Source organism: Flavobacterium wongokense (assembly GCF_021608265.1).
GTDB lineage: Bacteria > Bacteroidota > Bacteroidia > Flavobacteriales > Flavobacteriaceae > Flavobacterium > Flavobacterium wongokense.
Genome location: NZ_JAKIHP010000001.1, coordinates 57,672 through 173,014 on the forward strand (window position 1 = coordinate 57,672; position 115,343 = coordinate 173,014).

Sequence of the window (115,343 nt, forward strand, 5' to 3'; positions counted from 1 at the left end):
AAGTTATCAAACACTTACCGATTCTGATAAAAAACTCATACGAAAAGCCTTTGATGTTGCCGTTGAAGCCCATAAGGACCAACGACGAAAATCAGGTGAGGCTTATATTTTCCATCCAATTGGCGTTGCCAAAATTGTAGCTGCAGACATTGGTCTTGGAGCCACAAGTATTGCGGCCGCTTTAATGCATGATGTTGTTGAAGATACTGATGTTACGATTGAAGAAATCGAGAAGATGTTCAATCCCAAAATTGCGCATTTGGTTGAAGGACTGACCAAGATTTCACAGGTTAAAAAAGACATGAACATTTCAATGCAGGCGGAAAACTTCCGAAAAATGCTATTGACACTCAATGATGATGTTCGTGTAATTTTGATAAAAATTGCTGACCGTTTGCACAATATGCAGACGATGGATTCAATGCCCGATTACAAGCAGGTGAAGATTGCTTCTGAAACGCTTTACATTTATGCTCCTTTGGCGCACAGGCTGGGACTTTACAATATAAAAACAAAGCTGGAAGACCTTGGCCTAAAATATACTGAGCCCGAAGTTTACAAGGATATTGTCAGCAAGATTAAGGAAACCAAGGAAGAACAGGATGCCTACATCAAAACCATTTCTGATGTTTTAAAAAAATCGCTTGACGAGGAAGGTGTTGAATATACTATGAAAGGCCGACCAAAATCCATTTATTCCATTCGCAGGAAAATGGCGGCGCAGAATGTGACTTTTGATGAAGTCTATGACAAGTTTGCCCTTCGCATCATTTACAAATCCAACCTGCACGATGAGAAGTTCCTTGCCTGGAAAATCTATTCTATCGTCACCGACCATTATCGTCCGAGCCCGAGTCGTCTGCGCGATTGGATTTCATCTCCAAAATCTACAGGATATGAAGCTTTGCACATTACCGTTATGGGGCCTAAAGGACGCTGGGTCGAGATTCAGGTGCGAAGTGAACGTATGGATGAAATTGCCGAAAAAGGTTATGCCGCGCATTACAAATACAAAAACGGCGCAACCGAAGAAACCGGTTTGGATACCTGGCTGAATCTTTTGAAGGAAGCTTTGGAAAGCTCAGAAACCAACGCGGTGGACTTTGTAGAAGACTTTAAAATGAATCTTTACGCCAAGGAAATCTTTGTCTTTACGCCAAAAGGGGAAATAAAATCATTGCCAAAAGGCGCGACTTCACTCGATTTTGCCTTCAGCATCCATTCCGAAATCGGAATCAAAACGAGAGGAACACGGGTTAACGGAAAATTGGTTCCATTAAATCACGAGCTCAAAAGTGGTGATCAAATCGAAATCATCACTTCAATACATCAAAAACCAACCATCAACTGGCTTGATTATGTCACTACCTCACGTGCCAAAAATAAAATCAGGAATGTCCTTAACGAAAATACCAAGAAAATTGCCGAAGATGGAAGGGAATTACTGACCCGAAAATTGAAGCATTTAAAAATTACTCTGAGTGAAAGCGTCATTAACGAATTGGTCAATTTCTTTGGGTTAAAAACCAGCCTTGACTTGTTTTACCGCGTCGGGATTGGATCGATTGAAAATCAGCAGCTCAAGGATTTTGCCGCGCAGAAAAGTAATACGCTGATGAATTTTTTCAAAAGTAAAATTAAGCGTTCACCTAGCTCAAACCCTGATGACATCCACAAACCGGTACTGAACAGCAATTATGACATGCTGGTTTTTGGCCCGGAACAGGATAAACTCGATTATAAATTGTCTTCCTGCTGCAACCCAATTCCAGGTGATGAAGTATTTGGTTTTATTACCATTAACGAAGGGATAAAAGTCCATAAAAAAGATTGCCCAAATGCGATTACGCTGCAATCCAATTACGCCTACCGAATCATGCAGGCAAAGTGGATCGATTCATCCCAACAGGAATTCAAAGCCATCCTTAAAATTACAGGTATGGATAGTTTGGGATTAACCAATGAGCTGACCAAAGTAATTTCGAACAATATGCACGTAAACATCCAAAGCATTTCGCTGAGTGGTGAAGCAGGGATTTTCAATGGCCAGGTTGCAGTAATTGTACAGAACAATGCCATCCTGAAAAAACTTATTGAAAACATCAAGAAGATTGACGGAATTGATAAAGTAACCAGAGTGTATACGAATTAAAAAATGGAACAACCCATCTTTGATGATTATTGCCTTCTGGAAAAACCGGAAATCAAGGGAAGCTGGACTTTCATCAGGATGCCGGTCATGACACATCTTCCCAAAAAAAAGAACAGCACGGTTCGCGTTCGCGGTTTTATTGACAGCTACGAACTCAAGGATTTTCATATTTGGGCAATGAAGAAAGGTACTTTCCTTGCGGTTAAAGCGGAAATCAGGAAAGCCATCAAAAAAGAACAGGGCGATACCGTAAAACTAGTCTTATTCCTCGACGAACCACAAATGGTAATTCCCGAAGATTTTTTGGCCTGCCTTCGCGAAGAACCAAAACTGTTACAGCTTTTTGAAAGTTATCCCGAACAGCAGAAAAAGGAAATAACCGAATGGATTTTTTCGGCCAAAACCGATGATGAAAAAATTATCCGCATTGCCAAAACCTTGGAAAAACTAGAAAACGACTCAAGCAAAGCCTAATTATCAATTATCTATTGTCAATTATTAATTATAGATTATCTTTGTCCCATGACACTAATTTCATCAGATAACATCAAAAATCAAGAGACGGTAAAGAATGTTTTTACCCTGTATCTTGAAAACAAAGGACACCGCAAAACGCCTGAGCGCTATGCTATTCTTCAGGAAATTTATGATAGCGAGGAACATTTTGATATCGAGAACCTGTATATCAAGATGAAGAACAAAAACTACCGCGTGTCGCGTGCTACCTTATACAATACGATTGAACTTTTACTGGATTGCGGCCTAGTGCGCAAACATCAGTTCGGGCAAAATCAGGCGCATTATGAAAAGTCCTATTTTGACAAACAGCACGACCATATCATCATGACCGATACCGGTGAAGTAATCGAATTCTGTGACCCAAGGATACAAACCATCAAGCAGACTATTGAAGAGATATTTGGCATCGAAATCCACAACCACTCCTTGTATTTTTACGCAAACAAAAAAGAGTAATTTCAAATATATGCAGCCTAAACACTATTTTCAAAAAACGTTTGTCTACACATTCATGTTCTATATAGTGTACAAGGCAGCTTTCCAAATGATGGACGATTTTTCAGGGTTTAATTTTCTCTTTATGTTTAAAACCCTAATCTCCGGACTGATCGTAGCAGCGATACTGGGCGGTATTAATTATTTCGCAAAAGTGGATTTTCCTCCACAGAAAAAACAACGCAAATCCAAAAACAACTAATTACAATAAACACACAACAACACACAAAATGACTGTAGACTTACTACTCGGATTACAATGGGGAGACGAAGGAAAAGGAAAAATCGTTGACGTACTAACTTCTAAATACGACATTATTGCCCGTTTCCAGGGCGGACCAAACGCGGGTCACACTTTAGAGTTTGACGGAATCAAACACGTTTTGAGAACAATCCCTTCAGGGATTTTCCATAAAAACAACATCAATATTATTGGAAATGGTGTAGTGATTGATCCTGTGGTTTTCAAAAGTGAGATTGACGGCCTGGCCAAATTCAATCTTGACCTGAAGTCAAAACTGATTATTTCGCGCAAGGCACATTTAATCCTTCCAACGCACCGCTTGCTTGATGCAGCTTCTGAAACGGCAAAAGGGAAAGCCAAAATTGGTTCTACCTTAAAGGGAATCAGCCCAACCTACATGGATAAAACCGGCAGGAACGGAATTCGTGTGGGAGATATTGAATTAGCCGATTTTAAGGATAAATACCGCGCTTTAGCCAATAAGCACGAAGAAATGATTGCTTTTTATGATGTCGCAATCCAATACAATTTACCAGAATTGGAAAAAGAATTTTTTGAAGCCATTGAGGACTTACGAAAATTAGACTTCATCGACAGCGAGGAGTATCTGGCAAAAGCCCAAAAAGAAGGAAAATCAATCCTTTGCGAAGGAGCGCAGGGTTCATTGCTTGATGTGGATTTCGGGACTTATCCATTTGTGACTTCTTCAAACACCACTGCAGCCGGAGCCTGTACAGGTTTGGGAATTGCACCCAATAAAATCAAGGAAGTCTTTGGGATTTTTAAGGCATATACTACACGTGTAGGTTCAGGACCGTTCCCAACTGAAGATTTTGGCGATGATGGTGATGTAATGGCAAAAGTGGGTAACGAATTTGGTTCGGTTACCGGACGCAAAAGACGTTGCGGCTGGCTTGATTTGGTAGCGCTGAAATATGCCATCCAGATTAACGGCGTAACCCAATTGATGATGATGAAAGGCGATGTGCTTTCGGGCTTTGAGACCTTGAAAGTTTGTACCGGCTATAATTACAAAGGCGAGGTAATCCACCATCTGCCATTCAATATAGAGGAAGAGAATGTTACTCCAATCTATACTGAATTTAAAGGCTGGGCACAGGATTTAACCGGATTGACGACTTTTGAAAGTTTGCCAAAAGAGCTAAAGGACTATATCGAATTTATTGAAAAAGAAGTTGAAGTCCCAATAAAAATCATCTCTGTTGGACCAGACCGGAAACAGACGATAATGAAATAAATGTAAAACCCTTTCAGCAATGAGAGGGTTTATTTTTTGTAACTTGCTGTTGCTAAACCAGTAAAAGCAAAACCGATGAATGATTACGAAAAAACAACCGCGCTGACTTTGGCTGTAGTTGAAAATTTCAACGAAGCTTTCAACCGTCACGATGTAGATGGCGTTATGCGTTTTATGACTGAAGACTGCCTGTTTGAAAATACCAGCCCAATGCCCGATGGAACCCGTTTTGAAGGCGCTGTTGCTATTAGGGCGTTTTGGGAAAAATTCTTTGCTTCCAATCCCGATGCCTTTTTTGAAGCCGAAGACATTTTTGCTGCCGGTGACCGCTGTACCGTAAGGTGGATTTACCGCAAAACCAAAGAAGGAAAACCATGGCACATTCGAGGTGTAGACGTTTTTAAGGTTGTTGACGGCAAAGTTTCGGAGAAACTGGCGTATGTTAAAGGCTAAATTCCTATCGTATCTTTTCTAAATGAGAGTGTCATGGCCTTAGAATCTGGCAGGCGAGTGTCAAATATTCGAAGAATTCGTAAAAATGAAAAGCTGTCTGAACTCGTTGTCAAACGAGTGAGTTCTTTTCATTTAGAATTCGAGAATGGATTTGACCGCCAAAGATTCAAAGCCTTGATTTTTTGTTTCTTTTGCATCAAGGCAAAAGAAAATAAAATTCTTATCTTGCTGTCACTAACCAATAAATAAACATAATATGAAAAAAGTAATCCTCGGCGGCTTTATTGGCGCCCTCATTTTTTTTGTCTATCAAACCATTACGTGGATGGGTGGATTCCACAATGATTTCAGCAAATACACACCTAACCAGGCTCCCATTATGCAGGCTCTCAACAGCAATCTTTCTGAAAACGGTGCTTATATGATGCCTTCCGCCGACCTAAATGCTCCCGATGCCGAGGCCCAAAATGAAAAACTTATGAAGGAAGGCATGGGTAAACCCTGGGCTATGGTTTTTTACCATACCCAAATGACGGGAATGGATCCTTCCTACATGCTCAAAGGCTTTCTATATTCTTTGCTTGCCTGCCTACTTGTTGCTTTCGTAATATTCTCAGGTGGCTTCAATTCGTTTGGAAAACGGTTTGGCGTTTCCATGGCATTTTCATTATTTGCCTTGCTCGAATGCACCCTTACCGAAATGAACTGGTGGGATTTCCCATGGCATTACGTAAAATCAACCGTATTCGACATGATATTGGGCTGGGCAATAGTATCCTTGTGGTTTGCCTGGTATGTAAAGGAAAAAGGCGCTAAGGAATAAATGATTTTAAAACAATGGCAAAAAATAAATTAGTCCGTATGGACAATGTCGGCATCGTCGTGGAATCCCTTGATGAAGCCATCGCTTTTTTTGAAGAGCTTGGCATGACGCTCGAAGGGCGTGCCAATGTTGCCGGAGAATGGGCAGGAAGCGTTACCGGATTGGGCAATCAAAATGTTGAAGTCGCGATGATGATTACTCCCGACGGAAACAGCAGGTTAGAGCTTTCCCGTTTCATAAGTCCAGATGTAATTGCCGACCACCGCAATGCTCCTGTAAATGCACTGGGCTATTTGCGCGTAATGTTTGCAGTAACCAACCTCGACGAGCTACTGGAAAGGCTTTATAAGAAAGGCGCCGAACTAGTGGGCGAAGTGGTTAATTATGCCGACATCTATAAACTCTGCTACATCCGCGGACCTGAAGGAATACTGATTGGCCTGGCTGAACAGCTGGGAACTAAGGATGTAAAGGATGTTTTGGAAAAATGATAAACATAAAAGAGTCCTCAACAAATATTCACAAAAAAATTAAGCAGTAATTGCATATCGATAAGTTTAAACGATTGAAATATGAAGAACAAATACTTACTGGCAGTCCTAATCCTTTTTTTATCGGTACAAACCTATAGTCAAAAAAAAGCCGACAAATATGAAAATTTAAAAAGTATCAAAATAGACACTTTGTCAAATGAGGGATCCATTTCAGTTGTTAAAATGGATTTAACTCCAGTACAACTAGGTTTGGAAAAGTCGGTTAAACTAGATAAAATAATTTTTAAGGTTTTTTATATTGAAGACGGCATCATTGGTTACAAGGCAATGACACATAAACCCGAAAACAATGAAATAGCTTTCTTTTATGCAAAAAACACACAGAAAATGTATTTCTCCGTAGGAAGCGGCTTAAAAGAAACCTACTTAAAAAAGGAATTCTCCCAACTAATTAAAATCGTAGAAATCCTCGAGCATCGGGTTTTTGCAGCCATTCCCTTTTCAGGGATGTCTGCCTATTCAGTTCTTGAAGAATACAAATAAAGGTTCGCAAACAGTTTTTAATCGATATTATTTCCAACAAAAACCTTCTATATTTACACCGCAAAAATTCAGCAGAAAAATAAATGAAAACCAAACTATCCTTACTCGCCTTAGTCCTATTAATGGCATCCTGCAAAACCTACACCATTGAGCCTGAAAAATTCAAAAAACAACTTATAGAAAGCAATGCCAACACGCTTAAGGATGTAAAAGTCAACAATCCGCTTACACCATTTTCTAAAATTGAGTATAAAGCCAACAGTTTAAAGTACCTGAATGTGTATGATAAAAACGGTCAGCTTTCGTTTATGGAAAATTCCCCATCGGTGGAAATGCGCGTAACCCTCAAGGATGGCAAGCGTAAAATCCTCTACCTGGATACCGTTACCTTGGAGAACGATACGCTGAAAGGTGAAAAATCTAGGATATTAGGCTTGAAAAGCAAAATACCTTTTAATGACATCGTCAAAATTGAAGTTCAGGATGGTGGCAAGAAATACCAATATGAATAATCGATTATTAGCTCAATCCAGGCTTTAATCAAAAAACCAACTTTTCAGCATTTCCAACCCCTCCCAGCCCTCGAACGAGCTTCGGACTCTCGCGGGCATGCTTCGGACTCCATCTTTCTTACTTCTGAGAGCCTCAATCACTTTTCGGAATAGCTCGGCTTTGCTTCTTAAGATAAAATTCAATCATCGGACGAGTCTATCAGTTCATCGGACAGCCTCTTTTCAGCATCTATATCCTTCAATTGAGCTTCTAACTGCTTGTAATACTAATCTTAAGCTAACCTTAAGTTTTTTGTAAGTATTATTGGCATAAAGTTTGGCTTATCGATTTCAATATTAATAACTTAAAAAATAGAAATCATGAGAAAAAAAGACGTAATCCGACTTTACAATTTTTCGGATGGAACCCTAGTAACGAAAGGGTTGGAAAAAGTGGCTTACATGCAAAGAGACAAACCTGAGTTTGAATTGTATGGAATAACGCCACAATTGGTAACCGATTTGAAAGACAGCATAATTGCTTTCTCAGAACGTTTAACCGATGTAGAGGCATTGGGCAACCAAACCAATGTAACGGCAAACAAGGATGCTAAGGGCGAAGAAGTCCGAAACGCAATCAGGGACATTATGGCAAGGGTAACCTTAGTATACATGTTTGGCACACCCAAATATAAAAAGTTTGGTACCGATGAACTCGCGCATCAATCAGATTCCGATTTAATCATCACTGCGAAACGAGTGGTGCGTGTAGCAACCGAGATGATGCCTGCACTTACCGCAAATGGCGTGACAATAGGAATGCTTAACGCACTTACTATTTTAGCAGAAGATTTCACCAACCTGATTGTAGACATGAAAATGCAGATTGGTAACCGCGACATCGAGCAGGAAGACCGTGTGGAAGCAGGTAATGCCATTTATACTACCTTGGTAAGCTACACCAATACAGGGCAGTCTATCTGGGAAACTACAGACGTAGCCAAGTTTAATGACTACGTATTGTACAACACCATCAGCGGAGAAGAGGAAACTCCAGAACCTTTAGCTTCTTAAATATGGATAAAATTATTTTAATGCAATGAAACCCTTTCAGCGATGAGAGGGTTTTCTTTTTTCAAAAAAAATTATGTTTTTGTTTTGCAGTTAAAAACTATATCGTAATATTGCAATATAAAAATATCACAAATGGGAGCAACCAAAACAGATCACTTTACCGAAACCCAAAATCAGATTGCCGTTTTGGCAAAAGCCTTAGGACATCCTGCTCGGGTTGCCATTATTGAATACCTGATGAGTGTGGATAGCTGCATTTGTGGCGACATTGTAAATGTACTGCCTCTCGCCCAGCCTACCGTATCGCAACATCTTAAGGAGCTCAAAAATGCGGGATTGATTAAAGGGAATATCGAAGGAAATGCGATTTGTTACTGCATCGACCAAAATGCTTTGGAAACGCTCAAATCTTATTTTTCAGTAATCTCGACCAGTTTAATGAAAAAGAAATACAGTTGTTGTTAATTAAAATATATCATCATGAAACTATCAGAAATTAAAAAAGTCCTGGAAACTGCAGAAACTGTAGATTTCAAATTGGAAAACGGAACTTTTGTTCCCGAGCATTTCCACGTTACCGAAGTTGGGGTAATCACAAAACACTTTATCGATTGCGGTGGAACAGAAAGAAAAGAAAAGGTGGCGAACTTCCAGCTTTGGGATGCCAATGATTATGAGCACCGGCTTAAACCCGGAAAACTGCAGAAAATAATTGCGCTTTCTGAAAAGGTTCTGGAAATGGAAGATTTGGAAATTGAAGTCGAGTATCAATCGGAAACCATTGGAAAATATGATTTGGGTTTTGATGGAAAAAGTTTTATCCTGCTTTCTAAAGCCACAGCCTGCCTTGCAAAAGAAAACTGCGGCGTTCCACAACCAAAACACCATTTATCCGATTTAGAAACTCCTTGTTGTGCTCCCGATGGAAATTGCTGTTAATTTTTTTACCAAATACAAGAAGCCAATTGTCATAACAACATCGGTTGTGGTACTTCAGTTGCTATTTGGTTTCGACCCCAAGTTTTGCGTTATCAATATAATTTGGTTATTTGTTTAAGATGAAGAAAGTACTTGTCCTTTGTACAGGAAACAGCTGTCGAAGTCAGATTGCCGAAGGCTATTTAAGGCATTTTACAGGCAGCAAAGCCAAGATTTACAGTGCAGGCGTTGAAACGCACGGAGTGAACCCAAAAGCAATTGCCATCATGAAAGAAGACGGCATCGACATTTCAAACCATACTTCAAATAATATTGATGAGTACTATAATATTGATTTTGATTTTGTGATTACCGTTTGTGATAATGCAAAAGAAAACTGCCCGTTTTTTCCAACCAAGGCTAAAAAATTCCATCATAATTTTCCCGACCCGGCAAAGGCACTAGGAAATGATGACGAAGTTTTTGAAGAGTTTCGAAAAGTGAGGAATTTAATAAAAGCATATTGCTCAGATTTTGCCACGCAGAACTTATAGATATATAACAATGTCAAACAAAATTGTAACTCGATAAAGCGGCTTTGTTTTTACCTTAGTGTAAAATACCATTGCCATGAAAGAGTACATAGTCAAAAAGAAAATAGCCATCAGGGCAACGCCCGAAGCTGTTTGGGACGCACTGACCAATCCGGAAAAAACAAAAAAATATTTCTTTAAATGCGAAGTCCATTCCAACTGGAAGCCGGGAAACCCGATTACTTTCAAAGGAACCTTTTTATTCTTTTTCAAATTTGAATTAAAAGGAAAAATCATTGAGGCCGAACCTGGAAAACTCTTAAAATATTCATTAAAGAATTCGAAAACCTCTGGGGAATCCATAGTTACCGATACCTTAACTTATGAAAAAGGAGTCACAACCGTTTCCATAACCGATGACGTAGGCCCCGAAGATGGCTCCGAAAAAAGATATACCCGTTCTGTTAAAGGTTGGGATAAAATCCTCAAAGGTTTAAAGGAAGTTGTGGAGCATGAATTATAAAACAAAACCCTTTCGTTTCTGAAAGGGTTCCTATTATTAGATTTTGAATATGAGGCTCTCGCTTGGTTTTACCGTGAGCTGTATCGTTCCTTTTCCATCGGTAACCTTAAGCTGGGCCTTACTTCCGTAAAGCTGGTCTTTCACATCGTATAGACCATCCTTTATTTTCCAGGCCGCAATTACATCGGCTGGGACTTTTAATTCGAAACTGCTGGTAGTCACCCACGAGAAATTCACCACAATGATTAATTTTTCCTTGTCGGACCAACGAACATAAGAATACATTCCCGGATCGTAATGAAGTGTGTTTTCCCGGTTTACCGTTTGTATTTCCTGGAATTTACCCATTAATGCATCGCTTTTTAAGGTAAAGTTCAATAAGCGTTTGTAAAAATCACGCAGTTGCTTTTCGCTGGCTGTTAACTTGCCGCCGTCAAATTTGCCACCATTCATCCAACGCTGGTGATTGGGAACGCCTACATAATCAAATATTGAAGTCCGTGTTGGTTTTCCGAAACCGCCGTCAACAGCTCCTTCCTCTCCTACTTCCTGTCCGAAATAAATCATTGTTGGCGAAGAACTAATCGTTGCCGAGACCACCATCATAGGCTTTCCTTTTTCTGGTGTACCTGCAAAGTCCGGGCTGGCTAGACGTTGTTCGTCATGGTTATCCAGAAAGTGCAGCATGTGGTGCTCAATGTCTGCCATTCCCTTTTGTATGTCCGAAAGCGGATCGGGCATTACTTTTCCTTGGATTACTGCTTTCAGATGGTCATAAGTTTCCACCTTGTCGTACAGGTAATCCATTTTACCAAGCTTGATATAATTCCTGTATTCCTTCGGATTATAAACCTCAGCCATCAAAAATGCTTTTGGGTTTTTCATCTTGATTGCCGAATTCATATAACTCCAAAATTCATAAGGAACCATTTCTGCCATGTCATAACGAAAGCCGTCTACGCCCTTTGCGGTCCAATACAAGGCAATGTCACGGAATTTTTTCCACGAACTTGGCACATCCTTATCCTGCCAAAAAGCATAATGGGCTTTATAATCCTTCTCATCATAACCTGCAGGAAGTTCCGGAAAATCTTTGGAACCATCAGGTTTTATGCCATAGTTTACTTTTACCGTTTCATACCAGTCATTGATATCAGGTTTTGCCTGGCGTGAACCATTGCCGGTCCATTTTGCCGGAAACTCATTGAATTTACCATCAATCAAAGGATTTTTTTCTCCATTTAAAGGTTTGTAACTATCCGAAGTTGGCACTTCAAAAGCTTTCCCCGGAATATAATAGAAGTTATTGTTACGGGCATATTCAACAGAAGTGTTGTCTTCTGCACCAAAATCGGTTACGCCTTTCGGGTTGCTCAAACTGTGGTAATTGCGGGCAATGTGATTGGGAACAATATCGATGATGACTTTGAGTCCGTTGTTGTGTGTTCTTTTGATGAGGCCTTCAAATTCTTCGAGCCTTCTTGCGGGATTTACGGCCAAATCGGGATTCACATTATAATAATCCTTAACCGCATACGGTGAGCCTGCACGGCCTTTTACCACATCGGGATCGTCATTGGAAATTCCGTATTTGGTATAATCGCGGATAACATCGTGATGCGGAACTCCGGTGTACCAGATATAAGTGACTCCCAATTTTTTGATTTCCTGCAAAGCAGTATCTGTAAAGTCATTGAACTTCCCAACTCCGTTTTCCTCAATGGTTCCCCAAGGTTTATTAGTGGTATTCTTGTTTCCGAATAAACGGGTAAAAACCTGGTAAACCACATCTTTTTTAGGTGTATTGGTTGGTTTGGCGTTGGCACTCATAGAAGTCTTTTTTTGGGCAGTGGTTGTATTGAAAATAAAACAACCCATTACCAGTGCTAATGTTAAACTTGTTTTCATACTATACGATAGGCTTTTGGTTCAATAAGCCATAGCTACAAATATACTGAATATAGTATCTTTTATTATTATAATTACAGGCGAAAATCAAATAATAGGCAAAAGCCACGTATTAATAAGTAAAATCCACAGAATAAAAATTGGTTGAATTTTTACTGAATAATGCTTATATATTTGTTACAGAAATTAAAATCAAATAGTCTTGAAAACGGCATTCAAAATAATCCTTTATAGCTTCCTATTATTTATAGGTCATACTGTTTGGTCTCAGCAAACTGTTATCGACAGCCTGAAAAGGGTTTATAAGGTGGCCAAAACGGATACTGCCAAAGTAAACATCTACAACCAGCTTGCATTTGAATTAAAGGAAAGCTATACAGATTCTTCTTTTTATTATGCTTCTAAAGCAGAGGTTTTCGCAAGAAAAATTAAGTATAACGATGGCCTTGCAAATGCTGCCATTAATAAGGGGAATGCAAATATCATCGTAGGGGATTATCCCGAAGCCAAAAAGCAATTCGCGAAAGCGAAGGCCATTTTTGAATCTCTGCTAAAGGATGATGAAGACAACAAAACCTATATTTATGGTTTGGCCAGATGTTATTCGAGCTTAGGTGTGATTTTTTCTCAGGAAGGCAATTATTATGAGTCCTTGGACAATTATCAGAACGGGCTCAAACTCTATCAGAAAATCAATAATAAGGTCAGTATTTCCAAGTCCTACAACAATATCGGAATCATCTATAAATCGAGAGGGAACAATGCCAAAGCGCTGGAGTATTTTAAAAAGGCATTGAAAATCCAGGAAGAGATTGGCGAGCAGACCATGCCGGTAACATTGACGAACATTGGGGTAATCTATTTTGAAGACAATAAACTGCCACAGGCTTATTCGTATTATTCCAAAGCGGAAAAACTCTTCAAAACCATTGAAAACACAAGAGGATCTGCACTACTGCAAAATTATTGGGGTGATTATTACATCAAAAAAAGTGAACCTGCGAAAGCCGAAGCCTATTACAAAAAGGCGCTGGAAATGTACCAAAGCATCCAGAACAAATTTGGAGCATCATTGGCCTTGTACAATCTTGGAACGCTTTATTTCAATCAGGGAAAATACGCTCAGGCTATGCCGTTGGCTTCACAATCTTTGGAGTATGCAAATGAAATTGGAGCATTAGACCAAATCTATCATTCGGAAAAATTGGTGAGTGACCTATACAATATCCAAAACCAACCCGACCTTGCGTTGCAGCATTACAAAAATTACGTCATTGCACGAGACAGCCTTAATACCATGGAGAGCACCAAAAAATTTGATCGCGCCGAAATGGATTTCGAATATCAGAAAAAGGAAGCCTTATTTCAGGAAAAGAACAAACGCCAGAATTTATTATTGGTATTTTCAATAGTGGGAACGCTGTTGGTTATTGGTTTGATTTTCCTTTTAATCAACAGGCAGCAGGTAAAACGCCGATTGACATTACAGAAAGAAGTGGCCGAATACGAGCAGAAAGCATTGCACCTTCAGATGAATCCGCATTTTGTCTTTAATTGTTTGGGGTCAATTTCAAGCTTCATCGTACAGAACGGAACAGATTCGGCATTGAAATACCTGTCAAAATTCTCCAAACTGATGCGTTTGACTTTGGAGTATTCCAAAGACCCCCTAATCCCGATTGACAAGGAAATTGAAAGCCTGCAAAATTACCTTGAATTGGAACAACTGCGCTTCCATGACAAATTTGACTTTAGGATTGCATCAAGTGAAAAAGTAGAATTCAATATGGGACTTCCACCCTTGTTAATCCAGCCATTTGTAGAAAATGCCATATTGCACGGTTTGGTTCCCAAAGAAGGAAACGGAGTGATTTATGTTGATTTTGATGTAGAAAACGGCCAGTTGGTTTGTACCATTTCGGACAACGGAATCGGAATTACAAAATCGGCTGCCATCAAGGAAAATTCGATGAAGGCACACAAATCGATGGCGCTGGAAATTACCAGGAAAAGATTAGAAATCATGGAAGCCACCATATCCAAATCGGCACAGATTGACATTAGGGAATTAGAAGAAAACAACACGGTTGTAGGAACTAGGGTTACACTACGATTACCAATACAATACATACAATGATAACAGCAGTATTAATTGACGACGACAAGCATTTAAGGACAGGACTGAAAGCTCTTTTGGAACGTTATACCAATGAAATCAATATCATTGGCGAAGCCGAAAGCGTAAAAACAGGCGTTGCTCTTTTGGGAAAACTACAGCCACAGGTGTTGTTCCTGGATATCCATTTGGCCGACGGAACCGGATTTGACATTTTGGAACAATTGACCAAAACCAAAGGAAAAACGAATGCCCATATTGTGTTTATTACGGCCCATGAACAATATGCGGTAAAGGCTTTTAAATTTAGCGCGCTTGACTTTATACTAAAGCCCGTTGACCCTGAGGAATTGCAAAACACCATTGCCAAAATCAAGGAAGCTGTGGGCAAAAACAGTTCGTTTGAACACATTGACCTGCTGTTGGAAAACATCCGCAAAAAAGTGGATAATTTCAAACGGATTGCACTTTCAACCAGCGACGGAATCCATCTTTTTGACGTTTCGGACATCATTCGCTGTGAGGCCAAAGTGAATTATACCGAGTTCTTTATCAAAAACCATAAACCGTTATTGATTTCGAGAACGCTCAAGGAATTTGAGGAAATGCTGACCGAACATGGTTTTGAACGTATACATCAATCCCATTTGATTAACCTTTCCTATCTGAAATCCTATATAAAATCGGATGGCGGTTATGTTGTTATGGCAGACAATACCAACATTCCCATCGCGCAAAGCAAAAAGGAAAAACTACAGGAACTAATTAAGAACTTTTAAGAAAAAAAATATAGAAATCATGAAGAAACTATTACCCTTTATACTGCTGGTTACCGGAATGGTAAACGCCCAATTTATCGATTTTCCTGATTTTGCTTTCAAATCCACGTTGCTGCTTGCGGATTATAACAATCCGACCGCTATGGATTCTTTTGGAAACCAAATAAGGGTTGATTTGAATCAGGATGGAGAAATTGAGGTATGGGAAGCGTCTTTCGTTACCCAACTAAATGTCAGGGGATCGGGCATCACGAACCTATCCGGGATTTCGGAGTTTACGAACCTCACGCGTTTGGATTGCAGCTACAATTCGCTCAACTCCCTTGATGTTAGCGGATTGCCTGCGCTTACTCAATTAACTTGTAGCCGAAACCAGCTGACATCGCTGAATTTAACGGGAGCATCCAATCTTTCGCTACTTTTTTGCTCTTATAATCAGCTTAGTAATATAGATGTAACTGGTACGCCACAGCTTACATTTTTAGACTGCAGCCATAACAATATCCAGGCATTAACCATCAATGGCTTAGCAAATCTTGCGCAATTATCCTGCAATGACAACCTGATCTCAAACCTCAGCCTGGCTAATTTGACGAGTTTTGCGGTGTTGCAATGCGACCACAACCTGCTTACCAGCCTTGATGTAAGCAACGTGCCGAGCCTTACTCAGCTTTATTGCTATTACAATCAGTTGACAAGTCTTGACCTCAGCGGCAATACTGCGCTTACCCGATTAGGCTGTGGTGAAAACAGCTTTGCCACATTAAACTTGAATGGCCTTTCAAACCTTAATTATCTGGAATGTAATTACCTGCCGAACAATGTAATAATCAATGGAAATGGATTAACTGCCCTGACTTATGCACAATATATCGGGTCGAATTCGGAAATGACTTTTAATGGCTTCCCAAATCTTGAGAACCTAAATTTAACCTCACCGGCAAGCACTTTCACTTTAAACCTATCTGGTTTCAATTCTAATGCTTATGTCGCAATTGTCCCTCCATACGACAACATTATTACCAGCCTGACGGTAAACGGAGTTGGTCCGACGGCCATTAAAACATTGTATTGTCCGCAATACAACCAGCTTGCCAGTTTAACCCTAAATGGACTTAACGGACTTAGCGAATTGATTTGTGCCGGTAATAAACTTACCAGTTTGAATTTAAGCAACTTGCCTAATCTGACTTATTTGAACGTTGGACAAAACCTGTTGACTTCACTGAATTTAAGTGGAACTGCAAACCTAAAGCATTTGGACGTCAACAATAACAAACTTACCGCGCTAAACATTAGCGGTTTGACAGCTTTGGAATACCTGGATTTTTGCAACCATACCACGGTAGACATCAATGGGAATCAAATTTCTTCAATTGATTTGAGTGGTTTAACAAACCTTAAATATTTTGACTGTTCCAATTATGGTTTTGACAATGTCGTAGGTGCTCATGGCAATATGCTTTCTTCATTATCGGTAAATCACCTGACGCAACTGGAAGATTTGAAATGCTCCAAAAATAATATTGCGGCTCTTACTATTAACAACCTTATCCATTTGACTAATTTAGACTGTTCCCATAATCTGTTAACTAGTTTGGACTTGGTAGGATTGACCAGCCTAACCAATTTGAACTATTCGTATAACCAGTTGGAAAACCTAAATATGGTCGGCTTGGTAAATATAACCGATTTGGATTGCTCCTATAATAACATCAGTACACTGAATCTTTCAACGATGCCCAATTTAAGAAAGCTTGCCTGCAATTCCAATGCGCTTACCACGCTGAATCTTGACGGATTGACCTTAATAACTGATTTATCCTGTGATAACAACCAGCTTACGACACTTGATTTGACCAATATGTCCAACCTCTATTATTTAAGTTACAACAATAACCAAGTACCAAATCTCGATTTTAGCCAGCTTCCGAATCTTTTTTCATTGCAATGTGGCGGAAACCATATGACAACCATTGATGTAAGCCCATTAACCCAACTTCAAGTACTTAACTGCGATACCAACGATTTAACAACACTTGATATCAGCAATCTAACGCATCTTTCGACACTTCAATGCGTCCAAAACCATCTGACGACACTCGATTTGAGTCATCAGCCAATTCTTAGCAGGTTGGATTGCAGTTCCAATTCGCTTACAACAATAGATTTAAGTACAGTACCGGAACTATGGTCTTTAGCTTGTGCCAATAACGGCATGACAGCTCTTGATTTGAGTCATAATCCCCGTCTTTACGGCGTTTATTGCAACGATAACCTGATTACAACGCTAGACGTAAGCAATATGGATAACCTCCATGCTTTATGGTTCCAAAACAATCCACTTCTGACTGAGGTATTTATGAAAAACGGTAGTAATGAAACGATTTTAAGGCTAAACGATAATCCTTCTTTAACTTATATATGTGCGGATGAAGCGCAACTTGCCTCAATACAGTCTACGCTAAATGGTTTAGGAATGACAACTACTGTCAGCAACTCTTATTGTACTTTCAGTCCTGGCGGTCCACACAATACTGTCATTGGTACCACAATTTTTGACGGAAACAACAACGGCTGTAACCTAAATGACCCGTTACATCCAAACATTCGGGTAGATTTTTCAGGCCCTGAAGGAACAGGCTCGGCTTTTACCAACACAAACGGAACTTGTACCTTTTATGCTGACTCCGGGAATTATACCCTTTTTCCAAACATAGAAAATGCGGCAGCTTTTAACATCTCACCGGCAAGTGCCTCAATTAACTTTTCGGATAACAATAATAATATCAGTAACCAAAGTTTTTGTTTGTCTGCCAATGGAGTACATTCTGATGTAGAAATAGTTTTAAGTCCGGTAAGCCCAGCTAGGCCTGGTTTTGACGCCACTTATAAACTGACCTACAAAAACAAAGGGAATCAGGTTCTGTCAGGCAATGTTACGCTTGCGTTCGAAGATGCAAAAATGGATCTTACCACAGCCATTCCGGCTGTCGACACACAGACTCCTAATAATTTAGATTGGGCTTATACCAGCCTGTTGCCTTTTGAAAGCAGGACAATTAACCTTGTATTTACGATAAATGCCCCGCCAGCTGTCAATATCGATGATGTGATACACTTTACAGCATCTATAACACCTAGTGCCGGTGATGAAAATCCTTCCGATAATACATTTGCATACAATCAGACAGTGGTGGGTTCGTTTGACCCAAATGATATTACCTGCCTTGAAGGAGATACGGTTTCTCCAACAGAGATTGGGAACTATTTACACTATGTGGTAAATTTTGAAAACACCGGAAATTACCAGGCAGAAAATGTTGTGGTTAGGGATGTGATTGACACAGACAAATATGATCTTGCGACACTTCAGGTTCTTAGTACTTCTTATGATTCCTATACCAGAATAATCGATAATGTTGTTGAATTTGTCTTTCAGGGCATCAATTTGGCGCCACGATCCGGAAATCCTCCTGTTGGTGGCCACGGAGATGTTTTGTTCAAGATAAAAACGAAAGGAACCATTAATCCTAATGAAACAGTTATCCAAAGGGCCGGAATCTATTTTGATTACAATGCACCGGTTCAGACCACAGATGCCGAAACGACTTTCGTCGAGTTGAGCAATCCAATATTTGAATTTGATAACAGCGTTAAAATCTATCCTAATCCAACAAATTCAATGATCAACATAGCGAGTGATTTTGCTATCGAATCCATTGAACTGTATGATGTTCAGGGAAGAATCCTGGAAAGGCATTTCGAAACAGCCAGTTTTACCAAACTGGATATTTCAAACAAATCGAATGGCATTTACTTCCTGAAAATCAAAACCGAAAAAGGAAGCAAGGTTGAAAAAGTAGTTAAACAATAAAATTTAGTTAATTGAGTGAAAAAAGCGCAGGCCAGAAAACGGTTTGCGCTTTTGCTTTATAATAAATTATTCTTAATAAGCCTTATCATTGTTCCTAATTTCATAAATTTGTCCACCAGAGAGCACCAGCTCAAAAAAAATGATTCATTGAAAAAGTTACTTTTTTATATAGGTTTTTTGCTGTTTGCATTATCAAATGCAAATGCACAAAAATCATCCAAAATAAATATTGAGCATTCCGACAACGCCAATATCGATCAAGACGAAATTCCTGATGCATTGTTGCTCTCAGGTAATGTACGTGTCAGCCACGAAGGTGTGATTTTTACCTGCAATAAAGCTTATTTTTTCCAGAAAGAAAATTATTTAAAAGCTTTTGGCGATGTGCAGATGGTTCAGGGTGATACACTGTTCCTGAACAGTAAATATGCCGAATACAATGGCGAAGTCAAAAAAGCATTCGCCACAGGAAACGTAGTTATGCGTTCAACCGAATCGACATTGGTTACCGATACCATTAACTTTGACAGGAATACACAGGAGGCATTTTACAATTCTTACGGAACCATTACAAGCAAGGAAAATATCTTAAAAAGCAAATCCGGGCGTTACTTTGCCAACGAAAAGAAGTTCAAATTCCTTACTGCGGTAACTATTACCAATCCGAAATATGTAATCAAATCCAATCATCTGGACTATTATACCAATTCGGGGCACTCCTATCTTTTTGGCCCTTCAACGATTACCGGAAAAGATAATTTCATTTACACCGAAAAAGGCTTTTACGATACCAAAAAGAATGTGGCAACGCTGCTCCGAAAGTCTTATATCAAATACAAAGACCGGCGTATTGAAGGCGACAGTTTGTTTTACGACCGAAACCGCGAATATGCTTCGGCTACCAATAATGTCAAAATTACAGACTCCATCAATAAAGGAATCATCAAAGGGCATTACGCCGAAATTTACCGCAACCTGAAAACCGAGAAAGACTCGATGATGATTACCAAAAGAGCTGTTGCGGTGACCTTGATAGAAAACGATTCGATGTACATCCATGGCAAGAAAATGCTGATTACCGGAAAACCCGGAGAACGCATTGTGCGTGCCTTTAACAATGTCCGTTTTTATAAAACCGATATGAGTGGGAAATGTGATTCGATACATTCTGACCAAAAAAAGGCTTTGACCAAACTCATTGGAAGGCCGATACTTTGGAATTTTGACAACCAAATGACAGGTGACATCATGCACCTTATTGGAAACAACAAAACCGAGAAGCTCGATTCACTCAAAGTGTTGAATAATGCCTTTATAATATCCAAGGATACCATTGGCACAGGTTATAATCAGGTCAAGGGAATGAATCTGTATGGCAAATTCAAGGACAATAAACTCAGTGAAGTCGACATCGTAAAAAACACCGAAGTCATTTATTATCTGCGCAATGACAACCAGGAACTTATCGGAATCAATAAAAGCGTAGGAAGTAAAATCAATTTGATCCTCGACAAAAATACCATTGAAACGATAACCGTTTACAACAATCCTGATGGCGACATTTATCCCGAAGCCGAATTGCCCGAAAACGCAAGGAAATTGCGGGGATTTGTGTGGCGTGGAGACGAACGGATAAAATCCAAGGATGATATTTTCCCTCCGGAAGAAAACGAACTTGATGCCAAAATACAGGCCGAAAGCAAAGCAGCATTGGAAAAGGAAAATGTTCCAATGGAGCCTAGTAAGGAAACCCTGAATTACGATAAAAAGAAACCCAAAGGCGAAAAGAAGGAAACCAAACCAAAAGCAGCCGTAAAATAGTTTGGTAAAATTGAAATGAAAATGAAAGAGGACTTTTTAAAATACCAGGCACAGACTTCCCCTTATCCTTTAGGGATGGAAGTTTCACATGCTGTCGGTTCCTATATCTACGACACCAACAATAAAAAATACCTTGATTTTGTAGCAGGAGTTTCCGCTGCAAGTTTGGGTCATCAGCATCCAAAGGTAAACCAGGCAATTAAAGACCAACTCGATAAGTATTCACACGTGATGGTTTATGGTGAGTACGCCCAACATCCTGCGGTTGCCTATTGTAAATTATTGGTAGAAAACCTACCTCCCAGCCTCAATAAAATCTATTTGGTAAACTCGGGAACAGAAGCCTGTGAAGGAGCTTTAAAACTTGTCAGAAGGGTTACCAGAAGAAGCCAATTGATTTCCTGCCACAATGCATATCACGGAAACACCATGGGTTCGATGAGCGTGATGGGTTTTGAGGAGCGCAAGAAAATCTTTAGCCCATTAATCCCTGATGTTGATTTTATTACGTTTAATAACGAAGAAGACCTCCAAAAAATAACAACCAAAACTGCCGGAATCATACTCGAAAGTATTCAGGGTGGCGCTGGTTTCATAGAACCTCAAAATGATTTCCTTGCCAAAGTTAAAAAACGCTGCAAGGATGTTGGTGCCTTACTAATCCTTGACGAAATCCAGCCTGGATTTGGACGAACCGGAAAACTGTTTGGTTTTGAAAACTATAACGTCATTCCCGACGTAGTTATTATAGGGAAAGGAATGGCCGGCGGAATGCCTGTTGGTGGTTTTATTGCCAATGAAAAACACATGGATTTGTTAAGCCATGATCCAAAGCTGGGGCATATTACCACTTTTGGCGGACATCCTGTCATTGCGGCAGCCTGTTTGGCAACTTTGAAGGAAATCCTCGAAAAAGATTACGCAAAACAATCTTTAGAGAAAGAAAAATTGTTCAGAAGCCTTTTGGTACATCCTTTGATAGAAGAAATTCGAGGAAGAGGATTGATGCTCGCAGCGATGACAAAAGACGCTGAAACAACGAACAAGGTAATCTTCAAATGCCAGGAAAAAGGTTTGATATTATTTTGGCTGCTTTTTGAAGGTTGCGCCATCAGGATTACTCCCCCATTAACCCTATCTGAAGATGAAATCAGGGAAGGTTGTGCCATCATCATCGAAGCGATGGATGAAGTCATGAACGAATCTAAATAAATTGTTAATAATATTGTTTACAACAATAATCGCAATTGACCAAAACAGCACTCCGTTTCTATAATTTTATTAAGGATAATTTTAACACCTACAGTTATGCATCTAGATCACGACGAAGAAGATTACAACTTATCCTTATCGAAATTTGAATCGATGTTAAAAACTAACAAAGTATTCTTTTTCGATTCAGAGGAATTCGAGGAAATCATTCTACACTACCTCGATATGGGTAAAGCCACTTTAGCCAAGAAAGCATTGAAGTTAGGATTAGAGCAACACCCAAAATCTACCGGATTGAAACTTGTACAGGTAGAAATGCTGGTGTACGACGACAAACTGGATCAGGCAGAAAAGTTACTCAACGAATTGTACGCCATTGAACCCACAAACGAAGAAATTTTTATCCAAAAAGCCAATATTTATTCCAAACGCGATGACCACGAAAAAGCGGTGGAATTCCTAACAACGGCTTTAAATTATACTGAAGATTATGCCGATATCTATAACTTAATAGGTATGGAATATCTTTTTATGGATAATCTTGAATTGGCCAAAGAAAGTTTTATCAAATGCCTTGAAGAAGATTTTGAAGATCAGTCTGCTCTTTACAATGTTGTTTACTGCTTTGAGTTCTTGGACCAAAACCAGGAAGCCATAGATTATCTTAAAACCTACATCGATCGTAATCCATACAGCGAGATTGCCTGGCATCAGTCGGGAAGATTGTATTATGGATTAAAGGATTACGAAAGCGCAGCAACCTGTTTCCAATTGGCAACCTATATCGATGAAGAATTTGTAGGCGCTTATATGGAAAGAGGAAAAGCATTGGAGCGTTTAAAACAATATGAAGAAGCTATCGAAAGCTACAACAGGACTATCGAATTGGATGATCCCACATCGTATGCTTTGCTTCGTATTGGTAAATGTTATGAAAAATTAGGCAACAAAGCCGAAGCCCTTAAATATTTCAACAAAACTGTCCACGAAGATCCATTATTGGATAAAGGCTGGATTGCGATTACCGATTTTTATGTCCGCCAGAAAAACTACCAAAAAGCACTGTATTATGTAAACAAAGCTTTGGCAATTGACGACCAAAACCGTTTGTACTGGAAGCGTTATGCAACCATCAACAAATCGATGGATCATTTTGAGGAAGCTGAATTTGGCTATAGAAAAGCTATTGAATTTGGTGATTATCAATTGGACACGTGGTTGTTTTGGGTAGATATCATGCTGATTATGGGCGAATACAATAATGCGATTCTGACCCTAATCCAGGCCTCGGAATATTTCCCTGATGATTATGAAATCGAATACCGTTTGGCTGGTTTCCACATGCTTCTGAATGAAGAAGAAAAAGGAAATTACCATTTGAGCAATGGTCTGCGCATCAATGCCAAACATCAAACGCTTCTGAAAGATATGTTTCCAACGGTTTGGGAAAGACAGTCTGTTCAGGATTATATTGCTAAACATACAAAACCGGAATAATGTCGCGAAGGCAATTTGGCTTAATCGGGAAAAACATTGACTATTCTTTTTCAAAGAAATACTTCATCGAGAAATTTGCTCTGGGAAATTTAACCGATTGCACTTATGAGAATTTCGACTTACAGTCCATAGATGAATTTCCGTCCATTATTACCAATAATCCCGATTTAAAAGGGTTGAATGTAACAATTCCATACAAGGAAGCTGTAATTCCGTATCTAAATAAGGTATCCACAAACGCGGCTCAAATTGGTGCTGTGAATGTAATCCGTTTTACCAAAAAAGGAAACCTAAAAGGCTACAACTCCGATTATTATGGCTTTATGAAATCCCTGGAACCACTACTCCAGCCGCATCATAAAAAAGCACTGATACTTGGAACTGGCGGCGCTGCAAAAGCAGTTTCCTTCGCATTGGACCAACTCGGAATCCTCTACACTTTTGTCACCCGTGAAGAAAAGGAAGGCATGATTGATTATGACCGGATTAATGCCACGACTTTTGACAACCATCAGATTATTATCAACTGTACGCCAATTGGAACAGTTCCGAATACCAAGGAATTCCCACCAATTCCATATAATTTCTTCACAGAAAAACACATCGCTTTTGATTTAATCTATAATCCTGAAGAAACACAGTTCCTGAAAAAAGCCAAAAAGAAAGGCGCTGTTACCAAAAATGGCTATGAAATGTTAGCGCTTCAGGCAGAAAAAGCCTGGAAGATTTGGAATAAATAATCAAGTATGAACACACTATTACTCAGAATTCCGGTTGCTATTATTCTCCTCGTTCACGGTTTAGGCGGCATGTTCAATAATGGAGTTAATGATTTTGGCAACTTGTACTTAAATCATGTTGGTTTTGCTCCATTCGGACTTTACATCGCATGGGCAATAAAGATTTCGCATGTAATCGCTGCGGTTTTATTACTGCTGAATAAATTTGTAAAACCCGCTTCAATCATTACCATTTTTGTACTGATCATGGGAATTGCAATGGTTCACTTTAAAGAAGGCTGGTTTGTGGTAGGTGGAGGAAGAAACGGAATGGAATTCAATTTCCTGCTTATTTTTGTACTCCTGGCCATTATGTTTCCAAATGGATTTAAAAAAGAAACTACATGAACATCAAACTTTTAGCCATAGGCAAAACGGATGATAAAGCCCTGCAGTCATTGATTGATGAATACTCCAAACGTTTGTCGTTTTACATCAAATTTGATTTAGAGATTATTCCCGACATCAAAAACGTAAAAAACCTTTCCGAAAGCCAGCAGAAAGAAAAGGAAGGCGAATTAATCCTATCCAAAATCACCCCTACAGACCAATTGATCCTACTCGATGAAAATGGTTCTACCTTTTCAAGCGTTGCATTCTCGGATTATCTTCAAAAGAAAATGAATTCAGGTGTGAAGACTTTAGTTTTTGTCATTGGTGGTCCTTACGGATTTAGCGACGAAGTTTATAAAAAAGCGCAAGGCAGGATTTCGCTTTCGCTGATGACATTCTCACATCAAATGGTGCGCTTGTTTTTTATTGAGCAATTATATCGCGGGTTTACGATTCTTCGCAACGAACCCTATCATCATCAATAATATATTGCTGTTTTATTAAATGTTATAGCGTGGTTATAGCGTGGTTATAGCGTATATGATGTATATCATAGCTTATCAACAAGCATTACAGCCTCAACTGCTTCCTTTACATCGTGCACACGAAGGATATTCGCTCCTTTTTGCAAAGCAATGGTATTCAAAACCGTAGTTCCGTTTAACGCAGAATCAGCCTGGGTTTCCAAGGTTTTATAAATCATCGATTTTCTTGAAATTCCAACAAGCATTGGCATTTCCAATTCCTGAAACAACTCCAGGTTGTTCATTACCTCAAAATTCTGCTCCAGGGTTTTGGCAAAGCCAAATCCGGGATCAATAATCAAATCATTGATTCCTAAGCTTTTTCCCTGAGCTGTTTTTTCTGAAAAATAGAACAACATTTCCTTGGTAATATTTTCATATTGCGCCAAACTCTGCATCGTTTGCGGGTTACCTTTCATATGCATCATTACATACGGAACCTGAAGTTCAGCTACGGTCTGCATCATGTTGGAATCCAAACTTCCGGCTGATATATCATTGATAATGCAGGCTCCATTTTCAATTGCAGCACGGGCAATATTGGCACGAAAAGTATCTATTGAAATCAATGTTTCAGGAAAATGCTTCAGTACTAATTTCAAAACAGGAATCAATCGCTCCATTTCTTCCTCTTCCGAAACAAATTCGGCTCTCGGCTTACTTGAATAAGCTCCAATATCAATAAAAGTGGCTCCTTCAGATAACATTTTCCCTACCTGTCCGAGCATGCTTTTTTCATCAGAATGTTGGCCTCCATCGTAGAAGGAATTCGGGGTCACATTCAATATCCCCATTACTTTGGGAGATGATAAGTCAATAAGTTTTCCGAGGCAGTTTATGGTCATTGGTTTTTTAAGATAGTTATAAGATTTTGCACTTTGTACTTCAATCTTTATTCTTTACTTTTGGACAAATTTGATACAAAGATACACTGAAATGAGTAATACTTCTCAAGAATATGACAAGGTTATCGCCATCTGCCGACAACTTTACAGCAATAAAATGACAGATTATGGAAGTGCCTGGAGAATCTTGAGACTGCCATCATTAACCGACCAGATATTCATCAAAGCGCAACGCATCAGAAGCCTGCAGCAAAACGAAATCCGAAAGGTTGACGAAGACGAAACCGGTGAATTCATCGGCATCATCAATTACTGCATCATGGCCTTAATCCAACTGGATTTGGGAGTTGTAGAGCAACCCGATCTGGATACTGCAAAAGCAGTTCAGCTCTACGACGAAAAAATAGCCTTGACCAAACAATTGATGGAAGACAAAAACCATGATTATGGCGAAGCATGGCGGGAAATGCGCGTAAGTTCCCTGACCGATTTAATCCTGCAAAAGTTACTCCGCGTAAAGCAAATAGAAGACAATAAAGGAAAAACCCTGGTTTCTGAAGGCATTGATGCCAATTATCAGGATATGATCAACTACTCTGTTTTTGCATTGATTTTGATGAAATTCGGACAATAAAACAACCCAATCCACATGACTACTGAAACTAAAAAATATATTTCCTGGACGCTGAGAATTATCGTGTCGGCGCTTTTCATTGTTTCTGCTCTTGCAAAACTTTCAAAAGGCCATTTACTGGATTCTCCTTATTTTGCAATTTCAACTTTTGAAGTAAAACAGCTGTATCCATTAGGGTTTTCAGAGTCATTGGCTCCCCATTTTTCAAGAACGCTTATCGGTATTGAAATGGCATTGGGATTATTGCTTTTGCAAAATAACTGGCTACGCAGATTTGTAGTGCCTATAACGACTTTATTATTGCTGGTATTCATTGGGCATCTTAGTTATGTGACTTTCTTGAGCGGAGGAAACACAGGTAACTGTGGCTGTTTTGGTGAATTACTGCCGATGACCCCTATCGAAGCAATCATAAAAAACATTGTTGCTGTCGGTCTTTTGGCATACCTCTATTATTTGTTGCCAAAAAAACAAAAAGAGGGCAATTTCTGGATTCTGACTACTGTCCTTTTTGCTACAATTTTGAGTATCTATATGCTGGCTCCTATTCAGCCGCCACAAACAGCTGCATTCTCGGTTTCAACACCTGAAGAAACTGTGACAGACTCATCAGCAATTGACAGCACTCGGGTTGATGTTGCTCCGGTCATTGCAAAAGACACCGCTACAGTAAAGAAGACTGATGATAAAAAAGAAGAAATAAAAGCAGAAATCAACGAACCTGCAAAACACAAATCGGGTTACACCCAATACTTTTCAAAAATAGATACCGGAAGAAAAACTCTTTGTTTCTTCGTTCCGGGTTGCGACCACTGTCGCCTGGCTGCAAAAGAATTAACCGAATTGAGGAAAACAAATAAAAATTCCCCGGAAATATCCATTATCTTTATGAATGAAGAAGCCGATTTGATTCCGGATTTCTTCAAGGAAGCTGGTGCAGAATATCCATATAAGATCATTGAGGTTATCCCTTTTTGGAAAGTCCTTGGCTCCGGAAAAGATACTCCAGGTGTAAAATACCTTTGGAATGGGAATGAATTTAAATACTATTGGGGAATTTCCGACCAAAAATTTGATCCTGTGGATTATCAAAAATTAATTAATAAATCCTATGCTGAATTAAAAAAATAATCCATTCCAGTTTTATCTTTTTAGTTATATTTAAAACTTTAAAATTTAGGTCATGATTAAATATTTTATGTCCAGATCAATAGCAGAGCGAGGACTAATTGGAATTATTGGTTGTCTTATACTCTTTGCCTTTGGCTATTTTTTTGTTTTGAACTATGTATCAACGCTTGAAGATCCACCATTAGGGAATACGGTTTACATTTTATTTGGAAGTGCCATTAGCATCGTTTCTGTTTTGGGAGTTGTGTTGATTTTAAAATTTTTATACGACCACAAGAAGAAAAAGGAACGCAAGGAACGCAAAAGGAAAAAGCATAAATTGTTTTACCTGAAAGACAATAAAAAAAATAACAATCCTGAATAAATTAATCATTAATAAATCCTTAGCCTACATAATTATGAAAAGAACGCTGTTAACCCTGTTTATAGCTATTGCAACTTTTGCATGTGGCAATGCCCAAAAGGAATTTTCAAAAGAAAGCCTGGGCAAAAAATTAATCACTTTAGATAATAAGGAAATTCCATTTAATGAAATCCTCGAAAAACACAAGGGCAAAGTAACGGTCATTGAAGTCTGGGCTTCCTGGTGTGGCGATTGTGTGAAAGCAATGCCAAAAGTCAAAGAAATGCAGGCAAACAATCCGAATGTTGATTATGTTTTTATCTCAATGGACAAGGCATTTGATAAATGGCAGGGCGGAATTGAAAAACACGAGCTAAAAGGTGACCATTATTGGGCAACTGACGGGATGAAAGGCGAATTTGGAAAATCAATCACCTTGGACTGGATTCCGAGATACATCGTTATCGACAAAAAAGGGAAAATTGTCATTTTCAGGGCTATTGAAACCGATTTTGACAAAATTAATGAGCAATTAAAAAAATTACAATAATGAGACAAAAGATTGTTGCAGGGAATTGGAAAATGCACAAGAATGCTGAAGAAACCGAAGATTTATTAAACGAACTCATCGACAAACTGCCTCATGATATTGAAGCCCAAATTATTGTAGCACCTACATTTACAAATCTTGCTTCGGCTGTTGACCATTTGGAATTTACCAATATTGGCGTGGCTGCGCAAAATATGAGCCAGTTCGAAAGTGGTGCTTACACAGGAGAGATTTCAGCTGACATGCTCAAAAGCATTGGTGTAAATACGGTTTTGATTGGACATTCTGAGCGTCGCGCTTATTTCAATGAAACCGATTTCATTTTAGCTGATAAGGTAACCACAGCTCTTAAAAACAATATGACTGTGATTTTTTGCTTTGGCGAAGAATTAAAGGACCGACAAAACAAACAGCATTTTAATGTTGTTGAAAATCAATTACGCGACGGCTTGTTCCATATTAAAGACAAAGATTGGGAGCAAATCGTTTTGGCTTATGAACCGGTTTGGGCAATTGGAACCGGAGAAACAGCGACACCAGACCAAGCTCAGGAAATGCACAGATTCATCAGGGAAACGGTAAGGCATACTTTTGGAAGCAATGTTGCCGAAGATGTTTCAATACTTTACGGAGGAAGCGTCAAGCCTGAAAATGCCAAAGAAATTTTTTCTAAAACTGATGTTGACGGAGGATTAATTGGTGGTGCTGCATTAAAGGCATCGGACTTTGCAGCTATTGTAAGTTCTATATAAGAAAAATAATGTTATAATTTTTAGAATTCAATATTTTTAAAGGTTTTTTCCTATAAAAATAGTTAAATTTTACACTTTAACGATTTTTTTTGCATTTAAACGAACGTTTCCGTTATTTTTACTCCATAATCTACTAAAGTCAAAATTAAAATGAAAACAAGATTCGCCCTAATTCTTGTGTTTGTTTTTTCGCTTAGCGTTAAAGCACAGATTGAAACGCAAAAAAGGTTTCAATCGGATTCCAGGAAATATTATGTTTGGAACAATGAGTACGATAAATACGAATTGAAGGAAACTGAGTATGAAAACTCTATTATTGACATTCGTGAAATTGGGTCAAAAACAAACGGTTACATTGCCATCAGCATGATTGACAATGGCGTGGTTCGTTTGCATCATGGTTCCATCTATGAGTTTACACAAACCAGTGAAGAAGAAGGAACCTGGTTGATCCGTTCCAAATTCATGAGAGCCAAATTGGTTTACAATCCAAAAGAAAATACTATTACCTATTTATATGATGCAGAAAACAAACGCTACAGCAAGCTGATGATTTTTTCTGTAGTTCCGGATGCAGCTCCAAATGCTGGCCTAAAATCCGTTGCAAAATCTGACGATTAATTTTTTGTAAAATGGCATCACAGTCACATCGTTGATTGTTACCTTTGCAAAAATTTTATCAATGTCAAACATATATTTAGCATACCATTTTTCGGTGGAGCCAAAAGAACTGGGTTCCGAAATTTTAATCGCAGAACTTGGCGAAAAACCTTTTGAAAGTTTCATTGAAACCGAAACGGGATTTAGCGCCTTTATTCAAAAAGACCTTTGGACTAAAGATATATTAGATGATATTTATTTGTTACATAATCCTGACTTCACTATTTCCCACACAATCGAAGAAATTGACCAAGTCAATTGGAATGAGGAATGGGAAAAGAACTTCGAAGCCATCGATGTAGACGGTAAATGCCATGTGCGTGCTCCCTTCCATCCAAAAACCAACGCCGAATTTGATATTGTAATCGAACCCAAAATGAGTTTTGGCACAGGTCATCATGAAACTACACATATGATGATTCAACACCTTTTAGAGATTGATGTAACCAACATGAAAACCCTTGACATGGGTTGCGGCACAGCTATTTTGGCCATTCTTGCCGAAATGAAAGGTGCCAAACCAATCGACGCCATTGATATTGACAATTGGTGTTACCTGAATTCCATTGAAAATGCGGAACGCAATGGCTGCAGGGAGATTTCAGTTTATGAAGGTGACGCTATGCTATTGAAAGGGAAAAAATACGATTTAATCATCGCCAACATCAACCGCAATATTTTGCTAAACGACATGCAGCAATACGTTGACTGTTTGAATAAAAACGGAATCCTGTTATTAAGCGGATTTTACACTGAAGACATTCCCTACATCGATGCTTCGTGCACTGAAAAAGGTTTGACTTTTGTTAAAAAATTTGAAAGAAATAATTGGACTTCGCTTAAATATGTAAATTAGCCATCGTAAATTTGCAGGGTAAAACGAAATGAAAATGAGTACTATAGAAAAAACTAAAGAAGACGTTTTAGTCGAAGAACAAGTAGGAATCAATAACGAAATCGTATTGTACAATGATGATGTCAACACTTTTGACCATGTGATTGACACTTTAATCCGTGTCTGCCAACACACTTCAGAACAGGCGGAACAATGCGCTATTTTGGTCCACTACAAAGGAAAATGCACCGTAAAAACAGGTTCGTTTGACGAACTGAAACCACAATGTACCCAACTTTTGGAAGCGGGCTTAAGTGCAGAGATTATTTAAACTTCCAGTCAAATTCGTCATTGTCATTGATAATGGCACCAATTTCTACACGAATGATGTCATTGTATTCCGATTGCAGGATTAACCAATTGCTTTCGTTGAAATGATTTTCGGTGGTGTCGAAATCTTCTTTGGTCCAGGATTTAAAAGGCAATGCCGATTTTGTTTCTTCAATATTTTTACCAATGACTTTCCTGTCCAAAATTGTCAAATCAGGATGCGAACAAATAATGTAACCCAAACGAAAATCCTCATCTTCATAAAAGGTTAAGCTCCATTTCTGTTCGTTGTAAAGACAGATAACATTGCCGTCTTCGTCATTGTATTGCTTGTCTGGCTTTCCATATAACACTTCAACATCCTTTTGTTTCATACCAAAAAGCAATTCCGCGATTCCGTTTTTCAGATTGATAATCATAGTTTTTAATTTAACAGCAAAGGTCGCAAAGTTTTAATCAAAGTTGAAAATAGATTGATTAAATTTACGTTATGCAAAACCTCAACAACCTAAAGCAATTTTCAGACAGTTTACACAATTCGGAACGAATGCCCTTGTTATTCCTTGGACACGGCAGCCCGATGAACGCCATTGAGGAAAATGAGTTTGTTACAGGTTTTAGGAATGTCGCCAAAACACTACCCAAACCTACAGCAATAATTTGCATATCTGCGCATTGGTTTACCAACGGTACCAAAGTTACTGCCATGGAAATGCCACAAACCATCCATGATTTTGGTGGATTTCCCAAACCGCTATACGAGGTGCAATATCCCGCAAAAGGAAGTCCGGAACTGGCTGAAATTACTCAACATCTCTTAGAACCCGCTTTGGTGGAACTTGATGAAAAATGGGGATTGGACCATGGTGCGTGGTCGGTTTTAAGGCATTTGTATCCCAACGCCGACATTCCTGTAATCCAACTGAGCATTGATTACACAAAGCCGGCTCAATATCATTTTGATTTGGCACAAAAACTAAGCAAACTCCGCGAAAAAGGAATTCTGATTATTGGTAGTGGCAATATCGTGCACAACCTCAGATTGGTTGATTTTCAGAATTTCCATAAAGATGATTATGGCTATGACTGGGCCATTGAAGCCCGAAGCGTATTAAACAATTATCTTCTACAGGGCGATTTTCAGTCGCTTATTGATTACGAGAAACAATCTTCTGCCATAAAGCTCGCCGTTCCATCGCCAGATCATTACCTACCCTTGATTTATACTTTGGCACTCAAACAAAAAAATGAAGAGCTTTCCTTATTCAATGATAAATTACTTGCGGGAAGCCTGAGCATGACTTCAGTAAGGATTGGTTGATAATCCTATAAATCTCAGGGGAAATACTGTAAAGCTTTAGGGGTTGCATTTTACTAATTTTATTATCTAAACAAAACGATAATGAAAACAAAATGCTACTTCCTTTTATTTGTGCTCTCATTTGTCAGCATATCATTTGCACAAACCCAAACGCAGCTTAATGAAAAGGCATACGCCAATTATAAAAAAGCGGATGCTGAACTCAATACGGTTTACAACAGGATACTCAAAGGATACCAATCCGATGCAGAGTTTATCAGAAACCTCAAGAAATCACAAAAAATCTGGATTGCATTCCGCGATGCCGAGATGCTGGTAAAATATCCCAACAGAGGCTCAGGCACTTATGCCACTTCCCACCAAATGTGCTGGTACAATTACATTACTGACCTTACCAGAAAAAGAACTAAAGAACTCAACGTATGGCTTCTAAGGGTTGAAGAGGGTGATGTATGTGCCGGTTCAGTAAAAACTAGATAATTTAAAATCAAACGATATGAATGCAACTAAACTCATAGGAGCCTTATTGATTATAGTCGCTATAATGGCTGGTTATATTGGGCTGAATAAGATTGCTGACAGCACTAAAGAAATCAATTTCCTTGGTCTGAAGATTAATGCTTCAGACGAATCAGGGAAACAGGAAGGTTTTATGTATGTTGGAGCCGCCATTTTGCTTTTTGCGGGCGGAATCTATACGATGAGGGCAAAGAAGCCTTAATTAATTTAAAACCAAATCCTTGTTATACCTGTTTTTGTATTCTATAGGGGACATTCCTGTAATTTTGCGAAATACTTCCCGAAAAGCTTTGACATCAGCATAACCTACTTCGTACATCACTTCGTTGATGGTTTTCCTGCTGGTTTCAAAGGCCTTTTTTGCCGATTCAATTTTTACGCGTTGCGAATATTCCAAAGGGGTGTTTCCGGTTGCTTTGATAAACCTTCTGTCAAAATTACGCCTTCCCACCGAAAATTTATCAGCAAGGTGTTCCATTGAAATTTTTTCCTGCAGGTTATTTTCTATATAAGCCTGAGCCTCCTGCACCATAACATCGTTATGCGACTTTTGCCCGGTAAATATCGTAAAAGGTGACTGGGTGTTGCGGTCGATTTCAATCTGGCAAAGTTTGGCACAATAAATCGCCGTTTCCCTATCGTAATATTTCTCAATCAGATAGACAATCAAATTCAGTAGTGAAAATGCACCGCCATTGGTGTAAATACCGTTCTCATCTGTAATAAGCTTGTCAGTCTGTAAATTGACTTTCGGAAACATCGTCCGGAATGTATTGTCTGCAGCCCAATGGGTCGAACAGCTTTTTCCATCGAGTAAACCTGTCGCCGCCAAAAGAAAAGCGCCTGTGCACATAGAAGCCACTTCGGCACCTTGTCCATACTGCTTTGTTATCCAGTCAAGAATGGGTTGGTTTTGCTGAATGGAAAATTGATAATCATAATTATCCAAGGCTCCAATTATAATAAGGTTGGTTTTGGTAACTTCAGTAATATTGGTGTGTGGCTTGACCATAAATACGCCATTATGGAATTCTACTGTATCTGAAATTCCAACCAGTTGAATCTTGAACAAATCTTCCCCATGAATCGATTTCCAATAGGCGTTGGCAAAATTGAAAACCTTATAAGTGCAGACGATACTGCTTATTTTACTGTGTCCTACAGGAACTAATACTGATAGATGTTTCATGATAAATAATTTTATCAAAGATAAACAATAACAATGTCCAAATCAACCCATTACAATGTCTATTTTACACAGTATTTAAGTGTAATTTAGACAATACATTTGCATCAAACATTATTAATCATTTAAAAAACAAACAAATGGACACAAATCAAATTATAATCAAAATGGTGCTCGACCGTTGGGACGGATCTATTACCAATTTCAACAAAATACTAGATTCGCTTAGCGACGAGCAATTACAAAAGGAAATAGCACCAGGTAAAAACCGAGGCATTTATTTATTGGGACACCTTATCGCCGTGCATGATGACATGCTGATATTGTTGGATATGGGTGAAAAAATGTATCCGCAATTGAATGAACCTTTTATAAAATCTCCGGACAAGGCAGTAAGTCAACTCCCTTCAGCATCAGAACTGAGAAGTTTTTGGAATAAACAGAATGAGGCACTAAACCAAAAATTTGCTAACTTAACTACAGAAGAATGGTTTGCAAAGCATACTGCAGTTTCTTCCGAAGATTTCGCTAATGAACCACATCGCAATAAACTGAATATCATCATTACAAGGACTTCGCATCTTCAATACCATAGCGGACAATTAGTATTACTTAAATAAAAACCCATGACAACAACAGATTTCACCTCTACAATAATCGTAGATAAGACTCCGGCAGAAGTTTTTGATGCTGTTACCAACGTCCGCGGATGGTGGTCAGAAGAAATTGAGGGCAACACCAGTAAAATTAATGATGTTTTCAATTATCATTATGAAGACATGCATCGTTGTAAAATGAAGTTAATTGAAGTAATTCCAAATGAAGTTATCGTTTGGCATGTATTGGAAAATTATTTCAGTTTCATAGAAGATGATAAGGAATGGACCGATGACAAGGTAATTTTTGAAATCACTAAAGTTGGCGATAAAACGCAGCTTCAGATGACGCATGTTGGCTTGACTCCGCAAAATGAATGTTACAAAGCCTGTAATGATGGCTGGACCTATTACATACAAACCAGTTTAAAAAGCCTCATTGAAACCGGAAAAGGAATGCCAAATGCTAAAGACACAGCGCGGACTGAAACCGAGAAAAAGCTTTCTGGAAAATAAAGTGGTTCTAATTAGTATTAATACTCAAATTTTCCAAACTCACTAGCAATAGTGAGTTTTTTGTTTTCAGAGGCTTCAACCCTTCCCACAATTTGGGCATCAACACCAAATGATTTTGAGATTTCAATGATATCATTAGCTATTTCGCTTGGAACGTATAATTCCATTCGGTGGCCGCAATTGAAAACCTGGTACATTTCCTTCCAATCGGTTTTAGATTGTTCCTGGATCAGTTTGAATAATGGTGGTACCGGAAATAGATTGTCTTTGATGACATGGACATTATCTACAAAATGCAGCACTTTGGTTTGGGCGCCACCAGAACAATGCACCATTCCGTGAATGTCTTTCGGAGTGTATTTATCTAAAACAGCCTTGATGATTGGCGCGTAAGTCCGTGTTGGAGACAGTACCAATTTTCCGGCATCAATCGGAGAATTTTCAACTTCATCGGTCAGTTTTACATTTCCCGAATAAACCAAATCTGTTGGAACCGAACTGTCAAAACTTTCCGGATACTTATTGGCTAAATATTTGGCAAAAACATCATGGCGCGCCGAGGTCAAACCATTGCTTCCCATTCCGCCGTTATAGCTTTTCTCATATTTGGCCTGGCCAAAAGAAGCCAAACCTACAATCACATCTCCAGCTTTTATATTGGCATTGTCTACGACCTCACTGCGTTTCATTCGGGCTGTAACCGTCGAATCTACGATAATCGTCCGCACTAAATCGCCAACATCTGCAGTTTCGCCACCAGTAGAATGAATGGTTACGCCAAAAGATTTCAATTCGGTTATCAATTCTTCGGTTCCGTTGATGATTGCAGATAGCACTTCACCCGGAATCAGGTTTTTGTTCCTGCCAATCGTTGAAGAAAGCATGATGTTATCAGTCGCGCCCACGCAAAGCAAATCGTCAATATTCATAATCAATGCATCCTGCGCAATGCCTTTCCAAACCGAAATATCTCCGGTTTCCTTCCAGTACAAATAAGCCAAAGACGATTTGGTTCCCGCACCGTCAGCGTGCATGATAAGGCAGTAATCCTCATCATTCGTTAAGTAATCAGGGACAATTTTGCAGAAAGCTTTTGGAAATAAACCTTTGTCGATGTTTTTAATAGCGTTGTGGACATCTTCCTTTGAAGCCGAAACCCCACGAAGATTGTAACGTTGACTGTTATCAGAGCTCATGTGTAGTAGTTAGTTGTGTGCGGCAAAGATAAAATTTATTTCTCTACAATCAGAATTTCAACGCGACGGTTTTCGTCTTCTTCCTGTGGTGTTTTTTCCGGGATTGGATGAATGGGCCTTGTATTGGCAAATCCTTTAAAAGTCATTCGCTTCCTATCGATTTTGTTGCGCAGCAGGTAACTGTAAATTGCACGTGCACGCGCTGTCGAAACATCGGCTACATCGCCTTTGGTTTGGCAGCAGATATGCCCCTGGATCTCAATCTTAAGTTTAGGGTTCTCTTCCATCGCGCAACGAAGGTCAATCAGCGTTGGATCGGATTTCGGTACGATTCGTGCCGAATTGTTGAAGAAATAAATATTGGGAAGCGTAATATGTTCGCCCACTTTGGATTCCTTTATCTTTTTGGTCAATTCACTTTCGACAGGAATTACCAAAGGTTCTTTATAAAAGATGGTTACTTTTCTATTTTCTGCCTGGATTTTGGATTGCTTGAATTCTTTACCAAAAGCAACCTTCTCTAAATCCTTGCTGAATTTCAAACCGCTTTTTTCCAGTAGGACATGGACATTTTCGATGCGTCTTTCGGCTAATTTTTTATTGTAATTTTTAGTATCAACACTGTCGCAATAGCCCAATAGCTTTATAATTTCGGAATTCTTATTGTTGGCAATCCATTCGTTGATTTCGAGAATTGATGTTTGGTTTGGGAAATCCTTGTTGAAATCAAAAAAAACCTCAACCTGTTTCTGTCCAAATGATTTGAAGGAGATTAGAAAAAATAATATGACGATTTTTAGCTTCATCGTTTTGCTACAATTAAAATTTCAACCCTGCGATTGGCTGCGCGTTCTTTTTCATTTTTTTCAGGCAGCCGGTATATTGGGTCATTGCTTCCATACCCTTTGAAAGCCAATCTATTCACCTGAATCCCTCTACTTGTGAGGAATTTATGGATTACCAATGCCCTTCTATAAGACAATTTGGTATCGTTCGGATTCTGGTTACAGCAAATGTGCCCGTTAATTTGGATTACCAATGCTGGGTTTTCAACCATGATCATATACAGTTCTTCCAGCAGCGGAAGCGATTCCTCCATTAGTTTTTCTGAATTAAAATGGAAACTAATGTTGTTTATCCTAATCAAATCACCAACTTTCGATTTTCTAAATTTACTTTCCAGCGACGCTCTTTCTTCTTCAACTGCTTCCGGAAGTGGTTTGTATTCAAAATCCTTTACAATAACATTTCCATCATTGGCCTGCGCCTGCTTTTTATCTTTTATCGCATTGTAATAAACCTCAACTTTGCGGTTTTCGTTTTGATTTTTGGAATGTTTAAAATCTTTTCCAAATGACTTTAACTCAACAACCGCAGCAACAGGAAAATTTTCCTTTTTGAAATAGCCTAGCATCGAATTGACTCTTCGCATCGCCAGATCCTTATTGTACTTACTATCATCTACAGTGTCACAATAACCATAGATTTTGGTAATCTCAACAGTATTGTTCTTTTTCATCCAGTCATTGACTTTAATTTGTGATGCCTCATTTGGGGAATCACTATTAAAATCAAAAAAAACCTCGAGTTTATTTTGACTAAAACATCCTATTGACAACAACAAGGCATAAATCAAAAGATTGTTCCGCATCTTAATTTTCTACAATTAATATTTCAACCCTTCGGTTGGCTGCGCGTTCTTTTTCATCTTTTTCGGGCAATGGATAAATGGGATTTGTGCTTCCAAAACCTTTATAGGAAAGCCTTCCGCGGTACACATCATTGGCTACCAAAAAATTATAAATGGCTTTGGCGCGTTGCGTTGACAAATCCAATCGGTCTATAGGTTGGCAGCATAAATGCCCTTGTATTTCTATTTTAAGGCCTGGATTACTTTGAAGAACCACCAACAGCTCATACATTTTTGCACGCGATTCCGGAACAACAGCAAACGTATTTACAACAAAATTCAGGTTTTCGATTTTGAGTTTTTCTCCGGCTTTGGCATGTTCTATCTGCTTCATAAAAACGCGGTCCAGCTTGTATTCCGATTTCGTTCCGTTGGGATTTTCAAAGACTAATTTTTCGGGATATTCTATCTCGGGTTTAGCTTCGCTCCGTTCGGCTGCGCCTCGGGTTGGTTCCTCTTTTATGGGTTCTTTTTTGATGCCCAGGATTTCATCTTCACGAGCCAGGTCTTTTTCGAGGATGTAATAAATAATTACCCTTCGGTTTTCTGCCTTATTTTTTGACTGGACAAAACTTTCGCCAAAACTTCGCGTTTTGAAATCTTCACGAATCCTGATTTGGCTTTTAACCAGATTGAAAATATAATTCACTCTTTTTTGGGCTAAAGTATCATTGAAGCCGTTGGTTCCGTCTTCATCTGTAAATCCGTGGATTGCGACAATTTTATTGTTTTTGTTTTCGGCAATCCAGGTGTTGAGTTTTGCATTTTCCTTTGCGGTCAAATCAAATTTATTACTGTCAAAATAGACTGCAAATTGGAGCTGGGCACGGCAGTTTGCCATTGAAATCAAACAGAAAATAAGGATATAGTAGGTTTTCATATCTCAAAATATAACGAAAGTTACGTAAAAATTGTTTTGACTTATCAAAAACAACACCATTATTAGTAGAAATAGTTTACATTTGGAACCTAAATTTTTAAGTATGAAACAATTATTACTATTTACATTTTTGATTGTTGGTGTTTCGGCAAGTTCGCAAACATTGATTCAAACTGTGAATTCGGGTAGTGTAATTGCCGCAAGTTCTTCGGTGTCCATTGGAGAAATTGTAGTTATTCCGCAAAATCAAACCCAATCGAATTCGGGTCTGATTGGAATCCTTACCCAAACACAGTTGGAAGTTAAAGAATTGGAACTTAGTGAAAGAATCACTGTTTATCCTAACCCAACAATGTCTGTGATTTATTTCCAGACAGACGCTAATCTGGTAGATGAAAAGCTGTCAATTTTCAATCTAACCGGGCAATTGGTTGCCCAAAAACAAATTACGGCTGATAAGGCATTGGATTTATCCGAGCTTTCTACCGGAGTTTATTTAATTCAATTTGCAAACAAAAACATTAAGTCATTTAAAATAATCAAACATTAATATGAAGAAACTATTACTATTATCGGTACTTTTCATCACCTTTTTAACCTCAGCGCAGGTTCCACAAGGGATTTCTTATCAGGCAATTGCCTTAAACGGTTCGGGAACTCCGGTTGTGAGTTCGAACGTAAGAGTGAGACTTTCAATCCTTGATGTTTCAACATCCGGAACGGTTTTATATTCTGAAACACATTTAAAATTAACCAATGCTCAAGGGCTATTCAACCTTACCATTGGACAGGGAACTTTAGTTTCAGGTGCATTCAACACCATCAACTGGGGAACAAATTCCAAATTCCTAAAAGTTGAAATGGACGCAACTGGTGGAACAACCTATGCTTTGGTTGGTACAACCCAATTGCTTTCGGTTCCTTATGCTTTGGCCGCTGACAGTTTGGTAACTTCCCCTGGCGAAGGGATTACTTTGGTTTCACCAGACGGAACGCCGTATCAATTGACTGTAAATGACGATGGAGAATTATCATTGCCTACATCAAGCCAGGCAAGTAATTCACCTTCTGATTTATATTTATATGGAACCTTCAATAGCTGGAATGCTTCGACTGCATTACATATGAATGAGCAATGGGGTACTTTTACCGGTTATAAATATTTTACTGCAGGTGCACAAATTAAGCTTCTGGCTGCACAAAACACCAACGTTGTTTACGGATTTAGTGGTGGCGCAAATGGTGGGTTGGTATTAAATGGCTCACCATACACAATTCCTTCTAACGGATTTTATAAAATTACTTGTGGTAGTGACACTAGCTATAGCATCTCATCAATTAATGTGAGACTAAATCAAAATGGTAGTCTTAATACAACTATGCAGTATAATACAACTGGAAATTATTTCTATGCTAATTCCGATTATGGCGAAATCCGATTTGAAATTGACGGACAATATTATGGCGATAATTTAGCAGATGGTTCTGTTGAACCAGGTGGAGCTACAATCATGGCAATACAAAATACTGATTACCAGTATAGATTAACCATCAATTTTGATGGAAGTGCTAATTATACTGTTTCGGCTCCGCTTCCAGGAAACTGTTATCTCTTTGGAGCTTTCCAAAGCTGGAATCCTGCAACGGCTATCCAGATGACCAATTTATCTCCGGGAATTTATAGAATTGTATATAATTTCACTGCTGCCAGCGATATCAAATTCGCTACACAACTTAGCTGGAATAATTCCTATGGTGGGACTGCAGGAAGTTTAGTACTAGGAGGGAACAATATTCCGGTGACCATCGGAAGCCATACCATAACGGTAGATTTCGGAACAATGACTTATACCATTCAATAAAAATTATATTGATAGAAACAAAAATCCCGCTCAATGAGCGGGATTTTTTATTTGAGGCTACTAATTATAATTATCTGGTAAATAGCAATTCTCTGTATTTGGTCAATGTCCAAACTTCATCATCAACCAAAAGCTCTAACTTATCACAGTGCTCACGGATGATATCAAAGTAAGGCTTTACTTTATCACAGTAAGACTCTGCCATTTTTTGGGCATCAGTCAAAGCATTGGCTTTTTTACGTGCTTCGGTCATTGCTTCTACATTCGAATTGATTCCTTCGATATGAGCTGAAATTTCCTTGATTAACGAGATTTGCTCTTTAGCGATTTTCTCGAAGTCTTTTCCAAAGATTTCCTTTAATCCGCGTACATTTTCAATTAAGGTATTTTGATAACGGATTGCTGTTGGGATTACGTGGTTACGTGCAATGTCTCCCAAAACTCGTCCTTCGATTTGGATTTTTTTGGTGTATTCTTCCAATTCGATTTCGTAACGTGCTTCTACCTCAACGTGGTTCATTACATTTAAGTCTTCGAACAACTCCAATGCTTTTTTAGAGATTTTAGCTTTCAAGGCTGTTGGCGTAGTTTTATGATTGCTCAATCCGCGTTTTTTAGCTTCCTTCTCCCAAGCTTCGCTATACCCATCACCTTCGAAAAGGATGTTTTTGGTATCTTTGATGTATTCTCTCAAGACGTTGAAAATTGCCTCATCTTTCTTTAAATCTTTCTTTTCAATTAAGGTATCCACTTCTTTCTTGAAATCCTTTAATTGTTTGGCAACGATAGAATTTAAGGTTGTCATTGCGTTAGCGCAGTTTGCAGAGGAACCAACAGCACGGAATTCGAATTTATTTCCGGTAAATGCAAATGGAGAAGTCCTGTTTCGGTCGGTATTATCCAACATTACATCTGGGATTTTACCCACTACGTTTAGTTTTAAATCGGTTTTTTCTTCCGGAGATAATTTTCCTTTGGAAACTCCTTCCAATTCTGCCAAAACCTTGGTCAATTGCTCTCCGATAAATACAGAAATAATTGCTGGTGGCGCTTCATTTGCCCCTAACCTATGATCGTTACTTGCCGTTGCAATGGCAGCGCGAAGCAATTCTTCATATTCATTAACAGCTTTTATGGTGTTGATGAAAAATGACAGGAACTGTAAATTGCTCATTGGTGTTTTGCTTGGAGATAATAAATTCACTCCTGTATCTGTAGCCAACGACCAGTTATTGTGTTTCCCAGAACCATTTACACCTTGAAATGGTTTTTCATGGAATAGCACTTTAAAATCGTGGCGTTCCCCTACTTTCGACATTACATCCATTAGTAATGAATTATGGTCAACTGCCAAATTGGTTTCTTCAAAAATTGGAGCCAGCTCAAATTGATTTGGAGCCACCTCGTTGTGACGCGTTTTTACCGGAATTCCAAGCAACATGCACTCTTCTTCCAACTCTCTCATATAATTCAAGGCACGTGACGGAATAGAACCAAAATAATGATCATCCAATTGTTGTCCTTTTGCAGAAGTGTGCCCCAATAGAGTTCTTCCTGTCATTACTAAGTCGGGACGTGAATTTGCCAAAGCAGCATCAACAAGGAAGTATTCCTGTTCCCAACCTAAAGTTGCCGTTACTTTCTTAACGTTTTTATCGAAGTATTTACAAACATCAGTTGCAGCTTCGTCCACGGCATTCAATGCACGCAAAAGAGGAGTTTTGTAATCTAAGGCTTCACCGGTATAAGAGATGAAAACCGTAGGAATGCACAAAGTTGTCCCGAAGATAAATGCCGGAGAAGTTGGATCCCAGGCTGTATAACCACGAGCTTCGAATGTATTTCGAATTCCACCATTCGGGAAAGACGATGCATCGGGTTCTTGTTGCACTAATTGGCCACCTCCAAATTTTTCCACAGCATCTGAGCCATCGTATGATGTCTCAAAAAACGCATCGTGTTTTTCGGCAGTTGTACCTGTTAATGGCTGGAACCAGTGTGTGTAATGGGTTACTCCTTTTGACAAAGCCCATTCCTTCATTCCCATTGCGATATAATCTGCAAGCTTTCTGTCAATTTTTGTTCCGTGTTGGACCGCATCTTTCACTCCTTTGTAAGCATCTGAAGTTAAAAACTGCTTCATTGCTTTGTCATTAAACACATTGGAACCGAAAAGGTCTGATTTTCTTCCGGCTTCTTCAAATTTTACCGGTTTTCTACCTGATGCATCTTTTAATGCTTGGAAACGTAAAGTTGACATAGATTTTAATTTTTAGTGTTATACCCTATTAATTTGATGCAAATATAGCAATATTTTGTTTTAAAAATAATTTAACCCCTTTTTTTATAGGGTTAAAATTTAAAATATTAGTTTTTAACAAATATTTATTAATAAGTTAAAATCACGACGTCTAAGTTTTCAATCTGTTATATTTGTAATATCAAAACTATACATCATGATTGTTTGGGGTTTATTCTTAGCACTAATTTTTATCTTTTTGGCTCTGGATTTGGGTGTTTTTAATAAAAATCCACATGTTATTAGTTCGAAAGAAGCCGGAATCTGGACCGGAGTTTGGGTTACGCTTTCCTTCGCATTTTCCGGAGTTGTAAATTGGCTGTACGGCAATAAATTCATCGAGAATCCAACTGGCATTAAACCTTCAGAGGCCACCATAAAGTACATTACCGGGTATTTGATAGAACTATCGTTAAGCGTTGATAACATTTTTATTATTGCTGTTATTTTTGCATCCTTTAAAATATCACGTAAATACCAGCATAGGGTTTTATTCTGGGGAATATTAGGCGCTATAGTTTTTAGAGGATTGATGATTTACTTCGGTGTAATATTGATCAACAAATTCAGCTGGATGACTTATTTGTTTGGAGCATTTTTGTTGTTTACAGCTGTTAAAATGCTAGCTAAAAAGGATGAAGAAGACTTTGACCCTAAAGGATCTTTAATCTATAGAATTATTGGCAGGATTATTCCAATTACAACCCATACTGAGAAAGAGAATTTCTTTACAAAGATTGACAATGTAAATCATGCGACGCCTCTTTTTGTTGCCTTATTGGTAATTGAGGTAATGGATATGCTTTTTGCCCTGGATAGCGTTCCGGCGATATTGGCGATAACATCTGATCCGTTTTTGGTTTTTAGCTCGAATATTTTTGCCATACTCGGATTGCGTTCGATGTATTTCTTTTTGGCCAATATGTTGGAAAAATTCAATCATTTAGAGTATAGCCTGATTGCTATTTTATCTTTCGTGGGAATTAAAATGTTGATTGTTGATTATTATAAATTCCCGGAATGGGTATCCTTAAGTTTCATTGCTTTATCTCTTATCGTAGGCATCGTGGTTTCCATCCTGAAAGCACCTGAAAAAAAATCTCCAGACGAAGAAATCTAAAATAAAAAAAGCCATCTAAAACTAGATGGCTTTCTTTTTATTATTGGTTAAGGTTTAATTTATAACCCAAGTTCCTGTTCCAGTGTTTCCTAAACTGTCAGTACAAGTAACTGAGAAGTTTCCTGTTCCTAAGTTATTCAAATACGCAACAGCGTTATTTGTATTAACAACTGAAATTAAAACATTGTTTTTGTAAATTTTAAGCTCGTAACCTGGTGTTCCTCCATTGATTGTGATAGTAACTAAACCGTTACCTGTTTCACATACGTTAGGATTTGCCCCAACTGTAATGTTAAGTACAATATCTCTATTACAACTAACATAACCATTATCAGTATTACCATCATCAAAATTTTCGTTAAGAGCAGTAGCTACTGCGTTAATTGCTGATGGCGTGTATGCATTAGAACAACCTCCAAGAACATTGTTTGCTATTTGCAAAAATGCTGATATACTAGTTCCGGCAAATGGTCCAGACGCAATAATCAACGAACCTAAACTCGTGTTGCTTGCAGAAAAATTTGGATCTGCAGCATCAAAACCTACTGATAGAGTAAGTGCAAGTATTTGAGAAGATAAAACTCCTCTAGTGTTAGTTGGATTTACAGCACTACTTGTAAGTACCGCTGGGCCTGTTCCTGCTGGCAAGTAAGCAGCAATAGCTGCCGATGACGTAAAGGTAAGAGTATTACCAGCTACACATCCAATCACTACCCCATTAGGGAAAGCTGAAGCAAAGTGTGCATCTCTATAACATCCTGGATTACCTCCATGGCATTCTGTACCGTATCCACCTTGAGTGAATGTTGTGAATTGACCTGCACAACCTTGACTTTGGCTATAAGCAGATGTCATTCCCAACATAACTGTTAGTATAAAACTAATAAGAATTCTTTTTTTCATAATATTTGTGTTTAAAAAGGTTTCAAAAGCCCTTCAATTATGCGAAGGGCTTTATCTCCTCTTATTTAATTAATTATCTTTTAATTACTCTTAAAGTTTTCACTTCACTTCCTTGAGTTACAATTACATTGTAAACTCCTGAAGGGTAACGATCTCCTACTTGTAATCCTGATACTTCATCTGCATTAACCTCACGTTGTTCGATTAATTTTCCAGTCATATCATAGATAGCTACTGCTACTTTGCTTTCACTTGAAGTTGTCATATCTAAGTTAAAGTTTTCGCTAAATGGATTAGGATAAGCTTTAACAATCATAGGATTTTTAACTTCAGTTACTGGAGCTTCGATTTTACAATCAGCACCTCTTGTAACAGTGAATGTTGCACAAACGCTATCTGAATTACAGTTACCTGTAATGCTATAAGTAACTCTTACTGTACCTCCGTAAGTCCAGCTTGGTGCTACTCTGTTGTCTCCACTAAATACTGCAGTTGAACTACATCCTGAACTTACAGTTGTAAACTGGCATAACCATGCATTGAACGCTACGTTAAGTGCATATTGGCTATTGAAGTGAGTGTTTGCATAAGTCACATTAGATGGACCTGCAACATCTACACCACCACCTGCGGTAACTGTAAATCTTCTGGTTACTGTGTAAGTTCCACTAACAGTAGTAGTCTGACCACCACAAGTAACAACAGTTTGTCCACAACCACCTCCGGTGTAAGTCCAAGTAACATCTGCATAACCACCACAAGCTGATGGAATTGTACGAGATGCACCATTGTTTGTCAACGTTCCGTTTCCACCACTTACAGTAGCCGAAGTAAGGAATGATGCCCATGCAGCATTAACCTGTGCCTGAGTTTTACAAGATGGAAGTGTTACATTGTTAACATTGATAGTAACTGATGTTGAACCACCACCGATAGTAAATCTCTTAGTACATGTCATATTATTGCTGCTTCCACAACCTGACTGCTGACCACAAGAACCTACTGTGTAAGTCCAAGTTACATCTGCATATTGTCCACATGTAGTTGGCATAGCTGGAGAAGTTCTTGTCAATGTTCCATTACATCCACCGTCTGCGGTAGTTGAATTCAAGAATGCATTCCAAGCAGCAGTAATCTGAGCCTGAGTGCTGTTTGCAGCAACTGTTACATTGCTTCCACAGTTGAACACAACTTGAGATGGAGCTTCTACTCTGAATCTTCTAGTGATAGATTGTGAATTTGTACTTCCACATCCTGACTGTTGTCCACAAGAAGCTGTAGTAGCAGTCCAAGTAACATCTACATATCCTCCGCATAATGCTGGTGCACTACATTGAGTTCTTGTTAATGTAGTACCACATCCACCTGTTACAGTAGTTGAAGCTAAGAACGCGTTCCAAGCTGCAGTCAATTCTGCTTGAGTACTACATGCTGGTACAGTTACATTGCTTCCAGCGCTGAAAGTAATTGGAGCTGGAGCTGCAACAGTAAATCTTCTGGTAATTGACTGTGAATTTGAAGTTCCACAACCTGATTGTTGACCACATGATCCTACTGTATAAGTCCAAGTCACGTCTACATATCCACCACATAATGATGGCGCACTACAAGATGATCTTGTTAATACTCCTCCACAACCACCTGTTGCAGTAGGCGAGTTCAAGAACGCTGTCCATGCTGCGTTCAATTGAGCCTGAGTGCTACATGCTGGCAATGTAAAGTTGTTTGCTGTAAGAACTACCGGTGCCGGTGGAGTTACAGTAAACGTTCTTGTACAAGATTGAGTTGAAGTTTGTCCTCCACATGCTGTAGAAGTATAAGTCCAGGTAACATTTACAGATCCACCACATGATGATGGTGTAGAAGCTGATGTTCTTGAGAACACTCCATTACATCCACCACTTGCAGTAGTAGAAGCTAAGAATGCATACCAAGCATTATTTACCTGAGTTTGTGAGCTACATGCTGGGATAGTTACATCTGTTCCACAGTTGAATACAACTGGTGTAGATGCAGCTACAGTAAATCTCTTAGTACAAGTTAACTGGTTATTAGCACCACAACCTGACTGAGTTCCACAAGAAGCAACTGTATAAGTCCAAGTCACATCTACATAACCTCCACAAGCTGGTGGTACAGTAGCATTAGATCTTGTTAATACACCTCCACATCCACCACTAGCAGTAGTAGAGTTTAAGAATGCATTCCAAGCTGTATTGATTTGAGCTTGTGTACTACATGCTGCAACAGTTACGTTAGTTCCACAGTTGAATACCACTTGAGATGGTGCTGCTACTGTAAATCTCTTAGTACATGTTACAGTGTTGGTGCTTCCACATCCTGATTGTTGACCACATGAAGCTACAGTGTAAGTCCATGTTACATCTTTATAACCTCCACAAATAGATGGTGCTGTAGTTGCATTGTTTGTCAATACACCTCCACAACCTCCACTAGCTGTAGTAGACGCTAAGAATGTTGCCCATGCTGCATCAACCTGTGCTTGTGTGCTACAAGCTGGTACAGTTACGTTAGTTCCACAATGGAACGCTACCTGAGCTGGAGCAGCTACAGTAAATCTTCTTGTACAATGTACTGAATTAGTGCTTCCACATCCTGATTGAGGACCACAAGAAGCTACAGTATAAGTCCAAGTTACATCTACATAACCTCCACACAATGATGGTGCGCTACATGAAGTTCTTGTAAGTACTCCTCCACAACCACCTGTTGCAGTTGTTGAGTTTAAGAATGCTGTCCAAGCTGCATTTAATTGAGCCTGAGTGCTACATGCTGGTAATGTTACATTCTCTCCACAAGTAATCACTACCGGAGCAGGAGCTGCTACAGTAAATGTTCTTGTACATGATTGAGTTTGTCCACATGAACCTACAGTATAAGTCCAAGTTACACTAGCTGAACCACCACAAATTGATGGTGCCTGCGCTGGAGTTCTTGTCAATACTCCATTACATCCGCCAGAAGCAGTTGTTGAAGCCAAGAATGCTGTCCAAGCTGCATTTACCTGAGCTTGAGTGCTGCATGAAGGAACTGTTACATCAGTTCCACAGTTGAATACAACTGCTGGTGCTGCACCAATAGTAAATGTTCTTGTAATTGTAGAACCTTCATAACATTTGTCAGTAACTCTATAAGTTACAGTTACAGTTCCACCACAATAAGCTGGTGCTTGTGGTGTTCCTTCACCAAAACTTCCAACTGGAGCACATCCTCCGCTTACAGAGAATCCTGCTAACCAAGCGTTGAATGCTGCCGTAGCTGCTGCCTGATTTGCATATGCACATGCATTTGAAGTAAAGTTTGCAGAACCGTTAACCACAACAGCTGGTGCTGGTGTAATTGTAAATGTTCTTGTGATTGAAGAACCTTGGTAACATTTATCAGTAACGTTATAAGTAACTGATACTGTTCCTCCGCAATAAGCTGGAGCCTGTGGTTGTCCATAAGATCCAGATGGAGCACATCCTCCGCTTACAGAGAATTGAGCTAACCAAGCGTTGAACGCTGCTGTAGCTGCTGCCTGATCTGCATAAGTACATGCTGCTGAAGTACTGTTTTCTGGTCCGTTAACTACAACAGCTGGTGCTGGTGTGATTGTAAACGTTCTAGTAATAGTACCTCCTTCGTAACATCTGTCAGTAACTCTATAAGTTACAGTTACTGTTCCACCACAATATGCTGGCGCCTGTGGAGTACCTTCTCCAAAGCTTCCAACTGGTGCACATCCTCCACTTACAGTGAATCCTGCTAACCATGCAGTGAATGCTGCATTAGCTGCATCCTGGTTTGCATAAGTACATGCATTTGAAGTACTGTTTTCTGGTCCGTTAACTACAACAGCAGGAGCTGGTGTAATTGTAAATATAGCTGTTACTGTACCTGTATAACAGTTGTCTGTAACATTATAAGTAACACAAACAGAACCACCACACAATGCTGGAGGCACTGGCTGACCTTGTACTGTTCCAACTGGTGAACATCCTCCACTTACAGTAAATCCTGCCAACCATGCTGCAAATGCAGTATTTAAGGCTTCTTGATTTGCGTAAGCACAAGCACTAGTTGTCAGACCATTTGCATTGATAACAACTGGTGCAGCTGGTGTGATTGTAAATGTTCTAGTGTATGTTGTAGTTTGATAACATTTATCTGTTACTGTATAAGTAACAGTTACTGATCCACCACAGTGTGCTGGAGCTGGAGCTATTTCTCCGAAGCTTCCGATTGGTGCACATCCTCCACTTACTGTAAATCCTTGTAACCAAGTATTGAATGCTGCAACAGCATCATCTTGAGTTGCATAAGAACAAGCAGTTGTTGTACTATTTTCAGGTACATTAACTACTACAGCTGGTGCTGGTGTGATTGTAAATGTTCTTGTAATTGAAGATCCTTCGTAACATTTATCAGTAACTCTATAAGTTACAGATACTGTTCCTCCACAATAAGCTGGTGCCTGTGGTGTACCTTCTCCAAAGCTTCCAACTGGCGCACATCCTCCGCTTACAGAGAATTGAGCTAACCAAGCGTTGAATGCTGCTGTAGCTGCTGCCTGATCTGCATAAGAACAAGCACTTGCAGTACTATTTTCCGGTCCGTTTACTACAACAGCTGGTGCTGGTGTAATTGTAAATGTTCTTGTAATTGAAGAACCATCGTAACATTTATCAGAAACTCTGTAAGTTACTTCAACTGTACCACCACAATAAGCCGGAGCTTGTGGCTGTCCGTAAGATCCAGATGGTGCACATCCTCCACTTACAGAGAACTGAGCCAACCAAGCGTTGAATGCTGCTGTAGCTGCTGCCTGATCTGCATAAGTACATGCTGCTGAAGTACTGTTTTCTGGTCCATTTACCAAAACTGCTGGTGCTGGTGTAATAGTAAATGTTCTAGTGTACGTCGTTGTTTCATAACATTTATCAGTTACTGTATAAGTAACAGACACTGTTCCACCACAATATGCTGGTGCTTGTGGAGTACCTTCTCCGAAACTTCCAACTGGTGCACATCCTCCGCTTACAGAGAATCCTGCTAACCATGCAGTGAATGCTGCATTAGCTGCATCCTGATTTGCATAAGTACAAGCATTTGAAGTGCTATCTTGTGAAGTTGTCACATTAACAGCTGGTGCTGGTGTGATAGTGAAAGTTCTAACGATGAATGAACCTTGGTAACATTTATCAATAACTGAGTAAGATACAGAAACTGTACCACCGCAATATGCTGGTGCATTTATTGGTGCTGTTGGTGATCCTCCTAATATTGAAAGAACTCCAACTGGCGCGCATCCTCCACTTACAGAGAACTGAGCTAACCATGCAGTGAATGCTGCATTAGCTGCATCCTGGTTTGCATAAGTACATGCGTTTGAAGTACTGTTTTCTGGTCCGTTTACTACAACAGCTGGTGCTGGAGTAATTGTAAATGTTCTTGTAATTACAATTGGCTCATAACATCTATCAGTAACTGTATAAGTAACTGTAGTTGTTCCTCCACAATATTGTGGTGCAGAAGGAGTACCTTCTCCAAAGCTTCCAACTGGATTAATTCCTCCACTTACAGAGAACTGAGCTAACCATGCTGCGAATGCTGCGTCAGCTGCTGCTTGGTCTGCATAGATACATGCATTTGAAGAAGTGCTTTCTGGAGCATTAATCACCGGTGGATTAACTGGTGTAATTGTAAATGTTCTTGTAATTGAAGTTGTTTCATAACATTTATCAGTTACTGTATAAGTAACAGATACTGTTCCTCCACAATAGTAAGGAGCTGATGGCTGACCATAAGATCCAGATGGAGCACATCCTCCACTTACAGAGAACTGAGCTAACCATGCTGCAAACGCTGCGTCTGCTGCTGCCTGATCTGCATAAGCACTAGCAGATGTAGTACTGTCAGCTGGTCCGGTTACGATAACAGCAGGTGGTGCTGTAATAGTAAAGGTTGCTGTATGAGTTGTTGTTTCATAACATTTATCAGTAACTGTGTAAGTAACTGTTCTTGTTCCTCCACAATATGGTGGTGGTGTTGGCTGTCCATAAGACCCAACCGGCGCACATCCTCCACTTACTGAGAACCCTGTTAACCATGCTGCGAAAGCTGCATCAGCTGCTGCCTGGTTTGCATAAGAACAAGCTGGTGAAGTACTATCTTGTGCAGATGTTACAACAACAGCTGGTGCTGCAGTAATTGTAAATGTTCTTGTAATTGAAGTACCATCGTAACATTTATCAGAAACTCTGTAAGTTACTTCAACCGTACCACCACAAAATGCTGGTGCCTGTGGTTGTCCATAAGATGCAGATGGTGCACATCCTCCACTTACAGTAAACTGAGCTAACCAAGCATTGAATGCTGCAGTAGCTGCTGCCTGATCTGCGTAGATACATGCATTTGTTGTACTGTTTTCTGGTCCGTTTACAATAACAGCTGGTGCTGGTGTAATAGTGAATGTCGCTGTGTATGTTGTAGTTTGGTAACATTTATCAGTAACTGTATAAGTAACTGTTGTTGCTCCACCACAATAAGCTGGCGCAGAAGGAGTACCTTCTCCGAAGCTTCCTACTGGTGCACATCCTCCACTTACAGAGAATCCTGCTAACCATGCAGTGAATGCTGCGTTAGCTGCATCCTGATTTGCATAGATACATGCACTTGTAGTATTGTTTTGTGCTTGTAATACAACAACTGCTGGTGCAGGAGTTATAGTGAAAGTTCTAGTAATAGTAGAACCTTGGTAACATTTATCAGAAACATTATAAGTAACTGTTACTGTACCACCACAATAAGCTGGTGCTTGTGGCTCTCCATAAGATCCAGATGGCGCACATCCTCCGCTTACAGTGAACTGAGCTAACCAAGCATTGAATGCTGCCGTAGCTGCTGCCTGATCTGCATAGATACATGCATTTGTAGTACTGTTTTCTGGTCCGTTAACGATAACAGCCGGAGCTGGTGTAATGATGAAAACTCTTGTAATTGAAGCTCCTTCATAACATTTATCAGTAACTCTGTAGGTAACACTTGTTGTTCCTCCACAGTAAGGTGGTGCAACTGGCTCTCCATAAGATCCAGATGGTGCACATCCTCCGCTTACAGTAAACCCTGCCAACCATGCATTGAAAGCTGCAGTAGCTTCATCTTGGTTTGCATAAGTACAAGCATTTGTAGTATTGCTTTGTGGTGCATTAATTACAACTGCAGGTGCTGGTGTAATTGTGAATGTTCTTGTAATTGAAGAACCTTCGTAACATTTATCAGTAACATTATAAGTAACTGAAATTGTTCCACCACAATAAGCTGGTGCCTGTGGCTGTCCGTAAGATCCAACAGGTGCACATCCTCCACTTACAGTGAATGATGCCAACCAAGCATTGAATGCTGCAGTAGCTGCTGCCTGGTCTGCATAGATACATGCATTTGTAGTAACATCTGATGGTCCGTTTACAATAACAGCTGGCGCTGGAGTGATTGTAAATGTTCTTGTAATTGAAGAACCTTCGTAGCATCTATCAGAAACCCTGTAAGTAACTGAAACTGTTCCACCACAATAAGCTGGTGCTTGTGGCTCTCCATAAGATCCTGATGGTGCACATCCTCCGCTTACAGTAAACTGAGCTAACCAAGCATTGAATGCTGCTGTAGCTGCTGCCTGATCTGCATAGATACATGCGTTTGTAGTTGAGTCAACTGGTCCATTTACGATAACAGCTGGTGCTGGAGTGATTGTAAACGTTCTAGTGATTGAAGAACCATCGTAACATTTATCAGAAACATTATAAGTAACTGTTACTGTTCCACCACAATAAGCTGGTGCTTGTGGCTCTCCATAAGATCCAGATGGCGCGCATCCTCCACTTACAGTGAACTGAGCTAACCAAGCATTGAATGCTGCCGTAGCTGCTGCCTGATCTGCATAGATACATGCATTTGTAGTGCTGTTTTCAGGTCCGTTTACTACAACAGCTGGTGCTGGTGTAATTGTAAACACTCTTGTATATGTTGTAGTTTGGTAACACTTATCAGTAACCGTATAAATTACTGTAGTTGCTCCTCCACAATATGCTGGTGCCTGTGGTGTACCTTCTCCAAAACTTCCAACTGGTGCACATCCTCCGCTTACAGAGAATCCTGCTAACCATGCATTGAAAGCTGCTGTCGCTGCATCTTGATTTGCATAGATACATGCATTTGTAGTACTGTCTGGTGATGTTATCACATTAACAGCTGGTGCTGGTGTGATTGTGAAAGTTCTTGTAATTGTAGAACCTTGGTAACATCTGTCAGTTACATTGTAAACAACTGTAGTTGTTCCTCCACAAAATGGTGGCGCAACTGGTTGTCCATAATTTCCAACAGGTGCACATCCACCAGTAGCAGTGAACTGAGCTAACCAAGCATTGAATGCTGCTGTCGCTGCTGCCTGATCTGCATAAGTACATGCATTTGTAGTACTGTTTGCTGGTCCGTTAACTACAACAGCTGGTGCTGGTGTAATTGTGAAAGTTCTTGTAATTGTAGAACCTGGGTAACATCTGTCTGTTACGTTGTAAACAACTGTAGTTGTTCCTCCACAAAATGGTGGTGCAACTGGTTGTCCATAATTTCCAACAGGTGCACATCCTCCAGTTGCAGTAAACTGAGCTAACCAAGCATTGAATGCAGCTATAGCTGCATCTTGATTTGCATAGATACATGCATTTGTTGTACTGTTTTCCGGTCCGTTAACGATAACCGCTGGCGGTGTCGGTACAGTAAATGTACTTGAACAAGTTACTGGCTCTACCGCGCAACGCTCAGTAGCACTCCATGTAACAGTAATAGTTCCTCCGCAAGCATTTGGCGCATTAGGCGCGCTTGGAGTTCTTGTAATAACTGGTGAAGTTCCTCCAGTAAAACTAAATGTTGCCAACCATGCATTAAAAGCAGTATTAACCGCATCCTGTGTTAAACATGGAGCAGTTGTAAATGGTTGTGGGCATGTTAAAACAACCGGGTTGTATGCTGGTTGAGTAATAGTTTGAGATGTTGTAGCAATACAACCTTCTGCTGATTCACAAACAATGGTGTAAGTGATTCCTGCTTCGCTTCCTGCTAAACCAGGGAATACTCCTGTTGTATTAGTAGGTCCACTTGGTAAAAGAGTGTAAGTGTACTGACCTATATCAGAAAATTGACCTACCGCTGTAAGGGTCGAAGTTTGACCAAAACATAAGATAGGTGAGTAAGATGATGTAACCGCAACTTTAGAAATCGAAACTGATTTACTACATTCACAAACTGTCGATGGTGAACTTGTCGTATTGGTTGCATTTAATTGTAAGTTGAATTCTGGAGTTCCTGAACCAGGAAACACCATCAAAGATTGCGTAGTTCTATTCGTAAACGCATTGTAAGTAACAGGACCGTAGCTTCTAATAAAAGCTCCAGAAGAGTTACTTGGAAAAGAATATGCAAAATTTGTATTAAACGTCCCGTCTGTGAGACCTGTAAGTGGATTAACGCCGATAACAGGCACTCCACTTCTTGCTACTTCAATATTGATAAGGATATCACCCGAAGTATCATTTGCGTCAGCTACAGCACAAGCCTCAAGTGGTCCTATAAGGTTACAGGATGGCACTAGGGTACCTTGTGCAGAGACTCCTTGAATAAAGGATCCCATAAATAGCATCAAAACTAAAAGGAATTTAAAATTACCTTTCCAGCTTTCGATACAACAATAGAAACGATCTTTGAATCTGGTTTCTACACTGAATAAAGTTGAATTTTTCATGTAATGGTTTTTTAATTAAAGATTACCGATAGAAACCGATTTCGTACAAGAACATGTTTTACTAGCTCCTCTCGAATCTGGCGGATTAATAACCGTTAACTTTACATTAAAGTTCCCGTTTTTATTCCCCGGATTAATAGTCATGTTTGGCTGGCCATTTTGCGTAGCAAAACTTGCCGCAGACGTATTAGACTTAAATTCCCATCTGTAGATTGTTCCAGGAACAGATCTAAGAACCTCAGAATTGATAGTGAAGTTGGATCCTCCGTCTCTAAGACGTTTGGCTTCCAAAACACCATTCAAATTACAGGCAGGCTGTTGAGCAAATAAAAAGTTTGTAAATAGAAATAGTAAAACAAGCAAAAGATAGCTTGGTAATTTACTTTTCTTCTCAGAGTCAATGGAACTTGTAAGCTCTTGTGAGCGGTGCGCTCTACTAAAGTCCATTTTAAAGCCGTTTTCCTCTACAAGTAAATTGTAGTCTCGAATGTGTAAGCATCCCAGAAAATTCAATAAAGTACTGTTTTTCATAATGATTAGGTATTAAATTTATACCACATCATGAATAGGCGCTATTTAGTATTCGGTGAAAAAATATTAAAGAATTTTGAGCTTTGGATTCTCTAATATTAATTAAGAATGACAATTGGTAGATTATGTTTGGGATGATAAAAGTATATAGAAAAAAATATGAATGTTAAAAAAAGCCCAACTTTTCTACGAATGAATTTATTTAATCGATGAAGTGCACAATTTTATTTAAAATAAAAATTGAAAGAAAACAATTGCTAATAAAAATCTAATTCTGAACCACTTCAAATTCTAACAGCATTGTAAACAAATCGTTAGGGAAAGGGAAATTTACTTAGATAATGGAATTTAATTAAGAAGCTCCGCTTTCATTATTTTAGTTATATCCATAAAAAAAGCCTTCGTTAATAACGAAGGCTTTTTACTTTAATATAGTATGCAACTTATCTTTTTATTACTCTTAATGTTTTGATTCCGTCGCCCTGAGCTACGACAACATTGTATATTCCTGTTGGATAATGCTCTCCTAGTTGTAGGTCTCCTATTTCTTCCAAAGTAGTATCTCTTTGCTCCATCAGTTTACCCATCATATCGTATACTGATATTACTATTTTATCCGCATTTGGAGTACTCATGCTAATCTTAAAAGTCTCGATGTATGGATTGGGATAACTTACCGCAGTCATCTTTGCTGAATCACAATCTCTGTAGAATACAATTTCAGGTGAACTGTAAGCTGCAGAAATCTCACAATTTCCATTCATAAATTTAGCTCTGTAATAAATTTTACCAGGAACGGCGTCTGTCACTGTATAACTAGGTCCACTTGCCCCATCAATAGCTTCATAATCTGAAGACAACGGTGCAAAATTCGAATTCAACGGCATCACTGCTCTTTCCCAAGTAATACTACCTGCAGAATATCCTGATTTTACAGTAAAAGTCTTAATCGATGAAGTACAAATTGGAGATCTTGCCGAACCTGATGCTGTAGAGTTATTAAGGTTTTTCGGAGTTGGAGCTCCATATATAGTAACTGTTACTAATGTTCTTGGGCTTTCAACTGAATTTACCGTTTGTGATACATAATAATTCCCATTTGACAAAACCGTATTTGACGATAATGCAGTCCCCCCACTTGCACTGGTATACCATTTCAATGAAGTTCCGGTTGCAACCAAATTTGAAACTGTAGATGCACTACAGAAACTTTGGGCTGTTGCTGTTGGAGCCGAAACAGTTGTTGTTGTATTCACGGTCACGGCAACCAGTTTTCTCAAACTTTCACAAGAATTCAATGTTTGTGTCACATAATAATTACCTGTTGCTAAAGCTGTTGTAGAAGCCAAAGCTGTACCGCCTGTAGCCACATTATACCATTTTAATGAAGTTCCGGTTGCAACCAAATTAGCAACGGTAGCTCCGGTATTAAATGTTTGCGGTGAAGCCGTTGGCAACGCGGTTACATATACCGTTGCGATTACCAATGTCCTTGCACTTTCACATGAGTTTAAGGTTTGTGACACATAATAATTACCCGTAACCAAAGCTGATGTCGATGCCAAAGCGGTTCCTCCTGTAGTTACCGTATACCATTTCAACGAAGTTCCGGTTGCTGCTAAATTGGCAACTGTAGCACTATTACAGAAATTTTGCGATGAAGCTGTTGGCGCAGCCGTTACATTTACTGTAACCGATACTGCTGTCCTGGCACTTTCAACTGAATTTACAGTTTGCGATACATAATAAGTTGCTGTAGTCAAAGCTGTAGTCGAAGCCAAAGCTGTTCCTCCACTTGCAACATTATACCATTTCAATGAAGTTCCGGTTGCAACCAAATTGGCAACCGTAGCCGAATTACAGAATGTCTGCGGCGAAGCCGTTGGCGCACCGGTAACAATATTAATAGTTACTGAAACTGCTGTTCTGGTACTTTCACAACCACTCAAGGTTTGTGACACATAATAAGTTCCTGTTGCCAAAGCAGTAGTCGAAGCCAAAGCTGTTCCTCCTGTTGACGCAGAGTACCATTGTAAATTGGTTCCGGTCGCAGCCAAATTAGCTACTGTAGCACCACTATTAAATGCCTGTGCCGATGCGGTTGGTGCCGGTGTTGCATTTACCGTTACCGAAACTTGTGTTCTTGGGCTTTCACAACCGTTCAAGGTTTGTGACACATAGAAGAATCCTGTAACCAAACCTGTTGATTGTGGTAAAACATTTCCTCCCGAAACAAGGTTGTACCATTTAAGGTTAGTTCCTGTAGCAACCATATTTGATATCATCGCACTACCGCAGAATGACTGTGACGATGCTGTTGGTGGTGGAGTTACATTTACAGTTACTGTAACAGCAGTTCTTGCACTCTCACATGAATTCAAAGTTTGTGATACATAATAAGTAGCTGTTGATAAAGCTGTAGTTGATGCTAAAGCTGTTCCTCCTGTTGACGCCGAGTACCATTGTAAATTAGTTCCGGTCGCAGCCAAATTAGCCACTGTACCCGAATTACAGAATGTCTGAGCCGAAGCCGTTGGCGTCGCAGTAACATTTATAGTAACTGCAACTGTAGTCCTGGCACTTTCAACTGAGTTTACAGTTTGTGATACATAATAAGTAGCAGTAGTCAAAGCCGCGGTCGAAGCCAAAGCTGTTCCTCCTGTTGCAGACGTATACCATTGTAAGGCAGTTCCGGTTGCTTCTAAATCAGCCACTATAGCTGAATTACAAAAAACCTGTGCAACTGCGGTTGGTGCTCCCGGTATCGCATTTATCGTAACAGAAACTGCTGTTCTTGTACTCTCACAACCATTTAAAGTCTGAGACACATAATAGGTTCCTGTTGATAAAATCGCGGTCGAAGCCAAAGCTGTTCCGCCAAGAGCTGTCGTGTACCATTTTAAGTTTGTTCCGGTTGCTACCAAATCGGCAACATCCGCGCCATTATTAAAGGTCTGTGCCGATGCCGTTGGAGCTGCTGTATTATTTATAGTTACTCCAATAATTGTCCTTGCACTTTCACATCCATTCAATGTTTGTGAAACATATAAAATCCCTGAAGTTAATGTTGTAGTTGATGCCAAAGCGGTTCCGCCTGTTCCAACAGTAAACCATTGAATGTTAGTTCCGGTTGCTACCAAATTAGCTACCGTTGCTCCACTGCAGAAAGTTTGCGATGAAACTGATGGCATTGGAGTATTATGTACCGTAATTGAAACCGGAGTCCTTGCACTTTCGATTGAGTTTACCGTTTGAGAAACATAATAAGTTCCGGTTGATAAAATCGTAGTCGAAGCCAAAGCTGTTCCACCTGTTGCAACATTATACCACTTTAAATTTGTTCCTGTTGCTACCAAATCGGCTACATCTGCACCACTACAAAAAGTTTGTGCCGAAGCCGTTGGTGCTCCCGGAGCCGTATTAATCGTAACAGAAACTGCTGTTCTTGCACCTTCACAACCATTCAAGGTCTGAGACACATAATACGTTCCTGTTGATAAAATCGTAGTCGAAGCCAAAGCTGTTCCGCCTGTTGCAGAAGTGTACCATTGCAGGTTTGTTCCTGTTGCAACCAAATCAGCTACATCAGCCCCACTATTAAAAGTCTGCGCCGACGCCGTTGGAGCAGCCGTAGTGTTTACAGTAACTGATACTGCTGTCCTTGCACTTTCTAATGAGTTTATGGTTTGTGAAACATAATAAGTTCCTGTCGATAAAATCGTAGTTGATGCTAAAGCTGATCCACCTGTTGCAACATTATACCATTTTAAGTTTGTTCCTGTTGCTACCAAATCGGCTACATCTGCACCACTACAAAAAGTTTGTGCCGAAGCCGTTGGTGCTCCAGGAGCAGTATTGATGGTAACGGAAACCGCAGTTCTTGTACTCTCACAACCATTCAGTGTCTGAGACACATAATAGGTTCCTGTTGATAAAATCATAGTCGAAGCCAAAGCTGTTCCGCCTGTTGCAGAAGCATACCATTGCAGGTTTGTTCCTGTTGCAGTCAAATCAGCTACATCAGCCCCACTATTAAAAGTCTGCGCCGAAGCTGCTGGAGCAGCTGTTACATTTATAGTAACTGATACTGCAGTCCTTGCACTTTCCAATGAGTTTACAGTTTGCGAAACATAATAGGTTCCGGTTGATAAAATCGTAGTTGAAGCTAAAGCTGATCCGCCTGTTGCAACATTATACCATTTTAATGAAGTTCCGGTTGCCACTAAATCGGCAACATCTGCACCACTACAAAAAGTTTGTGCCGAAGCCATTGGTGCTCCAGGAGCAGTATTGATGGTAACGGAAACCGCAGTTCTTGTACCTTCACAACCATTCAAGGTCTGAGACACATAATAGGTTCCTGTTGATAAAATCGTAGTCGAAGCCAAAGCTGTTCCGCCTGTTGCAGAAGCATACCATTGCAGGTTTGTTCCTGTTGCAGTCAAATCAGCTACATCAGCCCCACTATTAAAAGTCTGCGCCGAAGCTGCTGGAGCAGCTGTTACATTTATAGTAACTGATACTGCAGTTCTTGTACTTTCTAATGAGTTTACGGTTTGTGAAACATAATAAGTTCCTGTTGACAAAGCTGTAGTTGATGCCAAAGCTGTCCCACCTGTTGCAACACTATACCATTTTAACGCTGTTCCGGTTGCTACCAAATTGGCAACAGTAGCCGAATTACAGAATGCCTGTGCCGATGCTGTTGGTGCTCCAGGAGCTGTATTAATCGTAACAGAAACTGCTGTCCTTGTACTTTCACAACCATTTAAGGTCTGAGATACATAATACGTTCCTGTTGATAAAATCGTTGTTGAAGCCAAGGCTGTTCCGCCTGTTGCAGAAGCATACCATTGCAGGTTTGTTCCTGTCGCAATTAAATCTGCAACATCAGCTCCACTGTTATAGGTTTGCGCTGATGCTGTTGGCGCAGCTGTAGTGTTAATAGTAACAGTAACTGAAGTTCTTGAACCTTCACATGAATTCAATGTCTGTGATACATAATATGTACCCGTCGCTAAGGCTGTAGTTGATGCCAAAGCTGTTCCGCCCGTGACCGATGAATACCATTTTAATGAAGTTCCGGTTGCAACCAAATTAGCAACACTTGCAGCATTACAAAATGATTGGGCTGCAGCAGTTGGAGCCGCAGTAACATTTACAGTAACCGATACTGCTGTTCTTGAACTCTCTAATGAATTTACAGTTTGAGATACATAATAAGTTCCGGTTGACAATGCTGTAGTAGAAGCCAAAGCTGTCCCGCCTGTTGCAACATTATACCATTTTAAAGCGGTTCCGGTGGCTACCAAATTGGCAACGGTACCCGAATTACAGAATGTCTGTGCCGATGCTGTTGGTGCTCCCGGAGCGGTATTGATAGTAACAGAAACTGCTGTTCTTGTACTCTCACAACCATTCAGGGTCTGAGACACATAATACGTTCCTGTTGATAAAATCGTAGTTGAAGCCAAGACTGTTCCGCCTGTAGCTGTAGTATACCATTGTAGGTTAGTTCCTGTTGCAATTAAGTCTCCAACATCTGCCCCACTGTTATAGGTTTGTGCTGATGCTGTTGGAGCTGCTGTAGTGTTTATAGTAACAGCAACTGAAGTCCTTGAACTCTCGCACGAATTCAATGTTTGTGACACATAATAAGTCCCTGTTGCCAATGCTTGAGTTGATGACAAAGCTGTTCCTCCTGTCGCAATAGTATACCATTTCAATGAAGTTCCGGTTGCTACCAAATTGGCAACGCTGGCCGAACTACAAAATGACTGGGCAGATGCTGTTGGTGGAGTTGTAGTGTTTAAGGTTACTGCAACTGTAGTTCTAGAACTCTCGCAAGAATTTAATGTTTGTGAAACATAATAGTTTCCTGTAGTTAAAGCTGTAGTCGATGCTAAAGCTGTTCCGCCAGAAGATACATTGTACCATTTCAATGAAGTTCCGGTTGCAACCAGATTGGCTACTGTAGCTGTGCTGCAAAATGTTTGAGCAGTTGCTGCCGGCGCACTCGTTGTGTTGATTGTCACTGAAACTGCTGTTCTTGAACTTTCAACTGAGTTTACCGTTTGTGATACATAATAAGTAGTTGTAGTTAAAGCAGTAGTGGATGCCAAAGCTGTTCCTCCTGTAGCAGCTGCATACCATTGTAGTGCTGTTCCTGTTGCAACCAAGTTGGAAACGGTAGCTGCATTACAAAATGATTGTGCCGATGCTGTTGGTGCTGAAGGTGTTGAACCACCTGTTCCTGTTGCAAACGTAATGGTTGTAGTTCCTGTACCTGTGTAATTTGAAGCCCCAATTGTATAAGACATTGATGCTCTTACTTCGGTGGGAGTACCTGAAATGACTCCGGTTGAAGTATTGAAATTCATTCCCGTTGGTAAAACCGGTGAAATAGCAAAAGGGTCTACCGAAGTAATTTTACGGATACGTTGTGTGTAAGAATCGGCAACATAAACATTTCCTGAGGCATCAGTTGTTACACCTACCGGAAAATAAAAACCAGCTACATTCCCTATTCCATCAACAAACTCGCTTGAGCCGCTTCCTGCATAGGTACTTACTAATCCTGTGCTTGTTATTTTTCTAATAACGGAATTGTAATAATCTCCAATATAGAAATTTCCAGACCCATCAATAGTGATTCCGATTGGGTTATTAAAATAAGCCGCTGTTCCCTGGTCATCTGAATATCCTGCAAAACTACCCGCAAAAGTACTTACTGTACCGTCTGTTGCAATTTTTCGGATTCTGTTATTTGTTGTGTCAACAATGTATAAAATACCTGTTGTGTTATCAATAGCAATCCCTTGTGGATTTTTGAATCTTGCTGTAGTTGATGGTCCATCTGCATAACCTGAAAGGATATATCCTGCAACTGTAGTTACCGCTCCCGATGTGCTGATTTTCCTGATACGGTGATTTTTTGTATCTGCAACATAAATATTACCCGCAGTATCAACTGTCAAGCCATAAGGGTTATTGAATTTTGCAGCTGTTCCCTGTCCATCAAGATAACCAACAGTCCCGTCACCCGCAATGGTAGTTACTACTCCGGAAGGTGTAATTTTACGGATACGGTTGTTGAAAGTATCTGCAACATAAATATTGCCAGAAGCATCAAGGCACATTCCTTTTGGATTATTAAAATAGGCAGCTGTTCCTGTACCGTCTGCATATCCAGTACCCACATTCCCAACAAATGTTGATACAATCCCATTGGCTGTAACTTTTCGTATACATGAATTAAAATCATCAATAACATAAGTTATCCCCGATGATGTTACGGCAACTGCAACCGGACTATTAAACATAGCCATTGTACCGCTTTGTCCATTTTCCAAACCACGTGTTGCGCTTCCTGCATAGGTTGAAGTATCTCCTGCGCTGGTAACTTTTCGGATACAGTTATTTGCACCATCGGCAACAAATGCATTACCTGAAGCATCTATTCCAAGTCCTTCCGGATATTTAAATGTAGCTGAAGAACCAGCACCATTTACAGCACCAAAAGCTCCGGTACCTGCTAAAGTGGTAACTGCACCTGAACTTGTAATTTTTCGAATACGGTTGTTGTTGTAATCAACAACTAAAATGTTATCGGAAGCATCAACTGCTATTGCACGTGGAGCATTAAACTGGGCCGCCGTACCTTGTCCGTTTACCATTCCCGGGCTTCCACTACCGGCAATCGTAGTTACACTACCTGAAGCAGATATTGCACGGATCCTATTGTTTGAAGCATCGGTTACATATATTATCCCTGAGCCGCCTATCGCAACTCCAACAGGATTATTAAATCTTGCAGCAGTTCCCTGTCCATCAAGGTAACCTGCGGTTCCGTCACCAGCAATTGTAGTAACAACACCTGTGCTTGATATTTTTCTTATACGATTGCTGTTTGCATCAGCAACATAAACATTACCAGACGCATCAACATCCAAGCCTTTCGGAGCAGCAAATAAGGCATTTGCACCTTGTGCATCCAAAAAGCCCGAAGTAGTTTCCTTACCTGCTAAAGTTGAAACAACTCCAGCTTGAGTAATTTTCCTAACAGAATAAGAATTCGCTTCAGTAACATATACATTCTCTGAAGCATCAACAGCTATTGAATAAGGAGTATTAAATTGTGCTATTGAAGCTGCACCATTTAAAAATCCAGCCACTCCAGAGCCTGCAAATGTGGTTACATAACCTGAAGCCGTGATTTTACGAATGCAGTGATTTTGGCTGTCAGCAATATAAATATTACCCGAAGCCGCAATTGCAACACCTGTTGGAGCGTAAAATTTAGGAGAAGCTGTACTTCCATCTGCGAAACCAGACGTTCCACTACCTGCTATTGTAGTAACATTGGTTCTATCTAGAGGCGCGCCGCCACCAACTGTAGGTGTTAGTGTAGGCATTGCTGTATTTGTTGTGTAACTACTTTGAACTCCTGAGTAGGATATCGTTGGAGCTTGTGCAAAAATTAGTGAATTGCATAACAATACAAAAAGCAATAAATTCCTTTTCATATTTAAACATCCAATATTGTGTAGTTTTGTCTCTAAAAAAATGTAATTATCTATAGTTACATTTATCATTCTAACTAAGTTAAAATTTGGGTATTTAATTCTTTCCATATTCCGATTTGGTATTGCAATGATATATAATTTTTATTTTTTAAATGCTTTCTAATCAAAAGATTGGAAAAATTTAACATTGAATTTTTGTAGGTTTTTTATTAAAAATTATTTATCAATAGTTATTAACAAAACATTGTTTTTATTATAATCTATTTTTTTTAACATTAATTATGAAAATATGTGCTTTATATTTGGCTTTTAATTAATGATTTCTTAAAAAAATAACACAAAATCAAAATCATAAAGCCGAAGAAAATTCATCTAAAACTACTTTTAGTCTATGAAAAGTAAATTTAATCGATGAACTACATCTTTTTTTTATTAGTAAGATTTTTACCGTTAATTTTAAAAGTATCATTTTTACGAATAAAAAAACACACTCTTTTCTTATTAATATAATTCCTGTAGGTCAAGTATTTGAAAGAACGTTTTTATATTGATTTCAACAAAACAATATTATCAATTTTATCGACAAAACAACAAATAAAATCGATGAAATACATATTTTAACTTATAATTAGGGAATTTTTCCTATTTTCTACGGTTTCCCGTAATAGGTTTTAAGCCCGGTATTTGGTCCTGACTGTCAGCGGGTTCAATTTTTAATCATCTAAATCAAACCTCAATAGGTATTGTTTAACCAACAAAACCTTGTCGGAATATCGAATATATATGACTCAACCTTTTGGAAATAATGATTTTCCGTTAAGGCATAAAAAAACCTCTTCGTTTCCGAAGAGGCTTTCTCAAGTTAAAATTATTAACCCAATCTATTATCTCTTAATAACCCTTTGGGTTCTGACCTCAGTACCTTGAGTTATGATAACATTGTAGATTCCAGCAGGATAGTTGTTACCCAATTCAAAACTGTCAATATCTGACATTCTTAAAGTGCTGGTGTCAATGGTTTTTCCTAACATATCATAAACCCTGATCTGGATATCTTCTTCGCTTGCTGATTTAACATCTAGTTTAAAGTTGGAAGTAAAAGGATTAGGATAGATGGCCATGTCTACAGAACTTATTTGTTTTCCACTAGGAAGCGAACAATTTCCGGGCGCTGGAGTATTATCTTCACATCCTCCAAGAGCATCTATTGTACCCGCACTTGGTGCATAAAGTACATTATTCACATAGCTTCCAAAAGTATAGGTACTTTTATTATCTGCTCCCGTATATACCGCTCCAATTATGGATTTTACATCATATTTAAGCGACACTATATAAGTTGCACCAGCAGTTGCTCCGGTAACGGCATATTTAGCTTCTGTACCACCATTGAGCATACTTCCCGCAAAACTAACATTACCACAAGAAGCATTAGTCAATCGAATCTGTTGCGCATTCTGGATAGTAAACAATTTATTTAAATCCCCATCATTGGTTTGTTTTACATTTATTGTAAAGCTCGATGATGGAGCAACAACACTTGCATAATAGAAGAATACTCCCGGAATGGCATTGTTTACCGTACGGCCACTAAGCTTAGTACACACATTATATAGTCCGGTTGCGGTTCCTGTTACATAATTACAGCAAGTAGTCTGTGTAGGGAATATATGGCTTACGATACATGTTCCTGTTGAAAAAGTAGCCTGGCAGGTTGTTGGCTGCCCACAAGAATTCGAATAACTGAAAGTTACTGTTTTCGATCCTCCACAAGCTGGAGGCGCTCCTGTACTATTATTGGTTAAAGCTCCTCCGCAACCTCCACTTCCAGATGCTGTGGCCAACCAAGCGGCATATGCAGCATCAACTGAAGCCTGGGTTTGTCCGCCTGGAATTGATTGATTTGTTGGACATGTCAATGTCACTGCTGGCGATGAAGGAACCGTAAATGTTGCCTGACAGGTTGATGTTAATGGAACACACGAGCTGGTATAAGTAAAAGTAACAGTTCTTGATCCTCCACACGCAGGTGGAGCTCCAGTATTGTTATTTGATAAATTACCTCCACATCCACCATTTCCAGATGCTGTTGCCAACCAAGCTGTAAATGCAGCATTAACAGCCGCTTGTGTTTGACAGGCAGATGTTGTTAGGTTTCCTGGGCAGGTCAACGAAACACTTGGAGCTGCACTAACCGTAAATGTAGCCTGGCAGGTTGTTGATAATGGTGCGCATGAACTGGTATAAGTAAAAGTAACTGTTGTTGAACCCCCACAAGCTGGTGGTGCTCCAGTATTATTATTTGACAAATTACCATTACAGCCACCATTTCCTGATGCTGTCGCTAACCATGCAGTAAACGCAGCATTAACAGCCGCTTGTGTTTGACAAGATCCGGTGGTTGTGTTAACCGGACAAGTCAATACCACTGCAGGCGGAGCCGGAACCGTGAAGGTTCTGGTGCAGGATTGCGATTGCCCACAATCATCTGTAACGGTCCAGGTAACATCCGTACTGCCTCCACATCTTGCTGGCGGAGCTGGATTTAAAGGTGATCTGGTTGAAACAGAATTTGTACCTCCTGAAAAACTAAATGAAGCTAACCATGCATTAAATGCTGTATTAATTTGATCCTGAGTCAGGCAGGGATTTGTCGTTGTTTGAGGCGGGCAATTCAATAGAATTGGATTTGCGGGTGGTGTCGTAATGGTTTCAGAGATGTTTGTAACGCATTCCTCTGCTGACATTACACTAACCGTATAGGTAATTCCCGCTTCGCTTCCCGGAAGTCCAGGGAAAATCCCATCGAAATTTGTTGGACCACTTGGCAAAAGCGTATAGCTGTAATTTCCAATATCTGAAAACTGGCCAACAACTGTTAGTGTTGAAGTTCCACCGGCACAGGTAATAGGTGTATGCGAAGCCGTTGCAGCAACTTTTGAAATTGATACTGACTTGCTACATTCACAAATTGTATTTGGTGAACTTGAAATGTTAACTACATCCAACTGCAAGTTAAATTCCGGAGTTGAACTTCCTGGGAAAACTACCAAAGTTTGTGTAGTTTTATTCAAACCTGCATTATAAACCACATTACCAAAAGTTCTGATAAAAGCTCCAGAACTATTTGATGGGAATGAATACGTAAAATTTAAATTAGTCGTCGCATTCAAAAGATTGGGCGCACCACTTCGGGCAACTTCCACATTGATAATAATGTCTCCTGAAGTATCATTAGGATCTGCGACTGCACAAGCTTCAAGTGGCCCTATAAGATTACAGGCCGGCACTAAAGTCCCCTGTGCAAAAGATATCTGGGAAAAGAATCCCATGAACAATAATAAAAACAAACTGCAACAACAACTTGTGCGTTTGTTCAAATTTAATAAAGTCGAATTTTTCATGTATTTAATATTTAAAGTTGGTTAAAGGTTTCCTATTGAAACTGATTTGATGCAGGAACACGTTTTGCTTGCGCCTCTTGAATCGGGTGGATTGATAACGGTAAGCTTTATATTGAACGTTCCGTTCTTGTTACCGGGATTTATGGTCATATTGGGTAGTCCATTTTGGGAAGCAAAAGAAGCAGCAGAGGTATTTGATTTAAATTCCCATCGGTAAATTGTTCCCGGCACTGTCCGCAGGGTTTCCGAATTGATGGTGAAATTTTGGCCTCCATCCCTTAATCTTCTGGCTTCTAAAACACCATTAAGATTGCATGCAGGCTGCTGTGCCAGTAAAACGTTAGTAAACAAAAAGAATACTACAAGTAATCGATAGTCTCGAATATGGAAATACCCGAGGAAATTCAGTAAGATACTTTTTTTCATAATGGTTATGTATTAGGATTATACCACATTATGAGAAGGTTAGTTTAGTATTTTCAGGGATAATACTAAAGAGTCTTGGAACTCTATTTAAATGGTTAGTAAATAGGTAATTAGCTCCATTAAAAAAAGAGCCTATCAAATGTATACACATTTAACAATAAATGTTAAAAAATGCATAATTATTGTATGAAGTGTTAATTTTTATCGACAAAATGCACACTGTTAACATATTTCGTGCATTTTGTCGATTTTAAAATTAGATTATAAATCCAGTTTATAAGTCCGCCTTCTTTTGAAGGTTACCGGATCAAAATGTTTCCACATATTATGTATGGCGTGGTTGTCCTCGAGCTCAGGAGTCCTAATGCAGTTTTGAATCCCTTTTTGCCTGAATGTGATATTGTATTCACTGAAAATGATAGCAGTTACACCTTTGCTCTGGTATTCGGGATCGATCCCGATTAAGTAGAAAAGCACATCCTTGCTGTTGTTTTTTGCTTTTAACAAATGGTAAAATCCGAAGGGGAACAATTTCCCTTTTGCTTTTTGCAATGCTTCAGAAAAGCTGGGCATCACGATACTGAAAGCAATCATATTATCATCTTTATCCATAATGAATTTGATATATTCGGGATTGATGAAACTGATGTATTTCTTTTTGAAATATTCCTTCTGCGCATCGGTAATCGCGACAAAAGAAGACAAATCGGCATAACTTGAATTGAACAAATCAAACATCTTGTCTACATAAGGCATGATGTCTTTGGTTTTGGTAAAGTTAACCGGCGTCAACTGATACCTCTTTTTTATAAGCTCATTCGGCTTGATAAAGAATTCTGTTTTGACATTAGACATCGGAAACCTGTTTTCAAGATATTCCTTTTCCTTGACATAGCCCAGCTTTTCCAAATGCTCTTTGTAATACGGATAATTATACCAGGTAATCATCGAGCCTATTTCGTCAAAACCTTCAGTAAGTACGCCAACCTTATCGAGATTGGAAAAGCCCATCGGCCCTTCAACATATTCGAGGTTATTTTTTTTGCCAAATTCGTAAACTTTTTCAAGCAGTGCTTTGGTCACTTCAATATCATCGATAACATCCCACCAGCCAAAACGCACTTTCTTTTTTTGTTGCTTATTCACCTCATCCCAGTTGATGATAGCGGCAATCCTTCCCACAATTTTATTGTCTTTGTAGGCCAGATAGAAATGCGCATCCGCAGAAGCAAATACCGGATTTTTGGATTTATCAAAGGTTTCCATCTCATCGTTAATCAATGGTGGAACCCAATAAGGGTGATTTTTATACAGTTCAAACGGGAATTTGACAAACGCTGTAAGCAGCTCTTTGGTATTGGCTTCGACTATGGTAATCATTTATTTTGTCTTTTCTAATTCTACTTCGTCTTTGCGTTTTTTGCCTTTATCCCTTTTGGATTTTTTGTCTTTCTTTTTATCCTTTTTGTCGTTTTTTATTCGTTTGTAATTGGTCTCCCAATTGTCATCAAAACGCCACGACATTCCAACATTGGCTCCAACCAAAGACGGCGTATCCTTAACATTCTTATTCAGTGAAGCATCCAATTGGATATTCTCCCGGACTAAATAAGCAGCGCCCAATCTCAATATGGTGTCTGCATAATAATCACTTTTATAACCTTGCAACTCAATAAATCCGGACCATCGCATATTGAAACCTCTGGTCATTGTTGAAATAATCCCTAAACTTGGATAATCAGTTCCGTATTTGTCTGCGATGAAATTATTTACCCAAACCCATCGCGTCCCAAAATGATGCTGGGTAATAACCATAATTTTCGGGCTAATCGCCTTATCTGAAGGAAAGGTAAATGGATTTTTTCCTATTTTCAAATTGAATCCGCCATACACTGCAACAGCAGGAATGAACTGCTTCCAGCTAAAACTGTGATTGGCTTTCCAACTGTATAAATTCGGTTTTTCCTTTTTTATGAAAGGATCATAAACCAAATATTTTGCTCCGATGGTAATCTGCTTAAAACCGCCACGCGTATCATTGATCAAAGGCGATTCGTACCAATCATATTGATATTGGGTATTCAAAGCAAACTCAAACTGGTCAAAAAAAGCACCATACCTCACATCGATTTCAGTCCCAAAACCTTTGGCATCATAATCCAATAAATTGTGTTTTTCCTCAATGCCATACAAACCTCCTTCAGCCTGGATGACCGACTTTCCTACCGAAAATGCCGACATGGATTCGCCCGGCCTGTTGGAATTGATTATGTCTGTATATTGTGCATAATGAGCCGTCGAAATCATTAGAAAACCAGCTACCAGCAATGTTTTTAGATGCATCATAAGGTTAGGAAATTAAACTTTGAAACTTTGTCTTCCAAAAGTAATATATTTTATCATTTATTTAAGATGTCAAACCGAAATTTAAATTGCGGAAATTAGTATTTTTGACAAAATTATTTTTCACAATGGAAACCGCATCTTTTCAAGGGTTAATCGACGTTATCTTATTCATAATCATATTCTATTATGTTATGAAGTTTTTGGCGCGCCTGTTTTTACCCGCTTTAGCAAAAAAAGCAGTTGAAAAAGCAGCAGAGCAATTTCAGCAGCAGCACCAAAATTATCAAAACCAGCAAAACCAATACACTTCCCAAAATCAAACCAACGAAACCAAACCAAAAGAGAAAAAAATCGTTGGCGAATATGTTGATTTTGAAGAAATAGAATAATTTAGTGCTCAGTTTTTAACTAACCATCAACTGGCAACCTCAGCCATCAACCAAATTAAATGAAGCAACTTCAAAAGTTATATCCGCATCTATTAGCCATCATTGGTTTTATCATTATCTCATTAGTTTACTTCTACCCTGTCATCCAGGGCAAAAAAATATACCAGTCCGATATTGCAAAATACACCGGAATGGCCAAGGAACAAATCGATTTCAGGGCGGAAACACACACTGAGCCTTATTGGACCAACTCCTCTTTTGGCGGAATGCCAACCTACCAATCCGGAGCCAATTATCCTAATGACTACATCGGAATGCTGGATAACGCGATTCGGTTCCTGCCGCGTCCTGCCGATTATTTATTCCTTTACTTTTTAGGATTTTATGCATTAATGCTGGTCTTTAGGGTCGATCCGCTCAAAGCGTTTTTTGGCGCACTCGCCTTTGGATTGTCAACATATTTAATAGTAATCATTGGTGTCGGGCACAATGCCAAGGCACATGCTATTGGCTATATGCCGTTTGTTGTAGCCGGATTTATTTTGGTCTTCAGCAAAAGATACCTGCACGGCGGAATCCTCACCATGCTTGCCGTCGCACTCGAAATTACGGCAAACCATTTCCAGATGACCTACTATCTGCTATTGCTTTTGATAGTAATGGGATTCTTTTTTGTGTACCAATTGTACCAGGAAAAGGATTTGAAATCATTGCCAAAAATACTAGGAACCTTTGCAGTTGCAGTGGTATTGGCTGTTGGTGTCAATGCCACAAGTTTAATGGCAACTAAAGAATACACTGATTTCAGTACGCGTGGCAAAAGTGAACTGACCTTCAATACCGATGGCTCCAAAAAAGAGGCCAACATTGCAATGGACAGGGAATATATCACCGAATACAGCTATGGTATTTTGGAGAGTTTAAACCTGTTTTCACCAAGATTATTTGGTGGCGGAAGCAATCAAAAACTCAACGAGGATTCGCATGTTTACAATTTCATGCTCAATTATGGAGCGTCACCTGAAGAAGCTAAGCAACTCACAGAAAATTACGCTGTGGTTTATTGGGGTGGACAGCCTCAGGTAGCAGCACCAGCCTATATTGGCGCTGTTGTTTTCTTTCTTTTCGTATTGGCTTTATACCACGACAAACGCAAAATAAAGTATGCATTCCTTGCCGGAACCATCTTTTCATTGCTGCTTTCATGGGGTAAAAATTTATCGATACTAACCGATTTCTTTATCGATTATGTTCCAATGTATGACAAATTCAGGGCGATTTCATCCATACAGGTTTTACTGGAATTGTGCGTTCCAGCTTTGGCAATCATGGGATTGCAGTCGTTCTTTACCGATGAAGAAAACCGCTGGAAAAGCTTATGGAAAACCGGAGCGACAACTTTAGGAATCATTCTCCTGCTGTTTGTATGCAAAGGCATGTTCCATTTTGTTGGGGATATCGACAGCCAGTTAATCGAAGCATTGAAACAACATCCTGATAAAGCTTTCGGACCACAATTCATTGACGCTTTGCGCGAAGACAGAAAAGACCTGTATTCAGCCGATTTATTGCGTTCCGGATTTTTGATTGCAGCTTCATTTGGAATTCTATACTTCTATACCAAAAATAAATTGGCCGCCAATAATGCTGTCATCCTGATTGGAGTTTTCATGGTTGGTGATTTGTTTTTTGTAGATAAAAATTATGTAAGCAATGATGGGGAGCAATTCAGAAGTGCGCAGGAAGTGGATATGCCGTATCAGCCAACACAAGCCGATTCACTGATATTGCAGGACACAACCAATTTCAGGGTATACGAAGTCGCAGGCGGAATTTACAGCCCGCGTTCGTCTTATTTCCATAAATCGATTGGTGGTTACAGTGCCGTAATGCCAAGGCGTTTCAAGGAAGTTTATGAGTTTGAAATAGCACCAAGCATGAACGATTTGGGAAGCATCATCGACCCAAAAACACTTTCACTTTCGAAAAGCATTCCGGTGATTAATGCATTCAACATTAAGTATTTGATTGTTGGTACCGAAAAAGGCGACATTCCAATTGTCAATCCATTTCACAATGGCAACGCGTGGTTTGTGAAAGAACTGAAAAAAGTAAATTCGGCAGATGAAGAGATTAAGCAATTGGGCAAAATTGAAACCAAAGATGTGGCGGTAATAGCTCCAATTAAAATAGATGCTTCAGCCTCAAATGGATCAAGAGGAGGAAATAATAATTTTGTGAGAGACAGTTTGGCTACTATTAAACTTGATTTATACAAACCAAATCATCTAATGTATACTTCAAATAACGCCAATGATGGTTTTGCAGTCTTCTCTGAAATTTATTATAAAGATGGCTGGAATGCTACTATTGATGGAAAAGTTTCCCGAATTTATAAAGTGGATTACACTTTACGTGGAATGGATATCCCTAAAGGCAGACATACCATCGAATTCAAATTTGAGCCTCAGGTTGTAAAAACAGGAAGCACCATTGCATTGATTAGCTTTATCATCATGGTTTTGGCAATCATTGGCGGAGTTTATTTAGACAATCGAAAAAAGACCTAATGCCGGAGCCAAAAAAACTTTTAATCATCACGTATTACTGGCCGCCAGCTGGTGGACCCGGAGTACAGCGTTGGTTAAAGTTTGTCAAATACCTGCCTGATTTTAATGTGCAGCCGATTGTCTACATTCCTGAAAATCCAACATACCCAATCATCGATAATGGTTTGGTCAGCGAGGTTTCGGAAAAGGCTGTCATCCTTAAAAATAAAATCACCGAACCTTATGGTTTGGCATCTTTTTTTGGCAAATCCAAAACCAAAAAAATCAGTTCCGGAATCATTCCGAATCAAAAGAAACAATCCTTTTTGGAAAAGGCACTGCTTTGGGTTCGTGGCAATCTGTTCATTCCCGATGCGCGTTTCCTCTGGGTGAAACCTTCGGTCAGCTATCTGAAAAAATACATTCAGGAAAATAATATTGACACCATTGTAACCTCAGGTCCGCCGCATAGTTTGCATCTTATCGGTTTACAATTAAAAAAAGATTTAGATGTAAAATGGTTCGCCGATTTCCGCGATCCGTGGACAACGATTGGGTATCACAAAGCTTTGAAATTGTCCTCTTACGCCGAGAAAAAACACAAGGCTTTAGAGAAAGAAGTCCTGAATTCGTCTGACACGATTATCGTTACTTCCAAAACTACCAAAACCGAATTTGAAGCGCTGACTTCAAAACCCATTGAAGTCATTACCAATGGTTACGACGTTGAAAAAGTGGAAAAACAATCGCTTGATGAAAAATTTACTTTGGCGCATATTGGTTCGTTTTTATCGGACAGGAATCCTAAAATACTTTGGCAGAGCTTACAGGAATTGGTTTCTGAAAATGTCGATTTCAAAAATGATTTCCGTTTGAAACTGATTGGCGCCACAAGCCAGGAAGTTTTGGATTCCATATCAGAATTTGGGCTAAATGATTATATGCAGAATCTGGGTTACCTTTCACACAAGGAAGCGGTGGAACACCAAAGAAAATCGCAGGTTTTATTACTCATCGAAATCGATTCTGACGATACCAAAAGCATCATTCCGGGCAAACTTTTTGAATATATGGTTTCCGAACGGCCTATTGTAGCCATTGGCCCTAAAGACTCCGATTTTGCCGAAATCATTACTTCGACAAATACAGGCGTTTTCTTTACCTATGACGAAAAAGAAGCGTTAAAAGCCCAGCTTTTGAAATATTATCAGGAATATCAAAACCAAAATTTAAATGTCAATGCGGTTGGTTTGCAAAAGTATTCGAGAAAGAATTTGACTGAACAACTGGTAGAAATCATCTCATAAGTATGAAAAAATTTCTTCATTTTATCCTTATTACCGCCTTTTGCAATTTTGCCTTCGGCCAGGAACGCGAAGCCAAACTTTTATTTAAAGACGGCAGCAATGTTGCAGGCTTTGGAGAAATCAAAAAGAATAAAATCTATTTCAGGCTAACCAAAGATGAAAACCCTGAAGAATGGACCGAAGATGATGCAAAAGGATTGGAATTTACAGGTTATCGGCAAACCGAAAAATATATCTTTATTGTTCATGGCAAAAAAAATGAAATTCATTTGATGGAAGCGATTCAGGAAGGAAACGTTGCGCTTTATAAAGATACTTATTTTACGACTCAATACACTCCGATTAACACTCAATCCACAAGAGTTAAAGAAATCAAAAACATCGATTATTATATCAAAAAACCAACAGACGAAAAAGGCATAAAAGTCGACATGGATTTCAAAAAAATTGGCCAGGCTTTCTTTTCTGACTGCGAGGATTTGATGGCAAATATTAACGAGGAAGCGTTTTCTGAAGAAGAGGAAATAATTGATTTAGTCAAATTTTACAACCGTAACTGCAGTAAATAATCATTTTAAGATATGGGAATAGTTCAAAGCCAATCCATTAAAAACACCATCATTACGTTCCTTGGGTTCGGGATTGGTGCTATTAATGCGTTGTTTTTGTATACCCATTTCCTTGGAAAACTGCATTACGGAATTGTAGCTACAGTGCTATCCGGAGCGAATATCATGATGCCGTTGATGGCTTTTGGTGCGCAGAATACACTAATCCGTTTTTTTTCCTCTTATAAAGAACAAAAAGAGCGTGACGAATTCCTGACCTTTATGCTGTTCCTGCCATTGGCTTTGATTATTCCACTCGGATTGGGATTCTATATTTTCTACGACGACATTTCACACAGCTGGATTCGTGAAAATCCAACGCTGAAACCGTTCTTTTGGCTGATTCCGATTATTGGCCTGTTTATGGCCTATTTTGAGCTTTTCTATGCCTGGGCCAAAGTCCACATGCAGTCTGTTATTGGGAATTTCATCAGCGAAGTTTTGGTACGCCTTACCGTTATGGGATTGCTGATTTCCGTTCATTTCGAGTGGATTGCCAAAGATACTTTTGTGTATTGTGTTGCTCTTGCCTACTTCGCGCAGTTGGTCGGAATGAAACTGTATGCCATTTCGGTTAAGATGCCTGTGTTGCGTTTTGCCATTCCGGAAAACGTTAAGGAGATCATTCATTACTCGGTTTTCATCATTGTTTCTGGCGGTGTTGCCGTGATGCTGATTGATTTTGACAAGGTAATGATTGCGAAGTATCTTGATGTCAGCCAGAATGCCTTGTATTCAGTGGCCATTTTCATTTCAACGGTAATTGCGGTTCCAAGCCGGGCGATGACCCAAATCATTGCGCCCATTACTGCCCGATTGATGACCCAAAACAAACACGACGAACTCAACGATTTGTATAAAAAAAGTGCCATAAACCTTCAGGTCATTGGCGGGTTGATCATGATCCTGATTTTTGTCAATATCAAGGAAATGTACCAGCTCATCCCGAAAGATTACAGCGGTGGGATTTTGGTAGTATTCCTTATTGGGTTATCCAAATTTTATGATGTTTTATTGGGCAATAACAACTCGATTATTGTCAATACAAAATACTACCGAACTGTTTTATTATTTGGAATTTTCACCGTTGTTTTGATGATTATCCTGAATGCGGTTTTTATTCCGTTATACGGAATTGAAGGCTCGGCATTTGCTACTTTGATAACGGTGATGATTTACAATACCATCAAACTATTGTTTGTTGTACGGAAAATGGATTTGTATCCGTTTACCAACAAAACCCTTGAATCACTTGGCATTTTGGCTGTCTGCTTCCTGATATTTTACTTTTGGGATTTTCCATTCCATGCCATTATCAATATTGGATTGAAATCAATTTTCGTTACGGCTTTATACGTTTACCTGAATTACAAACTTCAGATTTCTGAAGAGGTGAACAATGTAATTGATGCTGTCCTTAAGAAAGTAACCCGGGACTAAAATTCATTAAATCATTCACTTAGAAATTCCTTTTCTAAAATATTATCCGCACTTGTGGGAAAATTTCATAATTTTACTTCAACTGAACCACTTTGGCTTTTGAAAAAGAAAATATATGAAAAAACAATACCTAATTTTGATGCTATTCCTTTTATCGTTTAGCCAGTTCTATGCGCAAAATACGCTTCCCTATTCTTCATCCGAAACAAACATACATTCCAGCCATGCTTCAGTTGCCGGAGGAAATGCCTGTTCTTTTTCCGTAGTTCCTCCCGCAACCATCAATGGGGTCAATATTACTGCTACAAGCAGCGGTGTTGTAACCTATCCATCAGCATTTTCATCTTGCAACGGTGCTTATGTTACACCTACAAGCTCAATCCATATGGGTTCTTCTGGACCATTCAACTATACCTTACATTTTACCCCTGCAGTAAATAATTTGGTATTTGTATTAACGGCTGCCGGCCATACCAATAATGAAACTTTCATATTCAATACAAATTCAAACGTTCCAACTATAACCAGCAGTGGTTCTTGTTACACCACGATAACGGGTAACACTATCTATTCTGGTGCAGGCTCTCCCATTGGCAGCGATGGCGGTGGCGGAATATTTACAGTATCGACAACCACTCCTTTTTCAACCTTAACGATTACTGGCCCTGGCGGTGAAGCGGGTTCATTAATGGCATTGTGCGCTTCTTCGGTGGGACCTGTTGGCTGTGATGCCGGAACTGTTGCACCTCAATTGTCAACAACAACCATAACCAGTGTGTGTTATGAGTCAACTGTAAACCTGACAAGCATAACCGCCAGTAATATGCCTACAGGTGTTGCGTTGGCATGGTTTACCGGAGCCGTTCCAACAGCTGCAAATCAGCTAACACCAGCGCAGGCTGCTGTAGCCCCATCGGGAACTACTTATTATGCTGCATTTTTTGATAGTGTCAATAATTGCTATAGTCCTCCAACTGCCGTCACAACAATTACCCAACCGGTCACTACTCCAACTTTTGACCCTGTAAATCCTTTGTGTTTTGGAGACCCTACATTTGAGCTTCCTATTTTGTCGAATAATGGGATTTATGGAACCTGGTTTCCGTCAATCAATACTACACAAACCACATCCTATACTTTCATCCCATTCAACAGTGCCTGTGCCTATGAATACACCATGCAGATTGAGGTATTGAATGATTTTGATTTTGATGTGATTCATTATTGTTCGGATAATGATTTCATTATGGAAATTGTGCCGCTTAACAAAAGCTTCGACATCGCGAACGCCACTTTCAATTGGGAAGCCAATTCCCAAAGTGTTGGCTCTAATGTTACTTTCAACGCGACATCTTATATGAATTCATCTCCAACGGCCTCTTTACCAATTACTTTTAATGTGAGTGTTACCAATGCTGACGGCTGTACCAAAACAAAACCAATTACAGTAAGCAGCATTTATTGCGGAATTCAGAAAGGGATTTCTGTGAATGGTGACGAGCTTAATGATTCCTTCGATTTGACTCTGTTGAATGCAAAACAACTCACTATTTTCAATCGTTACGGAATGAAGGTTTACAATAAGGATAATTATGTCAATGAATGGCATGGCCAGGCCAATGATGGTAAAATCCTTCCCGATGGAACCTACTATTATTCCATCGAATTTGATGATAAATCACCCAAAACCGGCTGGATTTATCTCAACAAACAAAAATAAAACAACCACCAATATCATTGCTGCAGGTGTTTTGAAGAAGGTAAAGTTAATGTAACGTTTTGCAAATAAAAGCTACTGATATTTTTTGTAAATTCGTAATCCAAAATTAACTCAACCAACCAAACCCATGAAAAAAACACTTGCAAAACTCTTGATTTTGCTTACCCTTACACTCGTTAGCTGCAAATCTGATAAAAAAGAAAACAACAGCAATACCGATGCAGATTTCGCATCGTTTGAAACCAAATTCCTAGACGCTTACTGGAAACAATATCCTTCACTTTCTATAGTTCAGGGGTATGGTAAATATTATGACAAATTAGTCGTGCCAAACACCGCTGCATTTGAAGACAATGTCAATTTTTCTAAAAAATGGCTGGCCGATTTGGAAGCTTTGGATTTTGACCAATTGAGCGACAACAATAAAATCAGCAGCAACATCATCAAAAACCAATTGGAAAGTGACATTTGGTATACTACTGTTTTCAAGCAGCAGGAATGGGATGCGTCTCTTTATAATATCAGCGGTTCGTGCGATTATATCATCAATCAGCCTTATGCTTCATTGGATGAACGTTTGAAAATCCTAACCAAATATTTGGAAAATTCCGATGCTTATTACAAAGCAGCTTTGGAAAACCTGAAACAGCCCACCAAAGAACATCTTGAGATGGCCATCAATCAAAATAAAGGCGGGCTTGAAATATTTGGCAAAGCACTGACAGATTCTATCGCAGCTTCGCATTTAAATGCGGCGGAAAAAGATGCATTGCAAAAAAACATCACCAAGGCTAAGACCGCTATGAATGATTATGTAAGCGGATTGCAAAAAATTGACAATGACAAGAATTTCAAATTCAAGGATTACAGGATTGGTAAAAAACTGTTTGCCGAAAAATTCAAATACGACATCGCAGCCGATTTTACTCCTGAGCAGATTTATGAAAAGGCTGTTGCCGATAAAAAAATGTGGCATAAAAAAATGTATGTAACTGCAGACAAAGCCTGGGCAAAATATTATCCAAATCAAGCCAAACCAAAAGACAGTCTGGAAGTAATCCGGATGGTGCTGAAAAAAATGCAGGACAATCACGCTACGCCTGCGAATTTCTATCCTACGCTAAAAAAACAGGTAACCGATTTGAAGAAATTCATCATCGAAAAGAACCTGTTTGATTTTGATACAGCGGCCACTCCAATTGTGGTTCGTTATATGCCGGTATACGCACGTGGATTTGCAATGGCGAATGCCGAATTTATTCCACCCTACCAGAAAAAAGGAACTACCTATTACAATATTGACGACTTAACGGCTTATCCTTCGGCAAAAGCAGAAAGTGCCTTACGCGAAACCAATAATTATTCGTCACAGATATTATCAATCCACGAAGCGGTTCCAGGGCATTGCATGCAGGGAATTTACAACAACAAAAAATCACCCGATGTACTGCGTGCGGTTTTCCAAAATGGTGCCATGATTGAAGGTTGGGCTGTGTATTGCGAAGGAATGATGGTGGAAAACGGCTGGGGAAACCACGAGCCTGAAATTGAACTGGCACTCGGCGTTTGGAAACTCCGTGAGCTGGCAAATGTCATCATCGATTACGATATTCAATGCCTGAACAAACCTAAAGAAGATATCGTAAAATTATTATCCCATGAGTGTTTTCAAACCGATCAGCAGGTTGAGGAAAAGTACCACAGGGCAACGGTTTCACAAGTGCAGCTTTGCTCTTATTTTAGCGGTGCTTCAGCCATTCAGCAGCTAAGGGATGATTATCAGAAGAAAATGGGCGATAAATACAGCCTGAAGGATTTCCACGAAAAATTCCTGAGTTTTGGAAGTTCGCCTGTGAAGTATATCCGTGAACGAATGTTAGAATAACTATTAAAAACAACCGTATGACAAAACAAATCTGGCTCAATCTTCCTGTGAAGGACGCCATGAAATCTAAGGATTTTTTTAGTAAAATCGGATTTACCTTTTTGGAAGAAAGAACCACACCCGACTCGGCCTGCATGCTTATCGGCCAAAGCAATTTCGTTGTGATGCTTTTTGCAGAAGGAATGTTCAAAAATTTTATCAAACACGAAATTACAGACACCAAACAATCGAGCGAATTCCTTATTTCGATTGATGCCGAAAGCCGCGAAGAAGTTGATGCGATTGCCCAAAATGCAAAAGACGCCGGCGGGACGGTTTATGCCGAACCAGGCGAAAACCAGGGTTGGATGTATGGTTGTGGTTTCTGCGATTTGGACGGACACCGTTGGAATGTATTGTATATGGATTTTAGCAAAATGCCACAACATTAAAAGAATCGAGCTATGAAAAAAGTAAACTTTTCAATTGACATTAACGCCCCAAAAGAAAAAGTATGGAATTCGCTTTGGGATGACCAAAATTATGAAAACTGGACCTCTGTTTTTTCTGAAGGTTCCCATGCAGTTTCAGACTGGAATGAAGGAAGTAAGATTTATTTCCTTGGTCCGGGTGGCAGTGGCGGAATGAGTTCGAAAATCAACATCAAAAAACCATTCGACACCATGTCGTTTAAACATATTTCTGAAATAAAGGATTTTAAGGAACAACCATTAAACGAAGAATCGGAATCATGGTCGGGTTCAGAAGAACGTTATGATTTGACCGGAGCTGATGGTTTTACTACTGTGACTGTTTCGATTGACGTAGTAGAAAAATTTGAAGATTTTTTTAAAGATGCCTTCCCGAAAGCACTACAGAAACTAAAGGAAATTGCCGAAGCAGAAACCAAATCCATTACAGTAAGAATAACAACAAAAGAGCCATTGGAAAAGGTTTGGAATTATTTCACCCAACCCGAACACATCACAAAATGGTGTTTCGCTTCCGATGACTGGCATGCGCCAAAAGCCGAAAACGATTTGAGGACAGGCGGAACGTTTTCAACAACCATGGCTGCCAAAGACGGCTCGATGAGTTTTGACTTTGGCGGAACTTACGACGAAGTTGTTCCGATGAAAAAATACAGCTACACTATGGGCGACGGCAGGAAAGTTATCGTTAAGTTTGACGTGATGGACGGTAATGTAATCCTGACTGAGAATTTCGAACCTGAGCGCCAAAACTCTTTAGAGATGCAGCGAGGCGGTTGGCAGATGATATTGGAAAACTTTAAAAAACATTTAGAAAACAATTAAAACAATAAACACAAGAAATTATGGCATCAATTAATCCTTATTTAATTTTTAACGGAAACTGCGAAGAAGCATTCCTATTCTACAAATCGGTTTTTGGAGGTGAATTTCCATACATTGGAAAATTCAGCGACATGCCGCCTTCAGATGATCCAAACTGCCCACCGCCATCTGCAGATGAAGCAGACAGGATCATGCACGTTTCGTTGCCTATTGGAAACACCGTTTTAATGGGAAGTGATAGTACTTCACAAAGTGGCGATGTCCCTTTTGGAGGCAACTTTTCGATTTCCATCAATACAGACAGCCGTGCAGAAGCAGATAAACTTTTCAATGGGCTTTCGGCTGGCGGAACTACAATAATGCCAATGCAGAATACTTTTTGGGGTGCTTATTTCGGAATGTTAACCGATAAGTTTGGCATTGGCTGGATGGTAAATTTTGACGAAAATCCGCAAAAATAAAGCAAATAGCAACAATTACTTTTAAGGCGTTCTGTATGGAATGCCTTTTTTGTTATTTTAGCAAATCAAATTTAAACCATGAAAAAACTATTTTCCCTGATAATTGCAATTATCTTCTTTTCTTGTTCAGAAGACTCGGGTTGCGAAAATAAGATTTATGGTTTTGAAAAGATACCCAACGAACAGGGTGTTCTTTTAAGTTATATTACTTATGGCCGAAATCCTGAACTCGCAATAAGGCATGAAGTAAACAATACAACTTATGATTACTACTTTAACCTACAGCAACAAAATGAAAACCCTATTTGTTGGGGTGGCTCAAAGTAAGCTTTCAAATACAATCAGTATGAAGACCATAAACCTTGCATTGCTTTTACTTTTTTTTACAAACTTTGCTGTTATTGCCCAAAGGCAGATAACACCTTCTGAAACATTAAAAATCGAAGGGAAAATAAAAGCGGAAAAGACGTTTTCTGTTGCCGACTTGGAGGCTTTTCCAAAAGTTGCCATAGCAGACCAGACACTATACAGTCATAAAGGTGAAGTCAAAAGCACGGTAAAGGATATGAAAGGTGTTTTGCTGAAAACGGTTTTGGAAAGCATTCAATTTGATTATGGCAAGCCAAAGGAACTCAATGAGTTTTATTTTGTTTTTGTTGCCACAGATGGCTATAAAGTCGTTTTTTCGTGGAATGAAATCTACAATACCGAAGCCGGAAACAACTTTTACATCGTAACCGAAATGGAAGGCAAAAAATTGAAAGACATGGAGCAGCGAATACTCTTCATCTCTACAGCCGATTTAAAATCGGGACGGCGTTACATCAAAGCGCTTGAGAAAATACAAATCAGGCGTTTGGAATAATAAACAAAAAGGGAATCTAAAATTAGATTCCCTTTTTTATGTGGGTTGGCGGCACTATTTATCGCTTTACAACCCGAACAGTACTGGTTTGATCTTCCTGTGATACCACTACATTGTAAACACCCGTTGGATAATTATCTCCTACAGATGTGCCCTTAAGGTCTGATATGGAAACATTTCTTTGTTCAATCAGCCTTCCGACGATATCGTAAACTTTTACATTTACCATTGACTGGCTTGATGTTTTAATATCAAGGTTAAAGTTATTTGCAAATGGGTTTGGGTATGCTATAGCTTTGAATGGCAATTGAATTTTAGTGCCTTCACTGCCATGGTTTCCTCCACTTGAAGCCGTAAACAAATCACAAGCTGTAGAATAATCTCCAAAAACTCCATTTAATTTGATGGCAACGGAAATCTGGTAATTCTTATCGAGTTGTGCGATGGAGAAATCACTCAGTTTGAAATGTGAGTAAGCTATTTCCCTTTCCTGTGAATTAATAACATCTTCTCCACTAACCTCCTCCAATAATACTTTGTAGTGAGGGAAACCTGGATAAGGCGTAATGTTCAATTGCTGCGTCAGCAATGTTGCTGTCGATAAACCACATTGAGACGGAACCAAACTGGTCGTCGGAAAGAATGGTGTAGTCACTTTACATTCCGGACCATAACCTGACCATATTGTTCCTCCGTTTACAACACTGTATTGAACCGAAATTGAGTAAGGAGTATTGTATGTTAATGTGATTCCCTGAAACGCTGTTAATGAAGAGAAACGGCTTGCTACAACTGGTGTGTAGTAGTACGTTGGAGTCGGTCCGTTATCGGCAAACAATCGGATACGGAATTGGTATCCACTTGCATAAGAAGCTGCTGCAGCTGAAATGTTTGAATTCAATGTAGAAACTTGCGAGCCACATGTAGGCGAAGCCATTGCAATTAAAGGAATTGATGGCGTATTTACCGTACATTCTGCTCCATAACCTGAATCAACAGGTAAGTTGGTAACAGGATCTATAAAGGTATACTGAACCGACACTTTGTAGCTTGATGAATACTGTAATGGAAATCCGGTAAAGGAATTGGCTCCCACAAAACGGGTTGCCGATTGTGAATAAGCATACGTTGGTGTTGGATTAGAGTCATTCACCCTGACACGGAAAGTATAACTGATGGCATTCAACCCTGGATTCGATGTAAGCGTTGAAGATAAAGAAGCCAGAGTAGCTCCACAATTTGCAGAATTCAATGTAACCAATTGAAGCGATGGTGAATTTACAGTAATCGTATTTCCTTCGAAAGGAAAAATAACATCATCGATAACTGCAGATGCGGTAATCGTATATTGCGCATTATATGTATGAAGTGAAGCTGGAATTGTTACATAGCGTGAAGTCTGTATAATATCGGGAGCAGTAGTATTTGTAGTTAGGTTTTTGATTGAAAAACGATACTTAAGGCTTGTAGCTCCGGGATAGGTATAAAGTACTGCTGGCACTGCTGTTGACAATGAAGGCAGATTCATATTATTATAAGACGGTGTCATATTCACGATAATCGGTGCAAGCGCCCAAAGGTTAAATCCATCAGAAGCGTTAGCCGCAAAAAACAACTTTCCGTTAACATTGACAAGATTGATTGGGTCTGAGCTGTTAGTTCCGGGATTGATATCATTTACCAATACAGTTCCTGCAGCTGTACCATCGGTTTTCCATAATTCACGGCCATTAGTGTCATTAGTAGCAGCAAAATAGATATGGCCGCCAACTGTTGTTAACAAAGTTGGATTTGAACTATCTGACGCTGAAATATCCTTAACCATAACTGTTCCTGCAGTTGTGCCATCGGTTTTCCATAATTCGATGCCATTGATGCCGTCATTTGCCTGGAAATACAGATTGTTACCCAACACACTAAATTGCCCGGGAGTGGAATTCCCCGCTGTATTAATATCCTTTACCATCATTGTTCCTGCAGTTGTGCCATCGGTTTTCCATAATTCAAAGCCGTTGATGCCGTCATCTGCCTGAAAATAAAGATTGCTTCCCAAAACAAAAAATAGTGCAGGATTAGAACTCCCCGCTGCATTAATGTCCTTGACCATTACCGTACCAGCTTCCGTCCCATCCGTTTTCCATAATTCAAAACCATTAAAACCATCATTTGCCCTGAAAAACATAGTATTGCCCAATGCAAAAAAAGCACTTGGAAGAGAATTCGCCGTTCCCGGATTAATATCTTTTACCATTATGGTACCGGCTTCCGTGCCATCGGACTTCCACAGTTCGCGGCCATTGGTCCCGTTGTTGGCAGAAAAATACAGGGCATTTGCCCCAGCAGTAAACGTAGTAAGGTTTGAAGACGTGGAGCCAGGATTGATATCCTTAACCAGTATTGTGCCCGCTTCAGTGCCATCGGTTTTCCATAATTCCTGCGCATGACTGTCATCGACTGCCCTGAAAAAGATACTATTGCCAAAAACGGTCAAACCACCAGTGTTGGAATCCAAATAATCTGGATTGATATCCTTTACCATAGCAGCAGCTCCTGTAGTAACATTCGCTTTCCATAGTTCAACCCCATAACCATCACTATAACCGTTATAAAAGACATTGTTTCCCAACATTTTGAATTCGGTTACATTTACTTCAGAGTTTGCTACAAGTGTTGTCCCTGAAGCACTACCATCAGACTTCCATATCTGGTTATAAAATGGATCATCCTGAAGCGTCTTAAAAAATAAGGTCCCATTGAAATTTTGAAAAGTATACAAGTCAGATGCAAATGCGGTATTTGCAATATCCTTTACCATTACAGCCTCGGTTCCCGTACCATCGATTTTCCATAATTCCCTTCCATTTGATGCGCTTCCAGCACTAAAATACATAGTATTTCCATGAATCCCCAGTTTATAGGAATAATCAGCGCCATTTATAGTAACCGATTCTATCGTAGTGCCATCGGTTCTCCATAATAGATGGCTAATAGACTCAGCAAAATACAGATGAGTGTCCGTAACACTCAATTGAATGGGATAATGAACTGAAGCCTGTACAGTGCCGGCTGCAGTACCATCGGTTTTCCATAATCCGGTACCATTTTCATCAGTTGCCCTGAAATACATTGTATTCCCTAAAACCGTTAGTTCTTCTGGATTGGAACTTCCGCCCACATAAATATCCTTAAACAAAACGGTTCCCGCGGTAGTCCCATCGGTTTTCCACAATTCACGATCACCGTCGGGATCCAAAGCATTGAAAAACAAGTTGTTGTCAAAAACCTTAAAGCCTCTTGGAAAGGAACTTGCTGTTCCCGGGACAATATCATACAGTATTACAGTTCCCGCGTCAGTGCCATCGGATTTCCATAGTTCACCTCCATTCTCATTGTCAAATGCTGAAAAATAGATGGCTCCGTTAAACAATGTCAAATATCCTATATTTGAACTACTTGCTCCGCTTTGAATATCCTTTACCATCACCGTACCCGCCTCTGTTCCGTCTGTTTTCCATAGTTCGTCACCATTGATTCCATCAGTAGCGCTAAAATAAAGAACGTCATTAAGAACAGCAGAACCACTTTCGTAGTAGTAACGTGGGTTAATATTTTTAAAAGGCACCGTTCCTGATTCAGTCCCGTCTGTTCTCCACAATTGGGTCCCATTACCGTCATCTGAGGTGAAGTATAAATAATCATGAAAGACAAATAACAAACGTATTTCAAAATCGTACGCATTGATTACTTTTACAAGCTGCGTGCCTGCTGCAGTACCATCGCTTTTCCATAATTCGTTACCATTGACTCCGTCATTAGCACAAAAATATGCATTTCCTCCTAAAACCATAAAATTGTTGGGATACGAACTGGCCGTTCCGGGGTTTATATCCTTAACCAATACTGTACCTGCGGCTGTGCCATCTGTTTTCCATAATTCCCTACCGTTGATATTGTCTGAAGCAATAAATAATGAGATCGTTCCCAATGCTGTGGAGAAATCCGGATCAGAGCTGTCGGAATAGTTTATGCCTCCAAAACCATCTTTTACCAGATAAGGGTTTTGCGCCTGTAAATTGTTGGCTATCGCTACAATCAGCAGAAGAAGTAGATATTTTTTCATAAGTCCTTTTTTTAGAAGTTAATACCGTTTTGAAATTAAATAACTATCAGCTAGTTACTTCAAAATAACACACTTTAAAAACTAAGGACAATAGCGGTTTTCCCTAATAAATCAGAAAATCGGATGAAAAGAAAAAATAATCGTTGAATGAAAATGTTTAAGACAAATAACCCAATCGCGCCACTTCACGCATCATTCCTGCTACGTTTTTTACATCGAGTTTTTGGAAAATGGATTTGCGGTGGTTCTCCACTGTATTTACTGAAATACCGAGCTGCGTTGCAATATCACTCGTAGTATATTCCAAGGCAATAAAATTTACTATTTCTGTTTCGCGTTCGCTTAAAGTAACTTTGTGATGATCGGTTGGCCTTTTTACTAAAAAGGAATAATCATCGGGAACGGAAATAGTTCCGTTGTAAACAGCTTCAATCGCCATCGGTAAGTCTTCCAAATCCTGGTTTTTATTGACATAACCCCTTACACCTACAGCCAAAAGATTCTCTACCAAAACAGCGCTTGCCAATGAAGTGAAAGCAATCATTTTGATATCGGGATAGTTTTTATTCAAATATTCATAAACTTCCAATCCGCGTACATCAATACCCAACAAGTCAACGATGACCACATCAATATGCTGTTGATGATTTAGTTTTTCATATAATTCGCTCTTGGTTTTTGCCGAAAAAACTACAGCAATATTGGCCTGTTCGTTCAAAAAACTTTCCAAACTTCTTAATACTACCGGATGATCTTCAAATAAGGCTACTCTAATCATAACGCAAAATTGTGTCTTTTACTCGAATAAATATATAGCGGTTTTTCGTCAGGGAAGCACAATGCTGAAAGTACATCCCACATCCTCATTGTTTTCTACAGTAATAACCCCGTTGTTTTTCTGCATCAGTTCATAGGAAAGGTACAATCCGATTCCGAATCCAGATTCGTGAAATGTTCCTAATCCCGGACTGATAGCCTGATTGAATAACTTATCCAATTTATTTTTCGGAATTCCTTTTCCATAATCCCTTACTTTCAGTTTGTTATCCAAATAGGAAATTTCAATGACACTCTTAGGATTGGAAAATTTGATGGCATTGCTCATGATATTCCGAAATACTATTTTCAGCACTTCCTGAGGAAAATCGGTCTGGGTTTTAGTATCAAAGGAAATGGAAACTGTGAGTTCTTTTTCATCCAATTTCGATTTTAGCTGGCCGGCAACTTCACTAACCAATGCATGGATTGAATACGGATTTTGCTTTCCGGCTTTTATCTTCAATTCTGTTTTTGCCCAGTCCAGAAGACTTTCCAACATCGCGTCCGATTGCTCCAGCTGCAGCCCAATTTCCTTAAGGTAAGCACCAACGGCATTATCTTCATTCTCTTTAACAGCATCATTGGAAAGCATTAATTTTAGCGTGGTTATTGGTCCCTTAAAATCATGCGATATGACCGAAAATATTTTCTGGTTCAACAGGTTGAGCCTCTGAAGTTCCTTATTGGCTGCTCTTTGTTTCCTATAGAATTTTATCAGGAAAAAAACCAGCAATAAGAAAATTACAATCACCGATATCGAACAGTATAAAATGATGCGCTGACGGTTAATCACCCCGTTATTTTTCTTATTGATCAGGCTTAGGGAAGCATTCTTTTGTGTCTTTAATTCGTTTTGATATTTTGCCTCGAGTTCATCAAGTTTTTCATTCCGAAGGTTAAAAGCATATTTCCCATCCAATAAAATGATGGTGTCATAAAGTTCAGTGGCTTCTTTATATTTCTTAGATGCCCTTAAAATGTCGTATTTCGATTTCCTGGCATTGATGCTGTTGACCATCTCCTGGCATGAGTCAGCCAGCGAAATCGCTTTATCTACCAAGATGATTCCCTTTTTATAATTCCCTTCTTTACAGTATACAACAGCCATTTTATTAAGGACTTGGGCGGACTTGCAAATATTTCCATACTGCCTGATTAAATGCAGTGCCTGTTCATATTCGGCTATACTCTTTGAATACTTTTTGTTGATTTCAAACCAATATCCTGTGATACAGTAATTATCAATATCATGATAACCGTCTGTTCCAATTTTTTTTGCCTGTACCGCATAACGGTTAGCTTCGTCGTATTTGAGTATCGTAAAATAAATGTCGGCTATATTAATCAGCAAGCGCTTTTTAAAAAGTTGGAACGAATTGGTATCATCACAATACTTAAGCCCTTGCCTGCTTATAGCTATAGCTTCCTCATAACGGCTGATGCGTTTGTAATAAATGCTTTTATACAGGTAAAAACCCGCTTTCTCATACTGGGTTAAGTTTTCCAATTCCGAAAAACGAACGGTAAGCAGGTTGATGCTGTCAAACTTTTGTCCGCTTTCAAGACGTGAAAACTCATCCATAAAGATTTTTAAACGGACAGATTCGTTTTGACCGTAAGAAGAACTGATTCCTATCAGGAAGAATAAAAGGAAGCATAAAAAAATCGGGCTTTTTTCTCTCATACTGATGCAAAGTAATAAGAAAATGAACAAATTACAATTTTAAGTTGCCTTATTGCTTTTTACCTTTCCGAAATAAAAATCCAAAAACACATTCCATATTCTAAATTGTTTCGATAAATTTGCGCTTCATTTTTTTAAAGTTGAAAAAAGAACTCATAGTCATAACTGGTGGTCCGGGAACCGGAAAAACCACAATCATCGATGCACTCATCGAACAGGGCTATGCGTGTTTTCCCGAAATCTCAAGGCAGATAACACTTGAAGCCAAAAAACAGGGAATCGAACAATTGTTCCTGGAGAAGCCTTTGCTTTTTAGCGAATTGCTTTTGGAAGGCAGGAAAAAGCAACACCAACAGGCACATCAGGATGTTTCCGATATTGTTTTTATGGATCGTGGAATTCCCGATATACTTGCTTACATGCATTATATAGGCGATAGTTACCCTGCTTTTTTTGACCAGGCCAGCCGCGAACATGCTTACTCAAAAGTTTTTGTACTTCCGCCTTGGGAAGATATTTATGAAAGCGATGAAGCGCGTTATGAGAATTTCGAACAGGCCAAACTCATTTTCGATCACCTGATAGAGACTTATGAAAAATATGGCTACCAACTCATAGAAGTGCCATGCGGAACAGTTGAGGAACGCATCCAGTTTATCTTTAGTCAGCTTTCGTAATCCACTTTTGCTGTACCGGCAAACAAATCTTATTTCTTATCTTTATACAGAAAATTGAATTAACTGATAATTCAGAACGAACAGCACTTGGACAAAGCATTAGAAATCCTTGAAAAATATTGGAAACACAATGCTTTCCGTCATCCGCAGCAGGAAATCATAGCTTCTGTTTTGGATGGGAAAGACACTTTTGCGCTAATGCCGACCGGTGGCGGAAAATCGATTTGCTTTCAGGTTCCGGCGATGATGCAGGATGGGATTTGCCTGGTCATTTCGCCTTTGATTGCGTTAATGAAAGATCAGGTCCAAAACCTGCAGAGCAAAGGAATAAAAGCCATTGCGCTTACAGGCGGAATCCATCAGGATGAGATTATCGATTTATTGGACAACTGCCAGTTTGGAAATTACAAATTCCTCTACCTTTCACCCGAACGTTTGCAAAGCGACTGGATTTTGGAACGGATTAAAAACCTTCCGATAAACCTTATCGCTATTGACGAAGCGCATTGTGTTTCACAATGGGGACACGATTTTCGTCCGGCCTATTTAAAGATTGTCCAGCTTAAGGAATTTTTTCCTAAAGTTCCGTTTTTGGCATTGACCGCTTCGGCAACACTACGGGTTAAGGAAGACATCATCGCACAGTTAAAATTGGATAATCCGAATATTTTTTCCAAATCATTTTACCGGAACAATATTGCTTATATGGTTTTTGAAACCGAAGATAAACTGCATCTGCTGCTGCAAATCCTGTCCAAAAACCAGGAACCATCAATTGTATATGTGACCAATAGAAAAGCGTGTTCGGAAACCGTTCATCAATTGGAAAGCCTTGGTTTTACGGCAACATTTTATCATGGTGGCCTGACTTCAAAAGACAAGGAAAAGAATATGAAGCTTTGGATGGAAGAGAAAGTCCAGGTTATGGTTGCCACCAATGCTTTCGGAATGGGAATTGACAAAGGGAATGTCAAAACGATTATCCATTTACATCTGCCACAAAATCTTGAAAACTATTATCAGGAAACAGGCCGTGCCGGAAGGAATGGCGACAAGGCTTTTGCGGTTTTACTCAATAATCCTTCGGATGTTTTACATGCTGAAGCGCAATTTTTAAGCATTTTGCCGGATAAGGCTTTTTTGAATTTGGTTTTTGCCAAACTCTGCTCCTATTTCCAAATTGCGTATGGGGAAGGCATTGACGAGCAGTTTAGTTTCAATCTGAATCAGTTTTGTGGGAAATATAATTTCCCAACATTAAAGACTTATAATGCGTTGCAGTTTTTGGACCGTCAGGGCGTGATTACCCTGTCACAGGAATTTTCGGAAAAAGTCAGCATCCAGTTTATCATTCCGTCCAAAGAAGTAATTCGGTACATGAGCCTTAATCCGAATGACGAGGAAATCATGTTGACCATCCTTCGAACATATCCTGGAGTTTATGATATGCAGACGGCTTTTAATCCGACACTGATTGCCAAAAAATCGGGTTCGGATGAAAAAACAGTGCTGTTGCTTTTGCAGAAATTAAAGGAAAAACAGCTTATTGATTTGATTGCCAAAAATAATGATGCGACGATTACATTAAATGAAGTCCGCGAAGACGAGCGAACCATCAACAGGATATCAAAACATCTCGAAGCTCAGAACAAATTAAAAACCGAACAGCTCAAAGCCGTATTATATTATAGTACTGAAACTAAAACCTGCAAGAATAAATTGCTGATGCGCTATTTTGGTGAAACCATAAAAGAAGATTGTGGCATTTGTTCCTATTGTATTTCGAAAAGCAAAAAGAAATCAAATCCTGAAAATGTTTCCGATAAAATCCTGGAGTTATTAAAAATGCAGGATTTCAATTCAAGAGATATTCAAAAGTTGACTAAACTTCCGAAAGACGATGTTATCTTTGCGCTTCAAAACCTATTGGAAAGTGATGCCATCAGCATCAAATCAAATAATTTATACTCCTTAAAATAAGAATGGAAAAATTACGCATTGTTTTTATGGGAACGCCGGAGTTTGCCGTTGGCATCCTGGATACTATATTAAGGAACAACTACGAAGTCGTTGGAGTCATAACTGCCGCAGATAAGCCTGCCGGTCGTGGCCAAAAGATTAAATATTCGGCGGTGAAGGAATATGCCTTGGAACACAACCTCAAATTATTACAGCCAACAAACCTAAAAGACGAAACATTTTTATCCGAATTAAAATCACTCAATGCCAATCTGCAGGTTGTTGTTGCCTTTAGGATGCTGCCCGAAGCTGTTTGGAGAATGCCCCAATTGGGAACGTTCAACTTACACGCCTCACTGCTTCCAAACTATCGGGGCGCTGCACCAATCAACTGGGCAATTATCAACGGTGAAACCAAAACCGGAGTTACAACCTTCTTTATAGATGATAAGATTGATACCGGTGCGATGATACTGAGCAGGGAAATTAAAATTGATTCCAATGAAAATGCTGGACAGCTCCATGACGAATTGATGCAATTGGGTAGTGAAGTTGTTGTAGAAACCTTAGCAGCAATTGAAATGGGAAATGTTGCGGTTACAATTCAAAAAGACACTCCTGAAATCAAAACCGCTTACAAACTCAATCGGGAAAACTGCAAAATAGACTGGACAAAACCAGCCAACGAAATCCATAATTTAATTCGCGGATTGTCACCCTATCCTTCGGCCTGGTGTTTTTTCAAAGACAAGGGCGAAGAATGGAATGTCAAAATATATGATGCAAAAGCTGTTCTCGAAAACCACTCCTATAATATAGGTAGCATCATTGCTACTAAAAAGGAAATTAAGGTTGCGGTTAAAGATGGTTTTATTCAAATTTTTAGCATCCAGTTCCCGGGAAAGAAAAAAATGCAGGCAAATGAACTGCTGAACGGAGTCGCTTTTTCGGAAAGAGCGCAAGCAGAATAAGGTCTCGTGGGCTTTTGAACGAGCAAAAAATCGATGAAAAGCACGCCTTTATCAACAAATGCCCCAAGTTATCAACAAATGTTTGAAAAAAAGTCGAAAACGCTTGTGCAGTAAGGAATTCCTTTTAAATTTGTTATCATTAACAAAATGTTTAACCAACAATTAATAACTAACATTATGAACAAATCAGAATTAATCGATGCAATTGCAGCTGACGCAGGAATCACTAAAGCAGCAGCAAAACTAGCTTTAGAATCATTTTTAGGAAATGTAGGCAAAACTTTGAAAAAAGGTGGAAGAGTATCTTTAGTAGGATTCGGTTCTTGGTCAGTATCTAAAAGAGCTGCAAGAGACGGAAGAAATCCTCAAACAGGAAAAACTATCAAAATCGCTGCTAAGAATGTTGTTAAATTCAAAGCTGGTGCAGATTTAGACGGATCAGTAAACTAAGAATTTAATTCATCCGATATATAAAAACCATTCGTTAACGCGAATGGTTTTTTTGTTTTTTATCTTCATTTATTTGGTTTCTACATTTTTTTTTAGCAACTTTATAAAAATTAATCTGTCATGATTTCAGAAAAATTACAGAAAGGACTCCTATTATTAGCGGAACCATCTATAATTGGAGATTTGTCTTTTAATAGATCTGTAATCTTATTAGCAGACCATACCACCGAAGGTTCGGTAGGTTTCATCTTAAACAAACCCTTAAAATATACCATTAACGACTTAATTCCGGAAATAGCATCCGACTTTAAAATCTATAATGGTGGTCCGGTGGAACAGGACAATCTGTATTTTATCCATAACATTCCCGAATTAATCCCGAACAGCATAGAAATCTCGAATGGGATTTTTTGGGGCGGCGATTTTGAATCCACCAAAGATTTGATCAACACCGGAATCATCAAGAAAAAAAATATCCGTTTCTTTTTGGGTTATACAGGCTGGGATGCAGAGCAACTGGAAAATGAAATGCAGGCTAATTCGTGGATTTTGACCAGGAATGATTATAAGAATAAAATCCTTGGAAAATCTTCCACTCATTTTTGGAAGGAAAAAATCGTAGAACTTGGCGGAGATTACCTCATCTGGTCCAATGCTCCCGAAAACCCAATCCTGAATTAAGCTTCAATCAAAGCATTCAGTTTACCCAGCAATTGTACCGATAACATAAACCTAAATTCCTTTTTGCGGTATTTTGTAATGGGCTGAATTCCCATAATTACGTTTGTAACAAACAATTCATCCGCTTTTTGCAGATTAAATGGAGAAATTGGAGCTTCTGTTACTTCTATGGAATCTAATTGTTTTGCGAGTGCAAGAACCTGTTTTCTCATAATCCCGTTGAGGCAGCCTTCAGTTATTGGCGGTGTTATCAGTTTATTTCCCATCAACATGAAGACATTGCCATTGGCTGCTTCTATAACATTTTTATCTTCATTAATAAGCAGTGTACCATCCAACTGATTTTCCTGGGCAAAAATACTCGCAGTGACATGCGTGATTTTATTGGCAGTCTTGAGTGTGGAAAGCAATTGTTTTGGGATAACAAAATCTTTATACAAATCGACTTCAAAAGTCTGTTTTGCAAATTGATATTTTGATTGTTCAATGGCTGTAGCCTGAATAATGAATGAAACCGAATTGTCTGTTGGCAGATACAATCCCCCTTCGTTCCTAAAAACCGTCAATCGAACGCGGGCTGAATCCTTAACATTGTTGATGGCTGCCAATTTTAAAATTTCGGCTTCGAGGTACTCTAAGGTAAAACTCATCGGAATCTGCATCCTGATAATCCGCATGGAAGCCATCAAACGGAAATAATGGTCTTCAAAAAATAAAATCCTGTTGTTTACAATCTTTAAGGTTTCAAAAACACCATCTCCATAAAGGAAAGAACGATTGGAAACCGACAACTGCAAATCTGACTCCTGAATTACACCATTAAAATTAATCATAAAAAAATCCCGTTTAAAACGGGACAAATATAACTTTTAAAAAATTGATTTTAAATAGAACCAATAACATGTTTTAAGTCGGAAATCTGATTTTCCCACAGTAATTTTGATTCGTCCAATTCATCTTCATCTGAAAAATCAACTACCATTAAAGATACATCCTTAGTAATTTCATCTTCCAAAATCCTTAATTCAAAATAATATTCGGTATCTTTTTTACTATCATCGACCCATTTAAACTTTACCTTTTCGCCAGTCTTTTTAGAGGCAAGGCGTGCATTCTCTTCAACATCATCCCATGTGAATGTGAAAAATTCTCCCCTTGAATTTACATTATCAGCAAACCATTCCTGCAATCCCGAAGGTGTAGAAATATATTGATATAACAATTGTGGCGATGAATTTAGGGGGAATTCAAGCTCATAACGTATTTTACTATCCATAATTCAAACAAATTTTTTGGAAATATATAGAATATAAAGCCAATAAAAAAGCGTTTTTAAAAAATAAAAAAAATAAGTGCTTTAAGTTTGGAACCATTAATATTAGTTTTATATTTGCACCCGCAATCTAGGGTTGTCCGACAATGGCGAGGTAGCTCAGTCGGTTAGAGCGCAGGATTCATAACCCTGAGGTCGGGAGTTCAAATCTCCCTCTCGCTACAAAAAGAAAAGGCTTGGAAATTTCCAGGCCTTTTTTATTTTCCCTACATCAATCACTTCCTCTTTGATTGATTATTAAGGAACCAAAAGTTTCCCATAATAGAAATATGCATTCTTACATTGCATTTATAAAAGACTGATTTACAACTTAAATAAAATTCAATTCTTACTTCATAAAATATTTAATATTGTAAGTATTTTTCCCTTTAAAAATCAAAAAACGTGCATTTCATCGATTTTTTTGTGCTTTTTATCGATTAATCAGTCTTTCCTACATAGTTTTGAAATGTCAAATAAAACAAAATGGAGTTCGACTTCATTTAAATAATAAAAATCATAATAACCCCAGAGTTATGAAAAAATTATTACTTAAATCGGAAAAATCAATACTATTAATCTTCTTATTAGTAGTAACCTCAATAAGCAGAGGACAAAGTACCCAAACTTATACGACTCCCGGCGGGACATTCGTTACCCCAGCAGGTATTTCAACCGTTCAGGCTGAAGCCTATGGTGCTGGTGGTGGTGGTGGCTACGGTGGAAGCTCAAGCAGAAATGGCGGCGGCGGTGGCGGCGGTGGTGGTTATACCATCAATGCAACTACTCCTGTTGTAGGTGGAACCTCTTATACTATTACCGTTGGTGGTGCCGGTTCTGCCGGAATCAGCTCAAGTGTAAATGGTGGTACTGGTGGACAGACTACTGCAACATTTGGTGCTACTGTAACTGCAACTGGTGGAACAGGTGGAAAAGGATATTCTACCGGAGCTACAGGTGGTAGTGGTGGTAACGGAACCAGAAGTGGTGGTAATGGTGCTAATGGTAACGCAAGTTATTCAGGTGGTGGTGGTGGTGCAGCTGGCTCAAGTGTCGGTGGAAGCACAACAACATCTGCTGCTGGTGCTAATGGCGGACTTTTATCAGGCGCCGGTGGTGCGGGAAATAATTCAAGTGGTAATCCTGGTGTAGTTGGTGCAGCTGGTGTAAACTATGGTGGTGGTGGTGCCGGTGGTACCAGAAACGCAAACGGTGGTGCAGGTGCTCCTGGTTATATGAAGATCACTTACACTTGCCCAACTTATGCATTAACTTCAACTTCTTCTTCTAACCTATGTGGATCGGGTGCGGCTACTGTGAACCTTACCGGATTGGCTTCAGGTTTAGGAGTTGGTACTTATACTGTAACTTATAATCTTGCAGGATTCCCTTCATCAACAGGTAATACAGCTACAATGACGGTAACTACTGCAGGGACAGGTACTTTCACAACTTCTACTTTGAATGTAGGAACAACTACCATAACTGTTACGAACCTTGCTTCATCATACTGTTCAAATGCTATTTCAACAAATAATACTGCCAACGTTACCGTTGTCGGTGTGCCTGATGCTACTGCCGGAACAAATGTTACCACTTGTGCTACTGCAGGAGCGGTAAATATTACAGCAGGATCAAGCGCTTTAAATGCTACTGGTGGTATTGCCTGGACTTCTAGCGGAACTGGTACCTTTGCAAATCCAAACTCAACTTCTGCATGTACTTATACTCCAACTGCTGCTGATATCCTTGCCGGAAGCGTAACAATTACATTAACTGCAACAGGATCTGCTCCTTGTAGCGTTGATACCTCAAACAAAACATTGACGATTAGCAGTGCTATGACCGTTTTTGCAGGAGGAAACCTTACTGCATGCGGTACTTCACCAATCAGCGTTACTTCTGGTTGCAGTGCTACAAATGCTACAACTACAACTTGGTCTTCAAGTGGAACAGGTACTTTTTCAAATGCAGCTTCATTGACAACTTGTACTTATACTCCAAGTGCTGCCGATGTTGCTGCGGGAAGTGTTACCATTACTTTGACAGCTTCAAATGCAGGTTGCCCTAATGTTACTTCAACGAAAACAATAACAATTAATGGTACTGCCACTGCAGTTGCAGGAACAGCAATCAATACCTGTACACTTTCTGGTGCAGTGAATATCACTGCCGGCTCTAGTGCAACTAATTATTCTTCGGTATTATGGACTTCAAGTGGTTCAGGAACATTTGCAAATGCAAATTCATTGACTACTTGTACTTATAACCCAAGTGCTGCAGATATTTTAGCTGGTACAGTTACATTAACATTGACTGCTTATGGTATGTCTCCTTGTGGAAATGTTACTTCAACAAAATCATTTACAGTAAGAAGTGCAATGGTTGTTGTAGCAGGAACTAATGTTACTATGTGTGCTAGTACTGCTTCTGTAAATATTACCGCAGGTTCAAGTGCTACAAACCAAACTTTGGTAACATGGACATCAAGTGGAACGGGTACTTTTGCGAGTCCAAATTCATTAACCCTATGTACTTATACTCCAAGTGCGGCAGATAAAGCTGCAGGAAGTGTTACATTGACTTTGACTGCTTCAAACGGTGGTTGTCCTGATGTAACTTCAACAAAGACATTGACAATTACTCCAGCTGCTACTGCAGTTGCGGGTTCAACTATCAATACTTGTTCTACAACCGGTGCAGTTAATATTACTGCAGGTTCAAGTGCTACAAATCAATCAAGTGTGTTATGGACTTCAAGCGGAGGCGGAACTATTACAAATGGTACTTCGCTAACAACTTGTACGTATACTCCAACTGCTGCAGAAAATACTGCCGGAAGTACTATTACCTTAACTTTAACAGCTTACGGAAACTCTCCTTGTGGAAACGTAACTGCAACAAAATCATTAATCATCAGTAGGGCAATGACTGTATCTGCAGGAGCTAACCAAACTGTTTGTTATGCTAGTGGTTCAATAAGTTTTACAGGTGCTACTGCAACTAATCATACTGGTGTTACCTGGACGTCAAGCGGAACAGGTACATTTACCAATCCAAACTCATTAGGAGCATGTTCTTATACTCCAAGTGCAGCAGATATCGTTGCCGGAAGTGTTACAATCACTTTGACCGCTACGAATAATGGTTGTGCACCTCTTGCATCAACCAAAACATTGACAATCAATACAACTCCAACAGCTGTTGCGGGACCAGCAATGGGAACATGTACATCTTACGGAGCTACAAACATTACGACAGGTTCAAGTGCTACTTACCAATCAAGTGTGTTATGGACTTCAAGCGGAACGGGTTCTTTTGCAAATGCTACTTCATTAACAACTTGTACGTATACTCCAAGTGCTGCTGACATTACTGCAGGAAGCGTTACGCTAACCTTGACAGCTTATGGAAATGCACCTTGTGGTAATACTACATCGACAAAAACACTAACAATTACAACAACTCCAACAGTAACCGGAACTACTCCAGGTTCAAGAACAGGAGCCGGAACAGTATTGTTAGGTGCTACTGTATCAGGAGGAACTCCAACATGGTACGCTGCTGCAACTGGAGGTACAGCATTAGGAACGGGAACAAGTTTTACAACTCCTGTTATTTCAGCAACTACTACTTTTTATGTTGAAGCTGCTAACGGAAGCTGTGCTTCTAGCCCTAGAACTGCAGTAATTGCAACTGTAAATTATACCGAAATCGACATTCAGGGTAATGCTACTTCAATTGTAAGTGGCGATATTACTCCATCTGCTTCAGATTGGACTGATTTTGGAACAACAAACCCAACCAGGACTTTCACAATCCGTAATATGGGTATGTCATTATTGACTGTAGGTGCAATTACCATCTCGGGAGCTAATGCAAGTGAGTTTACAGTAACAACCGCACCAAGTGCTACTGTTGCAATTGGTTCATCTACAACATTTGTAGTAACTTTTGCACCAACAGCTGTAGGTGTAAGAACAGCTAATATTTCTATCGTAAATAATGACGGCGACGAAAACCCATATACTTTTGATGTTCAGGGAACTGGAGTTTTACAGGAAATGGACATTCAAGGAAATGCAACAAGTATCGTTGATGGTGATATGTCTCCAACTACAGGTGACTGGACAGACTTTAGTACTGTAGCAGGAACAAGGACTTTCACAATCCGTAACCTTGGAAACATTGCTTTAACTGTTGGTACAATTACTATCGGTGGTACAAATGCTTCTGACTTTTCAGTAACGACTGCCCCAGCTGCTACTGTTGGTGCTTACGGAACAACTACTTTTGTGGTAACATTTGCTCCAACTGCAATCAATACAAGAACAGCCAGTATCAGCATCGTAAATAACGATACTAACGAAAACCCATATGATTTCGGAATCCAGGGATTTGGTATTATACCGGAAATTGATATCCAGGGTAATGCTACTTCAATCACTGATAGTACAGTACCTGCCCCGACTACAGCAAACTGGACGGATTTTGGTTCAACCAACGGAACAAGGACATTTACTATCTATAACACAGGAAATATCACATTAACTGTTGGAGCTATAACCTTTACAGGTACAAATGCTTCAGAGTTCACCGTTACAACTCCTCCTGCGGCATCTATAGCTGCCTTTAGCAGCACTACATTTGTAGTAACGTTTTTACCAACAGCAACCGGAACAAGATCAGCGGTAATTCATATTGTAAATAATGACAGTACTGAAAACCCATACGATTTCAACATTCAGGGAACTGGAGTGCCAAGAGAAATTGACGTACAGGGTCTTGGCCTTTCAATTGCAAGTGCCGATATGGTAACTTCTGTAAATGATGGAACAGACTTTGGTTCTGCAGATATCAATCTTGCAACAATTACACGTACTTTCACTATCAGAAATACAGGGACTCTCGCTTTGACTATCTCTAACCCTACTATTACAGGAGCCAATTCTGGTGACTTTAGCATCACCGCTAATCCTGGAACATTATCTATCGGAGCTGGTGCAAGTACAACATTCCAGGTGACTTTCAACCCAAGTGCTGTATTTACAAGAATTGCACAAATCAACATCGTAAATAACGATAGTGATGAAAACCCATACTATTTTGGAATCCAGGGAACTGGTTTACTAGATAACGACGGTGACGGTATCGAAAACAATACAGACCAGGATGACGATAACGACGGAGTAATTGATACTATCGAGTGTGGTACTTGTATTAGTGACCCATTCGTAAATGGAGGTTTTGAAGCACCGGTTATCGGAACTGCAACTTACAGCATCGAACCTGCTGCTAACGTAACAGGTTGGAATAACAGCGCGGAAAACTTTATTGAAATCTGGAGTACCGGATTCAACGGAGTACCTTCTGCAGCAGGAAATCAATTTGCAGAATTAAATGCGAACGTAGCAGGAAATCTTTATCAGACATTTTGTTTGAATGGTGCCGGTGGAACAATCAATTGGGCAATCAAACACAGAGGAAGATCAGGTACAGATACTGCACAGGTACGTTTTGGTCCTGATTTGGCATCACTTACAACAGTTGCTACCATGACTGACGGAAATACAGCCTGGGGATCTTATTCAGGTACTTATACCATACCAGCAGGTCAAACTACTATTGTTCTTGCCTTTACAGCAGTTTCATCTACAGGAGGTTTATCTTATGGTAACTTTATTGATGACGTACAGATTATCATCAACCAAAACTGTATCGATACAGACAGTGATGGTGTAGCGGATATCCTTGATGTGGATGATGACAATGATGGTATTCCGGATATTGAAGAAGCTGGATTCAAACAATACAGTAACAACACCGGTACTATGGATAAAACAAATCCTGCGAACTGGAAAGACCTTAACGGAAATGGAATCAATGACTACATCGATACGATGATTTCCGGAGGAACTTACCTAATCCCTGACAGTGATGGAGACGGAGTTTACAATCACTTGGATTTGGATAGCGACAATGACACATTATGGGATGTTGATGAGGCTAACTTATTGAACGGTGACGGAGATATCAACGACGATGGTAAAGGTGACGGTGCAGATTCTGAAGGTGATGGTTTATTAAACCTATTCGATAATTCAACTGTATTCGGATCTGCTTACAGAGCTTATGCTCAGGATAGTGATTCAAATGGTATCTCAGATTATCTACAATTGGATTCAAATGATGATGGTACCAATGATATACAGACTAGCTTATATGGCAGTTATGACACTAATGGTGATGGTAGGATCGACGGAACTGGTGATACTGATCTTGACGGTATTCCGAATGTATTTGATACGAATGATGCCTTGAGAGGTTCACCAAGAGACTTAGACAGAAAACTGTTCCTTGAATTTGATGGAAGAAACGATTATGCAGAAGATTCACCTGTACTTGGCGGATTATCTAATGCAACATTGATGGCCTGGATTGACTTAAACAGTGCTTACAGTAGTACTGGAGTAGTTGTTGGTCAGGATAGATTCCACATCAGGGTAACTGGTTCGAAAATATTACAGGCTGTTGTGAACGGAACGATATTATCATACGGAACTCCGTTAAACACATCACAATGGTGCCACGTTGCAGCTACTTATGCCGGAGGTACATTAACATTGTACTTAAACGGGAAATCTGTAGCCAATGTAGCATTGAGCGGAGCAATTTCTGCTGATACGTCTAATTTGACTTTGGGTAAAAACCCACTTACAGCTACCAGCTACTTCAAAGGGAAAATCGATGAAGTTAGAGTATTCAATGTTGCATTGACTGCTGTTCAGGTAGAAAGAATGGTATACCAGGAAATTCAAAATAACTCATCACAGGTAAGAGGTGCAATTGTTCCTAAAGATGTAGGTTCACTGCCTTGGACAAACTTGGTGAAATACTATAGAATGGATACGTACAAAGATGATATCGTTGACAACTTAACAACTGGAACTGTAGATACAGGAACCGGAATGAAATTGTACAACCACAAAGTGATTAATGTACAACAAGCTCCAATGCCATTTACAACTGTAAGAACAGGATCGTTCTCATCAGCAGTGAATGATGCAACAAAAGACATCAGAGGTTTGGACGTTTTGGATTTTGATTATTCAATCATCCAGGTAAACCATGATATTACTGAGACGGCAAACAGCACTGATTTAGCTTTGTTTGTAAATTCAGGTGTAACAGTTAACATGACTAATGATACGAAGCTTCAAAATGATTGGTACTTATTGTTAAATGGTAAAATCGATTTGGCTGGAAAATCGCAATTGATTCAAACAACCAACTCCGATTTAGATGTAACAAGTGCCGGTTCTCTTGAAAGAGACCAACAAGGTCAGTCGAACAAGTTCAACTATAACTATTGGTCATCTCCGGTAAGTTCAATCAACAATACAACCATCAACCACGGATTTACGGTAGCTGGTGTTATGAAAGACGGAACTACGGCTACGCCTCAAAGTTTACAATGGACAACGGGAATCAATGGTTCACCAACAACTCCACTTACATTGAGCAGCTATTGGATATTTAAATTCCAAAATTCAACTAACTCTTATGCAAACTGGGCGTCAGTTGGACAAAACGGAGCTTTAACACCTGGACAAGGATTTACACTGAAAGGTGGTGGTGCAGCGACATCAAACCAAAACTATACATTCGTTGGTAAGCCAAATAGCGGAATCATTACCTCAACAGTAGGTGCAAACAACCTAAACCTTTGTGGTAACCCTTATCCATCTGCAATCGATGCGAACCAATTCATTGATGACAACGCAAGTAGTATCAAAGGTACATTGTACATCTGGGAACACTATATTACAAATACTTCCCACAATACAATTGCTTACCAAGGTGGTTATGCAACGTATACCAAAACTGGAGGAACTTCTCCTGTAGCTCCAGCCGGAGTTAGTGGATTGGGTTCTAGCAGCAAAGTAGCTAAGAGGTTTATCCCGGTTGGACAAGGATTCTTTGTAACAGGATCTGCAACCGGAGGAACGATTACCTTCAACAACGGCCAACGTTTATTCGTTAAGGAAGATGATGCGGTGAATTCGTATTCATTGTACAAAGCTCCAAACAGCACTGTTGCTGTAGAAACTAATCCTTTAATGAATAACGCTCAGGACGAAGTGACTGAAGAAGAATTCATGAAGTTAAGAGTGGGTTACAACTCAACTGACAACTATCACAGACAGACATTGCTTGGATTCATGAACGAACATGCAACGTCAGGTTATGATAACGGTTATGATGGTGTAAGCATCGAAGCATTGACCAACGACATGTATTTCATCAATGGAACAGACAAGCTGAACATTAATGGTGATGGTTTCTTTAATGTAAACAACATTTATCCGTTAGGTGTTAAAAATGCAACTTCAGGAAATGTAACCTTCGTAGTAGACAACAAAGAGAATTTTGATGATGACCAGGAGATTTACATCTTCGATAACGTAACTAATACTTACAACAGCATCAAATCTCAAAACTACCAGGTAAATCTTCCTGCGGGAACTTACGAAGACCGATTCTCATTGAGATTCACAAACGGTACAAGTCTTGGAACAAGCGATAATGAAAACAATCATGGAATTACGGTGACACACTCACAATCCAACAACATGATCAACATTAAAAACGCGTTACAGGAAGTAACTGTAAAATCGGTTGCCTTATTCAACTTATTGGGGCAACAGGTTACAGAATGGAAAGTTGAAAACCAAGACCAGGCTAATATTCAATTACAGGTTTCAGACGTAAGCACAGGAACATACATTGTAAAAGTCCTTACTGACGGTGGTAAAATCACTAAAAAGATCCTGGTAAAAAAATAATCTATTTTGCTTTTATTTGACACTAAATGCATTAAATAAAAAATCCCCGCTGGTCGGGGATTTTTTATTTAATTTAATATCGTCACTTCGAGTGTTTTTGCAGAGCAAAAATGTATCGAGAAATATCATATATAATCAGGAGCACAACGTTTGCGTTCTTTCAGGAATAATCTTCCCGCTGTCCGCGCTACACGGTAGCCTGCTCCCATCGGGGCTAGAAAGGACTAACCCAGCTTTTTGACAAGTTCCTCAATATTTAATCGAAGCTGTTCTCCCGAATTAAGGTCTTTCAGCGTAAAGTTCGAACCTTCAATCTCCTTAACAAAAAAAGGAATGTTCCTATTCTTTACATATTTAAACTGTTTGTCTTCCTTAGCCGCATCCGGATAAAGTTCCGCCTTGATATTGCGGCTTCTTAAAACTGCAATCGCTTTCATGGCATTAAAAGCCTGTTCGTCATTGTAGTTAAAAAACAATACTTTTGTCGTATCGGTAACCGTTTCCGGAAATAATTTCAACTCTTCCAGAACCAGGTAAATCCGGTCGAGTCCAAACGAAATCCCAACACCACTGATATCCTTCAAACCAAAAATCCCGGTCAGGTCATCATAACGGCCTCCTCCTCCTATCGAACCCATCGCAACACCTTCTGGCGCCGAAACTTCAAAAATGGCTCCGGTATAATAATTCAGTCCACGTGCCAAAGTCACATCCAAATCCAAACTCGCTTTCTGCAATCCCAATCTGGTTACATTATCACATATAAAACGCAGCTCTTCAATTCCTTTCTTCCCTTCTTCAGACGAGGAAAGCAAGCCTGAAAGCTTTTCTATTTTTTCCTCTATCGTTCCGGTGAAATTGAATAAAGGTTGTACTTTTTCCAAAGCAGCTTCCGAAATCCCTTTTTCAAGCATTTCCTTTTTAACGCCTTCTGCTCCTATTTTATCCAATTTGTCCAACGCAACGGTAAAGTCAATCAGCTTATCCGAAGCACCAATCACCTCAGCAATTCCCGATAATATTTTTCGGTTGTTAATTTTAATCGTAACGCCATTCAGACCCAAATCGGCAAAAACCGCATCGTACAATTGCACCAATTCCACTTCCTGCCACAACGATTTAGAACCCACTACATCGGCATCACATTGATAAAATTCACGGAACCTTCCTTTCTGTGGTTTATCGGCACGCCAAACCGGTTGAATCTGGTAGCGCTTAAATGGAAATGAAAACTCGCTTTGATGCTGTACTACATAACGTGCAAACGGAACGGTAAGGTCGTAACGCAGGGCTTTTTCGGAGATATCGGAAGCCAAATATTTGGCTTGTACATTTGACATGAATTTCCCAAAGATTGCCATAGAATAAAATCTGATGACATTATTATCTATGTTGAAGTTAGCTATGAAATGATTGAATTGTCCACTATCTTCATCTAAAAACATTTTAGAAATAATAGGTTCAATTTCATCTCTTAGATTTTTATAATTAACTTTACTGATCTTTGTAAAAGGTTCAAAAGTTTGACGAATTGCACTATCTATATAGGCCGCAACGATTCCGTTATAATTTTCTCCTTCTACGGCTAAGCCAGTTGAAAAATCCCTTAAATACCTAAGTGTTGTTTGAATAATTTCAATAACATTTTCATTAAAATTATCCAAAAAATCCCCCGAATTCAAAATCTTAAAAATCAAACGGTCACCTTCCTCGCCGTATTTTCCCATCAGCGTATCGGAATTTTCAAACGACGGAGTCTCAATAGGCTGGTAACCAAACTTTTCAAAATGATTCCTCATTATCGAAATAATATAATTACGCTTGGAAACCTCTGCCGGTGAAAAATCTCTGGTGCCTTTTGGGATACTTGGTTTTGATGCCATTTTTGATGGGTATTTATGAATACTGTGCAAATATCAATATTTTATGGCTCATTGTAAATATTCTTGTAACAAAAACTGTATTTTAGTGTCAAATTTGCGCTATGCTAGGAATCGGTCTGTTAAGTGAAAATATAAAAATTGCGTTGGGTTCCATCCGAACGCAACTTCTTCGTACCATTTTAACGATAGTCATCATTGCTATCGGAATCACAGCACTGGTCGGAATCCTCACGGTCGTAACCGCGATTGACTACAATCTGACTTCGAGTTTTGCCTCAATGGGTTCCAACACCTTCAATATTACACAATATGAAAGTACCCTTCGTGAAGATGGTGGTGGCGAGGTTGAAAAGATAAATCCGATTATTTCCTATCCTCAGGCCAAGGCGTTTAAGGAAAACTACCATTATCCGATGACACAGACTTCGTTGTCATTTACAGCCACTGCAAACGCCGAAGTCAAGTATGAAAACCAAAAAACCGATCCTGAAATCCAGGTTCTGGGAATCGATGAATATTTCCTGGCCAATTCCGGCGAAGAGGTAGTCAACGGTAGGAACTTCAATACATTCGACATTTCCAACAATGTCTATTCCTGCATCGTAGGCTCTGATTTTGCCACAAAAGGATTGCTGAAAGATGTCAACCCAATTGGAAAAACATTATCCATACGCGGAGCCAAATTCAAGGTTATCGGTGTATTAAAGGAAAAAGGTTCCACCTTTGGCAACAGCCGCGACCTTCGTATAATGATTCCGATTCAGTTGGCACGTTCCATTTTTTCGGCACCCAACATCAATTATTCCGTGAGCACGATGATTCAAAAAACCGAATTACTCGATGCGGCAATTGAAAATGCAATTGTTACGATGCGTCAAATTAGGAAACTGAATCCGGTTGAAGAAGATAATTTTGGCATTTCCCGAAGCGATGACTTAATCCATAAAATTGCTGAAATAACAGATGTTTTAGGCGCTTCTGCCTGGATCATGGGTATCATTACCATTTTGGGTTCCTCGATTGCCTTAATGAATATCATGATTGTTTCGGTGACCGAAAGGACGCGCGAAATTGGCGTGCGAAAAGCACTTGGCGCCAAGAAGAGTACCATTGCAATGCAGTTCTTTATCGAAACCCTGACCATAGGGCAAATGGGCGGCATCATTGGGATTATTTTCGGAATCCTGATTGGTTACGGAATCTGCATAGCGGCGAAATGGGATTTTGTGATTCCATGGGGCGCGATGATGGCGGCTTTTGTGACCAGCTTTATTGTGGCTTTGGTTTCGGGATTGTATCCTGCTATAAAAGCGTCGCGCCTTGACCCTATTGAAGCATTGCGTTACGAGTAATTTATAAAGAAGCAGAAATCATACGATCGTTGCCGTAAACATCCTTTTTCAATTCGATATCTAAAAACCCTAAACTTTCAAGAAGCTGAACGGTTTCCTTTCCTAAATACTGATTGATTTCGAAATACAATTTACCATTTGGGTTTAAATTCTTCTTTGCCAGGTCTGCAATTTTTCGATAGAAAAGCAACGCATCGGCATCTTCGACAAACAAGGCCAAATGTGGTTCGTACTCCAAAACATTGGGTTTGATCTCGGCTTTTTCCAAATTCCGCACATAAGGCGGATTGGAAACAATAATGTCAAATTGTTGTGCTAAATCTTCGGTTTCCAAAATGTTTTTCAGCAGGAAATTGACTTGAACCTTATTGAGTTCCGCATTTTTTTGGGCTGTAGCCAATGCCTGTTCCGAAACATCAATTGCAGAAACTTCGGCATTGGAAAGATTTTTAGCCAATGAAATAGCGATGCAGCCACTTCCGGTTCCAATGTCTAGAATTTTAAGCGGATTTGAAGTTGCTTTTGAAATGATAAGCTCAACCAATTCCTCAGTTTCAGGCCTTGGAATCAACGTATTTTCATTGACCAAAAAAGTGAGTCCATAAAATTCGGTTTCCCCTAAAATATATTGAATCGGTTTTTCAAGTTTTAAATCGGAAACTATGCTTTTCCATTGTTTTAAATGAATTCCATCCAAAACTGTTTCTGGGTTTAACGCCAGGTCAATTCTTTTGAGTTTGTGGATTTTCTCCAAAATAATATAGAAAAAACTATCGATTTCCTGCTCATCATAAATCGGGAGCAGTTCTTTTTTGAAAAGGTCTTTGTAGTTTTTTAACAGCATTTATAAATTCTTTATCATCCAAACGGGGCAGGTTGTGTGGCCGGTATTTCCCATTGGCGCACAAAGATATTCAAAACCTGCTTTTTTATAAAGATGCTGTGCAGTCAACATTTCAGGAAGTGTTTCGAGGTAGCATTTTTCAAAACCAAATTCAGCCGCTTTTTCGAGGCATTTCTGTATCATTTGAAAACCAATTCCTTTTCCTCTGGCCTGTCGCAGAAAATACATTTTTTGCAATTCGCAGATATTTTCAGTCGAATTCTCCAGCTGGCTTACTCCTCCTCCTCCAATGATTTTGCCGTTTTCCTCGACAACATAATACATGGCTTTGGGTTTATCATAGGCTTCAAACATAAAATCCAATTGACTGTCCGCAAAGGCAGTTCCGGTTTTTGGATAATTATCCGAAACAAAAACTTCACGGATTACGGCGGCAATTTGCGCGTTATCCTGCTTTTGGATTTCTCTTATTACGATACCATTCATTCTAAAACTAATATCTTATTTTTGTGGAGTGAAGATACACCAATTTTACATAAAACGCTGCATCCAATTAGCCAAAAATGGCTTGGGAACTACCTATCCCAATCCTATGGTAGGCAGCGTAATTGTTTATAACGGGGAAATAATTGGCGAAGGCTGGCACCGAAAATCGGGCGAACCCCATGCCGAAGTCAATGCCATCAATTCGGTAAAGGATAAATCGTTGTTATCCAAAGCAACCATTTATGTTTCACTCGAACCCTGCAGCCATTTTGGGAAAACCCCACCATGCTGCGATTTGATTATCAAACACAAAATCCCGAATGTAATTGTGGGCACCATTGATCCTAACAGTAAGGTTTCGGGAGAAGGAATCAAAAGAATACAGCAAAGTGGTGCCAATGTCGTTGTTGGAGTTTTGGAAAAGGAATGCAACGATTTGAATAAAAGATTCTTTACTTTTCACAATAAAAAACGTCCTTATGTTATATTGAAATGGGTAGAAAGCCAGGACGGTTTTATAGCACCATTAACCAAGGAGAAAAAAGAGCCGGTTTGGATTTCTAATGTATATTCGAGGCAGTTGGTCCATAAATGGCGCAGCGAAGAACAGGCCATTTTGGTTGGGACCAATACTGTATTGGAAGACAACCCCAAATTGGATGTACGCGATTGGACCGGAGAAAATCCGATACGGATTGTTTTGGATAGGAGTGGAAAAATAGCAAATGATTACTTTGTCAAGGATCAAAAAACAAAAACCATTATTCTGACAGAGCAAGAAAATTTAACATTTACTGAAAATTGTATTTATGAAAATGTTATCTTTGATATCCGGCTAACCAAAAATATTGTCCATATTTTATACAAATATGGCATACAGTCTATAATAATCGAGGGTGGAAAACAAACACTCCAAGGTTTTATAGACAATAATCTTTGGGATGAAGCTAGAGTTTTTATAGGTAGCATTCATTTGAAAAATGGTGTGAAGGCACCTAATTTAAATGGGGATTACCAAATAAAAAGCATAAAGGAAGACCAACTTAAACTTTATTTCAACCATGATTAATACAATTATTTTCGATTTTGGAGATGTTTTCATTAATCTTAGAAAAGAGCAATCCATTGAAGAGTTTAAAAAATTAGGATTAGATGGTCCAAACGAAGATTTGTTAGCCCATAACGACTTATTCGAAAAAGGAAAAATCAACGAACTGCAGTTTATCAATTCCTTTTCAAAATACATCCCAAACGCCAGTGTTGAAGAGGTTACCAGAGCCTGGAATTCGGTAATTGGTGATTTTCCATTGGAAAGGCTGGAGTTTCTTCAGATGCTTTCAACCAAATACCGCCTGTTTCTGTTAACCAATACCGATTCCATCCATATTGACCGTTTTGAACACAAGGTGGGCATGTCTTTTTATACCGATTTTTACCGCTGTTTTGAAAAAGTCTATTATTCCTATGAAATGGGAATGCGAAAACCTGATCCCGAGATTTTTACTGCGATAATGAGGAAACACGATCTATCTCCGAAAAGAACCTTGTTTATCGATGACAAAAAAGACAATACCGATATAGCGGAATCGCTTGGTCTGCATGTGTGGAATTTGCAGGTTGGCAAGGAAGATGTCACCGACTTGTTTGAACAAAAACACCTCCCACTATAGTTTTGGAACTAAAAGATACTTTTAAAACCATTGCTTCCCCTTCTCCCGAAATTCTTTTTAAGGAAAAAAACAGCAAGTTTTTTGGCTATGCCTTTCCGGTAATTTCTGAGGAAAAAATCAAATCCCATTTAGAACATTTGCGAAAGCAGCATTTTGGCGCCGGGCATTTTTGCTACGCCTTTCAGCTGGGAACAGAAACAGTGCAATTTCGTGCCAATGATGATGGCGAACCTAGCAATTCGGCCGGAATGCCTATTTATGGACAAATCCAGTCATTTGGTTTAACCAATGTTTTAGTCGTGGTTGTTCGGTTTTTTGGCGGCGTAAAATTGGGTGTCGGTGGATTGATATCAGCTTATCGCACAGCGGCACAAATGGCTTTGGATGAATCTGAAATCATCGAAAAAACAATCGACATTCACTTCAGTGTTTTCTTTGATTATAAAAACATGAATAAGGTCATGCGCATCATCAAGGAAAAAAACCTCAACATTGTCTCCCAGCAAATGGAAGAAAACTGCCGGATTCAAATCAGCACCCGAAAAAAAAATGCCGAAATGATATTCGACATTTTTTCTAATTTATTTGAAGTGGAAATCAAAAGGATTTAGCTGTTCATAACTTCCAAAAGATATTGTGGCGGCTGAATGGCTTTTCCCAAATTTATGTCCACAAAAACCAACAGGAAATGTGCAGTTGTTAACAACTCATTATTTTCGTTGCGAATTTCACAATCAAATTCGACCTTTACTGAGGATTGTCCTTTGAACTTGGTTATTACTGTAAGTAAATCATCATAACGTGCTGGCTTTTTGTAATTTATAGTCATCGAAACTATAGGCAGCGCAATTCCGTTCTCTTCGAGCGATTTATATGAAATCCCTTTATTTCTAAGCCATTCCACGCGTCCCATTTCAAAATAAGGGACATAATTGCCGTGATAAACTACACTCATTTGGTCGGTTTCTGAGTAACGTACCCTAACTTGAATTTGATGTTCTTTCATCTGATTTTTCTTCTTTTTATCTAAACTTTAACTTCCTGCTACAACTTTTTTTTTAAAAAATCAATACGATTTTAATTTTTTTTAACGAATTTTATTCACATATTTGTTGACCCGAAATACATGAAAACACTCGTTGTTTTTTTAGAGTTAAAACCTAATACATAAATACTATAATTTTAAACCAAATATGAGCAAAACTGCGCAATCGGTGTGGGAAAACTGTCTTCTTTTCATAAAGGACAATATTCAAGAGCAAGCTTTCAAAACTTGGTTTGAACCGATTAAATCAGTGGAACTAACTGATAATGCACTTTACATTCAGGTTCCGAGCAAATTCTTTTACGAATGGCTTGAAGAACACTATGTAAAACTACTGAAGGTTGCATTAACTAAAGAACTTGGTAAAAATGCAAAGTTACTGTATAAAATCAAAATGGAAAACACTTATGGTAACAAACAACCGTTTACGGAACAATTGCCAAGTGCCCACCGTAGTCCTATAAAATCACAAGACGTTGACGCTCCGTTTAAAAACCTAAACCCAGAATTAAAAAATCCTTTTGTAATTCCGGGAATCAGGAACCTGAAAATTGAGTCGCAGCTGAATCCTAATTATAGTTTTGACAATTTCCTTGAAGGGGACTCCAACCGTTTGGCGCGTTCTGCAGGTATGGCTGTTGCCAATAAGCCAGGAGGAACATCATTCAATCCGCTGTTGATTTTTGGTGGCGTTGGATTAGGAAAAACCCACTTGGCGCATGCTATTGGTGTTGAGATTAAAGATAAATATCCAGAGAAAACAGTGTTGTATATTTCTGCTGAAGTATTCACCCAGCAATATATCGATTCTGTTAAAAAGAATAACCGAAATGACTTCATTCATTTCTACCAATTGATTGATGTGTTGATTATTGACGACGTTCAGTTCCTTTCAGGAAAAACAGGAACACAGGATGTATTCTTCCATATCTTCAATTACCTACACCAAAATGGCAAACAGGTAATCCTTACTTCAGATAAGGCTCCGGTTGACATGCAGGATATCGAACAGCGTTTGCTATCGCGTTTCAAATGGGGATTGTCTGCCGAGTTACACCAGCCAGATTACGAAACCAGGATTTCAATCCTAAAAAATATTTTATATCGTGATGGTGTTGAAATGCCGGACGAAATCATAGAATATGTAGCCCGTAATATCAAGTCTAACGTACGTGAGCTTGAAGGTGCCATTATTTCGTTGATTGCCCAGTCTTCCTTTAATAAAAAAGAAGTGACTTTGGATTTGGCAAAAAGCGTTGTAGAGAAATTTGTTAAGAATGTAAAACGTGAAATTTCCATCGACTACATCCAAAAAGTAGTTTCAGATTATTTCCAGTTGGACATTGATACTTTACAATCTAAAACCAGAAAACGTCATGTAGTCCAGGCACGTCAATTGGCAATGTTCTTCGCAAAGAAATTTACGAAATCATCTTTGGCAAACATTGGTTCCCAAATTGGAGATCGTGACCATGCTACCGTATTACATGCCTGTAAAACAGTTGACAACTTGGTTTCAACAGACAAACAATTCAAAAAATTTGTAGAAGATATTCATAAAAAATTATCACTATAATTCCTTTTTGAGTAAGTTTGCGGTTTAGAAATAAACTCATATGCCCGTTAAAATTTTAATGGTTTGTCTTGGAAATATTTGCCGATCACCTTTGGCAGAAGGCCTTTTAGCGTCTAAACTTCCGAAAGATAAATTCTTTGTCGATTCAGCCGGAACAGGTGCTTACCACATAGGTAAACAACCCGATCAGCGTTCTGTGATGACAGCACAAAAGAAAGGGCTCGATATTACGTATCAAAAAGCAAGGCAGTTCACTTCTAGGGATTTTGAAGACTTTGATTATATTTTTGTCATGGACAATACCAACTATGATGATGTAGTTAGTTTGGCCAAAAACGAAGAGCATAAAAAAAAGGTCCAGCTCATTTTAAATGAATTATTTCCCGGCGACAATGTCGATGTTCCCGATCCTTATTACGGATTGCAGAATGGCTTCGATATGGTTTATGAAATGCTTGATGAAACCTGTGATATTCTATCTAGAAAATTGATAGAAAAACATCCTTAAAATGTCAAAACCAGTTACTTTAAAAGGCAAGCTCTATTTAATTCCAACCACATTGGGAGAAATGGACCCGCATGATGTTTTACCCCAAACTGTAAAAAGAGCTATTGACTTTATCGACGATTATATCGTTGAAAACGAAAAGACAGCCCGAAAGTTCATTAAATCAATCCATCCCGAAAAAGTACAATCGGGCTTAAGGCTTTCTGCTTTGAACAAACGCACTGAAGATTCTGAATACAACGCTATGATTGCGCCCTGCCTAAATGGTTTCAATGTTGGATTGATGAGCGAAGCTGGTTGTCCTGGCGTAGCCGATCCAGGAGCTGTAATTGTAAAAATTGCACACGAAAAAGGGATACAGGTTGTTCCGTTGGTTGGACCCTCTTCCATCCTATTGGCAATGATGGGCTCAGGAATGAATGGTCAGAGTTTTGCATTTAATGGATACCTTCCCATTGACAAAGGCGATAAAAAAGCTGCGCTGAAGAGCTTTGAAAATTTATCTGCCACAAAAAACCAATCGCAGATTTTCATCGAAACGCCTTATAGAAATAACAAATTGGTTGAAGATTTGTTGCAGATGCTCCAACCAAACACGCATCTTTGCATTGCCACAGACATTACGCTGCCAACAGAGTTTATTAAGACGCTTCGCGTGGCAGACTGGAAAAAAATAAAGGTCGACCTGCACAACAGACCGACCATTTTTATAATTCACAAAATGTAATTTATTTTACCTGGGCATTTTTAACTGCCTTGATTCCACTGGTTTCATATCCCCCGAAATCCCTAAGGTAAGTCCTAACCGAAGTACCATATTCATCTTTGCATTTTCGCTCTCCGTTGGAATTTAAAAAACGCTTTATTGAACCTGTTCCGCCTAAATGTGCTGCAGCCAAAATTCCGGATTCTGTGACTTTGATACCGTCAACTATTTTACCTTCAAAATTATCGATGTAGTCCTGAAGTTCGTATTTATTTTTAGAAAGCAAAGCCACAAAAGCTTTTTCCTGTAGTTTTGGGCTGTTCATAAAACCAGTACTATCCTTAATTCCAATAGATTCAAGGGTTTCCTTACCAAATTGGTATTTACCCATATAACCCAAAGTGTTTATTTTATGGTATTTCCCTTGAGATTCCTTGTGCGCAATGGCTTCTTTGAATCCAATAAAATATTTTCCTGTAAAAGGAATTTTAAGGCTGGCGTAATCGATAAAATTTTGTGAAGGGAAAACATAGGATAGTCCTTCGTTTTCGTCAAGGCCAAATAAGTCCCTGTGAGGTTTAAAACCTGAGCTTATGAAAGCTACTATCAGTAGTATTGAAACGTAAAATATACTTTTCTTTATCATTTAAGGTTATTTCCAAGCGCTGTC

91 protein-coding genes and 1 tRNA gene (1 of these 92 only partly in view) are annotated in these 115,343 nt (G+C 39.2%); 65 read left to right on the top strand and 27 right to left on the bottom strand.

Translation table 11 applies throughout. The features are described from left to right. The 14 genes from L1S31_RS00250 to L1S31_RS00315 all read left to right on the top strand — a co-directional run. Positions 1–2,152: the 3' portion of a RelA/SpoT family protein gene (locus L1S31_RS00250; RefSeq protein ID WP_236460061.1), read on the top strand. 68 nt of this gene lie to the left of the window's left edge; only the last 2,152 of its 2,220 coding nucleotides appear in the window; its start codon lies beyond the left edge, outside the window; its stop codon occupies positions 2,150–2,152. A gap of 3 nt (positions 2,153–2,155) precedes the next feature. Continuing rightward, the gene (locus L1S31_RS00255) at positions 2,156–2,626 is read left to right on the top strand and encodes a YdeI/OmpD-associated family protein (protein ID WP_236460062.1); all 471 of its coding nucleotides are present in this window, start codon (positions 2,156–2,158) and stop codon (positions 2,624–2,626) included. Between the two features lie 48 nt (positions 2,627–2,674). After that, on the top strand, positions 2,675–3,127 hold the full coding sequence (locus tag L1S31_RS00260) for a Fur family transcriptional regulator (RefSeq protein WP_236460063.1): 453 nt from the start codon (positions 2,675–2,677) through the stop codon (positions 3,125–3,127). Positions 3,128–3,396: 269 nt separating this feature from the next. Continuing rightward, entirely contained in the window at positions 3,397–4,668 is a 1,272-nt protein-coding gene (locus tag L1S31_RS00265) for an adenylosuccinate synthase (protein WP_236460064.1), read from the top strand. 75 nt (positions 4,669–4,743) lie between these two features. Beyond that, positions 4,744–5,121, top strand: a complete 378-nt coding sequence (locus L1S31_RS00270) for a nuclear transport factor 2 family protein (RefSeq protein ID WP_236460065.1) — start codon at positions 4,744–4,746, stop codon at positions 5,119–5,121. A gap of 256 nt (positions 5,122–5,377) precedes the next feature. Next, positions 5,378–5,944, top strand: coding sequence for a hypothetical protein (locus L1S31_RS00275; RefSeq protein ID WP_236460066.1), 567 nt, complete (start codon positions 5,378–5,380; stop codon positions 5,942–5,944). 14 nt (positions 5,945–5,958) lie between these two features. Beyond that, entirely contained in the window at positions 5,959–6,435 is a 477-nt protein-coding gene (locus L1S31_RS00280; protein WP_236460067.1) for a VOC family protein, read from the top strand. Positions 6,436–6,516: 81 nt separating this feature from the next. After that, a complete protein-coding gene (locus L1S31_RS00285) occupies positions 6,517–6,981 on the top strand; it encodes a hypothetical protein (protein ID WP_236460068.1) in 465 nt (154 codons plus the stop codon). Positions 6,982–7,064: 83 nt separating this feature from the next. After that, the gene (locus L1S31_RS00290) at positions 7,065–7,493 is read left to right on the top strand and encodes a hypothetical protein (protein WP_236460069.1); all 429 of its coding nucleotides are present in this window, start codon (positions 7,065–7,067) and stop codon (positions 7,491–7,493) included. Positions 7,494–7,853: 360 nt separating this feature from the next. Beyond that, entirely contained in the window at positions 7,854–8,546 is a 693-nt protein-coding gene (locus L1S31_RS00295) for a hypothetical protein (RefSeq protein WP_236460070.1), read from the top strand. Positions 8,547–8,678: 132 nt separating this feature from the next. Next, positions 8,679–9,011: an ArsR/SmtB family transcription factor gene (locus tag L1S31_RS00300; protein ID WP_236460071.1), complete on the top strand. Its 333-nt coding sequence runs from the start codon at positions 8,679–8,681 to the stop codon at positions 9,009–9,011. 15 nt (positions 9,012–9,026) lie between these two features. Continuing rightward, on the top strand, positions 9,027–9,485 hold the full coding sequence (locus L1S31_RS00305; protein WP_236460072.1) for a DUF6428 family protein: 459 nt from the start codon (positions 9,027–9,029) through the stop codon (positions 9,483–9,485). Between the two features lie 119 nt (positions 9,486–9,604). Beyond that, positions 9,605–10,018 (top strand): arsenate reductase ArsC, encoded by a 414-nt coding sequence (locus tag L1S31_RS00310; RefSeq protein ID WP_236460073.1) that lies wholly within the window; start codon positions 9,605–9,607, stop codon positions 10,016–10,018. Positions 10,019–10,094: 76 nt separating this feature from the next. Then, positions 10,095–10,520 carry an SRPBCC domain-containing protein gene (locus tag L1S31_RS00315; RefSeq protein WP_236460074.1) on the top strand — a complete coding sequence of 142 codons (426 nt, stop codon included), beginning with the start codon at positions 10,095–10,097 and terminating at the stop codon, positions 10,518–10,520. Between the two features lie 36 nt (positions 10,521–10,556). Here the strand turns inward: L1S31_RS00315 and L1S31_RS00320 are convergent, their stop codons facing one another. After that, positions 10,557–12,428 carry an alpha-amylase family glycosyl hydrolase gene (locus L1S31_RS00320; RefSeq protein ID WP_370637780.1) on the bottom strand — a complete coding sequence of 624 codons (1,872 nt, stop codon included), beginning with the start codon at positions 12,426–12,428 and terminating at the stop codon, positions 10,557–10,559. Positions 12,429–12,630: 202 nt separating this feature from the next. Between L1S31_RS00320 and L1S31_RS00325 the strand changes: the two genes are divergently transcribed. From L1S31_RS00325 to rlmH, 9 genes are all read left to right on the top strand, one after another. Then, on the top strand, positions 12,631–14,565 hold the full coding sequence (locus tag L1S31_RS00325) for a tetratricopeptide repeat-containing sensor histidine kinase (RefSeq protein WP_236460075.1): 1,935 nt from the start codon (positions 12,631–12,633) through the stop codon (positions 14,563–14,565). After that, the gene (locus tag L1S31_RS00330) at positions 14,562–15,323 is read left to right on the top strand and encodes a LytR/AlgR family response regulator transcription factor (protein WP_236460076.1); all 762 of its coding nucleotides are present in this window, start codon (positions 14,562–14,564) and stop codon (positions 15,321–15,323) included. The genes L1S31_RS00325 and L1S31_RS00330 overlap by 4 nt, the downstream gene beginning before the upstream one ends. Positions 15,324–15,342: 19 nt before the next feature. After that, a complete protein-coding gene (locus L1S31_RS00335) occupies positions 15,343–19,200 on the top strand; it encodes a DUF7619 domain-containing protein (RefSeq protein WP_236460093.1) in 3,858 nt (1,285 codons plus the stop codon). 147 nt (positions 19,201–19,347) lie between these two features. Next, positions 19,348–21,021 carry an OstA-like protein gene (locus tag L1S31_RS00340; protein ID WP_236460095.1) on the top strand — a complete coding sequence of 558 codons (1,674 nt, stop codon included), beginning with the start codon at positions 19,348–19,350 and terminating at the stop codon, positions 21,019–21,021. A gap of 21 nt (positions 21,022–21,042) precedes the next feature. Continuing rightward, on the top strand, positions 21,043–22,233 hold the full coding sequence (locus tag L1S31_RS00345) for an aspartate aminotransferase family protein (RefSeq protein ID WP_236460098.1): 1,191 nt from the start codon (positions 21,043–21,045) through the stop codon (positions 22,231–22,233). 96 nt (positions 22,234–22,329) lie between these two features. Next, complete coding sequence (locus L1S31_RS00350; protein ID WP_236460107.1) at positions 22,330–23,730, top strand: tetratricopeptide repeat protein; 1,401 nt, start codon at positions 22,330–22,332, stop codon at positions 23,728–23,730. Beyond that, entirely contained in the window at positions 23,730–24,470 is a 741-nt protein-coding gene (locus tag L1S31_RS00355) for a shikimate dehydrogenase family protein (RefSeq protein ID WP_236460109.1), read from the top strand. Before L1S31_RS00350 ends, L1S31_RS00355 begins: the two co-directional genes overlap by 1 nt. A 6-nt stretch (positions 24,471–24,476) precedes the next feature. After that, on the top strand, positions 24,477–24,857 hold the full coding sequence (locus tag L1S31_RS00360) for a DoxX family protein (RefSeq protein ID WP_236460111.1): 381 nt from the start codon (positions 24,477–24,479) through the stop codon (positions 24,855–24,857). Continuing rightward, complete coding sequence (gene rlmH / locus L1S31_RS00365; RefSeq protein ID WP_236460114.1) at positions 24,854–25,327, top strand: 23S rRNA (pseudouridine(1915)-N(3))-methyltransferase RlmH; 474 nt, start codon at positions 24,854–24,856, stop codon at positions 25,325–25,327. Before L1S31_RS00360 ends, rlmH begins: the two co-directional genes overlap by 4 nt. A 65-nt stretch (positions 25,328–25,392) precedes the next feature. Here the strand turns inward: rlmH and folP are convergent, their stop codons facing one another. Next, entirely contained in the window at positions 25,393–26,211 is an 819-nt protein-coding gene (folP, locus tag L1S31_RS00370; protein ID WP_236460123.1) for a dihydropteroate synthase, read from the bottom strand. 91 nt (positions 26,212–26,302) lie between these two features. Between folP and L1S31_RS00375 the strand changes: the two genes are divergently transcribed. The 8 genes from L1S31_RS00375 (at position 26,303) to L1S31_RS00410 (ending at position 31,447) form a co-directional block, all read left to right on the top strand. Further along, positions 26,303–26,845, top strand: coding sequence for a DUF1599 domain-containing protein (locus L1S31_RS00375; RefSeq protein WP_236460125.1), 543 nt, complete (start codon positions 26,303–26,305; stop codon positions 26,843–26,845). A gap of 15 nt (positions 26,846–26,860) precedes the next feature. Further along, positions 26,861–27,976, top strand: a complete 1,116-nt coding sequence (locus tag L1S31_RS00380) for a MauE/DoxX family redox-associated membrane protein (protein WP_236460137.1) — start codon at positions 26,861–26,863, stop codon at positions 27,974–27,976. 67 nt (positions 27,977–28,043) lie between these two features. After that, complete coding sequence (locus tag L1S31_RS00385) at positions 28,044–28,340, top strand: hypothetical protein (RefSeq protein WP_236460139.1); 297 nt, start codon at positions 28,044–28,046, stop codon at positions 28,338–28,340. A gap of 34 nt (positions 28,341–28,374) precedes the next feature. Further along, positions 28,375–28,869 (top strand): TlpA family protein disulfide reductase, encoded by a 495-nt coding sequence (locus L1S31_RS00390; RefSeq protein ID WP_236460149.1) that lies wholly within the window; start codon positions 28,375–28,377, stop codon positions 28,867–28,869. Next, complete coding sequence (tpiA, locus tag L1S31_RS00395; RefSeq protein ID WP_236460151.1) at positions 28,869–29,621, top strand: triose-phosphate isomerase; 753 nt, start codon at positions 28,869–28,871, stop codon at positions 29,619–29,621. Before L1S31_RS00390 ends, tpiA begins: the two co-directional genes overlap by 1 nt. 150 nt (positions 29,622–29,771) lie before the next feature. Beyond that, the gene (locus L1S31_RS00400; RefSeq protein WP_236460154.1) at positions 29,772–30,242 is read left to right on the top strand and encodes a hypothetical protein; all 471 of its coding nucleotides are present in this window, start codon (positions 29,772–29,774) and stop codon (positions 30,240–30,242) included. 61 nt (positions 30,243–30,303) lie between these two features. Beyond that, positions 30,304–31,137 carry a 50S ribosomal protein L11 methyltransferase gene (gene prmA / locus L1S31_RS00405; protein ID WP_236460156.1) on the top strand — a complete coding sequence of 278 codons (834 nt, stop codon included), beginning with the start codon at positions 30,304–30,306 and terminating at the stop codon, positions 31,135–31,137. 34 nt (positions 31,138–31,171) lie between these two features. Then, a complete protein-coding gene (locus tag L1S31_RS00410) occupies positions 31,172–31,447 on the top strand; it encodes an ATP-dependent Clp protease adaptor ClpS (protein WP_236460158.1) in 276 nt (91 codons plus the stop codon). Here the strand turns inward: L1S31_RS00410 and L1S31_RS00415 are convergent. Next, entirely contained in the window at positions 31,440–31,865 is a 426-nt protein-coding gene (locus tag L1S31_RS00415; protein WP_236460173.1) for a hypothetical protein, read from the bottom strand. The genes L1S31_RS00410 and L1S31_RS00415 overlap by 8 nt on opposite strands. 71 nt (positions 31,866–31,936) lie before the next feature. Between L1S31_RS00415 and ygiD the strand changes: the two genes are divergently transcribed. From ygiD to L1S31_RS00430, 3 genes are all read left to right on the top strand, one after another. Continuing rightward, entirely contained in the window at positions 31,937–32,767 is an 831-nt protein-coding gene (ygiD, locus tag L1S31_RS00420; protein WP_236460192.1) for a 4,5-DOPA-extradiol-dioxygenase, read from the top strand. Positions 32,768–32,848: 81 nt separating this feature from the next. After that, a complete protein-coding gene (locus L1S31_RS00425; protein ID WP_236460194.1) occupies positions 32,849–33,247 on the top strand; it encodes a lysozyme inhibitor LprI family protein in 399 nt (132 codons plus the stop codon). A 16-nt stretch (positions 33,248–33,263) separates the two neighbouring features. After that, a complete protein-coding gene (locus tag L1S31_RS00430; protein ID WP_236460196.1) occupies positions 33,264–33,488 on the top strand; it encodes a hypothetical protein in 225 nt (74 codons plus the stop codon). Here the strand turns inward: L1S31_RS00430 and L1S31_RS00435 are convergent, their stop codons facing one another. Further along, the gene (locus tag L1S31_RS00435) at positions 33,489–34,475 is read right to left on the bottom strand and encodes a GlxA family transcriptional regulator (protein ID WP_236460198.1); all 987 of its coding nucleotides are present in this window, start codon (positions 34,473–34,475) and stop codon (positions 33,489–33,491) included. A 137-nt stretch (positions 34,476–34,612) separates the two neighbouring features. On the opposite strand from L1S31_RS00435, the gene L1S31_RS00440 reads away from it, so the two are divergent. Together L1S31_RS00440 and L1S31_RS00445 are read left to right on the top strand one after the other, a co-directional pair. Further along, positions 34,613–35,092, top strand: a complete 480-nt coding sequence (locus tag L1S31_RS00440) for a DinB family protein (protein WP_236460200.1) — start codon at positions 34,613–34,615, stop codon at positions 35,090–35,092. 6 nt (positions 35,093–35,098) lie between these two features. Further along, positions 35,099–35,584, top strand: coding sequence for an SRPBCC family protein (locus tag L1S31_RS00445; RefSeq protein WP_236460201.1), 486 nt, complete (start codon positions 35,099–35,101; stop codon positions 35,582–35,584). Between the two features lie 17 nt (positions 35,585–35,601). On the opposite strand, the gene L1S31_RS00450 is transcribed toward L1S31_RS00445, so the two are convergent. From L1S31_RS00450 to L1S31_RS00465, 4 genes are read right to left on the bottom strand one after another with little or no spacing between them, the layout of a single operon-like run. Further along, on the bottom strand, positions 35,602–36,780 hold the full coding sequence (locus L1S31_RS00450) for an AIR synthase related protein (protein ID WP_236460210.1): 1,179 nt from the start codon (positions 36,778–36,780) through the stop codon (positions 35,602–35,604). A 35-nt stretch (positions 36,781–36,815) separates the two neighbouring features. Beyond that, positions 36,816–37,586, bottom strand: coding sequence for an OmpA family protein (locus L1S31_RS00455; RefSeq protein WP_236460213.1), 771 nt, complete (start codon positions 37,584–37,586; stop codon positions 36,816–36,818). Next, positions 37,583–38,431, bottom strand: a complete 849-nt coding sequence (locus L1S31_RS00460; RefSeq protein WP_236460223.1) for an OmpA family protein — start codon at positions 38,429–38,431, stop codon at positions 37,583–37,585. The genes L1S31_RS00455 and L1S31_RS00460 overlap by 4 nt, the downstream gene beginning before the upstream one ends. A 1-nt stretch (position 38,432) precedes the next feature. After that, positions 38,433–39,350: an OmpA family protein gene (locus L1S31_RS00465; RefSeq protein WP_236460232.1), complete on the bottom strand. Its 918-nt coding sequence runs from the start codon at positions 39,348–39,350 to the stop codon at positions 38,433–38,435. Between the two features lie 103 nt (positions 39,351–39,453). On the opposite strand from L1S31_RS00465, the gene L1S31_RS00470 reads away from it, so the two are divergent. Then, a complete protein-coding gene (locus L1S31_RS00470) occupies positions 39,454–39,900 on the top strand; it encodes a T9SS type A sorting domain-containing protein (RefSeq protein WP_236460233.1) in 447 nt (148 codons plus the stop codon). 1 nt (position 39,901) lies between these two features. Beyond that, positions 39,902–41,212: a DUF8740 domain-containing protein gene (locus tag L1S31_RS00475; RefSeq protein WP_236460234.1), complete on the top strand. Its 1,311-nt coding sequence runs from the start codon at positions 39,902–39,904 to the stop codon at positions 41,210–41,212. A 70-nt stretch (positions 41,213–41,282) separates the two neighbouring features. On the opposite strand, the gene L1S31_RS00480 is transcribed toward L1S31_RS00475, so the two are convergent. Beyond that, complete coding sequence (locus L1S31_RS00480; protein WP_236460235.1) at positions 41,283–43,472, bottom strand: glutamine synthetase III family protein; 2,190 nt, start codon at positions 43,470–43,472, stop codon at positions 41,283–41,285. A gap of 196 nt (positions 43,473–43,668) precedes the next feature. On the opposite strand from L1S31_RS00480, the gene L1S31_RS00485 reads away from it, so the two are divergent. Continuing rightward, the gene (locus L1S31_RS00485) at positions 43,669–44,631 is read left to right on the top strand and encodes a TerC family protein (RefSeq protein ID WP_236460243.1); all 963 of its coding nucleotides are present in this window, start codon (positions 43,669–43,671) and stop codon (positions 44,629–44,631) included. 54 nt (positions 44,632–44,685) lie between these two features. Here L1S31_RS00485 and L1S31_RS00490 read toward each other — a convergent pair whose 3' ends face one another. The 8 genes from L1S31_RS00490 to L1S31_RS00525 all read right to left on the bottom strand — a co-directional run bounded on the left by L1S31_RS00490 (position 44,686) and on the right by L1S31_RS00525 (position 70,565). Continuing rightward, complete coding sequence (locus tag L1S31_RS00490) at positions 44,686–45,534, bottom strand: hypothetical protein (RefSeq protein WP_236460251.1); 849 nt, start codon at positions 45,532–45,534, stop codon at positions 44,686–44,688. A gap of 73 nt (positions 45,535–45,607) precedes the next feature. Then, positions 45,608–55,333 carry a T9SS type A sorting domain-containing protein gene (locus tag L1S31_RS00495; RefSeq protein ID WP_236460270.1) on the bottom strand — a complete coding sequence of 3,242 codons (9,726 nt, stop codon included), beginning with the start codon at positions 55,331–55,333 and terminating at the stop codon, positions 45,608–45,610. Positions 55,334–55,348: 15 nt separating this feature from the next. Further along, the gene (locus L1S31_RS00500; protein WP_236460273.1) at positions 55,349–55,864 is read right to left on the bottom strand and encodes a hypothetical protein; all 516 of its coding nucleotides are present in this window, start codon (positions 55,862–55,864) and stop codon (positions 55,349–55,351) included. Positions 55,865–56,307: 443 nt separating this feature from the next. After that, positions 56,308–64,389, bottom strand: a complete 8,082-nt coding sequence (locus L1S31_RS00505) for an Ig-like domain-containing protein (protein ID WP_236460290.1) — start codon at positions 64,387–64,389, stop codon at positions 56,308–56,310. 884 nt (positions 64,390–65,273) lie between these two features. Next, positions 65,274–67,721, bottom strand: coding sequence for a T9SS type A sorting domain-containing protein (locus L1S31_RS00510; RefSeq protein ID WP_236460291.1), 2,448 nt, complete (start codon positions 67,719–67,721; stop codon positions 65,274–65,276). A gap of 93 nt (positions 67,722–67,814) precedes the next feature. Next, positions 67,815–68,219: a hypothetical protein gene (locus tag L1S31_RS00515; protein WP_236460292.1), complete on the bottom strand. Its 405-nt coding sequence runs from the start codon at positions 68,217–68,219 to the stop codon at positions 67,815–67,817. A 261-nt stretch (positions 68,220–68,480) separates the two neighbouring features. Beyond that, positions 68,481–69,599, bottom strand: coding sequence for a GTP cyclohydrolase (locus tag L1S31_RS00520; RefSeq protein WP_236460293.1), 1,119 nt, complete (start codon positions 69,597–69,599; stop codon positions 68,481–68,483). Next, entirely contained in the window at positions 69,600–70,565 is a 966-nt protein-coding gene (locus L1S31_RS00525; RefSeq protein WP_236460295.1) for a transporter, read from the bottom strand. It lies immediately after the preceding gene. 125 nt (positions 70,566–70,690) lie between these two features. On the opposite strand from L1S31_RS00525, the gene L1S31_RS00530 reads away from it, so the two are divergent. The 12 genes from L1S31_RS00530 (at position 70,691) to L1S31_RS00585 (ending at position 83,084) form a co-directional block, all read left to right on the top strand. Next, on the top strand, positions 70,691–70,954 hold the full coding sequence (locus tag L1S31_RS00530) for a DUF4834 family protein (RefSeq protein ID WP_236460296.1): 264 nt from the start codon (positions 70,691–70,693) through the stop codon (positions 70,952–70,954). Between the two features lie 59 nt (positions 70,955–71,013). Continuing rightward, complete coding sequence (locus L1S31_RS00535; protein WP_236460298.1) at positions 71,014–73,524, top strand: YfhO family protein; 2,511 nt, start codon at positions 71,014–71,016, stop codon at positions 73,522–73,524. Beyond that, positions 73,524–74,810: a glycosyltransferase family 4 protein gene (locus tag L1S31_RS00540; protein WP_236460300.1), complete on the top strand. Its 1,287-nt coding sequence runs from the start codon at positions 73,524–73,526 to the stop codon at positions 74,808–74,810. Before L1S31_RS00535 ends, L1S31_RS00540 begins: the two co-directional genes overlap by 1 nt. A gap of 2 nt (positions 74,811–74,812) precedes the next feature. Continuing rightward, positions 74,813–75,379, top strand: a complete 567-nt coding sequence (locus tag L1S31_RS00545; RefSeq protein WP_236460302.1) for a hypothetical protein — start codon at positions 74,813–74,815, stop codon at positions 75,377–75,379. Positions 75,380–75,391: 12 nt separating this feature from the next. After that, positions 75,392–76,858, top strand: a complete 1,467-nt coding sequence (locus L1S31_RS00550; RefSeq protein ID WP_236460320.1) for a lipopolysaccharide biosynthesis protein — start codon at positions 75,392–75,394, stop codon at positions 76,856–76,858. Positions 76,859–76,973: 115 nt separating this feature from the next. Next, on the top strand, positions 76,974–78,578 hold the full coding sequence (locus L1S31_RS00555) for a T9SS type B sorting domain-containing protein (RefSeq protein WP_236460322.1): 1,605 nt from the start codon (positions 76,974–76,976) through the stop codon (positions 78,576–78,578). Positions 78,579–78,705: 127 nt separating this feature from the next. Next, positions 78,706–80,463, top strand: a complete 1,758-nt coding sequence (locus L1S31_RS00560; protein ID WP_236460329.1) for a DUF885 domain-containing protein — start codon at positions 78,706–78,708, stop codon at positions 80,461–80,463. Between the two features lie 17 nt (positions 80,464–80,480). Continuing rightward, entirely contained in the window at positions 80,481–80,894 is a 414-nt protein-coding gene (locus L1S31_RS00565; protein WP_236460331.1) for a VOC family protein, read from the top strand. A 12-nt stretch (positions 80,895–80,906) separates the two neighbouring features. Then, positions 80,907–81,758: an SRPBCC domain-containing protein gene (locus L1S31_RS14920; protein WP_370637786.1), complete on the top strand. Its 852-nt coding sequence runs from the start codon at positions 80,907–80,909 to the stop codon at positions 81,756–81,758. Between the two features lie 20 nt (positions 81,759–81,778). Beyond that, positions 81,779–82,219, top strand: coding sequence for a VOC family protein (locus L1S31_RS00575; RefSeq protein WP_236460343.1), 441 nt, complete (start codon positions 81,779–81,781; stop codon positions 82,217–82,219). 78 nt (positions 82,220–82,297) lie between these two features. After that, positions 82,298–82,546, top strand: a complete 249-nt coding sequence (locus L1S31_RS00580) for a hypothetical protein (protein ID WP_236460345.1) — start codon at positions 82,298–82,300, stop codon at positions 82,544–82,546. A gap of 19 nt (positions 82,547–82,565) precedes the next feature. Then, positions 82,566–83,084 (top strand): molybdopterin-binding protein, encoded by a 519-nt coding sequence (locus tag L1S31_RS00585; protein ID WP_236460347.1) that lies wholly within the window; start codon positions 82,566–82,568, stop codon positions 83,082–83,084. A 58-nt stretch (positions 83,085–83,142) separates the two neighbouring features. Here L1S31_RS00585 and L1S31_RS00590 read toward each other — a convergent pair whose 3' ends face one another. The 3 genes from L1S31_RS00590 to L1S31_RS00600 form a co-directional block, all read right to left on the bottom strand. Continuing rightward, complete coding sequence (locus tag L1S31_RS00590) at positions 83,143–87,204, bottom strand: ELWxxDGT repeat protein (RefSeq protein WP_236460349.1); 4,062 nt, start codon at positions 87,202–87,204, stop codon at positions 83,143–83,145. A 157-nt stretch (positions 87,205–87,361) separates the two neighbouring features. Further along, complete coding sequence (locus L1S31_RS00595; protein ID WP_236460352.1) at positions 87,362–87,982, bottom strand: response regulator transcription factor; 621 nt, start codon at positions 87,980–87,982, stop codon at positions 87,362–87,364. A gap of 48 nt (positions 87,983–88,030) precedes the next feature. Continuing rightward, the gene (locus tag L1S31_RS00600; RefSeq protein ID WP_236460354.1) at positions 88,031–89,707 is read right to left on the bottom strand and encodes a tetratricopeptide repeat-containing sensor histidine kinase; all 1,677 of its coding nucleotides are present in this window, start codon (positions 89,705–89,707) and stop codon (positions 88,031–88,033) included. Positions 89,708–89,847: 140 nt separating this feature from the next. Here L1S31_RS00600 and L1S31_RS00605 point away from each other — a divergent pair, with 140 nt between their 5' ends. The 5 genes from L1S31_RS00605 (at position 89,848) to L1S31_RS00625 (ending at position 94,445) form a co-directional block, all read left to right on the top strand. Continuing rightward, the gene (locus L1S31_RS00605; protein ID WP_236460356.1) at positions 89,848–90,384 is read left to right on the top strand and encodes an AAA family ATPase; all 537 of its coding nucleotides are present in this window, start codon (positions 89,848–89,850) and stop codon (positions 90,382–90,384) included. Positions 90,385–90,471: 87 nt separating this feature from the next. Then, a complete protein-coding gene (locus L1S31_RS00610) occupies positions 90,472–92,364 on the top strand; it encodes a RecQ family ATP-dependent DNA helicase (protein WP_236460358.1) in 1,893 nt (630 codons plus the stop codon). A gap of 2 nt (positions 92,365–92,366) precedes the next feature. Continuing rightward, complete coding sequence (gene fmt / locus L1S31_RS00615; protein ID WP_236460361.1) at positions 92,367–93,314, top strand: methionyl-tRNA formyltransferase; 948 nt, start codon at positions 92,367–92,369, stop codon at positions 93,312–93,314. Positions 93,315–93,461: 147 nt separating this feature from the next. Next, positions 93,462–93,764, top strand: a complete 303-nt coding sequence (locus L1S31_RS00620; protein ID WP_255702127.1) for an HU family DNA-binding protein — start codon at positions 93,462–93,464, stop codon at positions 93,762–93,764. Between the two features lie 120 nt (positions 93,765–93,884). Next, a complete protein-coding gene (locus L1S31_RS00625; RefSeq protein WP_236460365.1) occupies positions 93,885–94,445 on the top strand; it encodes a YqgE/AlgH family protein in 561 nt (186 codons plus the stop codon). On the opposite strand, the gene L1S31_RS00630 is transcribed toward L1S31_RS00625, so the two are convergent. After that, positions 94,442–95,278, bottom strand: coding sequence for an aminotransferase class IV (locus tag L1S31_RS00630; protein WP_236460366.1), 837 nt, complete (start codon positions 95,276–95,278; stop codon positions 94,442–94,444). The genes L1S31_RS00625 and L1S31_RS00630 overlap by 4 nt on opposite strands. Positions 95,279–95,328: 50 nt before the next feature. Continuing rightward, positions 95,329–95,721, bottom strand: a complete 393-nt coding sequence (locus L1S31_RS00635; RefSeq protein WP_236460375.1) for an START-like domain-containing protein — start codon at positions 95,719–95,721, stop codon at positions 95,329–95,331. Between the two features lie 145 nt (positions 95,722–95,866). Here L1S31_RS00635 and L1S31_RS00640 point away from each other — a divergent pair. Together L1S31_RS00640 and L1S31_RS00645 are read left to right on the top strand one after the other, a co-directional pair. Beyond that, positions 95,867–95,940, top strand: a tRNA-Met gene (locus L1S31_RS00640). A gap of 353 nt (positions 95,941–96,293) precedes the next feature. Next, positions 96,294–104,603: a T9SS type A sorting domain-containing protein gene (locus L1S31_RS00645; RefSeq protein ID WP_305039006.1), complete on the top strand. Its 8,310-nt coding sequence runs from the start codon at positions 96,294–96,296 to the stop codon at positions 104,601–104,603. Positions 104,604–104,827: 224 nt separating this feature from the next. On the opposite strand, the gene hisS is transcribed toward L1S31_RS00645, so the two are convergent. Further along, on the bottom strand, positions 104,828–106,486 hold the full coding sequence (gene hisS / locus L1S31_RS00650) for a histidine--tRNA ligase (protein WP_236460377.1): 1,659 nt from the start codon (positions 106,484–106,486) through the stop codon (positions 104,828–104,830). A gap of 101 nt (positions 106,487–106,587) precedes the next feature. Between hisS and L1S31_RS00655 the strand changes: the two genes are divergently transcribed. Then, on the top strand, positions 106,588–107,838 hold the full coding sequence (locus L1S31_RS00655; RefSeq protein ID WP_236460405.1) for an ABC transporter permease: 1,251 nt from the start codon (positions 106,588–106,590) through the stop codon (positions 107,836–107,838). 1 nt (position 107,839) lies between these two features. Here the strand turns inward: L1S31_RS00655 and prmC are convergent, their stop codons facing one another. Then, positions 107,840–108,682, bottom strand: coding sequence for a peptide chain release factor N(5)-glutamine methyltransferase (gene prmC, locus L1S31_RS00660; RefSeq protein ID WP_236460436.1), 843 nt, complete (start codon positions 108,680–108,682; stop codon positions 107,840–107,842). Then, entirely contained in the window at positions 108,683–109,168 is a 486-nt protein-coding gene (locus L1S31_RS00665) for a GNAT family N-acetyltransferase (RefSeq protein WP_236460439.1), read from the bottom strand. 28 nt (positions 109,169–109,196) lie between these two features. Between L1S31_RS00665 and ribD the strand changes: the two genes are divergently transcribed. From ribD to L1S31_RS00680, 3 genes are read left to right on the top strand one after another with little or no spacing between them, the layout of a single operon-like run. Beyond that, positions 109,197–110,237 (top strand): bifunctional diaminohydroxyphosphoribosylaminopyrimidine deaminase/5-amino-6-(5-phosphoribosylamino)uracil reductase RibD, encoded by a 1,041-nt coding sequence (ribD, locus tag L1S31_RS00670; protein WP_236460441.1) that lies wholly within the window; start codon positions 109,197–109,199, stop codon positions 110,235–110,237. Next, complete coding sequence (locus L1S31_RS00675; protein WP_236460443.1) at positions 110,230–110,838, top strand: HAD family hydrolase; 609 nt, start codon at positions 110,230–110,232, stop codon at positions 110,836–110,838. Before ribD ends, L1S31_RS00675 begins: the two co-directional genes overlap by 8 nt. A 2-nt stretch (positions 110,839–110,840) precedes the next feature. Further along, the gene (locus L1S31_RS00680; RefSeq protein WP_236460458.1) at positions 110,841–111,449 is read left to right on the top strand and encodes an IMPACT family protein; all 609 of its coding nucleotides are present in this window, start codon (positions 110,841–110,843) and stop codon (positions 111,447–111,449) included. Here the strand turns inward: L1S31_RS00680 and L1S31_RS00685 are convergent. After that, on the bottom strand, positions 111,446–111,844 hold the full coding sequence (locus L1S31_RS00685) for an acyl-CoA thioesterase (protein WP_236460467.1): 399 nt from the start codon (positions 111,842–111,844) through the stop codon (positions 111,446–111,448). The genes L1S31_RS00680 and L1S31_RS00685 overlap by 4 nt on opposite strands. 187 nt (positions 111,845–112,031) lie before the next feature. Here L1S31_RS00685 and dnaA point away from each other — a divergent pair, with 187 nt between their 5' ends. Genes dnaA through L1S31_RS00700 form a run of 3 tightly spaced genes read left to right on the top strand, consistent with a single transcriptional unit; the run spans position 112,032 to position 114,694 of the window. Beyond that, positions 112,032–113,459 (top strand): chromosomal replication initiator protein DnaA, encoded by a 1,428-nt coding sequence (dnaA, locus tag L1S31_RS00690; RefSeq protein WP_236460469.1) that lies wholly within the window; start codon positions 112,032–112,034, stop codon positions 113,457–113,459. A 40-nt stretch (positions 113,460–113,499) separates the two neighbouring features. After that, complete coding sequence (locus tag L1S31_RS00695) at positions 113,500–113,967, top strand: low molecular weight protein-tyrosine-phosphatase (RefSeq protein WP_236460471.1); 468 nt, start codon at positions 113,500–113,502, stop codon at positions 113,965–113,967. Between the two features lies 1 nt (position 113,968). Continuing rightward, positions 113,969–114,694, top strand: a complete 726-nt coding sequence (locus L1S31_RS00700) for an SAM-dependent methyltransferase (protein WP_236460473.1) — start codon at positions 113,969–113,971, stop codon at positions 114,692–114,694. 1 nt (position 114,695) lies between these two features. Here L1S31_RS00700 and L1S31_RS00705 read toward each other — a convergent pair whose 3' ends face one another. After that, a complete protein-coding gene (locus tag L1S31_RS00705; RefSeq protein ID WP_236460481.1) occupies positions 114,696–115,319 on the bottom strand; it encodes a peptidoglycan-binding protein LysM in 624 nt (207 codons plus the stop codon). Positions 115,320–115,343: the final 24 nt, after the last annotated feature.

Coding starts and splice junctions, on each gene's coding strand:
- L1S31_RS00335 (WP_236460093.1), top strand. CDS start 15,343: ATGAAGAAACTATTACCCTTTATACTGCTGGTTACCGGAATGGTAAAC.
- L1S31_RS00495 (WP_236460270.1), bottom strand. CDS start 55,333: ATGAAAAATTCAACTTTATTCAGTGTAGAAACCAGATTCAAAGATCGT.
- L1S31_RS00260 (WP_236460063.1), top strand. CDS start 2,675: ATGACACTAATTTCATCAGATAACATCAAAAATCAAGAGACGGTAAAG.
- L1S31_RS00345 (WP_236460098.1), top strand. CDS start 21,043: ATGAAAGAGGACTTTTTAAAATACCAGGCACAGACTTCCCCTTATCCT.
- L1S31_RS00470 (WP_236460233.1), top strand. CDS start 39,454: ATGAAACAATTATTACTATTTACATTTTTGATTGTTGGTGTTTCGGCA.
- L1S31_RS00255 (WP_236460062.1), top strand. CDS start 2,156: ATGGAACAACCCATCTTTGATGATTATTGCCTTCTGGAAAAACCGGAA.
- L1S31_RS00285 (WP_236460068.1), top strand. CDS start 6,517: ATGAAGAACAAATACTTACTGGCAGTCCTAATCCTTTTTTTATCGGTA.
- L1S31_RS00305 (WP_236460072.1), top strand. CDS start 9,027: ATGAAACTATCAGAAATTAAAAAAGTCCTGGAAACTGCAGAAACTGTA.
- L1S31_RS00585 (WP_236460347.1), top strand. CDS start 82,566: ATGAAGACCATAAACCTTGCATTGCTTTTACTTTTTTTTACAAACTTT.
- L1S31_RS00355 (WP_236460109.1), top strand. CDS start 23,730: ATGTCGCGAAGGCAATTTGGCTTAATCGGGAAAAACATTGACTATTCT.
- L1S31_RS00485 (WP_236460243.1), top strand. CDS start 43,669: ATGATTGTTTGGGGTTTATTCTTAGCACTAATTTTTATCTTTTTGGCT.
- L1S31_RS00295 (WP_236460070.1), top strand. CDS start 7,854: ATGAGAAAAAAAGACGTAATCCGACTTTACAATTTTTCGGATGGAACC.
- L1S31_RS00450 (WP_236460210.1), bottom strand. CDS start 36,780: ATGAGCTCTGATAACAGTCAACGTTACAATCTTCGTGGGGTTTCGGCT.
- L1S31_RS00430 (WP_236460196.1), top strand. CDS start 33,264: ATGAATGCAACTAAACTCATAGGAGCCTTATTGATTATAGTCGCTATA.
- L1S31_RS00280 (WP_236460067.1), top strand. CDS start 5,959: ATGGCAAAAAATAAATTAGTCCGTATGGACAATGTCGGCATCGTCGTG.
- L1S31_RS00290 (WP_236460069.1), top strand. CDS start 7,065: ATGAAAACCAAACTATCCTTACTCGCCTTAGTCCTATTAATGGCATCC.
- L1S31_RS00520 (WP_236460293.1), bottom strand. CDS start 69,599: ATGATTACCATAGTCGAAGCCAATACCAAAGAGCTGCTTACAGCGTTT.
- prmA (WP_236460156.1), top strand. CDS start 30,304: ATGTCAAACATATATTTAGCATACCATTTTTCGGTGGAGCCAAAAGAA.
- L1S31_RS00595 (WP_236460352.1), bottom strand. CDS start 87,982: ATGATTAGAGTAGCCTTATTTGAAGATCATCCGGTAGTATTAAGAAGT.
- L1S31_RS00360 (WP_236460111.1), top strand. CDS start 24,477: ATGAACACACTATTACTCAGAATTCCGGTTGCTATTATTCTCCTCGTT.
- L1S31_RS00480 (WP_236460235.1), bottom strand. CDS start 43,472: ATGTCAACTTTACGTTTCCAAGCATTAAAAGATGCATCAGGTAGAAAA.
- L1S31_RS00455 (WP_236460213.1), bottom strand. CDS start 37,586: ATGAAGCTAAAAATCGTCATATTATTTTTTCTAATCTCCTTCAAATCA.
- L1S31_RS00265 (WP_236460064.1), top strand. CDS start 3,397: ATGACTGTAGACTTACTACTCGGATTACAATGGGGAGACGAAGGAAAA.
- L1S31_RS00535 (WP_236460298.1), top strand. CDS start 71,014: ATGAAGCAACTTCAAAAGTTATATCCGCATCTATTAGCCATCATTGGT.
- L1S31_RS00580 (WP_236460345.1), top strand. CDS start 82,298: ATGAAAAAACTATTTTCCCTGATAATTGCAATTATCTTCTTTTCTTGT.
- folP (WP_236460123.1), bottom strand. CDS start 26,211: ATGACCATAAACTGCCTCGGAAAACTTATTGACTTATCATCTCCCAAA.
- L1S31_RS00575 (WP_236460343.1), top strand. CDS start 81,779: ATGGCATCAATTAATCCTTATTTAATTTTTAACGGAAACTGCGAAGAA.
- L1S31_RS00705 (WP_236460481.1), bottom strand. CDS start 115,319: ATGATAAAGAAAAGTATATTTTACGTTTCAATACTACTGATAGTAGCT.
- L1S31_RS00525 (WP_236460295.1), bottom strand. CDS start 70,565: ATGATGCATCTAAAAACATTGCTGGTAGCTGGTTTTCTAATGATTTCG.
- L1S31_RS00540 (WP_236460300.1), top strand. CDS start 73,524: ATGCCGGAGCCAAAAAAACTTTTAATCATCACGTATTACTGGCCGCCA.
- L1S31_RS00385 (WP_236460139.1), top strand. CDS start 28,044: ATGTCCAGATCAATAGCAGAGCGAGGACTAATTGGAATTATTGGTTGT.
- L1S31_RS00545 (WP_236460302.1), top strand. CDS start 74,813: ATGAAAAAATTTCTTCATTTTATCCTTATTACCGCCTTTTGCAATTTT.
- L1S31_RS00460 (WP_236460223.1), bottom strand. CDS start 38,431: ATGCGGAACAATCTTTTGATTTATGCCTTGTTGTTGTCAATAGGATGT.
- L1S31_RS00665 (WP_236460439.1), bottom strand. CDS start 109,168: ATGAATGGTATCGTAATAAGAGAAATCCAAAAGCAGGATAACGCGCAA.
- L1S31_RS00275 (WP_236460066.1), top strand. CDS start 5,378: ATGAAAAAAGTAATCCTCGGCGGCTTTATTGGCGCCCTCATTTTTTTT.
- L1S31_RS00600 (WP_236460354.1), bottom strand. CDS start 89,707: ATGAGAGAAAAAAGCCCGATTTTTTTATGCTTCCTTTTATTCTTCCTG.
- L1S31_RS00625 (WP_236460365.1), top strand. CDS start 93,885: ATGATTTCAGAAAAATTACAGAAAGGACTCCTATTATTAGCGGAACCA.
- L1S31_RS00310 (WP_236460073.1), top strand. CDS start 9,605: ATGAAGAAAGTACTTGTCCTTTGTACAGGAAACAGCTGTCGAAGTCAG.
- L1S31_RS00685 (WP_236460467.1), bottom strand. CDS start 111,844: ATGAAAGAACATCAAATTCAAGTTAGGGTACGTTACTCAGAAACCGAC.
- L1S31_RS00700 (WP_236460473.1), top strand. CDS start 113,969: ATGTCAAAACCAGTTACTTTAAAAGGCAAGCTCTATTTAATTCCAACC.
- L1S31_RS00550 (WP_236460320.1), top strand. CDS start 75,392: ATGGGAATAGTTCAAAGCCAATCCATTAAAAACACCATCATTACGTTC.
- L1S31_RS00635 (WP_236460375.1), bottom strand. CDS start 95,721: ATGGATAGTAAAATACGTTATGAGCTTGAATTCCCCCTAAATTCATCG.
- L1S31_RS00380 (WP_236460137.1), top strand. CDS start 26,861: ATGACTACTGAAACTAAAAAATATATTTCCTGGACGCTGAGAATTATC.
- L1S31_RS00500 (WP_236460273.1), bottom strand. CDS start 55,864: ATGAAAAACAGTACTTTATTGAATTTTCTGGGATGCTTACACATTCGA.
- L1S31_RS14920 (WP_370637786.1), top strand. CDS start 80,907: ATGAAAAAAGTAAACTTTTCAATTGACATTAACGCCCCAAAAGAAAAA.
- tpiA (WP_236460151.1), top strand. CDS start 28,869: ATGAGACAAAAGATTGTTGCAGGGAATTGGAAAATGCACAAGAATGCT.
- L1S31_RS00555 (WP_236460322.1), top strand. CDS start 76,974: ATGAAAAAACAATACCTAATTTTGATGCTATTCCTTTTATCGTTTAGC.
- L1S31_RS00675 (WP_236460443.1), top strand. CDS start 110,230: ATGATTAATACAATTATTTTCGATTTTGGAGATGTTTTCATTAATCTT.
- L1S31_RS00465 (WP_236460232.1), bottom strand. CDS start 39,350: ATGAAAACCTACTATATCCTTATTTTCTGTTTGATTTCAATGGCAAAC.
- L1S31_RS00440 (WP_236460200.1), top strand. CDS start 34,613: ATGGACACAAATCAAATTATAATCAAAATGGTGCTCGACCGTTGGGAC.
- L1S31_RS00620 (WP_255702127.1), top strand. CDS start 93,462: ATGTTTAACCAACAATTAATAACTAACATTATGAACAAATCAGAATTA.
- L1S31_RS00435 (WP_236460198.1), bottom strand. CDS start 34,475: ATGAAACATCTATCAGTATTAGTTCCTGTAGGACACAGTAAAATAAGC.
- L1S31_RS00300 (WP_236460071.1), top strand. CDS start 8,679: ATGGGAGCAACCAAAACAGATCACTTTACCGAAACCCAAAATCAGATT.
- L1S31_RS00565 (WP_236460331.1), top strand. CDS start 80,481: ATGACAAAACAAATCTGGCTCAATCTTCCTGTGAAGGACGCCATGAAA.
- L1S31_RS00425 (WP_236460194.1), top strand. CDS start 32,849: ATGAAAACAAAATGCTACTTCCTTTTATTTGTGCTCTCATTTGTCAGC.
- fmt (WP_236460361.1), top strand. CDS start 92,367: ATGGAAAAATTACGCATTGTTTTTATGGGAACGCCGGAGTTTGCCGTT.
- L1S31_RS00375 (WP_236460125.1), top strand. CDS start 26,303: ATGAGTAATACTTCTCAAGAATATGACAAGGTTATCGCCATCTGCCGA.
- prmC (WP_236460436.1), bottom strand. CDS start 108,682: ATGCTGTTAAAAAACTACAAAGACCTTTTCAAAAAAGAACTGCTCCCG.
- L1S31_RS00645 (WP_305039006.1), top strand. CDS start 96,294: ATGAAAAAATTATTACTTAAATCGGAAAAATCAATACTATTAATCTTC.
- L1S31_RS00270 (WP_236460065.1), top strand. CDS start 4,744: ATGAATGATTACGAAAAAACAACCGCGCTGACTTTGGCTGTAGTTGAA.
- L1S31_RS00515 (WP_236460292.1), bottom strand. CDS start 68,219: ATGAAAAAAAGTATCTTACTGAATTTCCTCGGGTATTTCCATATTCGA.
- L1S31_RS00320 (WP_370637780.1), bottom strand. CDS start 12,428: ATGAAAACAAGTTTAACATTAGCACTGGTAATGGGTTGTTTTATTTTC.
- rlmH (WP_236460114.1), top strand. CDS start 24,854: ATGAACATCAAACTTTTAGCCATAGGCAAAACGGATGATAAAGCCCTG.
- L1S31_RS00390 (WP_236460149.1), top strand. CDS start 28,375: ATGAAAAGAACGCTGTTAACCCTGTTTATAGCTATTGCAACTTTTGCA.
- hisS (WP_236460377.1), bottom strand. CDS start 106,486: ATGGCATCAAAACCAAGTATCCCAAAAGGCACCAGAGATTTTTCACCG.
- L1S31_RS00315 (WP_236460074.1), top strand. CDS start 10,095: ATGAAAGAGTACATAGTCAAAAAGAAAATAGCCATCAGGGCAACGCCC.
- L1S31_RS00400 (WP_236460154.1), top strand. CDS start 29,772: ATGAAAACAAGATTCGCCCTAATTCTTGTGTTTGTTTTTTCGCTTAGC.
- L1S31_RS00655 (WP_236460405.1), top strand. CDS start 106,588: ATGCTAGGAATCGGTCTGTTAAGTGAAAATATAAAAATTGCGTTGGGT.
- L1S31_RS00350 (WP_236460107.1), top strand. CDS start 22,330: ATGCATCTAGATCACGACGAAGAAGATTACAACTTATCCTTATCGAAA.
- dnaA (WP_236460469.1), top strand. CDS start 112,032: ATGAGCAAAACTGCGCAATCGGTGTGGGAAAACTGTCTTCTTTTCATA.
- L1S31_RS00630 (WP_236460366.1), bottom strand. CDS start 95,278: ATGATTAATTTTAATGGTGTAATTCAGGAGTCAGATTTGCAGTTGTCG.
- L1S31_RS00560 (WP_236460329.1), top strand. CDS start 78,706: ATGAAAAAAACACTTGCAAAACTCTTGATTTTGCTTACCCTTACACTC.
- L1S31_RS00475 (WP_236460234.1), top strand. CDS start 39,902: ATGAAGAAACTATTACTATTATCGGTACTTTTCATCACCTTTTTAACC.
- L1S31_RS00530 (WP_236460296.1), top strand. CDS start 70,691: ATGGAAACCGCATCTTTTCAAGGGTTAATCGACGTTATCTTATTCATA.
- L1S31_RS00445 (WP_236460201.1), top strand. CDS start 35,099: ATGACAACAACAGATTTCACCTCTACAATAATCGTAGATAAGACTCCG.
- L1S31_RS00695 (WP_236460471.1), top strand. CDS start 113,500: ATGCCCGTTAAAATTTTAATGGTTTGTCTTGGAAATATTTGCCGATCA.
- ygiD (WP_236460192.1), top strand. CDS start 31,937: ATGCAAAACCTCAACAACCTAAAGCAATTTTCAGACAGTTTACACAAT.
- L1S31_RS00410 (WP_236460158.1), top strand. CDS start 31,172: ATGAGTACTATAGAAAAAACTAAAGAAGACGTTTTAGTCGAAGAACAA.
- L1S31_RS00415 (WP_236460173.1), bottom strand. CDS start 31,865: ATGATTATCAATCTGAAAAACGGAATCGCGGAATTGCTTTTTGGTATG.
- L1S31_RS00330 (WP_236460076.1), top strand. CDS start 14,562: ATGATAACAGCAGTATTAATTGACGACGACAAGCATTTAAGGACAGGA.
- L1S31_RS00505 (WP_236460290.1), bottom strand. CDS start 64,389: ATGAAAAGGAATTTATTGCTTTTTGTATTGTTATGCAATTCACTAATT.
- L1S31_RS00510 (WP_236460291.1), bottom strand. CDS start 67,721: ATGGGATTCTTTTCCCAGATATCTTTTGCACAGGGGACTTTAGTGCCG.
- L1S31_RS00490 (WP_236460251.1), bottom strand. CDS start 45,534: ATGAAAAAAAGAATTCTTATTAGTTTTATACTAACAGTTATGTTGGGA.
- L1S31_RS00590 (WP_236460349.1), bottom strand. CDS start 87,204: ATGAAAAAATATCTACTTCTTCTGCTGATTGTAGCGATAGCCAACAAT.